Source organism: Curtobacterium sp. SP.BCp (genome assembly GCF_051903255.1).
GTDB lineage: Bacteria > Actinomycetota > Actinomycetes > Actinomycetales > Microbacteriaceae > Curtobacterium.
On record NZ_CP194338.1, the window covers coordinates 1172886 to 1288228 of the forward strand.

Consider the following 115343-nt stretch of genomic DNA (forward strand, 5'->3'; position numbering starts at 1 on the left):
TCGTGCCCTACGCCGAGCTGCACGCGCACTCGACGTTCAGCTTCCTCGACGGCGCGAGCTCGCCTGAGGAGCTCTTCGAGGAGGCCGCGCGACTGCGCTTGCACGGCCTCGCACTGACCGACCACGACGGCTTCTACGGCGTCGCCCGGATGGCCGAGGCCGCCGAGTCCTACCCGGGGCTCGCGACCGTCTACGGCACCGAGCTGTCGCTCGGGCTCACCGAGCCGCAGAACGGCGTCCCCGACCCCGAGGGAACGCACCTGCTGCTCCTCGCCGACGGGCAGGACGGCTACCACCGGATGGCCGGGGCGGTGACGAACGCCCACCTGGCCGCCGGCGCCGAGAAGGGTCGGCCGCAGTACGACCTCGACGACCTCGCGGAGCGGGCCGGCGGCCACTGGCGGGTGCTCACCGGCTGCCGCAAGGGTACCGTGCGGCAGGCGCTCGAGCGCGGTGGCGAGTCCGAGGCCGAGGCAGCCCTGCGCCTCCTGCTCGACCGGTTCGGCACCGACCACGTCGTGGTGGAGCTCACCGACCAGGGCGACCCGGTGGACTCCGCCCGGAACGACGTCCTCGCCGCGCTCGCCGCTCGGCACGCCCTGCCCGTCGTGGCGACGGGCAACGTCCACTACGCGACCCCGGCCCGGTTCCCCGTGGCCTCGGCACTCGCGGCGGTACGGGCACGACGGAGCCTCGACGAGATCGACGGCTGGCTGCCGGCGGCCGACACGGCGTACCTGCGCTCGGGGGCCGAGATGGCCAGACGCTTCGCCCGGTGGCCGGGTGCCGTCGAGTACAGCGTGACCCTCGCCGACGAGCTCGGGTTCACGCTGAAGACCGCGCGGCCCGGTCTGCCGAAGCTCGACGTCCCGGAGGGGCACACCACCATGTCCTGGCTCCGCGAGCTCACGTGGGAGGGCGCCCGGCGGTTCTACCCGGGCAGCGACGACGGGGTCGACCCCGCGAAGCGGACCCGTATCGAACGCGAGCTCGCCGTCATCGAGGACAAGGACTTCCCGGGGTACTTCCTCATCGTCCGCGACATGGTGCAGTTCGCCCGGCAGCGGGGGATCCTCTGCCAGGGCCGGGGCTCCGCCGCCAACTCCGCCGTCTGCTACCTGCTCGAGATCACCGCCGTCGACTCGATCCGGTACGGGTTGCCGTTCGAGCGGTTCCTGTCGGCCCTGCGCGACGAGGAGCCCGACATCGACGTCGACTTCGACTCGGATCGTCGTGAAGAGGTCATCCAGTACGTCTACGAGAAGTACGGCCGGTTCAACGCGGCACAGGTCGCGAACGTCATCACCTACCGGCCGAAGGGTGCCGTGCGTGACATGGCGAAGGCGTTCGGGCACAGCCCCGGGCAACAGGACGCCTGGTCGAAGCAGGTCGAACGGTGGGGGTCGGTGACCGAGAGCCAGGACCACGACATCCCCGCGCCCGTCGTGGACATGGCGCAGCAGGTGCTCGGGTTCCCACGGCACCTCGGCATCCACTCGGGCGGCATGGTGCTCACCGACCGACCGGTGGGCGAGGTCGTCCCGATCGAGCACGCCCGGATGGACGGCCGGACCGTGCTGCAGTGGGACAAGGACGACTGCGCCTACATGGGGCTCGTGAAGTTCGACATGCTCGGGCTGGGGATGCTCGCCGCACTCCAGTACGCGTTCGACCTCGCCGCGGAGCACTGCGGGGAGCGGTGGGACATGCACACCATCCCGAAGGAGGAACCGGGCGTCTACGACCAGCTCTGCCGCGCCGACACCATCGGGGTGTTCCAGGTCGAGTCCCGCGCGCAGATGGGGTCGCTGCCGCGGCTGCTGCCCCGCGAGTTCTACGACCTCGTCATCGCGGTCGCGCTCGTGCGTCCCGGGCCGATCCAGGGCGGCGCCGTGCACCCGTACATCCGCCGCCGGACCGGTGCCGAGGAGATCACCTACCCGCACCCGCTGCTCGAACCCGTGCTCGCCCGGACCAAGGGCGTCCCGCTGTTCCAGGAGCAGCTCATGCAGATGGCGGTGGTCGTCGGCGGGTGCACGGGCGACGACGCCGACCTCCTCCGGCGGGCGATGGGGTCGAAGCGCGGACACGAGAAGATCGAACGGCTGCGCGAGAAGCTCTACGAGGGCATGGCGCGCAACGACATCCACGGTGCCGACGCCGACGCGATCTACGCCAAGATCCAGGCGTTCGCGAACTTCGGCTTCGCCGAGAGCCACTCGATCAGCTTCGCGCTCATCGTCTACGCCAGTGCCTGGATGCGGTTGCACTACCCCGGGGTGTTCCTCGCGGCGCTGCTCCGGGCGCAGCCGATGGGGTTCTACTCCCCGCAGACCCTCGTGGCGGATGCCCGACGACACGGCGTGCGGGTGCTCCGGCCGGACATCCTGCGGTCGGAGGTCGACGCCACGATGGAGTCGCTCGACGGTGCCGGTGCCGGTGACGGTGCCGGTGCCGGTGCCGGAGCAGGTGCCGGTACCGGAACGGGTGTCGGTGCCGGTCCCGACGGGCCGGTGACGACCGGCGACGACGGGTGCCTGGCCGAGGAGCAGCCCGAGGTGCCGCCGTTCGACCGCTCGGTGCCGGACGACACCGCCCGGCACCGCCGCGACGGTGCGTTCGCCGTCCGGCTCGGGCTCGCCGAGGTGACCTCCCTCGGCCGCCGCAGTGCGGAGCGGATCGTCGCCGAGCGTCGGGCGAACGGCCCCTTCACCGACATGTCCGACCTCGCCCGCCGTGTCGGGCTGACGACGGCGCAGCTCGAGGCGCTCGCAGCGGCGGACGCGTTCGCCTCCCTCGGCGAGGACCGCCGCAGCGGGATCTGGTCAGCCGGGCAGGCGGCCGGGGAGCGTCCCGACCAGCTGCCCGGCACCCAGGTGGTCGTGCAGCCACCGCTGTTCGGGCAGATGACGAGCGGGGACGTCCTCATCGCGGACATGTGGTCGACGGGGATGACGACCGATGACCACCCCGTCCGGCACGTCCGACCGGTGCTCGAGCGCCGGGGCGTGCTGAGCGTCGCGGACACCATGACGGCGGAGAACGGCCGGCGGATCGAGGTCGGTGGGATCGTCACCCACCGGCAGCGTCCGGCGACGGCATCGGGCATCACGTTCATGAACGTCGAGGACGAGACCGGGCTCGTGAACGTGATCTGCAGCGTCGGGGTCTGGGGGCGCTACCGCCGCACCGCTCGCGAGTCGCCCGCGGTGATCGTGCGGGGGATCCTCGAGCGGTCGGACGAAGGCGTGGTGAACGTGGTGGCGGACCGGATGGAGCACCTGCCGTTGGCGGTGCGGACCCGGTCGAGGGACTTCCAGTGACCGGTGTGCCGGGTCGCTACCGGGCCTCGGGGATCCGGATGGTGACCTCGAGGCCACCGGACCGGACGTTGCGGAGGGATGCCGTGCCTCCCGCGCGTTCGGCGACCGCCCGGACGATCGCGAGCCCGAGTCCGGAGCCACCGGGCATGGTGATCGCGCCCGTGGCGGGGTCCGGGTTCGGCCGTGACTTGCGGGCTTCGTCCGGTCGCGTGAACCGGTCGAAGGCCACCGGGATGAACGACTCCGGGACGCCGGGGCCGTCGTCCGTGATCTGCAGGACGCCCTCGCCGTCGGCGCTCCGCCAGGAGACGAAGATCCCGCCGCCACGGGGGAGCGCCGCGACCGCGTTGCCCGCGACGTTCGTGACGAGCTGCGCCATCCCGCCGGTGTCGAGCCGGTACCGCGGCTCCACCGTGCCGCCACCGATGCCCGGGCCGGAGCCACCCACGGCGACGGGGGGCTCGAGGTCGAAGTCGACCGTGATGTCCTTCGCCGAGGCGATGAGGCGCACGCGGTCGACGGCGGCCATCACTTCGTCGCCGAGGTCCGACCAGCCCGTCGTGGGCTGCTCGGCGCCGTCCTGCTCCCGGCGCTCCGACTCCTCGATGCGGGAGAGCGCGAGCAGGTCGTTCGCGAGTCGCGACAGGCGGGCGACGCTGTGCTTGGCGCGCTCGATGTGGGCCGCCAGGGCGGTCGCGTCGTCGCCGTCCAGCGATGCCAGGTCGAGTTGGGTCGTCAGGATCGCGAGCGGCGTGCGGAGCTCGTGGCTCGCGTCACTGACCATCTGGCGTTCGCGCTCCGTGGCCTGCCGGGTGCGGGCGAGGAAGGCGTTGAGGGTGGTGGCGAGCGACGCGAGTTCGTCCTGCGCCGGGCCGACCGGCAGTTCGGCGCGCTCCGGGGCGACCGAGAGTCGCTCGGCCTCGCGCCGCATCCGGTTCACCGGACGGAGCGCCGTCGTCGCGAGCACCCACGACGCGACACCGAACGCGATGAGGATCGCCAGGCCGGTGAGGGACAGGGTCGTGGTGAGGTCGTCGACGACGAGGGCCTCGGCCTGCGAGTTGCGTGCGGCGACGACGGTCCAGCGGCCGGCGCGGTTGACGGGGTGTTCGACGACGACCCGGTACTGCGAACTCGCGACGTCGATGACGCGCGTGCCGGCCTGCTCCTCGGCGAGGCTGCCGAGTGCTCGCTCCAGACGGCCCGGCATGGTCGAGAGCACGATGTCGCCCGAGGGGGAGACCACCGCGACGAGTTGGGCGTTCCCGGGCTGTGAGAGGTCCGGGTCGCTGTCGACCTCGAGCGTCGCGACGTACGGATCGGCATCGGCGTCGAGCAGCGTCCGGGTGGCGCTCGCGACCACGCTGACGACCTGGAAGCGCATGACGAGCACGAGCAGGACGATCACCACCGCCGCGATCGCCGTCGACCCGATCGTGATCCGGGCCCGCAACGAGAGCAGTCGGAGCGGGCGCACGAAGCCCCGGCGTCCGGTCGGCGCGTCCGACCGTCCGTCCGGGGTCGTGGTGCTCACGCTCCGACGAGGTCGAGACGGTAGCCGCGTCCGCGGACCGTCGAGATCGCCACGGTGGCCTCGTGCGCGGTCAACTTCTTGCGGAGGTACGAGATGTACTGCTCCACGACGTTGGGGTCGACGTGCTGCGAGCCGTCCCAGACCTCCTCGAGGATCTTCGGACGGTCGACGACGCTGCCCACCGACCGCGCGAGCAGGCGCAGGAGCGCGAACTCGGTCGGGCTCATCGCCACGCGCTGGCCCTTGATCGCGACGCGACGCGCCTCGGAGTCGATCGCCACGTCACCGACCTCGATCGTGCGGGGCGCGCCGGCGGTCTCGCGGCGGCCGAGCGCGCGGAGCCGGGCGGTGAGCTCGGCGAAGGCGAAGGGCTTCGTGAGGTAGTCGTCCGCGCCGGCGTCGAGACCGAACACGCGGTCGTCGACGGCGTCACGCGCGGTGACCAGCAGGATGCGCACGGGGTCCTCCCGCTCGCGGATCCGTCGGGCGAGCTCGAAGCCGGACATGCCCGGCATCATGACGTCGACGACCGCCAGGTCGAACGACTGCTCCCCGAGTGCGATGAGCGCCTCGACACCGTTCTCGACCGCGACCACGCGGTACCCCTCGGCAGCGAGTCCGCGTTCCATGAGGGCGCGCATCTCGTCGTCGTCCTCGACCACCAACAACCGCATAGTGGACCTCCTCGACCCCATCGTGGCATCGAACCTGTACGCGCGGGAGATCCCTGGGCCGATCCGGCTGAATCTCGTCACAGAACGGTCCGGCAGTAGAACGTTCTGTCCCGCGTTCGAGGGACATGAGGACTGCTCTCTTCATTGCTAGGCTGCGATCGGACCGAGCGCGCCCGACGCTGGGTCCGCACGGGGGCACCACCATGACCATGACCGAGACGCCGGACCACCCGGCGATCATCCGGCTCCGGATCGAACTCGACGCAGCGTGGAAGAGCGTCTGCGCGCTCGAGGGCCTCGCGGACGACCGCCGGGGGAGGGTCGTCGCGGAACTCCGGACGGCCGTGCCCGACGTGGCGAGCCGCGCGGCGCTCGAGGCCGGGACGGACGCGGCGGTCGCGGAGATCAGCCGCTTCGCAGAGGCAGAGGTCGTCCGGGTCGACGTGTTCGACGCGGGTGCCGTCGTGCCGTCGAGCGTCCTCTGGGACGACATCGTGCACACCGCCGCCGAGGCCGCCGTCGCCCGACGCTGACCCGGTGCCCGGTGCCCGGTGCCCGGTGCCCGGCGCCTGGCGCGCGGCGCGCGGGTCTTGGGCCCGCGCCCGGTGCCCGGTGCCGCGAGACTCGCGCTGCGCGACAGTCCTCGCGGCCCGGAGCGCGAGAACCGTCGCCGCACGCGAGACTCGGCCCCGCGAAGCGGCGCACTCCCCACCTCACGCGAGACTCGGCCCCGCGAAGCGGCGCACGCCCCGCCTCACGCGAGACTCGGCCCCGCGAAGCGGTGCCGACCCCGCGAAGCGCCCCGCGCCGCGCGTCAGTCGTCCTCTCCGAGGAGCTCCTCGCGCACGCGCCGGATGTCCTCGAGCAACGCCCCGATCAGGATCCAGTGCTGCGAGTTCGGCCGCAGCACCTCGAGCGGCGCCGTCAACGCCGGCTCCTCCACGACGGGCAGCTCGCTCGCCTCGACCCGCTGGCTGAGCGCCCGGACGTCCGACCCGATCCGCGCGACCTCGGTGGCGATCCGCCCGACGACCGGATCGGCCACGAGGTCCGGCCCGGTGTTGTCCTGGATCGCCCGCGTCATGCCGGTGACCCGGGTGACGAGTACCCGCAGGTGCTCCGCGACCGCGGCGTCCCGGTCGAGGACGTCCCGGTGCCGACTCCGCCGCGGGTTCATCGTGAGGGACTCGCGCGCGGCCCCGATCGACGCCTCGGCGCGGAGGTGCTGGGACCGCAGGGCGCGGGCCTGCAGCAGCGCTTCGTGCCACCGGTCGTGGTCCCACCCCTCGGTGAGCCCGACCGCGATCCGTTCGAACGCCGCCGCGGTGTCGCGCGCGAGCCGGGCGACCGCGAGGTGCGCGGGTTCGAGCAGCACCGGCGGTACGAGCGCGGCGTTCACCACGAGGGCGACGACCGCGCCGACGACGGTCTCGAGGATGCGGTCGGCCGAGTAGTTCGGCGTGACGACACCCGCGGTCAGCACGAGCATGCCGCTGATGCCGACCTGGGTAGCGGACGTCGGGGTCAGACGCAGCGCCCAGGCGATGAGGATCGCGAGCACGACGACGAGCAGCACCACCCAGACGCTGTCCCCGAGCAGCAGGTGCACCCCGGTCGCGAGGACGACGCCGAGCACGACGCCGGCGCTCCGCTCGAGTCCCTTCACGAAGGACTGGTTGATGCTCGGCTGGACGACGAGCAGTGCGGCGATGGCGGCGAAGGTCGGGAACGGCCCCTGGATGAGCAGTCGGCACAGGAGCACCGCCGCGACCACTGCGACCGCGGTCTTCACGACCTGCAGGAAGGGGGTGCGGCTGGAGCTGCGGAGCCTCGCGACCGGGTTCACGTCACACACGGTAGCCACGAGCCGCACGACGGGCCGTGCACGAACGCGACGAAACCGCGCGGACACGGTTGACTGATCCCGTGTGGCCCAACCACGAGCGCGTCATCCCGCAGGCCTTCGCCGGCTCCGGGACCTCCGTCGTGGCCGCGCGCGCCCACTCGGTCGAGCCCTCGGGCAACGGCTACCTCTACGGCTACGAGGTCGACACGGTCGACCGCGGAGGGCAGCGGGCGACGGTGCTGACGTACGTCGACACCGGCGGCACCCACGACCAGAACAGCGCGATCGTCACCGACCCCGCCACGGGGGAGCCGGTCTCGGTGTGGGCCTACCCGAACGACCCCGGCCTGCCGGTCCTGCCGCAGGTGACGTACCGCGACGCCGTCGCCGAACTCCTCACCACGCTCGGCATGCCGGTCACCGACCCGACGCTGACGGTCGCCGCGTACCGACCCGGCAAGCGCGCCGTGGTCCGCGTCGACGCCCCCGAGGGCACGGTGTTCCTCAAGGTCGTCCGTCCGCACCGCGTCGCGCCGATCGTGCGGTCGCACGAGCAGTTCGTCGCCGCCGGCCTCCCGGTGCCGCGCGTGCTGTCCAGCCGCGGCGACGGGCTGCTCGTGCTCGAACGCATCCGCGGGGTCCCGGCGGGCAGCCGCATCCTCGACATCGCCGACGACCCGCGCTTCGTGGCGTCGCTCGCCGCGCTCTCCGGGCGGATCGCCACGGTGCCGATGACCCAGCAGGCCCGAGCGGACGCCATGGACCACGCGGACTGGCACCGCCGGACGCTGGTCGCTGCGCTGCCGCAGGACGCCGAGGAGATCGACCGCCTGTACGACGCGATCGGTCGGCGCTCGATCGGGTGGACGAGCGGGACGAAGCAGGTCGTGCACGGCGACCTCCACCTCGAGCAGGTCTTCGTCGACGAGGACGAGCCGTGGCGCATCTCCGGCCTCCTCGACATCGACACCGCGGGTTGGGGCTACCCGGTCCGCGACGTGGGCGCCGTGGTCGCACACCTCGTGGTGACCGGGCTCTGGCACCGGTCCCGCGGCGATGCCGATCGTGGTGCCGCGGCGGAACGGCTCGCGGACGCGATCGCCCGTGACTGGGTCACCCGGAACCCCGCGGAGGCCGACCGCATCGGTCCCGCGATCGGCGCGCAGCTGCTCGCGCACGCGGGCGGTCAGGCGACGACCGGCTCCGCGACCGGCATCGCCACGGCGGAGCAGCTGCTCGCGGCGACGCGCGCCGCGCTCGCCGAGGCGACCCCCGTCGCCCCGTCCGACGGCGTCGTCCGTCCGCGCTCCGCACCGCGGGTCTGACGGCGGTCCGCCGGTCCCGCACCGTGCCTCCCGGCCGGCTCCGCCGCGCAGATCCCGAGGCGGTCCGGCGGGCGTGAACCGCGCCTCCCGGCCGGGTGACGATCACACGGCCTGGAGGCACGACGCGCGCGGGCAACGCCGACTCGCCTCCGTCGGTGGTCGGGGAGTAAACTGAACGTGCACGCACCGCGTGCCCGCGCGTCCCGTCGCATCCAGACAGGACCGGTCTGCCGCTTGGCGGACGCGGGCGCCGGATCCGTGGCCGCTCCGAGGGGGCGTCACGTGCGTGTGACGGCGCCGGATCCCGGCGCGGGCCGTCACGAGGTCACCCGAGGGGTGGCCGCAGGCACCCGCGTGGAACCGACCGCGGACGCTCCTGGAGCGTGGCGGCGGGGGACCGGCGGACGACGGGCCACGGTGGCCCGGATGTGCCGGGACCACCTGGGCCCGGACGGAGACTTCCGCCGATCGGCGGCTCGCCCGTGACGAACGGGCGGAACAGGAGGAGCGTTGGCTCGATCAGGCACCCGGCGTGCTGCCGGCGGGACGCGGACCGCGTCGCGCCGCACCAGGCCGCTCGACAACGACGGCGTCATCCCCGTCCTCGCCCGCGCCGTCCGCGAGGTCGAGGCGGCGGCCCAGCGCGGACCGCTCAAGGCGTCGAACCGCTCGAAGTTCCAGGCGGTCGCCCTGCTCATGCGCGAGGAACGTGCACGGGTCAAGGCGGACACGGACCTCACCGACGCCCAGCGGGCCGAGCAGCTCAAGCGGCTGGACGGCGTGGCGACGATCCTCGCGAAGACGGCGGCGCGCGATACGAGCGTGATCCAGCTCCTGACCGAGGAGGCCTCCGTCAGCGAGGCCACCCGGACGGTCAAGCGCGACATGATGATCGCCGGTGGCATGGAGCTTCAGCCCGAGGACCTCGTCATCGCGGCGGAGCCGTCGCCGACCGTCGAGACGCCCGTGCGCTCGGTCGTGCCGCAGGCCGTCGTGCAGCGACAGCTCGCGAACCCGTTCCTCGCGCCCGACTTCGCGCTCGCCGACCAGCCCGTCGCGCACCCGCGTCGGCTCGCGAACTGGGAGCTGTTCGGCCCGCTGTTCAAGTCGTTCGAGTACGGCGCGGGCGGAGGAGCGGCGTCGATGCCGCTGCCGGAGCCCACGACCCTGCACTCGAAGTCCGGCACGACGCTCATGAAGCACCAGGCCGAGCTCGTCGCTGCCGCGTCGCACGGGCACCGCACGTTCCTGCTCGCCGACGAGCCCGGTCTCGGCAAGACCGCCCAGTCGCTCCTCGCCGCCGAGGCCGCGAACGCGTTCCCGCTGCTCGTGGTCGTCCCGAACGTCGTCAAGACGAACTGGGCACGTGAGGCCGCTCGCTGGGTCCCGAACCGGACCGCGACCGTCATCCACGGCGACGGCGACGACCTCGACGGGTTCGCCGACATCGTCATCGTGAACTACGAGATCCTCGACCGGCACGTCGGCTGGCTCGGGTCCTTCGGGTTCAAGGGCATGGTCGTCGACGAGGCACACTTCATCAAGAACAAGGACTCGCAGCGGTCCCGGTTCGTGCTGCAGCTCGCCGAGAAGATCCGCTCCCGGGTGGCCGCGCCGCTGCTCATGGCACTGACCGGTACGCCGCTCATCAACTCCGTCGAGGACTTCCGCACCATCTGGGAGTTCCTCGGCTGGATCGACGACAAGAAGCCGCGCGCGAAGCTCATGAACGAGCTCGAGGAGATCGGTCTCACGCCGGCTGACCAGGGCTTCTTCACCGAGGCTCGGAAGGCCGTCATCGACCTCGGCATCGTCCGGCGTCGCAAGGTCGACGTCGCCGCGGACATCCCCGCCCGTCGCATCGCCGACATCCCGGTGGAGCTCGACGGCGACGAGGGCCGCTCGATCCGCGACGCCGAGCGCGAGCTCACCGCGAAGCTCGTCCGCCGCTACCACCAGGCGCTCGACGCCCGCACCGGGCAGGACCCGGTCGTCGGCATCGACCACAAGCTCGTCCGCCAGGTCGCGCGGTGGGAGCTCGAGGACCAGGACGCCTCGTCGACCGGCGAGAACGTGTTCTCGATGGTGCGGCGGATCGGCCGCGCCAAGGCACAGCTCGCCGCCGACTACGCTGCGCAGCTCGCGTCGAACGTCGGCAAGGTCGTGTTCTTCGCGAAGCACCTCGACGTGATGGACCAGGCGGAGGAGGTCTTCGCCCGCCGCGGTCTGCGCACCGCCACGATCCGCGGCGACCAGACCCCGACGCAGCGGACCGCCGAGATCGACTCGTTCGTGAACGACCCCGACGTCGCCGTCATCGTGTGCTCGCTCACCGCGGCGGGCGTCGGCCTGAACCTGCAGGTCGCGTCCAACGTGGTGCTGGCCGAGCTGTCGTGGACGAGCGCCGAGCAGACGCAGGCGATCGACCGCGTGCACCGCATCGGGCAGGAGGAGCCGGTCACCGCGTGGCGGATCATCGCCGCACAGACGATCGACACGAAGATCGCGGACCTCATCGACTCGAAGGCGTCGCTGGCCGCACGGGCGCTCGACGGCTCGGACGAGGAGATCGTCGACTCGGGCGACATCCAGCTCGACGCGATGGCGGCGCTGCTCACCGAGGCGCTGGAGCGCGGGGCGCGGTAGCGCTCGGCGCGGCAGAACCACGAAACGGACACAGCACCACGGTTCCCCGTGGTGCTGTGTCCGTTTCGTGGTGTTGCGCGTCAGACGCGCGACTGGACCTCGGCGAGGGAGGGGTTCGTCGCGGTGCTGCCGTCCGGGAACACGAGTGTCGGCACGGTCTGGTTGCCGCCGTTCACCTCGGCGACGAGCTCAGCGGTGCCCGGGGTCTGTTCGATGTCGACCTCGCGGAAGGGCACGCCCGCCTTCGTCATCTGGTTCTTCAGCCGGGCGCAGTAGCCGCACCAGCTCGTCGTGAACATCGTGACGCCGCCGGCATCGGGCACGAACTGGTCACGGGTGATCGTCTCGCTCATGCGCTCAGGGTAACCCGGCTGTCTGGGCGCGGCGTCCCGCTTGTCCTACATAGCTTGACGTACTTGTTCTACATAGGTAGGTTCAGTGCATGGAACCGATCAAGCGCGTGACCGCCCCCACGCTCGACGTCCTCGACGCGTTGCTCGCCGCTGCCGAGCCGACGTGGGGGCTGCTCGTGATCAAGGCGACCGGGCGACAGGCGGGCACGGTGTACCCGATCCTCGAGCGACTCGAACAACTCGGGTGGATCCGCTCGAGCTGGGACGACGACGCCGAGCGGTCGGGGCCCCGACGACGGCTCTACGAGTTCACCGGGGACGGCGCGGTCGCGGCGCGCCAGCTCGTCGATGCCCGTGCCGACGCCGCCCGCGCCGCAGCACGCTCGACGGGTGCCACCCGTCCGACCAACCGGCCGGTGGCGTCGTGAACGCGCTCGACGAGCTGCTCGTCGCCGCCGCGGTCGCGATGACGCCGGCCGCACACCGCGAGACCCGCCGAGAGCAGTGGGCCGCCGACGTGCAGGGCGCTGCCGAACTCGACCTCTCGCCGACCGCGCTCGCGTTCGGCGCCTTCACCACGGCGCTGTTCCACCGCCGTGCCGACCGTCGCACCGCCCGGGGGACCGCCATGACCGCAGCACCGCTCGACGTCCGACCCGAACCGCACCGCATCCGAACGGTGCCCGTCCTCGTGGCGGTGGCCGTGGTGTCGCTGCTCGCGTCGGGCGTGTGGTTGCTCCTGCAGACGAACGCCGGATCGCGGACCGAGCGCGTCGTCGGGACGCTCGTGGGGGAGGCGCTCGTGCACGTCGTGCCCGGTGTCGCCGTCGCTCTGGCGATCCTCGTGCTGCAGGCGAGTGCCGCTCGACGGTGGATCGGGGCGACCCTGGTCGTCGCGACGACCGTGACGGCAGCCCTCATGCCGTTCCTCCCGCCGAGCGTCCAGGTCCCGTTCGAGTTCTCCCTGCTCCTGTCGCTCCTGCCCCTCGTCGGGTGGTTCATCGCCGCACGCACGCCGTGGCTGGCCTGGATGTTCGCCGTCCTCCCGATGGTCCTCCTGTACGCGGAACACACCGGGGCGCTGTGGACGCTGCTGCCGGCGCAGTGGAACCCGATCCTGTTCGGCGTCCCGTACCTCTCGCTCGTCGTCGCCGGGTTCGTCGCCAGCAGGTTCTCCACCGATCGTCCCCGACGGATCGTGGCACGCGAGGGAGCCCTGGTAGACAAGAGCGTGTGAGTGACACGCACCTCGAGATCGAGCGCACCTACGACCTGCCCGAAGGCGGGGACCTGCCCGACCTGATCGGTGTGGGCGGCATCCTCCAGTCCGACCGGCAGGAGCCCGTCGAGCTCGACGCCACCTACTGGGACACCGAGCGCTACGACCTCGTGGCCGCCCGGGTGACCGTCCGCCGCCGCACCGGGGGCGCCGACGCCGGCTGGCACATCAAGCGCGCGACCTCGGACACCGTCCGGCACGAGCAGCACTTCCCGCTCACCGACGATGCGGACACCGTGCCGGACGAGGTCCTCGCGGCACTCTTCACCGAACGCCGGGGCCGTGGACTGCGTCCCGTCGTGCGGATCACCACCACCCGCACCGTCACGCGGCTCCTCGACGAGGACGGCGACCAGATCGCCGAGCTCGCCGACGACACCGTCCGGGCCCAGCGCCTGGACGACGACGCCCCCGAGACGCCGCGCACGTGGCGCGAGGTCGAGGTCGAGACCGTCGGCGGCGTCGACGAGCAGCTCGCCCACGAGCTCTTCGCTGCCCTCGACGGACGCTTCGCAGCCGTGGGGGCCGGCCCCGCCGCAGTCTCGTCCAAGCTGGCACGCGGGCTCGCCGGCGCACCGGCACCGCGCCTCCAGACCGGCGACAAGCCCGAGAAGGGCACCGCCGCCCGCGCGCTCACGAAGCGTCTGCGGAAGCTGCGCGCATCGCTGCTCGAGCAGCAGGCCGACCTGCGCGACCAGTCGACCGCGCCGACCGTGGACCTCCGCGAGACCGCCTCCACCGCGCTCGGGATCGCCGCCGTCCTCGGCTCGTACCGACCGGCGTTCGCGCCGACCGAGGAGTTCGACCGCGCTGCCGAGGCGGCGGACGGCCTGGCCGTCGTGACTGCCCGAGCCGCGCTCGCCGAGTACCTCGTCGAGCGACTGCCCCGGGCATCCACGCCGGCGCAGGACGCCCTCGTCGACGCGATGACCCGCGAGCGGATCCTCGCCGCCACACGCGAACGGCGCGCGCACGCGATCCGCGACGTCGTGTCGTTCCTGCACACCGAGCCGTTCCTCGAGCTGCTCGACGCGCTCGACGACGCCGTGGAACGGCCCGAACCGACCGCCTGGGCCCTGCGGTCCCCGAAGCACGTCGCACAGGACGTCTCGGCGATCGAGAAGCCGCGCGTGCGGGACCTCGTGCGGGACGCCGTCGCCGACGAGGACGCCGAGGTCGCCGTGATCGAGCGCGAGGCCGCTGCCCTCGCCGCGACCGAACTCGCGTGGACGGCGACGCTCCGCGCACGGATGGCGATGGACGTCCTCGGCGACGACGCGTTCCCGCACGCGCTGTGGAAGCGCATCGGCAACGCGGCCGAGGTCCTCACCGAGCGGGTCCGTTCCCTGCACGCGCTCGAGCAGCTGCGGGTGAACTCGGGGATCGCCGAGCGTGGTGGCGAGGGGACGTTCGGCTACGGCGTACTCGCGGGAGACCGGGTGCGGCTCGCCGAGCAGTCCTACGACGAGGCGGTGCACACGCTCAACCGGGTGTGAGTGCCGCGCCGGCGACCCAGCCGCGCGGCTGGGTCGCCGGCACCGCGCTCAGCCGGCGCCGCGCTCGGTCGGCACCGCGCTCGGTCGGCACCGCGCTCAGCCGGCGGCGATGGGGTCCGCGTCCGCCGCGGCCGGCGAGACCTCGGCCAGCCCGAGCGTGTCGAGCAACCACGCGAGCTCGAACGCCCGCTCCTTCCACGACGCGTACCGGCCGCTCACACCGCCGTGCCCCGCAGCCATCTCGGTCTTCAGCAGCACCGGCGCGCCGACCTCACGCAGCCGTGCCGTCCACTTCGCGGGCTCGACGTAGAGCACCCGGGTGTCGTTGATCGACGTCACCGCGAGGATCTTCGGGTACTGCACGTCGTCGCGGACGTTCTCGTACGGCGAGTACTCGCTCATGTACCGGTACACCTCGGGGTCGTGCAGCGGGTCGCCCCACTCGTCCCACTCGATCACCGTGAGCGGCAGGTCCGGGTCGAGGATGCTCGTCAGCGCGTCGACGAACGGGACGGCCGCGAGGATGCCGGCGAACCGCTCGGGTGCGAGGTTCGCGACGGCGCCCATGAGGAGCCCGCCGGCGCTGCCGCCCTCGGCGACGAGACGGTCAGCGGTGGTCCGCCCGCTGTCGATCAGGTGCGACGCGACCGCGACGAAGTCGGTGAAGGTGTTCTTCTTCATGAGGGTCTTGCCGTCCTCGTACCAGTGCCGACCCATCTCGCCGCCGCCCCGGACGTGCGCCACGGCGAACACGACGCCGCGGTCGAGCATGCTCAGTCGCATGACGCTGAAGCCCGGGTCGATGGAGTGCTCGTACGAGCCGTAGCCGTAGAGGTGCAGCGGTGCGGGCTGCCCGGGGTCGACGGCGTCCCGGCGCCACACGAGCGAGATCGGCACGCGGGTGCCGTCTGCCGCGGTGGCCCAGTCGCGCTCCTGCACGTAGTCCGCAGGGTCGTACCCGCCGAGCACCGGCTGGCGCTTGAGGACGGTGACCTCGCCGGTCGCGAGGTCGAGGTCGCTCACCTCGGACGGGGTCACGAAGGAGGTGAAGCCGATCCGGAGCGTGGGCTGCTCCCACTCGGGGTTGCCGCCGAGTCCGGCGGAGAACAGCGCCTCGTCGAAGGGGACCTCGTGCGCGTCGCCGTAGCCGTCGTCCTCGATCGGGATGATCGCGACGCGGGGGAGCGCCTCGGACCGGTACTCGAGCGCGAGGTGCCCGGCGAAGGCGTCGACCGACTCGATCCGGCGCTCCGGGTGGTGGGCGACGACGACGCGGCGGTCCTGCTCGGAGGTCGGGTCGTCGGCGGGGACGTCGACCAGCTCGAAGTTCTCGGCGCCGTCGTTGTGCAGCACGAGGAACCGGTCGCTGCCGCCGACGATGGCGTGCTCGATCTCGTACTCGACGCCCTCGCGCCGCGGCCAGACGACCTGGAACTCGCCGGTCGGGTCCGCCGCGTCGAGGACGAGCGCCTCGGAGGTGATCTTCGACCCGAGCTCGATGACGATGTACTGCGACGACCGCGTGACGCCGACACCGACCCAGTACCGGTCGTCGGACTCCTCGAACACGACGACGTCCTCGGCGGCGGGCGCGCCGACGCTGTGCCGCCAGATGCGGTCCGGACGCCAGGAGTCGTCGACCGTCGGGTAGAAGACGAACCGGCCGGAGGGGTCGAACGTGGCACCGGCACCGGTGTTCGGGATCTCGTCGCCGAGGTCCTCGCCCGTCGTCAGGTCGCGCACGTGCAGCGTGTAGCGCTCGTCGCCGGCGACGTCGACGCCGTACAGCAGCCGGGTGCCGTCGTCGGAGATGTCGTAGGAGCCGAGCGAGAAGAAGTCGTGTCCCTCGGCGAGGACGTTGCCGTCGAGCACGACCTCCTCGCCAGGGAGCGTGCCGGGACCGCCATCGGCAGGGGTCTCGATCGACGGCGGCGTCCAGTCGTCCGGACCGGCGATCGGCGCTCGGCACTGCACGCCGTACTGCGATCCCTCGGCCGTGCGGGTGAAGTACCACCAGCCGCCCATCCGCACGGGGACGGAGAGGTCGGTCTCCTGCACGCGGGCCTTGACCTCGCCGAAGATGCGGTCGCGCAGTGGTGCGAGGTGCGCCGTCGCCGCGTCGGTGTACGTGTTCTCGGCCTCGAGGTACGCGAGCGTGTCGGGGGACTCCTTGTCACGCAGCCACTCGTAGTCGTCGACGAAGTCGATGCCGTGGTGCGTCCGGGTGACCGGGCGCTTCGCGGCGGTGGGCGGGGTGGCCTGTTCGTGCTCGCTGCTCACCGCTCCACCCTATGCGCAGGCGCCCTCACACAGTCCGGCCCGAGAGCGCTTGCGCCGTCACGCAGCCCGGCCCGGCCGCGCCATCGCCGTCGCCCGGCCCGGCCCGGCCCGGCCCGGCCGCGCCGGTACCGTCACGCAGCCCGGCCCGCCCGTGCGAGCACCGCGTCGGTGACCCGCGCGGTGAAGGCCTCGAACTCGGCAGCGACACCCTCGACCCGCCACACCCGTCGCCGGCGCCGTTCGGTCAGGGACCGGAGCACGCCGGCACCGCACAGGCGCCGGACCACCGCGTCCACCCGGTCGTCGAGCAGACCGTCGAGCGTGTCCTCCGACACGGAGGACTCGCGCGCGAGCACGCCGACCAACGCCGGGGGCAGCCCGAGGGTGTCGAGCCACGCCCGGTGTTCCCGGAGCACCAACGCCGAGAGCGTCGCCTCGTCGAAGACGGTGCCGATCGCGATCGCGAGGTCGCGGACGACTTCGTCCACGTCGCCGTCCCGGTACGCGGCGAGCCGGCCGAAGTACCGCGCACGCTCGGCCGCGAGCACCACGGCGACCGGAGCCGTCACCCGAATGCCCAGGCCCCGTCGGCGGAGGACCGCTGCGACCAGTGCACGACCGATCCGACCGTTGCCGTCGGTGAACGGGTGGATCGACTCGAACTGGGCGTGGGCGAGGGCGGCCTGCGCGATCGGGTGGAGGTCGTCACGGTGCACGAAGGCCAGCAGGTCGTGCATCAGCCCCGGGACCGCGGCGGCGGGCGGTGGGACGTACGTCGCCAGTCGAGGCGTCGGTCCACCGCCGATCCAGTTCTGGACGTCGCGGTACCGCCCGGCGTACCGGGCGTCCACCGGGTCGTCGGCCATGAGCGCCCGGTGGGCGGCGAGGAGTGCCGCTTCGGTGACCGCACCGTCCGCAGCGCTCGCCGCGAGGCGCTCGAGTGCCGCGCCGGCTCGTGCCACGGTGGTCGCGCTCGGGTTCGCCCGTCCGCCGACGGAGGCGCGCGCCAGGTCGTCGAGGGTCGCGTGCTCGTGCTCGATCCGCGACGAGGCCACGGCTTCCGTCCGGACCATGATCGACGACAGCCCGGAGAGGACGTGACCGTGCTCGGCGTCGACGGTCCGCAGCGCGTGTGCTGCGTGTGCGAGGAGCTGTTCGGCGCCGGCATCGGGTGACCACTCCGCCGCGGCGATCCGCGGCGGCAGGGAGGCAGTGACCTCGCTCAGCATCCGGTCGGCCCTCGGCCCGCGCGCACTGCTCCGCCACGGCACGACGACCTGCGCGTGCGCGGGCCACCGCTGCAGGGGTGCGGACTCCGGCCGCGAGGGCGCGGACGATCCCGACCGGGGGGAGAGGGGCAGCGGATGGAGCACGGTCCGCACGGTACGACGGCGTGCGAGCCGACCGCCAGGAATCCGGATGTCGCATGCACGGGGCCCGCTAGCGTGGCAGGCATGACCAACTCCTTCGCCATCACCGGTGCCCACGTCGTCCCCGTCAGCTCCCCGGAGTTCGACGGCGGGGCGGTCGTCGTCGAGGACGGGAAGATCACGGCGATCGGTCCCGACGTCTCCCCGCCGGACGGCATGCCCGTGGTCGACGCCGCCGGTGCGTGGCTCGTCCCCGGCTTCGTCGAGGCACACGGCCACGTCGGCATCCACGAGGAGGCCAACGGCGAGGCGGGCAACGACACGAACGAGATGACTGGCCCGAACATGGCCGGCGTCCGCGCGATCGACGCCGTGGACATCCAGGACGAGGGCTTCCGCGACGCCCTCGCCGGCGGTGTCACGAGCATCGTCGTCAAGCCCGGCTCCGGCAACCCGATCGGCGGCCAGACCGTCGCGATCAAGACGTGGGGCGGCCGGACGATCGACGAGCAGCTCATCTCCGACTCGGTGAGCGTGAAGAGCGCGCTCGGCGAGAACCCGAAGCGCGTGTACGGCGGGAAGGGACAGACCCCGTCCACGCGGCTCGGCGTCGCGAAGATCATCCGTGACGCGTTCGTCGAGGCCCAGAACTACCGTGCCGCCCGCGACGCCGCCGAGGCGAAGGGCGACCCGTTCGCCCGCGACCTCACGAAGGAGACGCTCGTCCGCGTGCTCGACGGCGAGCTCGCCTGGGACCAGCACACCCACCGGCACGACGACATCGCGACCGCGATCCGCCTCGCCGAGGAGTTCGGCTACCGCCTCGTCGTGAACCACGGCACCGAGGCGCACAAGATCGCCGACGTCCTCGCGGAGAAGGCGATCCCGGTCATCTACGGACCGCTCTTCACGAGCCGGTCGAAGGTCGAGCTCCGCGACCGCGGCATCCCGAACCTCGCCACGATCGCCGCTGCCGGGGTCCGGGTCGCCATCACGACGGACGCGCCGGTCGTGCCGATCAACATGCTCGTCGACCAGGCCACGGCCGCCGTGAAGGAAGGCCTGCCGTGGCAGACCGCGCTCGAGGCGCTCACGGTCAACCCGGCCGACATCCTCGGCTTCGGCGACCGCGTGGGCCGGCTCGAGGTCGGCCACGACGCCGACCTCGTCCTGTGGGACGGTGACCCGCTCGCCGCGACCAGCCGCGCGACGCGCGTCTGGATCGAGGGCGCCCAGGTCTTCGCGTGGGCCGACGGACAGGGGGTCACCAGCGAGCGCTGGTGACCAGGTGACGGCCGGGCGCGCCCGGCTCAGCGGCATCGCGGAGCGATGCGCCGGGCGCGCCGACCGAGCCTGCGAGGGAGGACGTGGCGGCGCCGCCACGAGCCTCCCGTCCGTTGTCGGGTCGGGTTGCGCGACCCGCGCGCTCAGGCCTCGCGCGACAGGAGGAACTCGTTGATGCGCTCGGTGAGCGGCAGGTCCATCGCCCGCGTGACCCCGTTCACCGACCGGATCGGCGCCGCCTGCCGGACGCTCGACACGAGCCAGAGGGCGTCGGCGGCCTCGAGGTCGGCGAGCGTCACGAGCTCGTAGGCGGTGTCGATGCCGGCCTCCTCGGCGAACCGGAACACGTCGGCCTGCGTGGTCCCGGCGAGGATGCCGATGTCGGTGCGGGGCGTCACGAGCCGACCGCCGACGGACAGGATCAGGTTCGCCCGGGTGCCCTCGAGCACGTAGCCGTCCGTCGACACGAACAGCGCGTCGTCGGCCCCACGGCGGTCGGCCTCCCGCAGCGCCGCCATGTTCACCGCGTAGGACAGCGTCTTCGCGCCCTGCAGGAGCCACGGCGACGTGCGCTCGACGTCGTGCCGGTAGCCGCGGTCGAGCGTCACGACCGAGATGCCCTCGGTGCGGGCCGGCGTCTGGTCACCCGACGGCGCCGCGTACGCCCAGCCGGTCGGACGGACGGAGCCCTCGACGCCCCGGGTGAGCACGGTCTTCACGAAGCCCTCGCGGACGGGGTCGAGCTCGGCGCACACGGCCTCGATCGTGCGGCGCCAGGCGTCGGCGTCCGGGACGGGCAGGTCGAGCATGCGGGCGGAGCGTTCGAAGCGCGCCAGGTGCGGTTCGAGCGCCTGCGGCCGGCCGTCCACCACGGTGATGGTCTCGAACACGCCGTCGCCGCGGATGATCCCGAGGTCCTGCACCTGCACGTGCTCCTCGAGGGGGGCGGCGAACCAGAACGTGTCGGCGTCCGGGTCGTGCGGCGCGGCGTCGCGGGAGGGCTGGTTGAGGATCGCGAGGACGGTTTCGGTCATGTCCCCATCCAACCGCAGCGCGGCTGGCCCCCGCACCGGGCCGCGCCCGGCGCCGCGAGCGCCGGTCAGCTCGCGTCGGGGAGCGCCCCCATGAGCTTCCAGACCGCCTCGGTCAGCTCCGGGTGCTGCAGGGCGATGCGGCGCAGGCGGTGGTACTCCTCGCCCATGGCGGTGCCCTGCCCGGACGCCGGGTGCATCGACCACTGCGCGCTCCGCTTGCCGATCGCGGCGTCGAGCTCGAGGGAGTCGGCGCGGAGGATGAGCACGACCTGCTCGTCGACGGTCGGCAGCGTCGGCATGAAGTCCCACGGGTCCTCGCCCTGACGGCTCCGGTGCTCGACGAGCATCGAGATCTCCTCGGCGGCCTCGGCACGCAAGACTTCGAGGCTGCGCCCCGACCTGCGGGACTCAGCCATGATGCCCCCGCAGCACGCCTGCCATGCAACGAGCGTACGCCACACTGGGGGCGTGACCGAACGCGCCGACCGCACGATCCAGCACCCGGCCGTGGTCGTCGTGTACCTGCTCCGTGACGGCGCCGACGGCCCCGAGGTGCTCCTCGGCGAGAAGCGGCGCGGGCTCGGCACCGGTCGCCTGGTCGGCCCCGGCGGGAAGCGGGAGCCCGGCGAGGCGGCGGTCGACACGGCCGTCCGCGAGGTGGCCGAGGAGGTCGGCCTGCGGCTCGACCCCGACGACCTGGAGGCACGGGGCACGTTGGACTACCGGTTCCCGTTCCGGCCGTCCTGGTCCCAGGTCTCGGACGTGTTCGTCTGCCGCCGCTGGCAGGGGGACCCGACGGGCAGCGACGAGCTCGAGCCCCGGTGGATCCCGGTCGACGCCGTTCCCTACGCGGCGATGTGGGACGACGCGCAGTACTGGCTGCCCGGGGTGCTCGCGGGCGGCCGGGTCCGGGCGCGCTTCACGTTCGCGGAGGACAACGCGACCGTGGCCGGGTTCACCGGAGCGTGATCAGCGGACCTGCTGTGTGCGGGTGCTGCCCGTGCGGGCCTCTTCCGCGGCCGCCATGACGTCGGCGTCGCCGCTTCGGCCACCGAGCGGGCGCACGAAGAAGTCCACGATGCCGAACCCGATCGCGCCGATCATCGCGAACATCGCCCACCCGACGAACAGCCCGGCGGTGTTCCGGCCGTCGGCGGGGGCCAGGAACACGCTCAGCGCGTAGAACACGACCGCGAGGGCGAGGAACACGACGACGACGGTGACGAGGACGCGGTGCCAGGCGATGCGCGGGTTCATGCGCCCAGGATACGCCCGGCGGCGCGGGCCTCAGCGCTCCGCGTGCCGGCCGTGGGGGCGGTCGTCGGAGCCGCCGCCGCTTCGCGCGGACGAGCGAGCCGGCACGTCGGAGCGGGCCGGTGCCCTGGAGCCGTCCGCCCGTGGGACGGGACGCGTGCGCGGACCGCTGGTCGGGCCTCCCGGCCGTCCCGCGGGAGCCGGTCGCTCACCCGAGCGCACCACCGGGACGCGACCGGTCGGCGTGCTCTCGGTCTCGAGGCCGTCGCGACCGCCCATGAAGACGTCGCCGCCGGCCCGTTCGTCCTCCCACTCGTCGTCGCGCAGCACGCTGAGCGTGCCGGTCTCCGTCGAGGTGAGCCCGTGCCGCTCCAGCTCGTGGTCGCGCTGCTTGCCGAGGAACTCACGGTTCGCGGTCTGGGCGTCCTGGAACATCGTCGTCCGGCCGGTGACGATCGCGCGGATGCGTCGGTGCTCCCACCACATCTTGCCGAAGTACATCAGCACCAGGCCCGCCCCGGCGTAGCACGCCATGGTGATGAGCCCCCGCGTCAGGCCGGGGCCGACGCCGTAGATCTGGTGCTTGATCATGTCGACCATGCTCGAACCGACGACGACGTTGTTGAGCCACGCGAACGGCTCCGGCATGAACCACTTCGGGTAGGCGCCGCCCGACGACGGCATCGAGAGGAAGACGAAGCAGATCATGGCCGGCGCGGCGATGAACCGACCGGCGAAGTAGCTCAGGCCGTTGACCGCGAGGCCGATCGCCACGATCCAGCCCCACGCGATGAGGACGAGCGGGACGAAGTGGCCATGGATAGCGCCGACGACGGGGCCCGCGAGGGTGTTCGTGATGAGCGAGATGACGAGACCGCCGACGACGATCACGGCCATGCGCGTGCGGTGCCGGAGCGGGCCGCCCATGATCCCGATGAACATCGCCACCATGTAGCCGCCGATGCACCACGCGAGCATCACGTACATCGACACCGTGCCGTACTCGTCGTACGCGGGGAGCGGGGCGAGCTCGGTGATCTTCGGAGCTGCGGCACCGCCGGCCTCGATCACCGCGGACAGCGTGGTGGGCACCAGCGAGGCGACCTGGAACTGGTGTGCGCTCGCCTTGAAGAACTCGTTCGCCGACGGGTCGTACGCCACGGCCATGCTGCCCGCGAGGACGTCGCGCTTCGCGGCGGCGAGGGAGTCGTAGACGTGGAAGACGTACTCGCCCGGCAGCGCCTTGCCCACCGCGGCGACGAGCGTCGGGTCGCTGCCGACGAGGGCGACGGGCACGTCGTGCGGGTGCGGGGCGTGGAACGCGAACACGTAGCAGAGGCAGAACCCGACGATGAAGAACAGCGGCATCCAGAGCTGGAGACCGATGAGCTGGAGCGACGGGTGCAGCGTGCCGTACCACCGCCGGTAGCGGCTGATGCGCTGCGGCTCGGGGACGGGCGCCTGCCGGACGCGACGGTGACCAGCGACGGAGGACCCCCGGCGGGGACGGGTGCCGCGGGTCGACGGGCGGGTGGTCCGCTTCGGTGGGAGGTCGTTCCGCGGGGTGCTCACTCGGCCACGTGCTCCTGTTCTCGATCGGAGCGCCAGGATACGCCGCGACGTCCGACAGCGACCGGTGCGCAGTGCGCGCGGCCCCGCGACCGCGCGGCGTGCGCGGTCGCGCGGCGCGGTCAGCTCCGGCTGCGGGACGCCTGGGCCGAGTCCATCGCGAGTTCCTCGGCGTCGAGCGTCACGAGCACCCGGCGCATGACCTCCTCGTCGAGGTTGCCCTTCTCGCGCTCCTCGAGCACGATCTCGCGGCGCCGGTCGAGCAGGTCGCGCCGGATGTCCTGCATCTGCGAGCCCCGGAGCCGCGAGGGCAGCTGCTGGTCCTCGGTCTCCTCCTCGACCGCGTCCTGCCGGAACGTCTCGGCCGCCCGCTCGAGCCGGGCCTTGAGCCGAGCGACGAACACGTCCGTGGCCTCGACCCCGAAGCGCTCGCCCCACTCCGGCCGTCGCTGCTCGATGAGGTCGATCGCCGCCCGGGTCGTGCGCTCGTTGAGCCGCATCTCGCTCCGGACGTCCTGGATCCCCTCTTCCGGGTCCTGCACCTTCAGGGCGCGGATCACGAACGGCAGCGTCAGGCCCTGCAGCAACAGGGTGCCGACGGTCACGATGAACGCGATCACGAAGATGGTGTCCTGCGCCGGGATCTCCGTCGGGCTCGCGACGACCGAGACCGCGGCGGCGAGGGTGACCACGCCGCGCATCCCGGTCCACGAGATGACGGTGAGCTCGCGCCAGTTGAGCTTCGGTTCGGCGGAGCCGCGCATCCACCGCAGCGACGGGTGTCCGCGGGAGAGCTTGACGCGCAGCGGGCGGAGCCACCGCCCGTTGAAGCGGTTGCGGACGTACGACTCGAAGACGAAGAGGGGCCGCACGAGGATCACCACGAGCAGCACCACGACCGCGGCGGTCAACGTCTGACCCAGGCTCCGCTCGCTCTCGATCAGCTTCTGCACGACGTCGTTGAGTTGCAGGCCGATGAGCGCGAACACGAAGCCCTCGAGGATGACGTCGATGCTCGTCCACAGCGGGCGCTCCTGGAGCCTGGTCGCGTAGCCCTCCTTCGGCGAGTTGTAGCCGATGTAGAGGCCCGCCGTGACGACCGCGATCACGCCGGAGCCGGACAGGTGCTCGGCCCCGATGTAGGCGACGAAGGGGAGCAGGATGCTCATGATCGTCTCGACCACGGGGTCGTTGATGCGCATCCGGATCCAGTGCACCAGGACGCCGAGCACGCCGCCGACCACGAGCCCGACGCCGATCGCGAGCCCGAAGATGCCGAGGTCCTGCCAGATCGTCAGCGACGTCCCCGCGATGATGAGCGTGAACACCCGGACCAGGGTCAGCGAGGCCGCGTCGTTGATGAGGCTCTCACCGGACAGCACCGTCATGACGCGGCGCGGGAGCCCGAGCTTCCGACCGATCGCGGCCGCGGACACGGCGTCCGGCGGAGCGACGATCGCGCCGAGGAGGATCGCGGCCGGCAGCGTCATGTCCGGGATGAGGAAGTACGCGACGACGCCGACCACGAGCGCGGTGACGATCACGAGGAAGATGCCGAGACGTCGGATCTGCTTGATCGACGTCTGGAAGCTCTGCCACGACACGTCGAGTGCCGCCGAGTAGAGCAGCGGGGGGAGCACGACGGTGAGGATGACCTCGCTGTCGATCTCGATGTGCGGGAGCCCGGGGATGAGCGACGCGGCGAGGGCGACCGCGGTGACGAGCAGGGGAGCGGGCAGGCCCTTCGCCCGGGCGAACCCCGTCACCGCCAGTGAGCCGATCAGCAGGATGAGCAGTTCGACGGGGTCCATGAGGAACATTCTCTCATCGGAATGGTTCCGGTCCTGAACGGATCGACAGCCCGGGTGGACACGAGGTGAACGGCAGGGTTTGTGCTCGGGCCGGTCGCCTGGGACACTTTCCCGCGGTGGACATCACACTCATAGTCGTCCTGGTCATCGCGTTGGCCCTCTTCTTCGACTTCACAAACGGTTTTCACGACACCGCCAACGCGATGGCGACCCCGATCGCGACCGGCGCCATGAAGCCCAAGGTCGCGGTCACCGTCGCAGCGGTGCTCAACCTCGTCGGTGCGTTCCTCAGCACCGCGGTGGCGACGTCGATCTCGCACGGGCTCATCAACGAGGGACCCGGCGGTGTGGCGATCACGCCCGAGATGATCTTCGCGGGGCTCATCGGCGCGGTCGTGTGGAACATGATCACCTGGCTGCGCGGGCTGCCGTCCTCGTCGTCGCACGCGCTGTTCGGCGGGCTCATCGGTGCCGCGATCGTCGGCGCCGGCTTCGGCTCCGTGAACTACGCCGCGCTGTTGACCGTCGTGATCATCCCGGCGTTCCTGTCGCCCGTCATCGCGGCGCTCGTGTCGTTCCTCTCGACGCGCATCGCCTACCGGATCACCCGCCGACCGGTGTTCCCGAACGAGCGCGGCGGGTTCCGCTTCGGGCAGATCTTCACGAGCTCGATGGTGTCGCTCGCGCACGGCACGAACGACGCGCAGAAGACGATGGGCGTCATCACGCTGACGCTCATCGCCTCGGGCGCGCAGTCGGCGAACCAGGGCGTCCAGTTCTGGGTCGTCGTGGCCTGTGCCCTCGCGATCGCCCTCGGCACGTACACCGGCGGGTGGCGGATCATCCGCACGCTCGGCTCCGGCATCACCGAGATCCGGGCGACGCAGGGCTTCGCCGCCGAGGCCTCGACCGCCGCCACGATCCTCGCGTCGAGCCACCTCGGCTTCGCGCTGTCCACCACGCAGGTGTCGTCCGGGTCGATCATCGGCGCGGGCCTCGGTCGTCGCGGGTCGAAGATCCAGTGGTCGACCGCGGGCAAGATCGTCATCGCCTGGTTCATCACGCTGCCCGCCGCGGCTGCGGTCGGCGCGGTCGCGTCGGGCATCGCCCGCATCGGCGTCCTCGGCCTCGTGATCGACGCCGTGGTCGGTTCCGCGGTGATCCTCGGCCTGTACCTCTGGTCGCTCCGGAAGCCGCACGACCAGGCCGCCGCGATCGAGGTCGACGTGGCTGCGAACGCGGTCCTCACCCGCAAGGAGCGCCGGGACATGCAGCGCAAGAAGCGTGCCGAGGTCGTCTCGGCCCGCCGTGCCGAGCTGAGCCGTGAGCGCACCCTGCGCCGCATGGCCGCGCGCAAGGGAGGTCGTCGCTGATGGGGATCGACTGGCTCGCATTCGTCACCGTCGCCGTCGTCGCGGTCGTCTCCGCGTGCTTCGTCGTGACGGTGTACTCGGTCGGGCTCCGGTTCTGGAGCGCCGCAGACACCCGCGCCGGCAAGTACACGGTGAAGGACGACGGCACGGTCGGGCCGGCCACCGCCGGGTTCCCGCTCCCGGGGCACACCCCGCCCGGGGTGCGGCTGTACCGCTCGCTCGCGATCGCCTGCTTCGCGGTCAGCGCCGCCGCCGTGCTCTACGGCATCTACCTCATCGTCCCGCAGTTCCACTGACGCGCGCCGCGTGACGCGACGCGTCCGCTGGCGTGCCGCGGGTCGCTGACGCGACGAGGTGACGGCCTGGAGGCTCGTGGCGGCGCCGCCACGAGCCTCCAGGCCGTCTTCCGGTCGCGTCGGGCGCGAGCCGACACGCGCCCGCCTCGGCACCCGGACCGGCCGGACGGTTCGGACTAGCCTGGGCCGGGTGAGCAACGACGCACCACGACCCACCCGCACCGAGTCCGACTCCCTGGGCAGCCGAGAGGTCCCGGCCGACGCCTACTGGGGGATCAACACCCTCCGGGCGCTCGAGAACTTCCCGATCACCTCCGTCCCGATCGCGGTGTACCCGGACCTCATCGAGGCCCTCGCGACCGTCAAGCAGGCAGCGGCCCGCGCGAACAAGGCGATCGGGGTGCTCGACGGCGAGCGCGCCGACGCCATCGACGCGGCCGCGCAGGAGGTCCGCGACGGACGGCTCCGCGACCAGTTCGTGGTCGACATCGTCCAGGGCGGCGCCGGCACGTCGACGAACATGAACACGAACGAGGTGCTCGCGAACCGGGCACTCGAACTCCTCGGGCGGGAGAAGGGCGACTACGCCTACCTGCACCCGATCGACCACGTGAACCGCAGCCAGTCGACGAACGACACGTACCCGACGAGCATCAAGCTGGCGATGATCCTCGGTGTGCGCCGGCTCAACACGCAGCTCGAGGCACTGTCCGACGCCTTCGCCGAGCGCGGACGGGCCTTCGCGGACGTCCTGAAGATCGGACGGACGCAGCTCCAGGACGCCGTGCCGATGACGCTCGGACAGGAGTTCACCGGGTTCTCGCACACCATCCAGGAGGACGTGCTCCTGCTGTCGAAGGTCATGCCGCTGCTGGCGGAGACGAACCTCGGCGCGACGGCGATCGGCACGGGCATCACCGCCGATCCGCTGTACCGCGACGAGGTCCGGCGGCAGTTGCAGATCGCGACCGGCCTCGACGTCGTGACCGCGCCGGACCTCATCGAGGCCACGAGCGACGCCGGGGCGTTCATGACGCTCTCCGGCACGGTGAAGCGCAGCGCCGCGAAGCTCTCGAAGATCTGCAACGACCTCCGACTCCTCGCGTCCGGGCCGCAGGCCGGCCTGGGCGAGATCACGCTGCCGGCACGCCAGGCGGGGTCGTCGATCATGCCCGGCAAGGTCAACCCGGTGATCCCCGAGGTCGTGAACCAGATCGCGTTCGCCGTCGTCGGGGCGGACACCACCGTGACGATGGCGGCCGAGGGCGGACAGCTGCAGCTCAACGCGTTCGAGCCGATCATCGCGCACTCGATCATGCAGTCGCTGCAGTGGATGGCGAACGGCTGCGAGACCCTCCGCGTGCACTGCGTCACGGGCATCGAGGCGAACGAGGCGAAGCTCGCGGCGCAGGTGGACACGAACGTCGGCGTCGTGACCGCGCTGACGCCGTACATCGGGTACGCGGCGGCGGCGTCGATCGCGCACACGGCACTGACCACCTCGACGCCGATCGCGACGCTCGTCACCGCTGCCGGTCTCATGGAGGAGGACCAGGTGCAGCGCGTCCTGTCGCCCGCGCGCCTGTCGGGGATCGAGCTGGCGACGGGGGCGATCCCGGTGGTCACCGAGGAGATGCTGGACCAGGCCGCGCGGGAGCGCTGACGCGGCGCTCAGGACCGATCGAACCGCGATTCCGACGTCGAACCAGGGGCTGTGGCCGGTTCGACGTCGGGATCGTGGTTCGATCCGCGCCCGACCGGACCCGCCGCGTCCGCGTCCGCTACGGCATCGGGGGTTCGCTCACCTGCACCTTGCCGGCGAGGTCGCGGAGGTGTTCGGCCTGCGCGGCGTCCTCGTCGTCGCGGGGGAGCTTCGCCGCCTCGACCCGGACGTGGTGTGCGGTCGCGATGTCGGCGTCCCGCCACCGGGCCAGCGTGAAGTTCCGCGTGACGTCGCGGAGGGGGAGCCGGATCGACTCGTCGGCCTCGATGCCGGCGAACAGCTGGCGCATCCGGATGACCTCGGAGTCGAGCTCACCGCCGACGACGAGCACGAAGTTCGAGATGTACAGGTACACGAGCAGCAGGATCGCGCCGCCGAGCCAGCCGTACGCGCGGTTGCCGGCACCGATCGTCTCGACGTAGACCGCGAACCCGAACGTCGCGATCGCCCAGGTCACGATCGCGAAGGCGGCACCGGCCGACACCCACCGGAGCTGCGGCGTCCGGACGTTCGGCGTCGCGTAGTAGAGCACCGCGACCATGACGACGAGGACTGCGGCGAGCACGGGCCACTTCGCCACGTTCCACAGGTCGTCCACCCAGACCGGCCAGCCCATCTGGTCGACGATGGCCGCGGCGATCGTCGGGGTACCGAGCAGGATGAGGATCGCGATCGCGCCGCCGACCATGACGAGCAGGGTGACGAGGAGCATCATGCTGCGGAACTTCCAGATCCGGCGGCCCTCCTCGACCTCGTAGGCGGTGTTCATCGCGCGGCCGAACGCGGTCGCGTACCCGGACAGCGACCACAGCGTCAGGACCACCCCGGTCGCGAACCCGAGCCACGGGTTGTCGAGCGAGAGCAGCTGCCGGAGCGGCTCCTCGAGGTGCTGCGCGGTCTCCGGGCGCACGATGAACCCGAGGATCTGGACGATGTCCGCGAGGCCGTCTCCCGACCGGTCGACGATCGCGAGCGCCGACACGACCGCGAGTGCGGTCGGGAACACCGTGAGGGTCGCGAAGAACGTCAGCGACGCCGCCGCGTCGACGACGCGGTGCCGGATGACCGAGTGGTAGGTGCGCCGGACGACGGCGCGGACCCCGGTCCGCTGGATGGCGCGCGCATCACGGTCCGGCATGCGTACGAAACTACCTGGATCCGGACGGGAGGCGCGGTGCGGGCCCGCCACGGGCCTCCCGGCCGGTGTGTGGTCGCGTCCACGTCGACACAGCGACAGATCGGCGGTTCCCGCCCCGCCGCCGGTCGCGAACGCGACAGTTCGGCACTGTCGCGTGTCAGCAGACTGTCGCTTTCGCGAAGGCGACCGGCCTCGCGGTCGCTAGTTCGCGTGCGGGTGCAGCGCGTCGTACCGACGGAACGACGGGACGAACCGGAGCAGCAGCGCGACCAGGCCGATGATCACCACGCCACCGATGATCGGCGGGTACGCGATGCCCGCCGCGACGACGAGCCCGGCGTACAGGTCACCGAGCCGCGGGCCACCCGTGACCACCACGATGAAGATGCCCTGCAGTCGCCCGCGCATCCCGTCCGGCGACGCCGCCTGCAGGATCGTGTTCCGGAACACCGAGCTGACGTTGTCCGCACCGCCGGCGGCCGCGAGGCACAGCGCCGCGAGCCCGAGGGCCGGCAGGATCCCGACGCTGAAGGCATCGCCCGAGCGACCGCCGAGCAGGTGCGCCACCGCGACGACGACGCCGAACGCGGCGATCGCCCCGCCGTACGCGGTGATCGCCCACCCGACCGCCTCGCCCTGCCGGCGGACGTGCCCCAGCGGACCGGAGAACACACTCGACAGCAGCGCGCCGATCGCGTACGCGGCGGTGAGTGTCCCGACCGTGATCGACCCGCCGCCGATGACGAGCGCCCCGATCGCGGGGAAGAGCACCCGCGGCTGGCCGAACGTCATCGCGATGATGTCGAGCACGAAGGTCATGGTGATGTTGCGGGAGCGCTTCAGGAACCGCGCCCCCTCGATCAGCGAGCTCAGCCCGGGCCGGAGGGCGTCGTGTTCGGCCGCCATCCTCGGCAGCGTGAACACCCCGAGGAACGCGAACGTGAAGAGGACGACGTCGATCGTGTACGTCGGGGCGAAGCCGATGCTCGCGATGAGGACACCCGCGATCGCCGGACCCACCGTGACCTGGAACCCGGACGCGATGCCGCCGAGGGCGCTCGCCGCGGGCAGGAGGTCGGTGCCGACGAGCCGCGGCACGATCGCGGAGCGCGAGGCGTTGCTCACCGTCGCCGCGACGGCGTTCACCGTGGCGAGGACGTAGAGCAGCGCCACGCTGTGCAGGCCGAGCCAGGCGTGGGTGGCGATGAGGGCCACAGCGGCCCAGGCGACGATCGCCGACACGAGGGCCACGAGCCGCCGGTCGAAGGCGTCGGCGAGCATGCCGCCGTAGAGCCCCGCGACGATCATCGGGACGAGTGCGATCACGCCGACGAGTGCCACGGCGAACGTCGAGCGGGTGATGTCGTACACCTCGAGGCCGACCGCGACGGTCGTCATCTGCGTGCCGATGCCGGCGATCGCCGTGCCGGCCCACAGCCGCGCGAACGCGGGGGAGCGGCGGAGCGGGGTGAGGTCGGCGAGCAGGCGGCGGCGCGGAGCGGTGTCGGATCGTGTCACGGTGGAACCATTCTGCTGCCTCCATCGGCCTGCACGGCCAGGACCGCGCTCTCTGGTTGACTGGCCGGCATGACTGACCTCAACAGCAAGCCCGAGTTCGACGCCCCCGAGGGCCCCACCCCCACCGAGCTCGTGGTCACCGACATCGTCGAGGGATCCGGCGACGAGGCCACCGCTGGCTCGACCGTCAAGGTCCACTACGCCGGCGTCGAGTACGAGTCGGGCGAGGAGTTCGACAGCTCGTGGAACCGCGGCGAGCCGATCGACTTCCCGCTCGCGGCGCTCGTCCGCGGCTGGCAGGAGGGCATCCCCGGCATGAAGGTCGGCGGCCGCCGCAAGCTCGTGGTCCCGCCGGAGCTCGCCTACGGCCCGGCCGGCGGCGGACACTTCCTCTCCGGCAAGACCCTCATCTTCGTCATCGACCTGCTCGGGGTCCGCTGATGCAGGTCGGCGCCCCGACGATCGAGCTGAACGACGGCCACCGGTTCCCCGAGCTCGGCCTCGGCACCTACGGCCTGAACGGCGACGAGGGCACCGCGCAGGTGCAGGCGGCGATCGCGAGCGGCTACCGGCTGCTCGACACCGCGCTGAACTACGGCAACGAGGACGCCGTGGGCCGTGCGGTCCGCGAGTCCGGTGTCGACCGTGAGGACCTCGTCGTCACCACGAAGCTGCCGGGGCGCCACCACGGGTACGACGAGGCCCACCGGTCGATCGACGAGTCCCTCGCGAACCTCGGCCTCGACCACGTGGACCTGTACCTCATCCACTGGCCGAACCCGTCCGTCGACAAGTTCGTCGACACCTGGAAGGCCTTCGTGGACCTCCGTGACGCCGGCAAGGTCCGCTCGATCGGTGTCTCGAACTTCACGCCGGAGCACCTCGAGCGCATCGTGGACGCCACCGGGGTCGCCCCGGCCGTGAACCAGGTCGAGCTGCACCCGTACTTCCCCCAGGCGGCGCTGCGGAAGGTCCACCAGGAGCTCGGCATCGTGACCGAGAGCTGGAGCCCCCTCGCGAAGCAGTCCGAGCTCATGAGCGAGCAGCCGGTCGTCGCGGCGGCCGAGGCCCACGGGGTCACGCCGGGGCAGGTCGTGCTCCGCTGGCACGTGCAGCTCGGTGCCGTGCCGGTGCCGAAGTCGGGCGACGCCTCGCGGCAGCGCGAGAACCTCGACGTCTTCGGCTTCGAGCTGACCGACGACGAGGTGCAGGCGATCTCCGCGCTCGAGCGCGGGCGCCTCTGGGACGGCGACCCGGACACGCACGAGGAGATGTAGCGTCCGCGTCCGTCCCGCGGGACTGCGGTCTGCCGCCGGAACCAGGTTCCGGACACAGCACCGTGGAGAAGCGCGGTGCTGTGTCCGGACCGCGGTGCGGGACGGGCGGAACCAGGTTCCGGACTGGAGGCGCGTGGCGGGTCCGCCACGCGCCTCCAGTCTGTCCCGGGGTCGCGCCGTTCTCGGTGTCGGTCCTGCGGGACTACACTGGACACCCCTGTTTCCCGAAGGGTGGCGTGTGTCCGAACCGACCGAGATCGACCGCGAGCGTGGCTACGTCGACGGGCTGTTCGCCCGCCTCGACGAACTGACCGCCGAGGCCGAGCAGCGTCTCGCCGAGACCCGCCGTCAGGCGGTCGGCGGGAACCACCAGAGCCGCAGCGAGCGCGACGCGTACGCCCGGCTCTACGAGGACACCATCGCGACGCTCGAACGCGTCGGCGACCGCCTCGTGTTCGGTCGGCTCGAGGTCTCCGAGCCGGACAGCGACGAGGACGCGTTCCGGTACATCGGCCGGGTCGGCCTCCGCGACGACGACCACCGGCCGCTCCTGCTCGACTGGCGGGTCCCCGGTGCGAGCGCGTTCTACCAGGCGACCGCCGCGCACCCGATGGGCATGCGGGCGCGCCGGCACCTCACGCTCGACGGCCGGACCGTCGTCGGGGTCGAGGACGAGGTGTTCGACGCCTCCCTCTACGACGACGAGCGCACGCACCTGCAGGGCGAGGGGGCGCTCCTCGCCGCCGTGACCGCCGAGCGCACCGGGCGGATGACGGACATCGTCGCCACGATCCAGGCCGAGCAGGACCGCATCATCCGGTCCCCGCTCGAGGGCGTGCTCATCGTGCAGGGCGGCCCCGGCACGGGCAAGACCGCCGTGGCGCTGCACCGGGCCGCGTACCTGCTGTACTCCTACCGTGAGCGCCTCCGCGGGTCGGGTGTGCTGATGGTCGGGCCGTCGTCCGCGTTCCTGACGTACATCGAGCAGGTGCTGCCGTCCCTCGGCGAGACCGGTGTCGTGATGGCGTCGCTCGGGTCGCTGTACCCGGGGGTGCACGCCTCCACGCACGACCACCGGGACGTCGCCGCCGTGAAGGGCTCGGCGGAGATGGCGTCCCTGCTCCGCCGTGCCGTCCGGTCGCGGCAGGTCGTGCCGGCCGAGCCCGTGACCCTCGACGTCGAGGGCGAGCGGCTCGTCGTCCCGCCACAGCTCGTGGCCGACGCCATGAAGCGCGCGCAGGACCGCGGCAAGCCGCACAACGTCGCCCGGGTGACGTTCAACAAGATCGCCCTCGACGCGATGACCCGACTCCTCGCCGATCAGCTCCGCGAGCGCGGCACCACGGTGGACGAGGCCGACGAGAAGGTCCTCCGCGAGGACATCCGGTCCTCCTACGACGCCCGAGTCCTCCTCAACACCGCCTGGCTGCCGCTCCCTGCCGAGAAGTTCGTGGAGGACCTCTACGCGCGGCCGAACTGGCTCGCGTCCCTCACCCCGAACTGGACCCCGGAACGTCGGGCACTGTTGCTCCGCCCGCGGGGTTCGGTGATGACGGTCGAGGACGTCCCCCTGCTCGACGAAGCCGCCGAACTCCTCGGCCCGTTCGACCCCACCGGCGGCGCGGCGAAGCGTGCGGCGAAGGCGAGCCGCAACCGCGACATCGAGAACGCGCGGCAGGCCATCGAGAACATGGGCGTCGAGGGCATCGTCACCGCCGAGCAGGTCGCCGGGTCCTTCGCCGAGGGCGGCGACCCGCGCACCACGGCCGAGCGCGCCGCCGAGGACCGCGAGTGGACCTACGGGCACATCGTGGTCGACGAGGCGCAGGAGCTCTCGCCCATGCAGTGGCGGGTGCTCGCCCGCCGGAACCCGCTGCGGTCCTTCACGATCGTCGGGGACATGGCGCAGGGCTCCTCGCCGGGAGCCGCTCGCACCTGGGACGACGTCGTCGGCGCCCTCGCCCGCCGTCGCCGTGGCCGGGCGCCGCAGGTGCCGATCGAGCACCGCGTCGAGGAGCTCACGGTCAACTACCGCACGCCACGGTCGATCGTGCGTGCAGCCGGGGAGTACGCGGCGTCCGCGGGGCTCGTGGTCACCCGGACCGAGGCCGTGCGCGACGGCGACCCCGTGCAGCGGGTGTCGGTACCGCGGGCCGACGTGCTCGACACGGTCGCCTCGCTGGTGGACGACGAGCGCGCGGCGATCGGCAACGGGACCATCGGCGTGATCGTGCCCGAGGCCGACGCCGACGCTGTCCGGCACCGCCTCGCCCGGACCGAGGCGGACGTCCGGTCGCTCGGGTCGCCGCGGCCGGGGTCGGTCACGGTGCTCACCGGGGCGGACGCGAAGGGCCTCGAGTTCGACGGGGTGCTCCTCGTCGATCCGGAGCGCGTCGGCGCGGATGCGGCTCGGGCGGCGGCGGCGGTGTACGTCGCGATGACGCGGCCGACGCGGCGTCTGACGGTCGTCGACGTGGCCTGACGGGCCGCGCTGCGGGCGTTCCGCACCCGCCCGCGTGCGCGTGGCGCGCGTGTGCGTGGCGCGCGTGTGCGCCGCACCGCCGGAGTCGTTTCGCACCGTGGTTGCGCGCGGTTCGGGTTGTCTCCGGTTGTGCACTGGTGCGCGCGGCCCGGGAGGCGCGTGGCGGGCTGGTGCCGTGCCTCCCGTTCGGCGCAGCACGACCCGCGCGCGCCGCGCGTGTGCACCGCACAACCAACGTCGTTGCGCACCGTGGATGCACGCGGTTCGGGTTGTCTCCGGTTGTGCGCTGGTGCGCGCGGCCGCGCACCGCGCCGGTCAGGCGGTGTCGCCCTCGTCGCGGACGCGTGCCACGAGGGACGCCCACGGCTCCTCGAGTCGGCTCCCCGGGATCGTGACGGTGCGCTGCTCGATCGTGATCGTCCACGTGAAGTCGTCGCGGATGCCCGGAGCCGGGGCGGGCACCTCGCGGGGGAGCGTGTCGACGAGGTCCGTCCACGCCGCAGGGTCGTCGCAGGCCTCGGTGTCGACGCGCCAGCCCCGGGTGGTGCCGGCGAAGCCCCCGGTCCGGCGGACGGCGATGTGCATGCCCCGACCGTACGCCGGGCACGGAGTACCGGTCAGCTCAGGACGCCGACGTCGCGCCACGCCTGCTGCACGGCGCCGTGCTCGCGCGACCCCGACCCGAACCGGGCTGCCGCCGCGTCGACCGTGACCGCCGCGAAGCCCGCGAAGTCGATCGACTCCGTCGTGGCGTCCGACGTGAGGGCGTCCCACCAGACGGCCCCGGCGCCCTCCCACGCGTTGCCCCCGATGGCCGTCGCCGCGAGGTAGAAGGCGTGGTTCGGTATGCCGGAGTTCGTGTGGACGCCACCGTTGTCGTCGGTCGTCTCGAGGTAGTCCGCCATCGTCGCCGGTTGGGGGTCCTTGCCCAGCATCGGGTCGTCGTAGGCCGTGCCCGGCGCCCGCATCGAGCGGAGTGCGACGCCGTGCACGCGCGGGGTGAAGAGACCCTCGCCGATGAGCCAGGAGGCCTGTTCCGCGGTCTGGCCGCGGGAGTACTGCAGCACGAGGGAGCCGAACACGTCGCTGATCGACTCGTTCAGCGCACCGGACTGCCCTTCGTACGTGAGGTCGGCCGTGTACTGCGTGACGCCGTGCGCGAGCTCGTGGCCGATCACGTCGACGGCGATGGTGAAGCGCTCGAAGACCTCGCCGTCCCCGTCACCGAACACCATGCGACTGCCGTCCCAGTAGGCGTTGTCGTAGTCCTGCCCGTAGTGCACCGTGGCGTCCAGCGGCAGCCCGGCGCCGTCGATCGAGACCCGGTCGAACACCTCGAGCCAGAAGGCGTGCGTGTCGCCGAGGCCGGTGTACGCCTCTTCCACGGCGGGGTCTCCCGAGTCGGGGTCGCCCTCGTTCCGCACGACCGTGCCGGGCAGGGTCGTCGTGCCGTGCGCGTCCGAGATCGACCGTTGCGGCGACCGGTCGACCGTGTCGCTCACGCCCCGGGGCGCGTCGCGGTGCTCGTGCTTCGGCTGCTGCACGACCTCGAGCGAGGCCAGTGCGGACCGCGCGGCGGAGGAGGCTCGTGGGAAGTCCGGTGCGTCGGCGACGGCCCGGAGCAGGTAGGGCGGGACGACGGAGCGGAGGCGCGCGGTCGGGGTCATGTCCCGATGGAACCACCGCGCACCGACACCCCGCCGTGAGGATCCTCGCTCAGTGGCGCTTCCGGTTCGCCACGAGGTCGAGCGCGTACGACTCCCACCACTGCCCGGCCGCGGGTCCGCCGTTGCACGTCCCGTCGCTGAGCCCCGGTGTCTTCACCCAGAGCAGCGCGTCGAGCCGGGTGCTGCCCCGCGTGACGTGCGGTGTCTGTCCGAGACCGGCCCCGGACGGGTTGCACCAGGTGCCGCGCCAGCCCTGCCCGTTGCGGGAGACGTCGATGACGAAGTGCGGGTCGCCGCCGATGCGGTCCGCGAGTTCGTCCGCGTAGGCGCGTTCGGTGTCGACGCGGTAGAAGTTCGAGACGTTCGTGAAGAAGCCCTGCGTCCGGTCGACGCCGGCCTGCCGGAGCCAGGACGCCTGCTGGGCGACCGGGACTCGCTGCTCGTTGCCGCCGTCGAGGTACACGGTGAGCCCGTGCCCGCCCAGCGCCTCGACGGCCTGCCGGAGCAGCGGCAGGCGGGAGTCCTCGAGAAGCTTGCACACCGCGATCTGGGCGATCGAGTCCGGCTCGACGAGCACGACCGCGTGCGACCCCGCCATCGCCCGTGCGGCTGCGCGGACCCAGGGCACGTACCCGGACGCCGTGCTGCCGCCCTTCGAGTAGTGGCCGCAGTCGCGGTCGGGGACGTTGTACAGGACGAACACCGGGGTGCGGTCCTGCTGGCGCGCGCTCCGGACGACGTCGCGGATCGTGGCACGCGTGTCGGCGACCGAGTCGTCCGTCAGCCAGGTGGCGATCGGCTGGTCGGCGATGACCGCGATCCGCTCCGCGGTGGTCTCCTGACCGGCCGCCCGCGCCGCTGCCTCGCGTCGGCCGGGTTGGTTCTCGGCGGACGGCTGGACTGCGAGGCCCCCGGGGAACGCCTGTGCGGCGGTGCGTCGCTCGACGACCTGGCGCCCGTCGGGGGACCCGTCGCGGGGGAGCGTCACCACGACGGCGACCACGACGGCGACGACCACGGCCGCGGTGACACCGATCCACGTCCACTGGCGCCCCGCCGACGACCGACGCGGCGCACCCCGGCGGTTCCCCTGGTCCGTCATGGACCCATGCTCCCAGGAGAACGGGCGCAGCGGGGAACGGCTCCGGGCGTTCTGCCAGCGGCGGGCCAGGGGTTTCCCGACCACGGTGCGTCAGACTCTGCGGATGCTCCGGAAACTCCTCCTCCTCGCCGTCACCGCGGCGTACGCCTGGGTGATCTGGCGGATGACCCTGACGCCGGAGGTCTTCACCGCGGCGCAGGGGTCCCTCGTGGAGCACGCGATCCGGTGGGCCCAGCGGATCACCGGCAGCGGCTGGCTCACGTACGACCGGACGGAGTTCCTCGCCAACATCGCGATGTTCGTCCCGGTCGGCATGCTCGCCGCGCTCTGGCTGCCGCGCCGCTGGTGGCTGCTCGGCGCGGTCGTCGCCGTCGGGCTCTCGGTCGGCATCGAGCAGTACCAGGGCGCGTTCCTGCCGAACCGCGTGTCCGACCCCCGCGACGTCCTGTCGAACGGGCTCGGTGGGCTCCTCGGAGCGACGCTCGTCGGGCTGTTCCGCAGCCTGCTGCCCGCTCCTCGGCGTCGTCGCCTGCGTCCCCGCACTGCCTGAACACCTGGTAGGCTTCTCCGGTTGCCGTCGAACGGCCGCGGACAAAGAGCGCTCGTGCACAAGGCACGGGCACCGCGCAACGGACAGGAAGGGGATCATCCATGGCACTTGACGCGAAGGTCAAGCAGGAGATCATCGAAGAGTACGCGACCCACCCGGGCGACACCGGATCCCCCGAGGTCCAGGTCGCCGTTCTGACGCGTCGCATCAACGACCTGAACGAGCACCTCAAGGAGCACAAGCACGACCACCACTCGCGTCGTGGTCTGCTGCTCATGGTCGGTCAGCGTCGCCGCCTCCTCGGTTACCTCGCTGACGTGGACATCAACCGCTACCGTGCGCTCATCGAGCGCCTCGGCCTGCGCCGCTGAGTCCCACGCAGACACTGCTCGGCTGAACGCCCGGTCTTCCTCGGAAGGCCGGGCGTTCTCCGTACCCGGCCGGGAGGCCCGTGGAGACCGGGCGGGAATGGTTGCGTCCGTCGATCGGTTCGGTACGATGTTCATGCAAACGCATCGAAAGTCGGGAACCACCATGACCACCATCGCCGTCGTCTCCGCCGGACTGTCCGACCCCAGCTCGACCCGCCTGCTCGCCGATCGCCTCGGTCGGGCCGCGGCCGAGGCCCTCCTCGCGGACGGCACCGCCGCCGCGGTCGAGCACGTCGAGCTCCGCCCGATCGCGCACGAGATCGTCGATGCGATGTTGACCGGTTTCGCCGCACCGGCCCTCGCGGGGGCGATCGCCACGGTCGTCGAGGCGGACGCGGTCGTGTTCGTCACGCCGGTCTTCACCGCCGGTGTCAGCGGACTCGCCAAGTCGTTCCTCGACGTGATCGACAAGGACGCGCTCGCCGACATGCCCGTGCTCCTCGGCGCGACCGGCGGCACCGCGCGGCACTCGCTCGCGATCGACCACGCGCTCCGTCCGGTGTTCGCCTACCTCCGTGCCGCCGTCGTCCCGACCGGGGTGTTCGCCGCGACCGACGACTGGGGCACCGCAGGAGACGCCGCTGCGCTCGAGGGGCGCATCAGCCGCGCCGGAGCCGATCTCGCGTGGGCCGTCCGGTCCTCGCGCCGGGTCCCGCAGCAGGCGGACGCCCTGCCCGCGACGCCGGACTTCGCCGCGATGCTCGGCGGCCTCGGGCACTGACGCGGCGGGGAAGGGGCGTCCGGCTCTTACCCGACCCTCACCGGTTGCGCGGGACGGGTCCAGCCCGTTCCCGGGTCGTCCACCGACCGGCACGCGAGCCTCGTCCCGAGACGAGGAGGAACGATGGGCAGCAACGGCAGGAAGTGGACGACGAGCTCGCTCGTGAGCATCGGCGGACTCGTGGTCGCGATGGTCACCGGCGCCGGGCTCTGGGTCGGACACGAGCAGGGCACCGCGAGCAACGACTCGGGCACCAGCGACACCAGCAGCACGAGCGGCAACAGCACGAGCGGCAGCAGCAGCACGAGCAGCAGCACGAGCGACAGCAGCAGCACGAGCAGCAGCACGAGCGACAGCAGCAGCACGAGCGGCAGCAGCGACAGCGACAGCAGCAGCACGAGCACGGGCGGCTCGGGCGTCACGCAGGGCAGCCAGAACTCGTCCTCCGACGCGACGACGACGGGCTCCTGATGCGCGCCGCCGCCGAGTGGGAGCTCTGGACCACCACCGCCCGGGTCGTCCTCGACCGCTGCGACCGCCGTCAGCTCGCCGCCGCCGAGGCCTGCGTCCGCGAGGTCACCGACGCCGTCGACCGCGCCTGCAGCCGCTTCCGCGACGACTCCGAACTCGTCGCCCGCACCGCGGACCTCGAGCACGGCGCCGAGGTGTCGCCGCTCCTGGCGTCCCTCGTGCACCAGGCGCTCGACGCCGCACGACTGACGAACGGTGACGTCGACCCGACGCTCGGCAACCGCATGGTCGCCCTCGGCTACGACGCGGCGTTCCACCAGGACGGCAGTCGGTCCGTCGACGACCGGCCAGTCGACGGGCCTGTCGACGACCGGCCCCTCGACGACCGGCCCCTCGACCAGGACCCCGCGATCCTCGCGTCAGCGCTCGACACGCGACCCGCCTGGCAACGGGTCCTCCTGAGCGGCAGGTTCCTCCGCGTCCCCGCGGGCGTCCGCCTCGACCTCGGTGCGACCGCGAAGGCCGCCGCGGCCGACACGGCAGCGGCAAGCATCACTGCGCGCCTCGGCATCGGAGCGCTCGTCTCCCTCGGCGGCGACGTCGCCACGGCCGGCCCGGAGCCGGCGGGCGGCTGGCAGGTGCGCGTGCAGGACCTCGACGCCGACCCCGTCGACCACGTGCGGATCGCGTCGGGCTGGTCCGTCGCGACCTCGAGCACGCAGAAACGTCGGTGGGAGCAGGACGGGCGCGCGCGACACCACGTCCTCGATCCCCGGTGGGGGCTCCCCGCCGAGCCGGTCTGGCGGTCGGTGACGGTGGTCGCACCCTCGTGCGTCACCGCGAACACCCTGTCGACCGCGGCGATCGTCCGCGGACGCGGTGCGCCGGCGATGCTCCACGCGAGCGGACGCGCAGCCCGGCTCGTCGCAGCCGACGGCGAGGTGATCCGCCTCGGCAACTGGCCCGCCGAGGACGCGCGGACCGCCGCGTAGCGGCTGCTCCCGCGATCGGGGTGTGTGCGTCGGGCGCCGCCCGCAACGCACCCACCCACCGGACGGGAGGCCCGTGGCGGCACCGCCCGCGCCTCCCGGCCGGTCCGCGGCGCGTCAGTACCAGTGCGGGTTGACGCTCATCTCGTGGTTCCACGCGCCGCAGGGCGACCCGTAGGCGTCGTGGATGTACGCGAGGCCCCAGTTGATCTGCGTGGCGGCGTTCGTCCGCCAGTCGGCACCGGCGACCGCCATCTTGTCGGCGGGGAGCGCCTGCGGGATGCCGTACGCACCACTCGACACGTTCAGGGCGTTGGCCCGCCAGCCGGACTCCTGCGTCCACAGCGAGACGAGACAGCCCATCTGGTCGGACCCCCAGCCGTAGGCGCCGATCGCGCTCCGGGCGTACGCCTGTGCCCCGGCCGGGTCGACGACCACGCCGCCGGTGCTCGGGTAGTTCGTGCCCGAGCCGCCGCTCGTGCTCCCGCTGCTGCTGCTGCTGCTGCTGCCGCTCGTACCGGGACCGGTGTTCGCCGCCGCGGCCTGCTGTTCGCGCTGCCGCTCGGCCGCCTCCTCCCGACGACGCTGCTGCTCGGCCTTCTGCGCCGCGACCTGGAGGCCCAGCTGGTACCCGCGCTCCTCCGAGGCGGTGGTGTCCTGCAGTGACGCGAGCTGCGCGTAGAGCTCGTCGCTGTGCTGCTGGGTGTCGTCCACCGCTTCGTCAGCGGCCTCCTGCGCCGACTTCGCGTCGGCGGCCTTCGCCTCGGCGGCGGCCGCGAGGTCGGCCCGCTCGTCCTCGGCACGCTTCGCCTGCTCGTGCAGCGACGACGCGGTCCCGGCGGCGACCGACGCGTCGTCCATCACGCCCGCCCACGTCGACGAGAGCTGGTCGAGGGCACCGAGCTGGTAGAGCAGCTGCCCCGGGTCCTTCGTGGTCACGATCCGCGTGGACATCTGGTCGGTCGCGCCGTCGCGGTAGAGGTTCGCCGCGAGCTGCCCGGCGCGCTGCTGCGCCCGCTCGGCGGTCGCCGAGGCGCTGTCCGCCTGGGCCTGGAGGCTCGTGGCGGTCTGGGTGGCCGTCGCCAGGTCCGCATCGGCCCGGTCGGCCGCCTCGGAGGCGGTGATCGCGGCGGCGGACTTCGCGGCGGCGTCGGCCTGCACCTGCTCCAGCGCGGTCTGCACGCGGTCGACCTCGGCCTTCTTGGCCTGCTCGTTGCCCTTCGCGCGCTGGACGTCCTGCCACGTCGGGTAGGTGGTCGCACTCGCCGGGGCCGCGGTCACGAGGGGGGCGACGAGCACGCCCGCGACCACGGCGGCCACGACGAACCCTCGCCCGGAGAGGGGGAGGCGCATGCTCCGTACGCTAGCGGCCGCGTGCGGGTTCGTCGTGCGCCTCGCCCGCGGATCGCCTGAGGACTGGTAAAGTCCTGTTCGTCCGGGGACCGTTCCCCGAGCATGCGACCGAGGACTGTTCCCCGGTCGTCACACAAACACTGCGCAGACCGGGCACGGAGCTGGTCATCGGTGGTGGCTCGCGGGCCGAGAAGGTGTCCCGAGTGCTTCTACTGCTGGCCAGACATGCGTCCCGACACCTCGGCGCGCACGCACCGTCGTGTGCCGTCGCCGGGTCTGCCGAGAACACGTCAAGGAGGCACCCTTTTGGAGGGTCCCGAGATCAAGTTCGCCGAAGCCGTCATCGACAACGGCAAGTTCGGCAAGCGCGTCGTCCGGTTCGAGACCGGCCGCCTCGCACAGCAGGCGCAGGGCGCGGTCGCCGCGTACCTCGACGAGGAGACCATGCTCCTCTCGGCCACCAGCGCCGGCAAGCACCCGCGGGAGGGCTTCGACTTCTTCCCGCTGACCGTCGACGTCGAGGAGCGCTCGTACGCCGCGGGCAAGATCCCCGGCTCGTTCTTCCGTCGTGAGGGTCGCCCCTCGACCGAGGCGATCCTCGTCTGCCGCCTCATCGACCGGCCGCTGCGCCCGTCGTTCGTCGACGGCCTCCGCAACGAGGTCCAGATCGTCATCACCGTCCTGAGCATCGCGCCGGACGAGTTCTACGACGCGCTCGCGATCAACGCGGCGTCCGCGTCGACGCAGATCTCCGGTCTGCCGTTCTCCGGCCCGATCGCCGGTGTGCGCCTCGCGCTCATCGGTGACCAGTGGGTCGCGTTCCCGAAGGCGTCGCAGCTCGCCGAGGCCGTCTTCGACCTCACCGTCGCGGGCCGTGTCGTCACGGACGAGGCCGGCAACGAGGACGTCGCGATCATGATGGTCGAGGCCGAGGCCACCGAGCACAGCTGGGACCTCATCCAGGGCGGCGCGACCAAGCCCGACGAGGCGATCGTCGCGCAGGGCCTCGAGGCGGCGAAGCCGTTCCTCAAGGTCCTCGTCGAGGCGCAGGCGAAGATGGCCGCGCAGTCGGCCAAGGAGATCCAGGACTACCCGGTCTTCCCGCCCTACGCCCCCGAGGTCTACGACGCGGTCGAGGCGCTCGCCCTCGACGAGCTCAAGGACGTCTACCAGATCGCCGGCAAGCTCGAGCGTCAGGACAAGGACGACGCCCTCAAGGCCCGCGTCAAGGAGGCCATCGCGGCCAAGGTCGAGGCCGGGGAGCTCCCCGAGAGCGCCAACGGCCAGGTCAGCGGCGCCTACAAGTCGGTCACGAAGAAGGTCGTCCGCGGCCGCATCCTGACCGAGCAGGTCCGCATGGACGGTCGCGGCCTCGCCGACATCCGTCCGCTCGACGCCGAGGTCGCCGTGATCCCGCGCGTCCACGGCTCGGCGATCTTCCAGCGTGGCGAGACGCAGATCCTCGGCGTCACCACGCTGAACATGCTCAAGATGGAGCAGCAGATCGACTCGCTGTCGCCCGTCACGAAGAAGCGCTACCTGCACCACTACAACTTCCCGCCCTACTCGACCGGTGAGACCGGCCGTGTGGGTTCGCCGAAGCGTCGCGAGATCGGGCACGGCTTCCTCGCCGAGCGCGCGCTCGTGCCGGTGCTGCCGTCGCGCGAGGAGTTCCCCTACGCCATCCGTCAGGTGTCCGAGGCCCTCGGCTCGAACGGTTCGACGTCGATGGGTTCCGTCTGCGCCTCGACCCTGTCGCTCCTCAACGCCGGTGTGCCGCTCAAGGCCCCGGTCGCGGGCATCGCGATGGGCCTCGTCTCCGACACCGTCGACGGCCAGACCCGCTACGCGGCGCTGACCGACATCCTCGGTGCCGAGGACGCCCTCGGTGACATGGACTTCAAGGTCGCCGGCACGTCGGACTTCGTCACGGCGATCCAGCTCGACACGAAGCTCGACGGCATCCCCTCGTCGGTCCTCGACGCCGCGCTCAAGCAGGCCAAGGAAGCGCGCTCCGCGATCCTCGGTGTGCTGAACGAGGCCATCGACGCCCCCGACGAGATGGCCGACACCGCGCCGCGCGTCATCTCGGTGCAGATCCCCGTCGACAAGATCGGCGAGCTGATCGGCCCGAAGGGCAAGACGATCAACGGGATCCAAGACGAGACCGGCGCCGACATCTCGATCGAGGACGACGGCACCGTGTACATCGGCGCCGTCGACGGTCCGTCGGCCGAGGCCGCCCGCGCCCAGGTCAACGCGATCGCGAACCCGACGAACCCGGAGATCGGGGACCAGTTCCTCGGCACGGTCGTCAAGATCGCGACGTTCGGTGCCTTCGTGTCGCTGCTCCCGGGCCGCGACGGTCTGCTCCACGTCTCCGAGGTCCGCAAGCTCGCCGGTGGCAAGCGTGTGGAGAACGTCGAGGACGTGCTCGGCGTCGGCCAGAAGATCCTGGTCGAGGTCACCAAGGTGGACGACCGCGGCAAGCTGTCGCTCGCGCCGGTCATCGCCGACGACGTGGACACCGAGGGCGGCAAGGGTCACGAGACCCACGCCGAGGCTCCGGCCGAGGGCTGATCCCTCCGCGTCCTGACGCACGAACGGCCGTCGCTCCTGATCGGAGCGGCGGCCGTTCGCCGTTGGTGGTGCGGTGCGTCGGTGCGACGCGCGGGGTCAGGCGGCAGGGGTCTCTTGCGTGCCGACGAGCTGGGCGCGACCGAGCAGGTGCTCGCGGAGCAGGAACCCGACGACGGCGGGCGTGGCGTCGGCGGGAGCCTCGAGGACGGGCACGTCGAGCGCGCTCAGCGTGAAGAAGTAGCGGTGGGCGCCGTGTCCGGCGGGCGGGGCCGCCCCGAGGAACGTGTCGGTGCCGTACTCGTTGCGGCGGCGGAGAGCCTCGGCGGGCAGCAGGGCATCGTCGGTGCCTGCACCGCGCTCGAGCGAGTTCGTGCCCGCGGGGATGTCGGTCACCGCCCAGTGCCAGAAGCCCGATCCCGTCGGGGCATCAGGGTCGTACACGGTCAGGACGTAGCTCCGGGTGCCCTCGGGCTCGCCGGACCACGCCAGCGCGGGGGAGCGGTCCTCGCCACCGGCGTCCGAGCCACGGGCCCAGTCGGGCAGCGCGCCGCCCTCGGTGAAGTCGGGGCTCGTGAGCGAGAAGGAGGGGACCTCGGGCAGCTTCCAGTTCGGGTCGTTCGTCATGCGGCCAGCCAACACCCGAGTCCTGACGGCGGCCGGGAGGAACGGCGCGAGCCCGCACCGCGCCTCCCGTCCGCTGACCGGTCGCGTTCAGAGCACCCCGCGCGTCAGGCGGGTCCGGTTGCGCTGCCGGGGTTGCCGCTCGCGACGATCGGACCGTTCACGCCCTCCGGGAAGAACCCGCCCTTGTCGATCTGCACCGGTGTCAGGAAGACGACGTTCAGCACGCGCTCCGCCGTTCGTCCGTAGGCGATCGAGTTTGCGTCCGTCGGCACGAGGTTGACGGCTCCGGACGAGCTCACGATGCCCTGGTCGTCGTCGGTCGGGCCGTCGAGGGAGTCGCGCGCGTCGGAGATCTTGCCCGCCGGCACCTGCAGCCCCTTCTCGTACAGCTTCGAGCGGATGATCCCGGCGTGGTACGCCTCGACGGCGAGGATGCCCGCGGCAGCGCTCAGGTAGGTCTTGTTCGTGATGAGCGGCGCGGCGCCCTTGTACGCGGTGACGCCCACGTCCTCGAACACGTAGGCACCGAGCAGGAAGGCCTCCTCGCTCGCGAACGGGTCGAACGTGCCGGTCGGCCCGACCATTCCTGCGGCACGGGCAGCAGCGGTGAAGGCGTTCGTGAAGTCGATCTTCGGACGGGAGACCTTGGCGTCGCCGAGGGCTGCCCGGAGGAACGCGACGTGCGCTCGTTCGTCGTTCGCGATCTCGGTGGCGATGCCGCGGATCGCTGCACTCTTGAACGGGACCTTGCTGCCTCCGACGACGGGACCCTGGGGGTCGATCCCGGTGATCATGTTGTCGGTGAGCCCGTCGCCGAACACGGCGCGCAGGTAGAACTCCGCCTCGAGGTACTCGAGGTTGAGCGCGAAGTTGAGGATCGCGGCGTCCGAGACGGCACCGTCCTCCTGGGGGGACGCGGACGCACGGTCCGTGGTGAGTACCGACGAGCTGAGCGCGGCGATGCCGGCGGAGGCGCCGACGACCCCGGCGGCGGTGAAGAACCGTCGTCGGTCGAGCGCGTTCTCAGCGCTCCGGTCGACGGCGTTGCGGATGAAGGCATTGTCGAACATCGATGTCCTCGAGACGTGCTGGCAGCACGGGGCCCGGTCGACGCTGCAGGGAAACGGGTCGGCCCGGTCACGACCGGCGGGATGGTCGATCGTGGCGTCACGATACCCCCGGACGGGGGGTGCGACCAGGGGGGTGCGGAAAGCGGTCGGCGCGGCGGACCGGCACCGTGCCTCCAGGCCGGATGTGCGACAGCGACAGATGGCCGCCTTGTGCCGCGAAGTGTGCTGCGGAAGCGACATCGTGCTGCGGAGCAGCGCCGCCGAACTGTCGCTCTCGTGGAAGCGACAGCGACGGAAGCGGAGCCGGCGACAGCGCCCGCGCGCCCGCTCCGTCAGCGCGTCAGGCCGCGAGCACCCGCTCGACCACGCGACCCAGCGCCGCGGTGGCGGCGATGGCGTCGCCCGCGTACGCACCGGCCATCGCGCCGTCACGTGCGAGCATCAGCTCGTCCGCACCGTCGCCGGCGAGCGGGTGCCCGGCAGACTGCAGGAGCGAGGCGAGCCGGTCCGTGTACCAGTCACGGTGCACGGCGACGACCTCGCGCACGGGGTCGCGGGGGTCGTGGTACTCGGCGGCGGCGTTGAGGAACGCGCAGCCGCGGAAGTCGACGCCGTCCACCTGTGCGGACACGGCGGCGACCCAGGCGCGGATCGCGTCGGCGGGCGAGGCGGCTCCGTCGACGATGGCCTCGAACTTCGCCACCACGGCGTCGTGCTGCGCGCGGATGTAGGCGAGGATCAGGTTGTCCTTGGACCCGTAGTGCTTGTAGAACGTCGCCTTCGTGACGCTGGCCTCGGAGATGAGGCGGTCGACGCCGACGTTCCGGATGCCCTCCTCGTAGAAGAGCCGCGTGGCGGTCTCGAGGATGCGGACCTTCGCGCCGCCGGTGCGGGGAGCCGGGGGGACGCTCGACCCACCCGGCGACGCGAGGTCATCGCTCGGACCCAGGAGACGCTGGACGGCCGGTTGGGGGGAATCGACCGTCACAGCGTGGCTCCTTGGGCTCATCGGCTCCGTGACCGATCGGGGGGAGACGGTCACGCAGGACAGATGTCCCGAGCCAACGGGTCGGAATCTAGGGGGGGCTTCCGACCCGGTGGAGAAACAGTACCACAAGGAGGACAGACAGACGAGTCGGTCTGTCCTCAGTTTGTGTACCCCAGTTCGAGGCACGTCGAGAACCGCAGTGAAACTGGGGGGAAGCGCCTCGACGATCAGTAGGCTCGTCTCCGATGAGTCACCCTGTGCCGTTGCCACTGGAGGCCCCGGACACGTCGTTCCTGACGTCCGGAGGCGCCTTCGTCCGCCGTTCCGTCCTGCCCTCCGGCGTGCGCGTCCTCACCGAGGCCGTACCGGGTGCCGCCTCGACGAGCATCGGCTTCTGGGTCGGCGTCGGCTCACGTGACGAGCGCGAGGGGCAGTTCGGCTCCACGCACTTCCTCGAGCACCTCCTCTTCAAGGGCACCGAGGGCCGCAGCGCGCTCGACATCGCGATCGCGTTCGACTCGGTCGGCGGCGAGCACAACGCCGCGACGGCCAAGGAGTACACGTGCTACTACGCACGGGTCCGGGACGCCGACGTCCCGATGGCCGTGCAGGTCATCGGCGACATGGTCACCGGGTCCGTCCTCGACCCCGAGGCCTTCGACATCGAGCGCGGTGTCATCCTCGAGGAACTCGCCATGGCCGCCGACGACCCCGCCGACGTCGCCGGCGAGGCCTTCTTCGCCGCGGCCTTCGACGGGCACCCCCTCGGACGGCCGATCGGTGGAACCCCGGACAGCATCCGGGCCGTGCAGCGCGACGAGGTCCTCGCCCACTACCGCGAGCACTACGCGCCGAACGGCATCGTCGTCACCGCCGCCGGGGCCGTCGACCACGACCGCTTCCGCGACCTCGTGGCCTCGGTGTTCCAGCACGCCGAACGCTCGGCACCGCTCGCGCGACGCACCCCGCAGCCCGTCGCCGACCCCGCCGTGCCGAAGCTCTCCGTCGTGCACCGTCCGACCGAGCAGGTCAGCATGCTCCGCGGCTCGCAGGGCCTCGACCTCCGCGACGAACGGCGCCCCACCCTCAGTGTGCTCAACGCGGTGCTCGGTGGGGGCATGAGCTCCCGGCTCTTCCAGGAGGTCCGTGAGCGCCGCGGCCTCGCCTACGCGGTGTCCTCCTTCGCGCCGGCCTACCTCGACAACGGAGCGTTCGGTGTCTACGCGGGCTGCGCGCCGGACAACGTGCCCGGTGTCGTCGAGATCGTCGACCAGGAGTTCGCCCGGATGGTGTCGGACGGCATCTCGGACGACGAGCTCCGCCGTGCGAAGGGGCAGATCGAGGGGGCGCTGACCCTGTCGCTCGAGGACTCCGACGCACGCATGACCCGACTCGGCCGTTCCGAGCTCGGCACGGGGGAGTACACCGACCTCGCCACGGCGCTCGAGCGCGTCGACCGCGTGACCCGTGCCGACGTCCAGGAACTCGCAGCGGACCTGCTGACCCGACCGATGATCACCTCGGTCGTCGGTGCCGTGCGCCAGGAGGACCTCGAAACGGCGATCAGCACCGGGGGTTGAGCATCGACATGTCGCACTACCTGTACCTGGTCCGGCACGGCGAACACCAGGACGCCGAGCACGGACTCCGCGACGGCAAGCTGTCCGAGCGGGGCAAGCGCCAGGCGACCCTCGTCGCCGACCGCCTCGGGGGCGTCCCGTTCGACGGCGTGTACCACTCGCCCCTGGAGGCCCCGAGCGAGACCGCGGCCTTCATCGCGCAGCGACTGCCCTCGATCCAGCCCGAGCCCTCGACCCTCCTCTTCGACTGCATCCCCTCCGGCCCCACCCCGGACATGCCGCACGCCTACCAGGGCTGGTACGGCGGCATCACCGAGGAGGAGATCGTCGCCGGCCAGGCGCAGATGGGCGACGCCGTCGCCGAGTGGTTCACCCCGGCGCGCGAGGACCGGCACGACCTCCTCATCACGCACAACGCCGTGATCGGCTGGTTCGTCCGGGAGGCCTTCCAGGCGCCGGAGTGGCGGTGGATGGGCACCAACGTGGCGCACACCGCCCTCACGATCATCCGCATCCGCTCGGCGAAGCCGGCCGAGGTCGTCACGCTGAACGACCTGGCGCACCTGCCGGTCGAGTTCCGGACGGGCCTGCCGGTCGACCAGCCCGTCTGAGCAGGCCGGTCTGTGCGGGCCCGTCGGGTCGCGTCCGTCGGGTGCGGCACCAGCCTGGAGGCGCGGGTCGGCTCAGACGACCGGCTTGCGGTACCAGGCGGTCGCGTTCGGGTTCTCGTTGAACGGCTCGGTGCGCTCGTACCCGCGGCTCCGGTACATCGCGCCCGCCGCGGCGAGCGAGTCGTTCGTGTCGAGCACGACGCTCGTGGCGCCGAGGCGCGCGGCCTGCTGCTCGAGGGCGTCCATGACCGCCGTCGCGACCCCGTGGCCACGCCCGGCGGGGCTCACGAACACGTGCTTCACCTCGAAGCGGACGTCGACGCCCGTGCCGCCACCGGAGGCCGTGCCGTCGGCGATCCGCCGCAGCCCGCCGCACCCGACCGGCACGCCGTCGTCGTACGCGACCACGAACACGCCGTTCGGCGGCACGAACTCGGCGGCCGGCGTCCGCTTCCGCGAGTACGTCCCCTGCGCCGTCGGGAACGTGCGCTCGCGCTCGTCGAGGTACGCGTCGAGCAACGCGTCCACCTCGGGCAGGTCGGCTGGCACGGTCCTGACGTCGAGCGGCATGCCCCGATCCTAGGATGGAGGGCATGGTCACTCCCGTCGCCGTCGTCGGCGCCACCGGTCGGCTCGGGGCCCTCGTGGCCTCGGTGGTCGAGGAACTGCCGGACTTCGAGCTCGTCGCACGGCTCTCGTCGAAGGACGGCGCGCACGAGGCCCCGCCGTCGGTGTTCGCGGGAGCGGGACTCGTGGTCGACGTCACCGTCCCGGCGCTCAGCCCGGCGATCGTCGAGAACGCGCTGACCTCCGGCGCGAACGTGCTCGTCGGGACATCGGGCTGGTCGCAGGACCGGCTCGCGAAGCTCCGCGCCGGACTCGAGGCCCGACCGGAACAGGGCGTCCTCGTCGTCCCGAACTTCTCGATCGGCTCCGTGCTCGGCACCCACCTCGCGACGATCGCCGCGCCCTGGTTCCCCGCCGTCGAGATCGTCGAGACCCACCACGCCGGCAAGGTGGACTCGCCGTCCGGCACTGCCGTCCGCACCGCGGAGCTCATCGCCGACGCCCGCCGCGAGGTCGGCCCGGTCGACGCACCGCACGTCGACCAGCGTGCCCGCGGACAGCAGGTCGCGAGCATCCCGATCCACTCCCTGCGGCTGCCGGGCACCAAGGCCGTGCAGGACGTCCTGCTGAGCGGCCCCGGTGAGACCCTGACGATCCGGCACGACACGAACGACGACGTCGCGTACGTCGCGGGCATCCGGGCGGCGCTGTCCGCGGTCGCGGCGGTACGGGGGCTCACCGTGGGACTCGGCAGTGTCCTCGGCATCGGCTGAGGGACGACCGTGCTGAAGTCCGCCCGTTCGCCGTTCTGGGGCGCCGCGCTCATGGCGGTGCTCCTCGTGGTCTACATCGTGCTCGTCGGACAGCGTGCCGTCGCGTTCATCGCCACCGGCGTCCCCGTCGGCATCGGCATCGGGGTCGCACTGTTCGTCGTCGCGGCGATCGGTGCCCTCCTGCTCGTCCTCGAACTCCGGTTCGGCTTCCGCATCACCCGACTCGGCGCACGGCTCGAGGCCGAGGGCGGTGCCCCGGACGACGTCGTCGACGTCCGGCCCTCCGGTCGGCCGACCCGCGAGGCCGCGGACGAGCTCTTCCCGCGCTACAAGGCGGCGGTCGAGCAGGACCCGTCGGACTGGCGCGGCTGGTACCGGCTGGGCGTCGTCTACGACGCCGCCGGTGACCGCAAGCGGGCGCGGGCCGCGATGCGCGAAGCGCTCACCAGGGCACGTTGACGACGGCCGGGAGGCCGGTGGCGGGGCCGCCACGGGCCTCCCGGCCGTCCGCTGGTCGCGATCAGAACGCGGCGTCGACCGCGTCCTCGGCGCGCGTGTACCGGAAGGCGTAGCCGGACTCGAGGAGTTTCGTGGGGACCATCTGCTGGCTCGACAGCAGCATCTCGTCGGCGGCCTCGCGGAGGACGAGGCGCAGCGCGAACTCGGGCATCCGGAACAGGTACGGGCGGTGCAGGTCCTCGGCGACGCGGTGCGTGATGCGGTCGGCGACGGCCGGCTCCGGACCCGCGAGGTTCACCGGGCCGGACACCCCGGCGGCCTCGGGGGCCGTGGCGAGGTGCACGATCGCACCGACCTCGTCGTCGAGCGCGATCCACGGCCAGAACTGGCCACCCGTGCCGAGCCGACCGCCGAGGCCCGCCTTCGTGAGCGGCACGAGCGGGGCCAGCGCGCCACCGCCCTGCCCGACGACGATGCCGGTCCGCAGCGTCACGACGCGCACGCCGTCCGGAGCGGCGTCCGCTGCGGCCTCCCACGCCGTGCAGACCTCGGCGAGGAAGCCGGAGCCGGGGGCCGCGTCGTCCTCGAGCACGTCGGAGGGTCGGTCGCCGTACACGCCGGACGCCGAGCCGGACAGGAACAGCGCCGGTGGGTTCGTGGCGTGCCGCATCGCCTCGACGAGCGTCTCGGTGGCGGACACCCGCGACCCGAGGATCTCCTGCTTGTAGGCGGCCGTCCACGGCAGTTTGCCGATGTTCGCCCCGGCGAGGTTGACGACGACGTCAGCCCCGTCGAGGACGGCGGGGTCGAGCGGCCGGGAGCCCGGCGCCCAGCGGAACTCGGCGGGGGAGTGCGGCTCGCGCCGGACGAGCGTGGTGACGTGGTGCCCGGCCTCGCGCAGCGCGCGGACGAGCGGCGTGCCGATGAAGCCGGACGCGCCGGCGACGAGGATCGAGAGCGGCTGGGGGGTGGTGTCGGGCATGCCCACAACGCTACTCAGCAACCCGGGCATGTCCCCGGCTCGTCGTAGGCTCGTGGTCGTGACCGACGCGACCGTGCTGCCCGACCCGACCGTCCCCACTCCGTACGAGGACCTGCTGCGTCGCGTGCTCGAGGAAGGCTCGCCGAAGGGCGACCGCACCGGCACCGGCACGCGGAGCCTCTTCGGCGCGCAGCTCCGCTACGACCTGTCGAAGGGCTTCCCGCTCGTCTCCACCAAGCGGGTCCACTTCAAGTCGGTCGCGTACGAGCTGCTCTGGTTCCTCCGCGGCGACGGCAACGCGCGCTGGCTGCAGGAGCACGGCGTCCGGATCTGGAACGAGTGGGCGGGCGAGGACGGTGACCTCGGTCCGGTCTACGGCGTGCAGTGGCGGTCCTGGCCGACCCCGTCGGGCGAGCACGTCGACCAGATCGCCCAGGTCATCGAGCAGATCCGGACGAACCCGGACTCCCGGCGGCTCATCGTGTCGGCCTGGAACGTCGCCGACGTGCCGGACATGGCCCTCGCGCCGTGCCACGCGTTCTTCCAGTTCTACGTCGTGGACGGCAAGCTCTCGTGCCAGCTCTACCAGCGGAGCGCGGACATGTTCCTCGGCGTGCCCTTCAACATCGCCTCGTACGCGCTCCTCACGCACATGATCGCGGCGCAGACCGGGCTCGAGGTCGGGGACTTCGTGTGGACCGGCGGCGACTGCCACGTCTACGACAACCACGTCGAGCAGGTCCGCGAGCAGCTCACCCGGACGCCGTACTCCATGCCGACGCTGCGCCTCGCGCCGCGGGACTCGATCGACGACTACGTGTACGAGGACCTCGAGGTCGTCGGCTACCACCACCACCCCGCCATCACGGCGGCGGTCGCGGTCTGATGCCGACCGCTGCTGCGTCCGACGGCTGGACCGAGCCGGTGCGCGGCGTCGGCATGGTCTGGGCACGCTCGACGAACGGCGTCATCGGTGCCGACGGCGGGATGCCCTGGCACGTCCCGGAGGACCTCGCGCACTTCCGGCAGGTCACGGGCGACGCCACCGTGGTGATGGGGCGACGGACGTGGGAGTCGCTGCCGCCGCGGTTCCGGCCGCTGCCCGGGCGGCGGAACGTGGTGCTCACGCGTGACGACTCCTGGGCAGGGACCGACGGGGCAGCCGGGGCCGAGGTCGTGCACGACCTCGCGACCGCGCTCGACACCGACGAGCCCGTGTGGGTGATCGGCGGTGGGCAGGTGTACGCGGCGGGGCTCGCCTTCGCCGACCGGGTGTCCGAGACGGTCATCGACGTCGAGGTGCCGGGGGACACGGTCGCGCCGGAACTCGGCGAGGGGTGGACGCTCGTCGACGAGGGCCCGTGGCAGGAGTCCCGCGTCGACGGCACGCGCTTCCGCTTCCTCGAGTGGCGTCGCGCGGAGCGCACGCGCTCGTAGCGCGCCGCCGCGTCGAACCACGAAAGCGACGTCGAACCGGGCACCCCATCTGGTTCGATGTCGCAACCGTGGTTCCAACGACGCTCACGTGCCGGGGCCGCACCGCGCCTCCAGGCCGGTCCACCGTCCGGGCGGACTGCGGGCCCGACGCCCGACCCCGGTACGCTGGTCCCCGTGTCCACGCGTGAGAATCCCTTCGGTCAGGTCCTCGTCGCCCTCGTGACCCCGTTCACCGCCGACGGCGAGGTCGACTGGCCCGGCGTCGAGCAGCACATCGACGACTGCATCACCGCCGGCGCCGACGGCATCGTCGTCACGGGCACCACCGGCGAGACGTCGACGCTCACCGACCCCGAGAAGCTCCGGCTCGTCGAGGTCGGCAAGTCCGTCGCCGCCGGCCGCGCCAAGATCATCACGGGCGGTGGCTCGAACGAGACCGCGCACGCCATCCACCTCTACAAGCAGAGCGAGAAGGCCGGCGCCGACGGCGTCATGATCGTCACGCCGTACTACAACAAGCCGACCCAGGCGGGCGTGCTCACCCACTTCCGGATGATCGCGGACGCGACCGACCTGCCGGTGATCCTCTACGACATCCCCGGCCGCACGGGCATCCCGATCACGTACGAGACCATCGTGCGGGCGTCGCACCACCCGAACATCCTCGCCGTGAAGGACGCCAAGGGCGACTTCGCCGAGGTCTCCCGGGTGCTCAACAACACCGACCTCATGTACTTCTCCGGCGATGACACGAACGTGCTCCCGCACCTGTCGATCGGCGCCACGGGGCTCATCGGCGTGACCGCGAACATCACGAGCACGCCGTACCGCACCATCGTCGACGCCGTGAACCGCGGCGACCTCGCGACCGCGACCGCCGAGCACAAGCGCGTCGAACCCCTCGTCCGTGCGATCATGACCCACGTCCCCGGCACCGTCGCGGCGAAGTACGTGCTGCACGGGCTCGGCCGGATCGGCAGCCCGCGCGTCCGGCTCCCGCTCGTCGGCCCCGAGGACACCGAGGCCTACGCCATCGAGACCTCCCTCGAAGCGGTCCGGGACATCCCGGGTGCCGACTTCTCGAACTTCCGCCCCGACCGCAACGCAGCGGCCGGCGGCGCACTGCCGAAGGTGCCAGGCACCACACGTTAGGAAAGACCGCGGCGCAGCGGTAGCGCGTCGCACGACAGTCAGGACCGAATGCCCACCCAGATCTCCGAACCGCAGCCGCTCGAAGCCGGCACCCTCCGCGTCGTCCCCATCGGTGGGCTCGGCGAGATCGGTCGCAACATGACCGTGTACGAGTACGAGGGCAAGCTCCTCGTGGTCGACGCGGGCGTGCTGTTCCCGGAGGAGCACCAGCCCGGTGTCGACCTCATCCTGCCCGACTTCGCGCCCATCCGGGACCGTCTCGACGACGTGCTCGGCGTCGTGCTCACGCACGGGCACGAGGACCACATCGGCGCCGTCCCGTACCTGCTGAAGCTCCGCGGCGACATCCCGCTGATCGGCTCCACGCTGACCCTCGCGCTCGTCGAGGCGAAGCTCAAGGAACACCGGATCAAGCCCTACACGCTCGTCGTGCAGGAGGACCAGACCGAGCAGCTCGGCCCGTTCCACCTCGAGTTCGTGGCCGTGAACCACTCCATCCCGGACGCCCTCGCCGTCGCGATCACGACCCCCGCCGGTCGTGTGCTGCACACGGGCGACTTCAAGATGGACCAGCTCCCGCTCGACGACCGCATCACGGACCTCCGCGCCTTCGCCCGCCTCGGCGAGCAGGGCGTCGACCTGTTCCTGCCGGACTCCACGAACGCCGACGTCCCCGGGTTCACCGCCCCCGAGCGCGACATCGGCCCGATCCTCGAGAACATCATCACGCGGGCCCGCAAGAAGGTCGTCGTCGCGAGCTTCTCGTCGCACGTGCACCGCGTACAGCAGGTCCTCGACGCCGCGGCGGCCGCGAACCGCAAGGTCGCGTTCATGGGTCGCTCGATGATCCGCAACATGACCATCGCGGCCGAGCTCGGCTACCTCCGGGTCCCGGACGACGTCCTCATCGACACGAAGAAGGCGAAGAACGTCCCGGACGACCAGATCGTCTACATGTCGACCGGGTCGCAGGGCGAGCCGATGGCCGTGCTCGCGCGCATGGCGAACCTCGAGCACCAGATCGAGATCGGCGAGGGCGACACCGTCATCCTGGCGTCGAGCCTCATCCCGGGCAACGAGAACGCCGTCTACCGCGTGATCGACGGGCTCACCAAGCTCGGCGCGAAGGTCGTGCACAAGGGCAACGCGAAGGTGCACGTCTCCGGACACGCCAGCGCCGGCGAGCTGCTCTACTGCTACAACATCCTCCGGCCGAAGAACGTGCTCCCCGTCCACGGCGAGCACCGCCACCTGTACGCCAGCGCCGACCTCGCGATCCAGACCGGTGTCCCGCCGCGGAACGTCATCCTCGGGCAGGACGGCATCGTCGTCGACCTCAAGGACGGCGAGGTCACGGTGGCCGGGCAGCTCGACATCGGCTACGTCTACGTCGACGGCTCGACCGTCGGCGAGATCACCGACGCCGACCTCAAGGACCGTCGGGTCCTCGCGGAAGAGGGCTTCATCTCCATCTTCTGCGCGGTCGACTTCACCACGGGGCAGTGCGTCGTCGGTCCGGAGATCCAGTCGCGCGGGTTCGCCGAGGACGACTCCGTCTTCGACGACGTCCGTCCGCAGATCGCGAAGGCACTGTCCGAGGCTGCGGCCAACGGCACACGTGACGCGCACGCGTTCAGCCAGGTGGTGCGCCGCACGGTGGGTCGCTGGGTCAACTCCAAGCACCGCCGTCGTCCGATGATCGTCCCGGTGGTCATCGAGGCGTAGATCGCTGTCGCGCTGTCGCGCGTTCGGCCGGGAGGCCCGTCACACGTCCGTCACGGACGCTGCGGCGGGCCTCCGCTCGTTTGTCCTGGGCGGGGATTAGGGTTCGACCCATGGCCGGAGGCATCAAGTCGACCACGCGCTCACGCGCGTCCTCGTCGTCGCGCACGAGCGCGACGCGTGGGACGTCGCGCACCCAGGCCACGACGAAGAAGCTCCCGCCCGCCACACAGCCGCCGGTGTTCCGCGAGCAGAACCCGCTCGTGACCGCCTGGCTCGCGATGGCGCACGGCGTCGGCGCGCTCTTCCGCGTGCTCGGCAAGGAGTCCCTCGAGAAGGACCAGCGACGCGACGGCTTCCCGTTCCTGCTCGTCCTGCTCGCGATCGCCGGCGCGGTCGTCGAGTGGCTCAACCCGACGAGCGCGGTGTCGGTGAACCTCGACGCCTACACGTTCGGCGGGTTGTTCGGCCGGCTCGCGTTCGCGCTGCCGGTCATCATGGTCGTGTTCGCCGGGTGGCTGTTCCGGCACCCCGCCTCGGTCCACGACAACACCCGCATCGGGATCGGCCTCGGCATCCTGCTCGTGTCGATCTCGTCGCTGTGCCACGTCTTCGGCGGGACGCCGAGTGCGTCCGACGGCATGCCCGCCCTCGCGGCCGCCGGTGGTGTGCTCGGCTGGGTCGTCATCGGGTGGCTCGTCACGATCGCCACCGCGTGGGTCGCCGTGCCCGTGGCCGTGGTGCTCCTGGTGTTGTCGCTGTTCATCATCACGAAGACGCCGCCGAACAAGACCGGGCGACGGCTGCACGAGCTCTACGCGTACCTCTTCGGCGCCCCGGCACCGGTCGACGAGGCCGTCGAGGTCGCCCCCGAGCCGACCCCGCGGAAGCCGCGCGGCAAGGGGAAGAAGGACTCGCAGGACTTCCAGCTGTTCGACGACCTCGGTTTCGGCGAGGACGGCGCCCCCGCGGACGAGGCCGCCGAGACCGTCCCGTGGTGGCGGCGCAACAAGTCCGGGCGCGAGGAAGACCCGGCCTTCGACAGCCCCGTGCTGCCCGCTGCGGCGACCCAGGCGGCCCCGACCGCGCCGTCGGTCTCGCCGAACGCCGGGGCGGCCGCAGGGCTCATCGACCACACGCCGTCCGAGCCCGGGTCCGTGAACCTCAACGACTCGGTCGAGCAGGACCTCGAACAGGCCGAGCAGGCGCTCCGCGACTTCGGTGCCGAGGTGCCCGCCGCACCCGCCCCCGTGGCCGAGCCGACGGTGGGCGAGGCGACCCGTCCGGATGCCGGGGTGTCCCCGGTGGTCTCCCCGAGCCTCCCGGCCGAGGACCCGGCCGACGACCAGGCCGACGCTGCCGACGGCCTGTCGGCGACCGCCGACGACGAGGACCCGGACAAGCCGTACCGACTCCCCGCGGCCACCACGTTGAGCGCGGGGACCCCGTCGGTCGCGCGCAGCCAGGCGAACGACGACATCGTCGCGGCGATCACTGGCGTCCTCACGGAGTTCAAGGTCGACGCGAAGGTCACCGGGTTCTCCCGTGGGCCGACGGTGACGCGATACGAGATCGAGCTCGGCCCCGGTGTGAAGGTCGAGCGCGTCACGGCGCTGTCGAAGAACCTGTCGTACGCGGTCGCGTCGAACGAGGTCCGGATCCTCTCGCCGATCCCGGGCAAGAGCGCGATCGGCGTCGAGATCCCGAACACCGACCGCGAGACCGTGTCGCTCGGCGACGTCCTCCGGTCGAACGCTGCGCGCAAGTCGAAGCACCCGATGACGATCGGCGTCGGCAAGGACGTCGAGGGCGGCTTCGTCGTCGCGAACCTCGCGAAGATGCCGCACCTGCTCGTCGCGGGCTCGACCGGCTCCGGCAAGTCGGTGTTCATCAACTCGATGATCACCTCGCTCCTGATGCGCGCGAAGCCGTCCGAGGTCCGCATGGTCCTCGTCGACCCGAAGCGCGTCGAGCTCTCGATCTACGCCGGTGTCCCGCACCTCATCACGCCCATCATCACGAACCCGAAGAAGGCGGCCGAGGCGCTGCAGTGGGTCGTGAAGGAGATGGACATGCGGTACGACGACCTCGCGTCGTTCGGGTTCCGCCACGTCGACGACTTCAACAAGGCGATCGAGGACAACGAGATCATCCTGCCGGCGGGCAGCGAGCGGAAGCTCAAGAAGTACCCGTACCTGCTCGTGGTCGTGGACGAGCTCGCCGACCTCATGCTCGTCGCCCCCCGGGACGTCGAGGAGTCGATCGTCCGCATCACCCAGCTCGCCCGCGCGGCCGGCATCCACCTGGTCCTCGCGACGCAGCGCCCGTCGGTCGACGTCATCACCGGTCTGATCAAGGCGAACGTGCCGTCCCGCGTGGCGTTCGCCGTGACGAGCGTCACCGACTCCCGGGTCATCCTCGACCAGCCCGGAGCCGACAAGCTCATCGGTCAGGGCGACGCGCTCTTCCTGCCGATGGGATCGTCGAAGGCCCTCCGCGTGCAGGGCGCCTGGGTGCAGGAGAGCGAGGTCGCCGAGGTCGTGCAGCACGTCACCCGGCAGGCCCGGCCCGAGTACCGCCAGGACGTCCAGGCCGTCGTGGAGCGCAAGGAGATCGACGCGGACATCGGCGACGACCTCGAACTGCTGCTCGCGGCCGTCGAGCAGGTCGTCTCGACCCAGTTCGGCTCGACCTCGATGCTCCAGCGCAAGCTCCGCGTCGGCTTCGCGAAGGCCGGGCGCCTCATGGACCTCATGGAGTCCCGCGACATCGTCGGCCCGTCCGAGGGGTCGAAGGCCCGCGACGTGCTCGTCACGCCGGACCAGCTCCCCGGCGTGCTCGCGAAGCTCCGCGGCGAGGAGCCGCCGACGGCCGCCGCTCCCGCGGCGCCCGCGGGTCCGGCGTCGCCCGGTGGCGCGTCCGCGGGAGCCGCTGCCGCGGCTGGCGTCGCCGTCGGCTCGGCGGCCGACCCCGACGACGACCGCTACGGCGGCGACCCGGTGGCGGACATGACGCGTGGGTACCCTGAAGAGGACGACGGACCGGACGAGGACGCGTGGGGACTGACCGGCAGGGAGTGAGTGCGATGACGAGCACCGATCGGACGCACAGCGCGGCGCAGTTCCCGTGGCGCGGACGGCTCCTCCGGAAGGGCGACGGCCCCGCGTCGACGGCGAACGTGGCGAACATCATCACGGTCGTGCGCATCCTCATGGCGCCGCTGTTCTTCGTCCTGCTGCTCGCGGACGGCGGGCAGGACACCTCCGTCCGGATCTGGGCCGCGGTGCTCTTCGTCGTCGCGATCGTCACCGACAGCGCGGACGGCATCATCGCCCGACGGCAGAACCTCGTCACCGACTTCGGGAAGCTCGTCGACCCGATCGCCGACAAGGTGCTCATCGGCGGGGCGCTCGTCGCGCTCTCGATCCTCGGCGAGCTGCCCTGGTACGTGACGGTCCTCATCATGGTGCGCGAGATCGGCATCACGGTGTTCCGGTTCGCCGTGCTGTCCGACCGGGTGATCCCGGCGAGCCGCGGCGGGAAGATCAAGACGGTGCTGCAGGCCGTCGCGATCACGCTCGCCCTGTTCCCGTGGTGGCAGCTCGTCGGCGACTGGGCGCACTGGGTGAACGGCATCCTGATGACCGCGGCGTTCCTGGCGACGGTGCTCAGCGGGATCGACTACCTCTGGCAGGCGTGGAAGCACAACCGGACCACGGCGTGACGTCCGCGCCCGCGGGCACGCCTGACGCCGCCGTCTCCGCGCACGATGTGGTCGCCACGCTCACGGCCCACGGCGAGACCGTCGCGGTCGCGGAGTCGCTGACCGGCGGGCTCGTCGTCGCGACCCTCGTCGGGGTGCCCGGTGCCAGTGCGGTCGTCCGGGGCGGCGTCGTGGCGTACGCGACGCCGGTGAAGGCGTCGGTCCTCGGCGTCGACGCCGAGCTGCTCGCCGAACACGGCGCCGTCGACCCCGAGGTCGCGCGGCAGATGGCGACCGGTGTCCGCGAGGCGCTGTCGGTCGACGGCGAACCCGCGACGTGGGGGATCAGCACGACGGGGGTCGCCGGCCCGGACCCGCAGGACGGCAAGCCCGTGGGGACGGTGTACGTCGGGATCGCGTCGGCCGCCGGCGCGACCGCCTGGGAACTCCACCTCGAAGGCGATCGCGATGCAATCCGGCACGCGACGGTCTCCGAACTCCTGGCACGGATGTCGTCCACGGCACGCGGGTCCCGCCCCACCGCAGGGGAATAGGCCCCGTTTCCACTGGGTTACATCTGACGCAATCTCCAGCAGGACCGCAGCCCCAGTGGCTAGCATGCTGCAACCGGCAACGCTACTGTTGCCGGACCCGATCTTGATCACCCCGATCGAGCGGGCCGGAGACGACAGGAAGGAGGAGTTCTCATGGTTCTCGTTCGTCAGGAAATCGGCGACGTCCTTCGGGACTTCCGCTTGCAGAAGGGCCGGACCCTCCGTCAGGTCGCGTCCAAGGCCAGCGTCGCTCTCGGGTACCTCAGCGAGGTGGAGCGCGGACAGAAGGAAGCCAGCTCCGAGATCCTCGCTTCGGTCGCCGACGCGCTCGACACGCCCATCTCCACGATCATGCGTGAAGTGGGCGACCGTCTCGCCGTCGTCGAGGGGCTCACGCCCGTCCCCGACACGCTGCCCGACGAGCTCGTCGCCGAGTTCGACAACGACCTCGCGGTGCGCTGACCCGCACTGCTCCTCGAACACCCCCGCCGGTCCGCCGGTGGGGGTGTTCTCGTTAGGGTGGTCCAGTGCGTGTGAGTGAGTTCTGGCGAGCCGTCGACCAGGTGTTCGGCGAGGCCTACGGCGCGGTCGTCACCCGGGACGTCGTCCTCGAGGCGATCGGTGGTCGTTCGGCCGCCGAGGCGCTCCGCGCGGGAGTGGACGCCCGCACGGTGTGGGACGCGCTCTGCGACTCCCAGGACGTGCCGCTCGACCGGCGGCACGGCAAGGGGCTCGCCGAGCCGAAGGACTGACGTCCGACCCGAAACTCTGTTCGGCGTGTTGCTCGAACACGTGTTCTATCGGTGGTAGCTTCCTGCACAGCGGACTCGTCCAGGTGTCCTCTCCACGGAGAGCGTGATCGTCGGCAGTGATGTCGGTGGCCCGCCGTAGGTTGATCGACATCGGGACAGGCCCGACGCCTTGTCGCAGAAGCACCGGCCTTGCAGCACCGGCCGGTGTGGCGCGACAGCCTACAGGCAGCCCACATCGAGCACGAAGGAAGCGCATCATGCCCTCACCCCAGGACCGCGAGAAGGCCCTCGAGACCGCTCTCGCCCAGATCGACCGTCAGTTCGGCAAGGGCACGGTCATGCGCCTCGGCTCGGACGAGCGCGCCCCCGTCGCCGTCATCCCCACCGGTTCGGTCGCGCTGGACGTCGCGCTCGGGATCGGCGGACTCCCGCGCGGCCGCATCATCGAGATCTACGGTCCGGAGTCGTCCGGTAAGACGACCCTCACCCTGCACGCGATCGCGAACGCGCAGCGCAACGGTGGCATCGCGGCGTTCATCGACGCCGAGCACGCGCTCGACCCCGAGTACGCGAAGAAGCTCGGTGTCGACATCGACGCCCTCCTCGTCTCCCAGCCAGACACGGGTGAGCAGGCACTCGAGATCGCGGACATGCTCGTCCGCTCGGGGTCCATCGACCTCGTCGTCGTCGACTCCGTGGCTGCGCTCGTGCCCCGCGCCGAGATCGAGGGCGAGATGGGCGACTCCCACGTGGGTCTCCAGGCCCGACTCATGTCGCAGGCGCTCCGCAAGCTCACGGGTGGTCTGAACCAGACGCAGACGACGATGATCTTCATCAACCAGCTGCGCGAGAAGATCGGCGTGTTCTTCGGCAGCCCCGAGACGACCGCCGGCGGCAAGGCGCTCAAGTTCTACGCCTCGGTGCGCCTCGACATCCGGCGCATCGAGACGCTCAAGAGCGGCACGGACGCGGTGGGCAACCGCACCCGCGTGAAGGTCGTCAAGAACAAGATGGCGCCGCCCTTCAAGCAGGCCGAGTTCGACATCCTCTACGGTGTGGGCATCTCGCGCGAGGGCTCGCTGCTCGACTTCGGTGTCGACCACGGCATCGTGAAGAAGTCCGGCGCCTGGTACACGTACGACGGTGACCAGCTCGGACAGGGCAAGGAGAACTCGCGCTCGTTCCTCATCCAGAACCCGGAGATCGCGGCGGAGATCGAGGGCAAGATCCTCGCGAAGCTCGGTGTCGGTGGGGCGACCGCTGCGGTCGAGGCTCCGGTCGACTCGATCGCGCCGAAGCTCGCCGAGCGCAAGGGCGCGTGACCTCCCCGGACGGCCGCTCGCCCCGGGGTGACGACGACCTCGCACCGGTCACCGACCTCTTCGGTGCGAGGTCGCGTCGGGGCGCGGCGGGCAGCCAGACGCCCGACCCGGCTCCAGAAGGGGGTGCGGACGCCGTCGCCCCGCGGATGGAGGACGACGCCGATGCGCCGGTACCGTTGCCGACGTCGCTGCGTGGTGCGTACGCGCAAGCAGAGTGGGTGCCCCCGGTCATCGGAGACGCCATCGGCCGGAGCGCCCGCGCAGAGCATGCCGGGTACGACCACGATGCCGAGGCGGACGCCCCGACCGCGTCGGTGTTCGCCATCCTCGGGGGCGAGGAGCTCGCGCCCGAGGACGCACCCCGGCCCCTGGACGAACAGCGCGCCGATGCCGAGCGCTTCAGCATGCGGGCCCTCGGGCGTCGCGCGGTCAGCACGTCGGAGATGCGGAAGACGCTGACCCAGCACGACCTCGACCCGGACGTCGTCGAGGGCGAGATCGAGCGACTCACGCGCGTGGGGCTGCTCGACGACGTGGCGCTCGCGACCGAACTCGTCGACCGGCTGCACGAGCGCAAGGGCCTCGGTCGGCAGGGCGTCGTGGCGGAGCTCCGCCGCCGGGGCATCGACCAGGTCGCGATCGACGCGGCCCTCGACGCAGCGGCCGACGACCAGGACGACGAGTTCGTGCGGGCGCTCGACCTCGCCGCGAAGCGCGCGGGGCAGCTCCGCGGACTCGACCGTGCGACCGCCGAGCGTCGGCTCTCCGGGTTCCTGATGCGCAAGGGCTACGGCTCGGGTGTCGTGCGAATCGCGGTCGAGCGTGCGCTCGACGGCTCCGCCGGGCGACAGTGGCCGGGTGGCGGCACGGTCCGGTTCGAGTAGCACCGCAGCCGTGACACCTGCCGGTGGCGGCGGCGGGACGAACCACCGCCGGACCGCCGCCGCACCGCGACCGCACCGCCGCTGACCCCGGCGGAGACCCCGGCGGAGACTGCCGCCGGACGGGCCGCTTCGACGTCCTCGAGGCGGCCCCGTGGCGACCTACACTGGGACGATCATGGCCACCGTCGAAGCGCGCCCCCGCACCTACGAAGTCCGCACCTACGGGTGCCAGATGAACGTGCACGACTCGGAGCGGCTGAGCGGTTCGCTCCGTGCCGCCGGGTACGTGGCCGCGGACGGCGAGCAGGCCGACGTGGTCGTCATCAACACCTGCGCCGTGCGCGAGAACGCCGACAACCGCCTCTACGGGAACCTCGGACACCTCGCGGGCGTGAAGCGCGAGCATCCGGGCATGCAGATCGCGGTCGGCGGCTGCCTGGCGCAGAAGGACAAGAACGTGATCCTCGAGAAGGCGCCGTGGGTGGACGTCGTCTTCGGGACGCACAACATGGGGTCGCTGCCGACGCTGCTCGAGCGGGCACGGCACAACGACGAAGCGCAGATCGAGATCCTCGAGTCGCTGGATGTCTTCCCGTCGACGCTGCCGACGAAGCGCGACTCGACGTACAGCGGCTGGGTGTCGATCTCCGTGGGGTGCAACAACACCTGCACGTTCTGCATCGTCCCGTCGCTCCGCGGCAAGGAGAAGGACCGCCGCCCGGGTGACGTCGTCGCCGAGATCCAGGCGCTGGTCGACGACGGCGCGATCGAGGTCACCCTCCTCGGACAGAACGTCAACTCGTACGGCGTGGAGTTCGGCGACCGCCAGGCGTTCGGCAAGCTCCTCCGAGCCGCCGGTGCCATCGAGGGCCTCGAACGCATCCGCTTCACGAGCCCGCACCCGGCAGCCTTCACCGACGACGTGATCGACGCGATGGCCGAGACGCCGAACGTCATGCCGCAGCTGCACATGCCGCTGCAGTCCGGGTCCGACCGCGTCCTCAAGGCGATGCGCCGCAGCTACCGGAGCGAGCGGTTCCTCGGCATCCTCGACCGCGTCCGGGCGAAGATCCCGCACGCGGCGATCTCGACGGACATCATCGTCGGCTTCCCGGGCGAGACCGACGAGGACTTCGAGGACACCCTCCGCGTCGTCGAGGCCTCGCGCTTCGCTTCCGCGTTCACGTTCCAGTACTCGATCCGCCCCGGGACGCCGGCCGCGACGATGCCCGGCCAGCTCCCGAAGGAGGTCGTGCAGGAACGCTACGAGCGCCTCATCGCCCTGCAGGAGCGCATCACCGCCGAGGAGAACGCCGCCCAGGTCGGCCGGAGCGTCGAGGTCCTCGTCGCCACCGGCGAGGGCAAGAAAGACGATGAGACACACCGGCTGTCCGGGCGCGCGGAGGACTCCCGCCTCGTGCACTTCTCCGTGCCGAGCGGTTCGGACGTGCCACGGCCCGGTGACGTCGTCACGGTCGAGGTGACGCGCGCTGCGCCGCACTTCCTCATCGCCGACAACGACGGACCGCTCCGCATCCGGCGGACCCGGGCCGGCGACGCGTGGGACCGCGCGCAGGCCGAGAGCTGCGGGGTGCCGACGCCGTCCACGCCCGGTGACGGGCCGCGTCCGGTGTCGCTCGGCCTCCCGTCGCTCCGTGTCGGCCGCTGACGCCGGCGACGGCACGGCACAGGCCAACGGCGCGGAGCACGGCGCGGCACGGGCCGGGGGCGCGGAGCACGGCGCGGCACGGGCCGACGATGCCGAGCACGGCGCGGCACAAGCCGCTGATGCCGAGCACGGCACGGGACCGGCCTCCGGTGCCGAGCACGGCGCCGCGCGGGGCGCGAAGGGCGGTGTCACGGACGACCTGATCGCGGTCGTCGGCGCGACGGGCACGGGGAAGTCCGACCTCGCCGTCGCGATCGCCGACCTGGTCCGAGCCAGCGGCCGCCCGGCCGAGGTCGTGAACGCCGATGCGATGCAGCTCTACCGCGGCATGGACATCGGGACGGCGAAGCTGACGCCCGAGGAACGGCACGGCATCCCGCACCGGCAGCTCGACGTCCTCGACGTGACGGACGAGGCGAGTGTCGCCGCGTACCAGCGGGACGCCCGGCGTGACGTCGAACGGATCCAGGGCGAGGGCGGCGTCGCGGTCCTCGCCGGCGGGAGCGGACTGTACGTGTCCGCCGTGTTGTTCGACCTCGACTTCCCGGGCACCGACCCGGAACTCCGCGCACGGCTCGAACGGGAGCACGACGAGCTCGGACCGGGCATCCTGCTCGAGCGGCTGCGCAGCCTCGACCCGCACGCAGCGGCGACCATCGACGCCCGCAACCCGCGGCGCCTGATCCGGGCACTCGAGATAGCGAGCCGGTCCGAGGTCGTCACCCCGAGCCTCCCGGCCGCGCCCCGCGCCTGGCGACCCGCTCGCATCCTGCACCTGCGACGTGACCGCGCCCACCTCGTCGACGCGCTGCAGGCGCGGGCGCAGCGGATGTTCGACGCCGGACTCCTCGACGAGGTCGAGCGCCTGCGCGGAGCGGGTCTGGAGCGGGGGCGGACCGCCTCGCGGGCGATCGGGTACTCGCAGGCGCTCGACGTGCTCCGCGGGGACGCGACCGTCGCCGAGGCGGTGGCGGCGACGAGCCTCGCGACCCGGAAGTACGCCCGGCGGCAGGTCGCATGGTTCAAGCGGTACGCCGCCGCCGAGGACCTCGACGTCACCGGAGCAGATCGGACGGACCTGTCGGCGCTGGCCCGTAGGATCGTGGCGTGACCGAGCTGCACTTCACGAAGGGCCAGGGGACCGGCAACGACTTCGTCCTGTTCGCCGATCCCGATGCCGTCGTCGACCTCACCCCCGAGCGCATCCGCGCCCTCGCGGACCGCCGTTTCGGTGTCGGCGGGGACGGCGTGATCCGTGCCGTGCGCTCCGAGGCCCTGCCCGAGGGACGCGCGCTCGTCGCGGTCGAACCGGACGCCGTGTGGTTCATGGACTACCACAACGCCGACGGCACCGTCGCCGAGATGTGCGGCAACGGCATCCGCGTCTTCGCGCGGTACCTGACCGAGTCCGGGCTGGTGGACCTCGCCCCGGGGGAGACGCTCACCGTCGGCAGCCGCAAGGGGCTGGTCGACATCCAGCGGACGACGAACGGGTTCCAGGCCGACCTCGGCCGCTGGGGGCTCGGGATCGAGGGCGGCGGCGCCGGTGACGTGCTCGTCCGGGCGAAGAACCTCGACGGCGCCCGGCCGGGCCTCGGCATCGACGTGGGGAACCCGCACGTCGTGGTCGCCGTCGCGACGGACGACGAGCTCGCCGACCTCGACCTCACCTACGTGCCGGTCCTCGACCCCGCGCCGGAGTCCGGTGCGAACGTCGAGTTCGTCCTGCCGGGGGAGCCCCTCATCAACGACGGCGTCGGCGAGATCACGATGCGGGTGCACGAGCGTGGCAGCGGCGAGACGCTCTCGTGCGGGACCGGGGCGGTCGCGGCTGCCCTGGCGACGCGGCACTGGGTCGGCTCGGGGGCGCCGGACACCTGGCGGGTCCGGGTTCCTGGCGGTGTCGTCACGGTGCGCATGTTCGCGGCGGAGGACGGCGAGCACGTCGCGTTGTCCGGACCCGCCGAGCTGGTGTTCTCGGGCGACCTCACGGTCTGAGGCAGGGCGGCCTGTTGGTGTGACGCTGTGCGGCGACCGTGGGCGCCGCCGAACCGTGGGTCCCGACGAACCGCGGGCGCCGACGAGCCGTTGGCGCCGACGAGGCGCTGTCGAACCAGGATTCCGACGTCGAACCAGGCGCCGGGATCGGTTCGATGTCGGTTCTGTGGTTCGTCATGCTGCTGGCACGGCGTCGTGCCACGCGCGACGCGACGCGACGCGACGCGTCGTGCGGATCGTGACGTGCGCGCGCACGGGACCGACGGTGCGGCCCCGCCGCAGCCGGGAGGCCCGTGGGACGTGCGCGACTTCGATCCGGTGGGTCGCGCCTCCAGTCCGGATCGCGCGCTACGCGCCCCGGTGCACGCGGATGACCCGGAACCCCTTGTCCGTCGATGCCCGCGACACGGTGAAGTCGGACCCGAGCGCATCGCGCAACCACCGTTGGAGCGAGTCGCCGCCGAGGTCCTTCGAGACGACCAGCCAGGCCTCTCCACCGACCTCGAGCCGGGGGAGCCACGTCAGCAGGATGTCGTGCAGTTCGTCCTTGCCGACACGGATCGGCGGGTTCGACCAGATCGTCCGGAAGCGGAGGTCGGCGGGGACCTCGTCCGGGAGCGCCACGGTGACGTTCGTCGCCCCGGCGGTCGCCGCGTTCGCCCGCGCGAGCCCGAGGACGCGCTCGTTGACGTCCACGCCCCAGACCTGTGCGTCGGGCGACTCCAGCGCCATCGTGATCGCGATCGGACCCCAGCCGCACCCGACGTCGAGGAGTGCGCCGTCGGTGGCCGGCGGCGGCACTGAGCCGAGCAGGACCTTCGTGCCGCGGTCGACCCCGTCCGGGCTGAACACGCCGGCAGCGGTCGAGAGGGTGAGGGCGCGACCGGCGAGCGTGACGTGCACCTGGCGCTCGCGGACCTCCGACGAGGGGTTGGCGGAGAAGTAGTGGTCGTTCGCCATGGATGAACCGTAGCGTCTCACCCGTGTGTCCCGGGCGTGGCGGCGGTACCCTGTGGACAGGATGACGGATACCCCTCAGCAGAACCACCAGTCCCACGACGACAGCGCCGACGGTGTCGTCGAGCGCGTGCTGCGCAACGCCGACCAGCGCGCCACCTCATCGATCTTCGCCCCGGCCCAGGCGATCCAGACCCGCTCCGTGGACGACCACGGCTGGACGGGCGACGGCGACCAGTACGACCGCGAGGACCGTGCAGCCCTGCGCCGTGTCACGGGCCTCTCCACCGAACTCGAGGACGTCACCGAGGTCGAGTACCGGCAGCTCCGGCTCGAGCAGGTCGTCCTCATCGGTGTGTACCCGCAGGGTGACGCCCAGGACGCGGAGAACTCCCTCCGCGAGCTCGCCGCCCTCGCCGAGACCGCCGGCGCCGTCGTGCTCGACGGGCTCCTGCAGCGCCGGCCGACGCCGGACCCCGCGACCTACCTCGGCAAGGGCAAGGCCGAGGAGCTGGCGATGGTGGTCAAGGCCACCGGAGCCGACACCGTGATCGCGGACACCGAGCTCGCGCCCTCCCAGCGTCGTGCGCTCGAGGACGTCGTGAAGGTGAAGGTGATCGACCGCACGGCCGTGATCCTCGACATCTTCAGCCAGCACGCCAAGACCCGCGAGGGCAAGGCCCAGGTCGAACTCGCGCAGCTGCAGTACCTCCTCCCGCGTCTCCGCGGTTGGGGTGAGTCGATGTCCCGGCAGGCCGGTGGTCAGGTCTCCGGCGGTGCGGGCATGGGTTCCCGTGGCCCTGGTGAGACGAAGATCGAGCTCGACCGTCGCCGCATCCACACGCGGATGTCGAAGCTCCGTCGACAGATCGCCGGGTTCCGCCCCGCGCGGGAGGCCAAGCGCGCCGACCGACACCGCAACGACGTCCCGAGCGTCGCGATCGCCGGATACACCAACGCCGGCAAGTCGTCGCTCCTCAACCGTCTGACGAGCGCGGGCGTGCTGGTGCAGAACCAGCTGTTCGCCACCCTCGACGCGACCGTCCGACGCACGAACTCCGCCAAGGGCCGTGAGTTCACCTTCGTCGACACGGTCGGGTTCGTGCGGAACCTCCCGCACCAGCTGGTCGAGGCGTTCCGGTCCACCCTCGAGGAAGTGGGCGAGGCCGACGTCATCGTGCACGTGGTCGACGGGTCGCACCCCGACCCCGCCGCACAGCTCGCGACGGTCCGCGAGGTCATCGGCGACGTGGGCGCCCGGGAGATCCCCGAGATCGTCGCGTTCAACAAGGCGGACCTGGTCGACGAGTCGCAGCGGCTCGTGCTCCGCGGTCTCGTACCGGATGCCGTGTTCGTGTCCGCCCGCACCGGTGAGGGCATCCCGGAGCTCCTCGCCGCGATCGAGGACCGACTGCCCGAGCCCGACGTGTCGCTCACCGTGGTGATCCCGTACGACCGAGGGGACCTGGTGTCGTCGCTGCACGACGCGGGTGCGGTGGAGTCGGTCGACTACGTGGAGGACGGCACCCGACTGCAGGTGCGGGTGTTCCAGCGGCAGGTCGCGGAGCTCGACCCGTTCGTCGTCACGCCCGTCGCGTCCTGACGCGCAGGCGCGCCCCGGCCTGGAGGCACGGCGCGCGTCCGGCGGGTCCGCTCACCACTGCTTCGAACCACGAAACCGACATCGAACCAGCCTCGAGGACTGGTTCGATGTCGGTTTCGTGGTTTCGGAACCGCCGCGGCTCACGGGCAGCGCGCGGCGGCGTCGACGCAGCGCGTCAGATCGAGCGGAGGACCGCGACGACCTTGCCGAGCACGGTGGCGGCGTCGCCGAGGATCGGCTCGAACGCGGAGTTGCGGGGGAGCAGCCACGTGTGACCGTCGCGCTGCCGGAACACCTTGACGGTGGCTTCCTCGTCGAGCATGGCCGCGACGACGTCACCGTTCTCGGCGGTCTGCTGTGAGCGGACGACCACCCAGTCCCCGTCGCAGATGGCGGCGTCGATCATCGACTCACCGACCACCTTGAGCATGAAGAGGTCTCCCGTGCCGACGAGCTGGCGGGGCAGCGGGATGATCTCGTCGACGTGCTGTTCGGCCGTGATCGGGACACCCGCGGCGATGCGGCCGACGAGCGGCACGAGCGTGGTCGCGTCGACGTCGGGCCCGTCGGCTTCGGCGCTGGGCTCGTCGACCAGGACCTCGAGCGCGCGGGGGCGGTTCGGGTCGCGACGGATCCAGCCCCCGAGCTCGAGCTGTCCGAGCTGGTGGGAGACGCTCGAGAGCGAGGAGAGCCCGGCCGCGTCGCCGATCTCCCGCATGCTCGGCGGGTAGCCCCGGCTGGCGATCGACGCGCGGATGGCGTCGAGGATCGCCTGCTGCTTCGGCGTCAGCGGCTTCTGTCCGCGCAGTTCGTCCGCCACGTCGTCTCACCCTTCGTCGGTGCGGGACACGGCCCGGCGGGAATGTCGGTGGTCCCCGCTTGACTTGTCCCAGTCGGTCGAAACAGTATCCGACCGCCGATGCCCGGACAAACATTCGTTCGAGCGTGTCGCGAGAAATCCCTGCAGAAATCCTCCCTGGGGACTTGTGCAGCCACCGGTTCGAAACTATGTTCGGTGCACGACTTCGGATCACCGAACGGGAAGGCAAGAACGACATGAGCACCCTCGCCATCGCTGAGCCCCAGCGTCACGCAGCTCCCGCCGTGCGTACGCGCCTGCGCCTGACGCGCCGCGGGCGGATCGTCTTCACGACCCTCGCCGCGCTCCCGATCCTGCTGATCGTCGCGCTCGCAGTCCTCAACGGCGGACGCGCCTCCGCCGGCGACGCCTCGGGGTCCGGGTCCGCGCACTTCGAGACCGTCACGATCCAGCCCGGTGAGACGCTGTGGCAGCTGGCGGAGGAGACCGCTCCCAACGCCGACCCGCGCGACTTCGTGCAGGACGTGGTGACGCTCAACGCGCTCGACGGCGCGGGACTCCAGGCGGGCGAGAAGATCGCGATCCCTGCGAAGTACGTCGCCGCGAAGTAGACAGACGGAAAGTAGGCCGACGCGAAGTAGGCCCAGCGCACGGTCGCGCGACGGAGGTCCCTGCGCACGAACGCGGAGAGGAGATCCCGCGCGCCGCACGGCAACCGTCCGGACGGCCGGTCTCCGAGCAGTCCGAGCGGCCTACGATGGATCGGTGGCATTCACGCTCGAAGACCTCCCGATCCGAGACGACCTGCGCGGTCAGAGCCCCTACGGCGCTCCGCAGAAGCACGTGCGCGTCCAGCTGAACGTCAACGAGAACACGCATCCCGTCCCGGCCGAGGTCGCCGACGACATCGTCGCGTCGATCCGGCAGGCGCTCGCCACCGTGAACCGCTACCCGGACCGCGAGTTCACCGAGCTCCGTCGGTCGCTGACCGGTTACCTCAACGGGGGACTCGAAGGGGCCGCGCGACTGACGCCCGAGCAGCTCTGGGCAGCGAACGGGTCGAACGAGGTGCTGCAGCAGCTCCTCCAGGCCTTCGGTGGCCCGGGTCGGAGGGTGCTGGGCTTCCCGCCCACGTACTCGATGCACTCGATCCTGGCGTCCGGCACCGGCACGCGGTGGATCCCCGCCGAGCGCGACGCCGAGTTCGGCATCTCGCCCGAGACGGTGACCGCCGCGATCGCCGAGCACCAGCCCGACATCGTGTTCCTCTGCGGACCGAACAACCCGACGGGCACGCCCCTGCCGATCGAGACGATCGCGGCAGCGTACGACGCGACCGACGGGATCGTCATGGTCGACGAGGCGTACGCCGAGTTCATGCCCGACGACGCCCCGAGCGCCCTCACGCTCCTGCCGGCTCGCGAGCGGCTCGTCGTCTCGCGCACCATGAGCAAGGCGTTCGCGTTCGCGGGCGCACGGGTGGGGTACCTCGCCGCGCACCCGGCGGTGATCGACGCGCTCCGGCTCGTCCGCCTCCCGTACCACCTGTCCGCCCTGACCCAGGCGGCCGCGGTGGCAGCCCTCCGGCACGCCCCGGCGATGCTCGCGATGGTGGACGACATCAAGCAGCAGCGCGACCGGATGATCACCGAGCTCCAGGGGATGGGGTACCGCACCTACGAGTCGTGGTCGAACTTCGTGCTGTTCGGCGGTGTCGCGGACCCGCACGCCGCGTTCGAGGCGCTGCTCGACGAGGACGTCATCGTGCGCGACCTCGGGATCCCCAACCACCTCCGCGTCAGCGCGGGGACGGAAGAGGAGACGACTGCGTTCCTCGACGCCATGCGCCGCGTGGCCGCGGTCCAGCCCCCGGTTAGGGTTGACGCATGACCGCCCGCACCGCCTCGATCAGCCGGAGCACGAGCGAGTCGAGCATCGAGCTGGAGCTCGACCTCGACGGCACCGGCTCCTCCGACATCTCGACGAGCGTGCCGTTCTTCGACCACATGCTCACGGCGTTCAGCAAGCACTCGCTGATCGACCTCCGCGTGCGCTCGACCGGTGACACCGACATCGACGCGCACCACACCGTCGAGGACACCGGCATCGTGCTCGGGCAGGCGCTCCGTCAGGCCCTCGGCGACCGGTCCGGCATCGGCCGCTACGGCGACGCACTGGTCCCGCTCGACGAAGCCCTCGCGCAGGCAGTCGTCGACGTGTCGGGTCGCCCGTTCCTCGTGCACACCGGCGAGCCCGAGGGCTTCGCGTTCCACCGGATCGGCGGGCACTTCACCGGCTCGCTGGTCCGCCACGTCTTCGAGGCGATCACGCTCAACGCCGGCATCACGGTGCACGTGCGGGTCCTCGGCGGGCGAGACCCGCACCACATCGCCGAGGCCGAGTTCAAGGCGTTCGCCCGTGCCGTGCGGAAGGCCGTCGAGCTCGACCCCCGCGTCGACGGCATCCCGAGCACGAAGGGCACCCTGTGACCGCGAAGCCGAACGTCGTCGTCCTCGACTACGGCTCGGGCAACGTCCACTCGGCGGCCAAGGCCCTCGAACGCGCGGGCGCCGAGGTCACGCTCAGCGCGGACAAGCGCACCGCGCTCGAGGCCGACGGCCTGCTCGTGCCGGGCGTCGGCGCGTTCGGCGCGGTCGTCGACCAGCTCGAGTCCGTCCGCGGCGGCGAGATCGTCGACCACCGCCTGGCCGGTGGCCGTCCCGTGCTCGGCATCTGCGTCGGTATGCAGGTGCTGTTCTCGCGCGGTGTCGAGCGTGGCGTCGACGTCGAGGGTCTCGCGCAGTGGCCCGGCACCGTCGAGGAGATCCAGGCCGAGGTCCTGCCGCACATGGGGTGGAACACGGTCGAGGCGCCGGAGGACTCGGTGCTGTTCGACGGACTGCGGGACGAGCGGTTCTACTTCGTGCACTCCTACGGCGTGACCGACTTCCCGCTCGAGGCGTACGGCCCCTTCCGGCAGCCGAAGCTCACCTGGGCGGAGCACGGGCAGCGGTTCGTCGCCGCGGTGGAGAACGGCCCCCTCACCGCGACCCAGTTCCACCCGGAGAAGTCCGGCGAGGCCGGCATCCAGCTGCTCCGCAACTGGGTCCAGGCCCTCTGACGCGCCCGAGACCCGACGACCCCGCGACCCCGACAGGACCATGACCGACCGCACCGCATCCCAGCCCCTCGTCCTCCTGCCCGCCGTGGACGTCGTCGACGGCCAGGCCGTGCGCCTGACCCAGGGCGAGGCAGGGAGCGAGACCTCCTACGGCGACCCGGTCACCGCTGCCCGGACGTGGCGCGACCAGGGTGCCGAGTGGATCCACCTCGTCGACCTCGACGCCGCGTTCGGTCGCGGTGACAACCGCGAGGTCATCGCCCGCGCGGTCCGCGAGGTCGAGGGCGTCGCGGTCGAGCTCTCCGGCGGCATCCGCGACGACGCCTCGCTCGAGGCGGCGCTCGCGACCGGTGCCGCCCGGGTGAACCTCGGGACGGCAGCGCTCGAGGACCCGGAGTGGGCGGACCGCGTCATCGGCCAGTACGGCGAGCAGATCGCGGTCGGCCTCGACGTCCGCGGCACGACCCTCGCGAGCCGCGGCTGGACCGAGGACGCGGGCGACCTGTGGGAGGTCCTCGACCGCCTCGAGGCCGCGGGCTGCGCGCGGTACGTCGTGACCGACGTCACGAAGGACGGCACCCTGCAGGGCCCGAACGTCGACCTGCTCCGCCAGGTGTGCGAGCGCACCGACAAGCCCGTGGTGGCGTCCGGCGGCATCTCGACCCTCGACGACCTGGTCGCCCTGCGGGCCCTCGTGCCGCACGGCCTCGAGGGCGCGATCATCGGCAAGGCGCTCTACTCCGGGGCGTTTACGCTCCCCGCAGCGCTCGAGATCGCCTCGGCGTAGCCACCGTGTCGGGCATCTCGAACGGCCGCGGTACCGGTCCGGACCCCGAGGACGGCCGCGGCACCGGCCCCGACGACGCCCACACCCCCGGCGGCGCCGCTGACTCGGCCGGCAACCCCTGGTCCGGCCGGACGTTCGACCACCACGACACGGCGTTCGAGGACGACGACGGCCTCGCCGACCCGAGGCTCGTCGCGGCGATCCGTGCGGTCGCCGACGGGGCCTCGCAGTCGGGGGTCGTCGACGCACTACGGACCGCGCGGCTCCTCATCCCGCTCGTCGCCGAGGCGGGGGACGTCGGCCACACCGACACCGGCAAGCTCGTCGACAAGACGCAGGAGCTCTCCATCGTCACGGTCGCCGGGCCTGACGGCCGTGCGGTGATGCCCGCGTTCACCTCCGTCGACGCCATGCGCTCCTGGGACCCGGAGGCCCGTCCGGTGCCGGTCGAGTCCCGCCGCGTGGCGATGGCGGCCGCGAGCGAGGACACGCAGCTCGTCGTGCTCGACCCCACCGCTCCCACCGAGTTCGTGCTGCGCCGTCCCGCAGTGTGGTCGCTCGGGCAGGACCTCCCGTGGACGCCCTGCTTCGAGGACCCCGCGGTCGCGCAGGCCTTCGCCGATTCGGTGGCGGGGGAGCGCGCCGTCGCGCGGGTCGAGCTCGCCCCCGGGGATCCGCTCGGCCGTTTCCAGGGCGCCGAGCTCACGGTCGGCCTCGCACTGCACCCCGGTCTCGACCAGGCCGCGGTGCAGGAGCTCGTCGGTCGGCTGCAGGCGCGCTGGTCGACCGACCCGCTGATCGCGGACCGCGTGGACAGCATGCGGGTGGCGATCCGCCCAGCGTGATCCGGGCCTCCAAGTCGGGTCGCCACGTGCGCGTGGTGGGGTCCACGGCCGGCCGGGAGGCACGGCGCGTGCCCGCAGGGCGGGTCGCGTCGGTGGCGCGGCGGGTCCGGTGCGCCACCGGCGGTGCACCCGGGGGAGCGTCGGGTCGCCGGTAGCATGGGGCGCGTGAGCACGAACCCGTTGACGAACCCCGGAACCGGCGAGACCACCTTCGGTCCGACGGGGCGACCCGTCCGGCAGTTCGCGATCCCGGAGGAGCTCGACCAGCACGGGCCGGCACGCATCATCGCGCTGTGCAACCAGAAGGGCGGCGTCGGCAAGACCACGACGTCGATCAACCTCGGGGCGGCGCTCGCAGAGTACGGGCGGAAGGTCCTCGCCGTCGACTTCGACCCGCAGGGCGCGCTGTCCGCCGGGCTCGGGGTCCGCACGCACGACATCCCGACGGTCTACGACCTGCTGATGGGTGCCGTGAAGGACCCGCGCGAGGTCATCCAGCCGACGAACACGCCGTACCTCGACGTCATCCCGGCGAACATCGACCTGTCCGCGGCCGAGGTCCACCTCGTGAACGAGGTCGCGCGGGAGCAGATCCTCGCGAGCGTCCTCCGGAAGGTCGCGAACGACTACGACGTCATCCTCGTGGACTGCCAGCCCTCGCTCGGCCTGCTGACCGTGAACGCGCTGACGGCGGCGCACGGGGTGCTCATCCCGCTCGAGTGCGAGTTCTTCGCGCTGCGCGGTGTCGCGCTCCTCATCGAGACGATCGACAAGGTGCGAGACCGGCTGAACCCGGCGCTGCGGCTCGACGGCATCCTCGCGACGATGTACGACTCGCGGACCCTGCACTCGCGCGAGGTCATGGAGCGCGTCGTCGAGACGTTCGACGACCGGGTGCTCGACACGGTCATCGGGCGCACGGTGAAGTTCCCGGACGCCACGGTCTCGGCGCGGCCGATCACGCAGACCGCGCCCGACCACGCCGCCGCGCACGCGTACCGGCAGCTCGCACGGGAGCTCGTCGAGCGTGGCGCCGTCGCCTGAGCCGGAGGACCCTGACCGCACCGCCGTCGCGCCGGCGGGCACGCAGACGGCCCCGGGCTTCCGCGTCCGCCTGTCGAACTTCGACGGCCCGTTCGACCTGCTCCTGTCGCTCATCACGAAGCACGAGCTCGACATCACCGAGGTGTCGCTCGGCGCCGTGACGGGGGAGTTCATCGCCTACGTCCGCCAGGCCGAGTCCGCCGACGAACTCGACGAGGCGAGCGAGTTCCTCGTCGTCGCGGCCACCCTGCTCGACCTGAAGATCGCGGGGCTCCTGCCCCAGGGGGAGCTCGTCGACGCCGAGGACGTGGCGCTCCTGGAGGCCCGCGACCTCCTGTTCGCCCGACTGCTCCAGTACCGGGCGTTCAAGCAGGCGGCGGACTGGTTCGGGTCGCGCTGGACCGAGGAGTCGCGTCGGCACGTCCGGAGCGTCCGACTCGAGGAGCGGTTCCGCGCCCGCACCCCCGAGCTCGTCTGGACGCTCTCGCTGCAGGACTTCGCCACGCTCGCGACCCTGGCGTTCGCCCCGCGGGAGATCCCGACCGTCGGACTCGACCACCTGCACGCGCCGCTCGTCAGCATCCGGGAACAGGCCGCGATCGTGGTGTCGATCCTCCGCACCCGGGCCGACGAGGACGTCTCGTTCCGGGAGCTGGTCGCCGGCGTGCACGAGACGGGTATCGTGGTGGCTCGTTTCCTCGCGATCCTCGAGCTGTACCGCAACGCGTCCATCACGTTCGAGCAGGTCGAGCCGCTCGGGGAACTGCTGCTCCGCTGGACCGCCGAGGACTGGTCCGACGAGAGCCTCGCCAACCTGGGAGCCGACTATGACGGATGACGCGCACGGCCACGCGCACGGTCACGCCCGCGACTCGTCGAGCGCCGAACCCGGCGGCGCGGACGAGCTGGCAGACGCCCGCGCCATCGAGCAGGAGATCCACGAGGCGCACGACCGTGCCGCCCGGCCGGAGCTCCCCGTCGACCGGCAGCTCGAGGCGATCCTCATGATCGCGGACGAGCCGCAGTCGCTCGTCGCGCTCGGTGCCGCCGTCGGCGCGCCCGTGCCCGCGGTCCGCCAGGCGATCGAGCGGCTCGTCGCCGACTTCGACGGTGTGGACGGGACGGTCCGGCGGGGCTTCGAGCTCCGCGAGGTCGGCGGCGGCTGGCGCTTCTACGTCCGCCAGGAGCTGGACGACGTCGTCGAGCAGTTCGTCGAGCAGGAGCGCCCCTCGCGGCTGTCGCAGGCGGCGCTCGAGACCCTCGCGGTGGTCGCCTACAAGCAGCCGATCACGCGCTCGCAGATCGCCTCGATCCGGGCGGTGAACGTCGACGGGGTCGTCCGGACGCTCGTCGCGCGCGGCCTCATCGAGGAGTCGTTCACCGACGCCGAGACCGGTGCCATCAACTACGTCACGTCCGACCTGCTCCTGCAGCAGCTCGGCATCAACTCGCTCGACGAGCTGCCGCTCATCTCGCCCCTCCTGGACGACGGTGCGGACGGCTTCGGGCAGAACGAAGGGATCCCCGATGGCCGCGCATGAGGAAGAACGTCGAGGCCCGCGAGGCGGGTCCGGTCGACCTGGAGGCCCGTCACGCGACCGCAACGCCGGCTCCGGCCGGGCGGGTGGCCGGTTCGGCGGCGGGGGCCGCGACGAGCGTGGCGACCGCGGTGGGTACCGTGGGCGTGACGAGCGCGGTGACCGCGGAGACCGCGGTGACCGCGGTGACCGCGGTGGGTACGAGCGCCGGGACGACCGTGGCGCGGCTGATGGGTACCGCGGGCGTGATGAGCGTCCGTCGTCCGGTGGTGGGTACCGCGGGCGTGATGAGCGTCCGTCGTCCGGTGGTGGGTACCGCGGCCGTGACGAGCGGTCCGGCGGCGATCGCGGGCGGTTCGTGAGCCGCGACGACGACCGCCGGCAGGGCGAGCGCGGGGGCTTCGTCCGCCGCGACGACGACCGCGGTGGGTACCGCGGCCGTGACGACCGGCAGGGCGGTGAGTACCGCGGCCGCGACGACCGGCAGGGCGGTGGGTACCGCGGCCGCGACGACCGTGGCACGTCGGGCGGTGGGTACCGGGGCCGCGACGACCGTGGCACGTCGGGCGGTGGGTACCGGGGCCGTGACGACCGGCAGGGCGGCGGGTACCGGGGCCGCGACGACCGGCGTGACGCCGACCGCGGGGGCCACCGGGGCCGCGACGACCGTGGCACGTCGGGCGGTGGGTACCGCGGCCGTGACGACCGCAAGAGCGCTCCCCGCCGTGACGACGACCGCCGCCGCGACCCGGCCCGCGAGGACCGTCGGTCCCCGGACGGCAGGCCCAGCACCGTCTGGCACAACGGCCGCCGCTACGTCGGCGGCACCACGACCGCGCGGAACGGCGACCGTCCGCGGGGCGCCGACACGCGACGGACAGTCGGCCCCCGCGGCACCGACCGTCGCACGACCCCGGAGCCCGAGGGTGCCCGCGACCAGCACGGCCAGCCCCTCGAGGGCACGCCCGAGCGCCCGATCATCCCCGACTGGGACGCGGCGGACGGAACGGCGACCGCCGGGGCCGCGCCGAGCCTCCAGGCCGACGGTGAGCGCCTGCAGAAGGTGATCGCCGCTGCGGGCGTGGCATCTCGCCGCGTCGCGGAGAACCTCATCGTGGAGGGACGGGTGACGGTGAACGGCGAGGTCGTGGAGGCCCTCGGTCGTCGGGTCGACCCGGAGTCCGACGCGATCGCGGTGGACGGGGTGCCGGTGCAGATCGACACCTCCCGGCGGTACGTGGTCCTGAACAAGCCGGTCGGCATCGTGTCGAGCCTGCAGGACGAGCGGGGACGCCGCGACCTGTCCGAGTTCGTCGACCGGTACGAGGAGCGCCTGTTCAACGTCGGCCGGCTCGACGCCGAGACCTCGGGGCTCATCGTCCTGACGAACGACGGCGACCTCGCGCACGTGCTCGCACACCCGTCGTTCGGGGTGACGAAGACCTACATCGCGAAGGTGCACGGGAACGTCAACCCGGCGACCGTGCAGCGACTGCTCGACGGCGTCGAGCTCGAGGACGGGCCGATCGCCGCCGACAAGGTGCGGCTGCTCGAGTCCTCCCGTGGGGAGTCGCTCGTCGAGGTCACGCTGCACTCCGGCCGCAACCGCATCGTCCGTCGGATGTTCGACGAGGTCGGGCACCCGGTGCTCGAACTCGTCCGACGCTCGTTCGGGCCGCTGCACCTCGGGAGCCTGCCGATCGGCAAGACGCGGGAACTCAGCACCGTGGAGCTCGGCAAGCTCCTCGCCATCGCGCGCGACGCATCGGGCTCTCCACAGGGCGACGCGGACGAGGAGTCCACGGACTGAGGCGTCGGTAGGATTGCCGGGTGACCGACGCCCCCGCCCCGCTCGCCGAACCGGACATCGACCGGCGGCTCCGCGGACCCGTGCGCGTGGTCGGTGCCGGTCTCCTCGGCGCGTCGATCGGCCTGGCGCTGCGCGAGAAGGGTGTGGACGTCGTCCTCGACGACGTGTCGCCCGCCGCGCTGGCGCTCGCCGTGGACTACGGCGCCGGGCGCCGACCCGCGGACGGCGACACTCCCGAGCTCGTCGTGGTCGCGGTCCCGCCGGACGTCGTCGCGACCGTCGTCGAGCGCGAGCTCACGGCCCACCCGGGCGCGGTCGTCACCGACGTCGCCAGCGTGAAGTCCGGGCCGCTCGCGGCACTCCGGGCGGCGGGCGCCGACGTCTCCCGGTACATCGGGTCGCACCCGATGGCCGGGCGGGAGCGCAGCGGTCCCACGGCGGCCCGCGCCGACCTCTTCGTGGGGCAGCCCTGGGTGATCGCCGGGCACGACGACATCACGTACCAGCAGGCCGCGGTGGTCGAGGACCTCGCGCTCGACCTCGGGGCGACCGTGGTGCCGATGGACCCGGAGTCGCACGACCTCGCCGTCGCGTACGTCTCGCACACGCCGCAGCTCGTGTCGACACTGATGGCCGCCCGGCTCCGCGACGCCCCGGACGGCTCGCTCGGCCTCGCCGGTGGCGGGGTGCGGGACGTCACCCGGATCGCGGCGAGCGACCCCGGGCTGTGGGTGCAGATCATCGGCGCGAACGCCGAGCGCATCCGGCCGGTGCTCGCCGACCTCCGCGACGACCTCGACCGCGTGCTCGCCGCGCTCGACGACCCGCACGGATCGGGGTCGCCCCGCGCCCTCGCAGAGGCGATCGCGGCCGGCAACCGCGGGGTCGAGCGACTCCCGGGCAAGCACGGCACCACCAAGCGCTTCGCCCAGGTGGTCGTCCTCGTCGACGACACCCCTGGGCAGATCGCCGCGCTCCTCACGTTCATCGGGGAGATCGGCATCAACCTCGAGGACATGCGCCTCGAGCACTCACCGGGCGCGCAGATCGGCATCGTCGAGGTGTCGGTCGTGCCCGAGCAGGAACAGCGACTCGTCGAGGAACTCGAGGGGCGCGGATGGAGGATCGCAGCAGCATGGGCCTGAACGACGACACGAACCGAGCGGTGCAGGACTCCGGCGTGACCGGCGGTCCGGACGGACCCGACTCGGGGCTCCCCACGCCCGGCGACCAGCCCGGTCCGCTGGGCGGCGGCGACATCGCGGGCGGCCTCGACGGCCAGGGCGGGGGCGAGCCGGGTTCCACGAGCGCGCCGGTCCCCTCCGGCCTGCCCGACGGTGCCTTCGTCGCCAAGTTCGTGGTGGCGGTCGACGGCCCCGCGGGCAGCGGCAAGTCGAGCGTGTCCCGTGCCGCCGCCCGTGCGCTCGGCTTCGGCTACCAGGACACCGGCGCGGCCTACCGCGCGCTGGCCTGGCACGCTCTGCAGCAGCAGGTCGACCTCGACGACGCCGCGGCCGTGCTCGCCAGCTGGGACACCTTCGACTACGAGATCGGCACCGACCCCGACGACTACTTCGTCCGGGTGAACGGGACCGACGTCACCGACGCGATCCGCACCCCCGAGGTCACCGGCGCGGTCGCGCACATCGCGAAGCTCCCCGAGGTCCGGCAGCGGCTCGTGCAGCTCTTCCGGCAGGTCATGCGCCGCACGGACGCGCAGGGCATCATCACCGAGGGGCGGGACATCACGACGGTCGTCGCACCCGACGCCGAGGTCCGCATCCTGCTCACGGCGGACGAGTCGGTTAGGATGGCCAGGCGCTCGGCCGAGGTCACGACCCAGTCGGCCGCCGAGACCTCCGCAGCACTCGCCCGTCGGGACGCCGCGGACGCGAAGGTCGTCGACTTCATGAACGCCGCGGACGGCGTCACGACGCTCGACTCCACCGACCTCGACTTCGACCAGACCGTGCAGGCGGTCGTCGAGCTGGCCCGAAGCACGGCCACGAACTGATCACCCGCGGCCACCGGGCCGCACGCGAGGAACCCACACCATGGCCCAGCTGGACAACGACAACCCGGCGAACGACGAGTTCCCCGAGTACGACGCCGCCCTCGGCGAGCGGCTCGCCCATCTCGACGAGACCGAGGCGGAGCAGCGGACGACCGCGCTCCGCGCCGGGCTCGAGGACTACGAGCTCGACGACGAGGACGTTGCGCTCCTCGACGCCGCCGAGATCGGCGAGGACGGCACCTACCTCCTGCCGGCGCTGCCGGTGCTCGCGATCGTCGGGCGGCCGAACGTCGGCAAGTCGGCGCTCGTCAACCGCATCCTCGGTCGCCGCGAGGCCGTCGTGCAGGACGTCCCGGGCGTCACCCGCGACCGCGTGAGCTACAAGGCCGAGTGGAACGACAAGCGGTTCACCCTCGTCGACACCGGCGGGTGGGAGCCCGACGCGAAGGGCATCAACGCCTCCGTCGCCGCGCAGGCCGAGGTCGCGATCGACCTCGCCGACGCCGTGCTCTTCGTCGTCGACGTCACCGTCGGCATCACCGCCACCGACGAGCACGTCGTGAAGATGCTCCGCGGCACCGACCGTCCGGTCATCGTCGTCGCGAACAAGTCCGACGACGACCGCCGCGACCTCGACGCCTACGAGCTCTGGAACCTCGGACTCGGCGAGCCGCACCCGGTCTCCGCGCTGCACGGCCGTGGCGTCGCGGACCTCCTCGACCTCATCGTGAAGACCCTCCCGGACACCTCGGCGGTCGCCAAGCAGGAGGTCGGCGGACCCCGTCGCGTCGCGATCCTCGGCCGCCCGAACGTCGGCAAGAGCTCGCTGCTCAACAAGGCCGCGGGCGAGGAGCGCGTCGTCGTCAACGAGCTCTCCGGCACCACCCGCGACCCGGTGGACGAGCAGGTCGAGCTCGGCGGACGGGTCTGGCGCTTCGTCGACACCGCCGGCATCCGGAAGCGCGTGCACCTGCAGCAGGGCGCCGACTTCTACGCCTCGCTCCGCACCACCGCGGCACTCGAGAAGGCCGAGGTCGCCGTCGTCGTCCTCGACGTCACCGAGCCGATCTCCGTGCAGGACCTCCGCATCATCGACCTCGTGCTCGAGTCCGGCCGTGCGCTGGTCCTCGCGTACAACAAGTGGGACCTGCTCGACGACGACCGCCGCCGCTACCTCGAGCGCGAGATCGAACAGGACCTCGCGCACGTCGCGTGGGCACCGCGTGTGAACATCTCGGCGCGCACCGGTCGACACCTCGAGAAGCTCGTGCCCGCGCTCGAGACCGCCCTCGACTCGTGGGACACCCGCATCCCGACGGGCAAGGTCAACGCCTTCATCGCCGAGCTCGTGCAGGAGCACCCGCACCCGGTCCGCGGCGGCAAGCAGCCCCGCATCCTGTTCGGCACCCAGGCCTCGAGCCAGCCGCCGACGTTCGTCCTGTTCACGACCGGCTTCCTCGACCCGCAGTACCGCCGCTTCATCACCCGGCGCCTCCGCGAGGTCTGGGGCTTCGAGGGCACGCCGATCAACGTCAACATGCGAGTGCGCGAGCGCCGCAAGCGCTGACACACCGATGGCGAGCAGGCGGCGGGTGTCCCTCATCGGGGGAGCCGTCGTGCTGCTCGCCGTCTCAGCGGTCATCGCGATCGCGGTCGTGCAACGCGGCGCTCCCGACGAGCCGTCGATCGGCGCCGCCACGACGACCCTGACGGAGGCCTCGCCGCCGGGGACGACGACCGAGCCGGGCGGGTCCGGAGGGGCGCTGTCGCCGTCGAACGCGCTCGGCGCGCCGGCGGCACCTGCACAGGACCCGTCCGAGGACGTCTCGCCGAGCGACGCCGCCGTCGAACCCTGGTGGCGTCGCGTCCCACCGGTCGCGGGCACGCTCACCGCTCCCGACGGGAGTCCGGTCGGCAAGGTGACGGTCCTCGTCACCGACGGCGACACCCTGACGGTCACGATCGTCGGGGCCAGGAGTCTGCCCGAGGCCGCGACGAGCGCCGTCCTCACCTCGACGCGCGGTGGCGAAGAGGTCCTCGGCGCCGTCAGTCCGGACATGCGGGGCGTGGGGTTCGTGCTCGGCGCGGCGGACGCCGACCGGCTGCCCGACCCCGTCCGTGCCCTCGAGCTGCGTGGGAAGGGCGGCGCGGTCGTCGCGTCCGCGGTGCTCCTGCCCGTCTGAACGGCGAAGCCGTGCCGGCCACGGCGGGCCGAGCACGGGACGGGAGCGAAGGCGATGCGCGACGCGCGGGAGCCGCGCCGTGCCTCCGGGCCGTCGACGCCACGCACCGGACGGGAGGCTAGGTGCACGACTGCCCCGTCGGATGCGGCACCATGGTCTGGTGACCCTCCCCAGCAACGGCCTCGGCGCCGCCGCCGACCGGCTGTGGTGCCGCCTGCGGCTCGACCGGCTCGCCGGCGGTCGGCAGGCCGGGTACGTCATCCGCGAGGACATGCTCGAGCACCCCGACACCGTCCGCTCGTTCCGCTGGATCCGCTGGCTGCTCGTCGCCGAGACGGTCGTCGGCCTCACCGCGATCGTCGTCGCCGTCCTGCTGACGCGCGCGGGGGAGACCGTGCCGTGGGCGGTGTGGTTCCGTGCCACCGTCGTGCTGCTCATCACGCTGACGCTCTACGTGTTCGCGTGGCGGGCGCAGCTCGGGTACTACTGGGCCTACCAGCGGCTGCGGTTGTTCAGCCGGATCTTCCCGATCGTCACGCTCGTCGTCGCGGCGATCCCCGGGCTCTACCCGTTCTGGATGGTCATCGAACAGATCGTGTTCTCGCTGCTGATGATCGGGATCGGGGACGTGCTCACCTCGGACCACATGCGGTCGACGTTCCCGAAGCCCGCGCGGCGGTAGGGAGCGTGCGGCCGGTCACTCGCGGCGCCGCCGGCCGCGCCGCCGTCGAACGACGGGACCGTTGTCGTACGACATCGGTGGTGTCGTTCGTTGCGTGCGCTGGCGGTCGGCGTGGAGACGGAACGACGCGGTCGTCGTCGTACGACATAGGTGCTGTCGTTCCGCAACGGCCGCGCGGCGAGCAGGTCAGTCCGCGGCGCCGCCGGCCGTCCGCTCCTCGAGCCGGGACGCCACCCGTGCCGCCGCGAGCGACGCCAGCACCGCCAACCCCTGCGCCGAGGCCGACCCGGGCTCCGCGTGGTGCACCACGAGGAGCTGCCCGTCCGTGCCACCGATGCCGAGCTTCTCCCGACGCAGCTCCAGTGCGCCGACCTCCGGGTGCCACATGCGCACCGCGGCACCGCTCAGCGGCCGGACGTCGTGGCGTGCCCACAGGCGCCGGAAGTCCTCACTGCCGAGGGACAGCTCGCCGACGAGCGCGGTGACGGCTGGCTCCTGCACGTCGGTGCCGATGGATGCCCGGAAGGCCGCGACCATGCCCGCCATCTGGTCCTGCCAGTCCGGGTACCGCGCGGTCTCCGCGTCGTCGAGGAACATCGTGCGGAGCCGGTTCTCGCCCGCCCGCAGCCCGGGGGCGAGCTCGGTGGCGAGGGCGTTCGCCGCGAGGACGTCGAAAGCGCGGTCCTCGACGAAGGCAGGCAGGCCGATGACGTCGAGCAACTGCAGCGTCCCGGTCGGCACCCGTTCCGCGCGGGTCGCCCGACGGCGTGGTGCCGGCGAGGCCCCCGCCAAGCCGTGCAGGTAGTCGCGGGCGACCCCGTCGAGGCCGAACACCCGCGCGAGTGCGTCGAGGACCTGCACGGACGGGTTCCGGTCCCGTCCCTGCTCCAGCCGCAGGTAGTAGTCGGCACTGATGCCGGCGAGCGTCGCCACCTCCTCACGCCGGAGCCCCGGCGTCCGCCGGACCCCGGTCACCCGGATGCCGGCGTCCTCGGGGCGCACCAGCGCACGCCGGGCGCGGAGGTACTCGCCGAGGGTGTTGTCATCCACGGTCCCGATGCTACGACCGCGCCGCGCGGGCGATCCTGGTCCCCGTGGTCCCAGGGACGCGAGGGGACTGCCGGCCGGAGCAGCACGCGCGCATCGTGGTGTCCATGACGAACACGACCCTCCCCGGCGGCACGTACCGCCTCGCCGACGACCTCGAACTCACCCGAGTCGGGTACGGCGCCATGCAGCTCGCCGGACCCGGCGTCTTCGGTCCGCCCGCCGACCGCGACGAAGCCGTCCGGGTGCTCCGCACCGTCGTCGAGCTCGGCATCACCCACATCGACACGTCCGACTTCTACGGTCCGCACGTGACGAACGAGGTGATCCGCGAGGCCCTGCACCCCTACCCCGAGGACCTGCACCTCGTGACGAAGGTCGGCGCCCGCCGCGACGCCGACGGTGGCTGGCCGCACGCCCGCGAGCCGCACGAACTCGTCGAGCAGGTGCACGACAACCTCCGGAACCTCGGGCTCGAACGACTCGACGTGGTGAACCTCCGGATGGGCGGCTTCGACGCTCCCGAGCCGGGCAGCATCGCGCCGCAGTTCGAGGCGCTCGCCGAACTGCAGCAGCAGGGGCTGATCGGGCACCTCGGACTCTCCACGGTGAACGCCGAGCAGCTCGCCGAGGCGCAGACGATCGCCCCGGTGGTCTGCGTGCAGAACATGTACAACGTGGCCCGCCGCGAGGACGACGCCCTCGTGGACGCCACCGCCGCGCAGGGCATCGCCTACGTGCCGTACTTCCCGCTCGGCGGCTTCTCGCCGATCCAGTCGGGTGCGCTCGACGCGGTCGCCGACCGGCTCGGGGTCTCCCGGCTCACCGTGGCCCTGTCGTGGCTGCTGCAGCGCTCGCCGAACATCCTCCTGATCCCGGGCACCTCGTCGGTCGCGCACCTGCGCGACAACGTCGCGTCGGCCGGGTTCGACCTGCCGGCGGACGCGGTGGCCGAGCTGGACGCGATCGGCGCGGCCTGACGGGCCACGCCGTCTGTCGGCCGGGAGGCACGGTGCGGGCCCGCACCGTGCCTCCCGGCCGATGGGGGATGCGTCCGCCACCCGACGCCGGTCCCGCGACGGCGCTCGGTGACCGGGGGACGACCTGCCACGGCTGGCGCGGGGGATCGCAGCGCATGCTTCGGGGCATGACCGACGACGCCAGCACTCCGCTCCCCGGTGGCACCTACCGCCTCGCCGACGACCTCGAGCTGACCCGGTTCGGGTACGGCGCCATGCAGCTCGCCGGCCCGAACGTCTTCGGCCCGCCGAAGGACCACGACGAAGCGGTCCGGGTCCTCCGCGCGGTGGTGGACGCCGGCATCACCCACATCGACACGGCCGACTTCTACGGCCCGCACGTCACGAACGAACTCATCCGCGAGGCCCTGCACCCGTACCCCGAGGAACTGCACATCGTGACGAAGGTCGGCACCCGGCGGGACGACAAGGGGCGGTGGCCCCAGGCGCGGGAACCCGAGCAGCTGGTCGAGCAGGTGCACGACGACCTCCGGACACTCGGGCTCGAGCAGCTCGAGGTCGTGAACCTCCGGGTCGGTGGCTTCGACGCGCCGGAGCCCGGCAGCCTGGCGCCGCAGTTCGAGGCGCTCGCGGAGCTCCGGCAGCAGGGCCTCATCCGCCACCTCGGCGTCTCGACGGTGACGGCGGAGCAGCTCGCGGAAGCGCAGGGCATCGCCCCGGTGGTGTGCGTGCAGAACATGTTCAACGTGGCGCGACGGGAGGACGAGGCACTGGTCGAGGCGACGGCGGAGCAGGGCATCGCCTACGTGCCGTACTTCCCACTCGGCGGGTTCTCGCCGATCGACTACGCGACGCTCGACCGGGTCGCGGACCGGCTGCACGTGTCCCGGCTGACGGTGGCGCTCTCGTGGCTGCTGAAGCGCTCGCCGAACATCCTGCTCATCCCGGGGACGTCGTCGGTGGAGCACCTGCACGAGAACATCGCCTCGGCCGGGTTCTACCTGCCACCGGACGCCGTGGCCGAACTGGAAGCGCTCGGCGCCGCCTGACCGGGAGCGGCGCCCGCAGCCGGCGCAGCGTCCCTCCGCGGCGGCAGCCGGCGCGATCCGGCACGCGGCGGGATCGCCGGAGCGTCAGGCCACCGTCGCCAGCGCGAACGGCAGCACGGCCGACGCCCCGGCCCGTCGGAGCTCCCGCCCTGCGACCGTCATCGTCCACCGGCTGTCCACGAGGTCGTCCACGAGCAACACCGGCCCCTGGTGCGACTGCAGGGCGGCCGTCAGTTCCGGACCGACGACGAACGTGTCCCACACGCCGGAGAGCCGGTAGGCGCTGTTCGTCGCGCCGTCGCCCCGTGGCGTTCCCCCGGACCGGTCGAGCGTCCCGAGGAACTGCAGCCGACCGATGGTGGCGATGGCCTCGGCCACGGACGCGACGAGCGACGGTCGTGACCGGGACGACATCGCGACCACCCCCGTGGGTCGCTCGACCCACGGCCAGTCCTTGAGCGCGCGGACACACCCGTCGACGAGCTCCTTCGACACCGGGCCGTCGGGCGTCGTCGCCGCGAAGAGCGCACGCAGGGGACCGCCCCAGCCGAGGTCGGTCAGACGGGCGACCGCACGCCCGGGCTCGACGAGCTCGTCGGCACCGATCTTGCCGCGGACCGGGACGCCGAGCGCGCTCATGCCCGACGGCCACTGGGCGCGCGGTGCGATCTCGACCCCGACCTTGTCGAGCGCGGCGGCCGCACCCGAGGCGTCGGAGGACGAGACGTCGACCGGGTACCAGACACCCGCGCAGTTGTCACAGCGACCGCAGGGCTCCGCGGAGGGGTCGTCGAGGTCCTGCTGCAGGAGCTGCATCCGGCACGCCGACGTGGACTCGTACGTGAGCATCGACGCGGCCTCGGCAGCACGGGCCGCGGCGACCCGCTCGTACCGCGGGGCGTCGTACTCCCACCGCTGACCCGTCGCGACCCATCCGCCGGTGACGCGCTGCACGGCACCGTCGACGTCGAGGACCTTGAGCAGGAGCTCGAGCGTGGACCGCTTGATGTCGACCAGTCCCTCGAGCGCGACGGTGGAGAGAGCCGATCCAGACGTGGACAGGGCGTCGAGCACCGCTGCGGCCCGAGCTTCGGTCGGCATCGACGCGCTCGCGAAGTACTGCCAGATCTCGGTGTCCTCGCGGCCGGGCAGGAGCAGTACGTCGGCGTTGTCGGTCGCACGCCCCGCACGACCGATCTGCTGGTAGTAGGCGACGGGGGAGGACGGCGCCCCGACGTGCACGACGAACCCGAGGTCCGGCTTGTCGAAGCCCATGCCGAGCGCGCTCGTGGCGACGAGGGCCTTCAGCTCGTTGCCCTTGAGCTGCTGCTCGAGCTGCTCGCGTTCCTCGGTGTCGGTACGCCCCGTGTAGGCGCGGACGGCGTACCCGTTCTCGCGCAGGAGCCGCGCGATGTCCTCGGCAGCGGAGACCGTCAGCGTGTAGATGATGCCGCTGCCGGGGAGGTCACCGAGGTGCGCCAACAACCACCCGAGCCGCTGCCGTGCGTCCGGCAGTGTGAGCACCCCGAGCCGGAGCGACGCCCGCGCGAGCGACCCGCGGATCGTGAACACGGGGTCGTCCGGGCCGGCGGTCAGCTGCTCGGCGACGTCCTCGACCACGCGCTCGTTCGCGGTGGCGGTCGTGGCGAGCACCGGCACGCCGTGCGGCAGCGAACGGATGAGCTCGGCGAGCCGCCGGTAGTCCGGGCGGAAGTCGTGGCCCCAGTCGGAGATGCAGTGCGCCTCGTCCACGACGAGCATGCCCATGCGGGCGATGAGCGTCGGCAGCTGCTCGTCGCGGAAGCGCGGGTTGTTGAGCCGCTCGGGGGAGACGAGCAGCACGTCGACCTCGTCACGGGCGAGCGCCGCCTGCGTCTCACCCCACTCGTGTGCGTTCGCGGAGTTGATCGACACCGCTCGCACCCCGGCCCGGGCGGCCGCAGCCACCTGGTCGCGCATCAGCGCGAGGAGCGGCGACACGAGCACGGTCGGCCCACCCCCGCGCCGCCGGAGCAACAGCGTCGCGAGGAAGTACACCGCGGACTTGCCCCACCCGGTGCGCTGCACGACGAGCGCACGCTGCCGGTGCTCCACGAGCGCCGAGATCGCCTCGAGCTGCCCGGGGTGGAACACCGCGTCGGGCCGACCCGTGAGCGCAGCGAGCGCCTGCTGCGCCTCGGCCGCGATGTCCGCCGACGGCGGAGCGATGCCGGCGGGCAGCGCACCACCCGCGACGGGTGGGTCAACGGTCGGAGCCGTGTCGGGGGAGTCCATGACCCCATGGTGTCAGGAGCGACCGACGGAAGCCGACCCGCGCCTCCCGGCTGTGGATGACGTGCCCCCGTCCACAGGGCCCCTCACTGGTAGGTGATGAGCGCCGGACTCGGCCGCACGTCCCGCATCGTCTGCTCCGGCGACAGCATCGGCTGGTCCTCGTCGATGAAGTTCTTCCAGCCCCAGTGCACGCCGACGGGTGCGCCCTCGTGCAGCGCCTTCCACGTCGCCTGCTTCTCCGGCTGCGACCCCTGCCCGTCCACGTGGATGAGCACGTCGAGCTCGGGATGCTGCTCCAGTGACGAGCGGTCCTGGATCATCGCCGACCGGAACTGGTGCAGGACGAACGCCTTCGGCGGCAGCCCCTTCGACCGCACGAGGTCGGCGAGCCAGTCCGCGGTGCGGTTCACCTCGTCGGCGCTCACGGTGCCGATCTGGCGGAGCGGCACCTGGTCCTTCGTCAGCCGCCACTCCGGGTCGAGCGCGAGCCACACGCCGGGCTTCGACAGCAGCGACTCGTAGCGCTTCGCCTGGGCGAGGAAGTCCGATCGGCCGGGCTGGAGGTCGAGGATCACCGGCATCCCCGCGTCGTGCGCGGCGTCCACGTACGGCTCGAGCGTCGACACCGGCAGCTCGCTCGAGTAGTCGCCGTCCGCGCCGGCAGCGCCAGCCGCCACGGTCGCGATGACCTCCATCGCTGGCGTGACCGGCTCGTCCGACGCGTCGTCGTAGCGGTGGGCGAGCCGTTCCGCCCGCGCGACCGTCGCCTCCGGGTCCTGCTCACCGAGGACACCGAGCACCGGCGCGCCGGGTGCGCCGTACAGGGCGACGTAGCGGTGGCCGTCGAACGGGCGCTGACCGCCGTGCGGAAGCTGCCACCCGCTCTTCGCGGCACGGACCGTCCAGTCCGGGTCAGACAGGTCGCCGAACGTCTTCCCCACGAGCACGGTCGGGTGGTCCTCCTGCTCGTGCAGCGCCGTCACGACGTCCGGCGCAGCCGCCGGGTCGGTCACGCCGTCCGGCATCGTCACGACCTCCGCCCCGGCAGCGCGCGCGGTCGCGACGACCGCGGCGTCCGCGCTGCGGGCCGCCACCACCACCGTCGCCGGCCGGGAGGCACGGGTCGAGCCCGGCGCGTGCGTGCCCTCGGGCGCCTGCCGCTGTTCGACGTCCGTGTCCAGCGACACTTCGCCCTCGGCCTGGTACCAGCGGGCGCCGAGGCGGTCGAGTTCGCGGGAGACGGCGCGCGCCGTGTGGCTGTCGTCGGCGTCGGTCACGAGTGCGGGCACGTGCGCGCGCTCCGCCGCCTTCGCTGCCGCCGCGACTGCGCTCGCATCGTCGGCCGGGGCGACGACCGCACCCGGTGCGGACGCGAAGAGCGCGCGACTCGCCCGGACCGACCGATCGGACGCGTCCGCCTGGGCGACCACGGTCACCGTGTCGGACGCGGCGGCGGCGAGCGTGGCCCGCGGCGCGGTCTGCGCTCCGCCGGTGCAGCCTGCGGCTCCGAGCAGCAGTCCGGCGGTCGTCAGGGCGATGGCGAGGCGGGTGGTGCGGGAGGGCATCAGGACACCCTACGAGGGTCGTCTCCACGCGCTGTGCACGGGGAGGCTCCGGTGTCCGCTATGCTGGTCGGGCTGCTCCGGACGGGGCAGTGGGGTCCGCTCGTCGGGCCTCGCGGGCTGTGGCGCAGCTTGGTAGCGCACTTGACTGGGGGTCAAGGGGTCGCAGGTTCAAATCCTGTCAGCCCGACCGCAGGGGCGTCTTAAGAACTGTCTTAAGAACTCAACAACGAGGAGAGGCCCGCAGCTTTGTGGCTGCGGGCCTCTCCTCGTTCTCCTGGGCTTCCGGGTTCAGGCGATCATCGGCTCAGTTCACCATGCACCGCCTCGAGGCGTCAGGCGCCCAATAGCCGATGGGTCACCGGAGGACCCCTCAGTTTCGGACGCTGCACAGCCGAATCGGGGTCTGTCCTGCGTGTCCCAGGGGAACCGCGCCCTGCATCTCAACCACCGTTGAGGGTGTGAAGTGAACTTATGCAGATCTTTGTCGTGTTCCACCCACCCATCGTTTCGGTATCAGCTATACCAAGCTCCTACGAACTGTCCGGGCTGAATGTCGGAGGTGTCGTGATGATTGCTTCCGCGACCGACATCATCGGCGGAAGTCACCGTCGGCGCGAAATCTCCTTTTCCTGTTCCAGCAGCAGTCGCCGAACCCTCAGCAGTCCCGCGCGTCCAAGAGACCACAACGTCCGTGATCGAGCGCGCGGTCGGACAACGCCGCCGATGAGCTTCCTTGGCGGCCTCGGCCGAGCCCGGCTCAGTTGATGTATACGCCGGCCGGACTGTGGTCAATCATCAGTCGGAACTCGTCGTTTTGGAGGCGTTCGAGCGTTGCATAGAAGCCGACGTAGTTCGTGGACTGGAGGTACGCACCGAGCGTGTTCCAGTGCAGCCACGTCGGTACGTTGCCCTGCGATGAAGCGCGGTGAGGTGCGTGGCTGATCCGAAGCTCATGGACCCCCAGGTCATGCCCGTCGATCCAAACGTGGAAGGCTACCTCGACCTCCACCTGGTCCGAGGTGTTGGGGACCGGCGACCAAGGCAGCCCTGCGAAGAACGAGTCGTAGAAGTAGGTTAGATGGTCGACCTCGCTGCCAGCCTTGGTGAGCGTCATTGAACCCTTGACCTGAGTCGTCGGAGTTCGCTTCTGTTGAGCCTGCGTGTAGCCAAGCTCGCGATACCAGCGCCGCACTACGGTCTGGCCGCCGAAGGGGATGGCGTCGCCTCCTGTCATCGGTGCCCCAGCTGTACTGAGCGTACGGACGTCGACGACCTTGGTCCGTGATGTCACCGCGGATTTCGAACTCAGTGCTGGCAGCTTCCTCAGCGGCGCGGTGACGGCGCCGAACAGACCGGCCGCTGCGCCAATCTCCCTGCTGTCGGTATCCTCCGGCGCGTCATCGCTTTTGCGCGTGACCCGTTTGGCCCTGAGCTCGGAGTTGATCAAAATGTCGGGGCTGGCGACCATCCTGTCAATGAGGTCACTCGTGAGGGGGAGGCACGCGCCCGCCTCCGCACGGAGCCGATCGAACCAAGTCTGCACCTCGACAACGGTCTCGTTAGGAACAGCATCTTGCCAGTCGAGCCAGATCGAGGCCTCGTAGTTCCAGCCGAGTCCGCCCGCCGTCAGGTTGCTTGAGCCCACGAACAGCGACTGACGATCGTCGCCGGTCGCGACATAGACCTTCGGATGGAACGTGCGCCGCGGGTCATGAAAGACGTGCACTTCGGTCGCTAACTCGAGTGCAAGCTCCAGACCCTCACGGGTTGCGCCTCCCTCACTGACGCCCACGATCATCGAGAGTCTGCCTCCAGCGCTGCGGAATGCCTCGAGATACTCGCGAGCGCGACCGAGACCCGAGCGCTTCGCCCACGCGACCGCAATCTGGACCTCGGAAAAGGCTCCATCGCTTACATGCGCCATGAAGTCAGCGAGGTTCTTCTCGTTTTCGAAGGGCTGCGCTACGAACCTAACGTCCATCTATGAAGGATCTCACGACCCTCAACCTCGGGAGGGCTTCCATCAGAACGCCGGTTTGCTTCAGTTTCTGAAGCAGCGGTATCATGTGAGACGTGCGTACCCGTGAAGCTGTCAGTCCAGAGAAGCTGCGAGGCGGGTTCTACTCACCGGAGATCCTCGTAAAGCTTTGTCTCGATCGGGTCCAGACGCTCCTGGCGAGTCGCGATGGGCTCCGGGTCTTGGAGCCTACCGCTGGGGATGGCGCGTTCCTTCGTGGGCTACAGGCGCACGCGCTCGGCTCGAGGGTGGGCCACGTCGAGGCGATCGAATTGCTCGATTCTGAGGCGACCAAGATCGATCGCTTCCTGGATCGGTCTGAGCTGCCCGGGCGGGTGCTGAACGCGAACGTTCTTGAGTGGTACACCGCGGGCAATACGCGCGACTACGACGTTGTGCTCGCGAATCCGCCCTATGTGCGGTTCCAGTTCATCAACGACGAAGACAAGCAACGCGCGAAGGATCTCAGTTCCGAGCTTGGGGTTGTCGGCTCATCAGTGTCTAATCTCTGGATTCCAGTGTTCCTCCTCGCGCTCAACTCCCTTGCTGACGGTGGCGTGTTCTCGGTCATTCTCCCAACGGAGTTTTTGACAGGAGTGTCAGCGAGTCGTGTTCGTGGTTGGCTGCTCGACAACACGACCGACCTGTCGATTGATCTATTCAAGCCGGGCTCCTTCCCTGCTGTACTCCAAGAAGTGTTGGTGTTGTCTGGCCGTCGCACGTCCTCAAACCAAACGTCCACTGTCGAATTCGCCGACCATAACGGTGGAAGTCACACTTGGACGCATGTCGTAGATCGCGATGCCAAGACATGGACGGCATACCTTCTGTCGCCGGCGGAGGTAGAGGCTTACCGCTTCGCACAGGCACTCAAGTCTGTGGACACGCTCGGCCGAGTCGCACGTTTCAGTGTGTCGACCGTGACCGGCGCCAACGCGTACTTCTGCTTATCAACGAGCGAGGTCCGAGCGCACGAGCTGGAGCCGTGGGCGCTGCCACTGCTCGGCAGATCGCGTCAGGCGCGGGGCCTTTTCTTCACCGGCGAAGATCACGGACTGCTCGCTGATGAGGATCAGCCTTCCTGGATCCTGAGCTTCGCGGCGAACCGCCCCGACCCGACCAAGGTCCGCAAGGCGCTTGAATACATCCACAGGGGTGAATTGCTCGACATTCACACCAGGTACAAGACAAGGATTCGCACCCCGTGGTACCGCGTGCCGATCGTGTCGGCGGGGGACTTGCTGTTGTCCAAGAGGTCGAACGAGTTTCCCCGCGTGATCGCGAACCACGCAAAGGCAATCACGACCGACACCATCTACAAAGGGCAGGTGCTCGCTAGTAGCGGCGTCACCGCGAACGACGTAACGGCTTCGTTCCATAACTCGCTAACCCTGTTGTCCGCCGAGATCGAGGGCAGGAGCTTCGGCGGCGGCGTGCTCGAGCTCGTCCCCAGCGAGGTCTCTGCGCTGCTAATCCCAACGTCCCCAGAGATGCACGAGCACCTGCCTCGGCTCGATGCCACCTACCGAGAATCCCGCGACGGCGCAGCGCTGATCGAAGCGACGGATGGTGCGATTGAGGATCTGGTCCCGGAACTCACGCAAGACGTCATGGACTCACTGCGAGGGGCGCGAGACTCGCTCCTCACGCGTCGGATCGTTCGATCGACATCCGAGTTCTACGAGGACTAGCGTTCAGATTCCGCTGTGTCGTAGTGCACCGAACGCTCGTCTTCAGACACTTGGGACTACTGCAGCTCGGTTGACGTCCTTGACGAGCCCTATGGCGTGGTTGCCCGTTTCAGGCGGGTATGGGTGTTCGTAGTGAAGGGTAGTTCGTGTTCGATGAGTGTGGCGTTTCCGACTTTCCGCTGCACTTTGAGCGCGTCCGCTCGTCGGGACGGCCTGTTGTGCCGCAGGTCGCGAAGGATTTCGAGGAAGCAGTGACGAACTAGGTCGGACGGACGAATGTCGACGACGGGCGGCCCCGTGTTCAGAGCACTGAATCACGGTTGTTTGATTCGTCCACTTCCACTCGGGGCGGAAATGCTGTATACCGTCTTAGGGGTCCCGCCAGGACGGGAACCTTTGCCTAACATGGGGGAGGGTGGGCTGCATGGCAGACATCGAGACGGTTCAGACAAAACGAACGACGTTGTATCGAATGATCGACGGAACAACCGTTGACACAGTCTTCATCCCGGAGAAGATCGAGGACCCCGATCGCTTCAGAATCGACGATGTCGATCTTGGCGGACGTGCGGCGCGCCTTGTGTTGGGGTCGTCGTCCTCCTCCGCAAAGTGGACGAGCGACGTCGCGCTCCTGATTGGTCAGCCTGTAGACGCGGCGTCGAGTTCGCCTGGAGCGGCGCTCGCCATCCCCGACAACCATGGGTCGGTTTGGGTGTTGACGTGGGGAACGGGGTTCCACTACGTCGATGCTGAGCGCGTCGATTACGCATTCGGACCCGGAATCGTTGCCCGTTCAGCGATCGCGGACTCCGTGAAGTCGGTCACGAAGACCGTGCTAGATCATCGCGCTCGCGTTGACCGGAGCTCGTTGCCGAACGGGAGTACGGTTCGCGACTTGGGTGTCGATGGGTACGGTGAAGTCGTGAGCCGGATCGAGGCGAAGGCCCAGATTCCAGGGCTCAGCGTCGGTGGAGGAATCATCTCGATCCGAGCAGCTGAGTCCCTCAACCTCCCGTTGGCGAAGAAGGCAGACAGACTTCTCGCGGATCTAGACGTCCTGGTCGGCCTCACGGCCAAGGATGTTCGCCCCGGACTCGAGAGCGTTGAACAGCTCATCGCGCTGAAGCCGCGCGACCAACGAGCCGCCGGCTTGGAAGACAAGCTGCTGGACGAGATTCTCTCCGACGACCCGAAGAGACTCGGCTTGTCCTGGCCGCACGAGCGGCTCGATCTCTACGGACCGGTCGCCGGTTGCAAGGTGCTCGGATTCGGCGATCGAACTGCTCGGGTTTCTGGTGATGTGCCCGAGCTCGATGAGGTCTTGCAGTGGTTGCGAGAGATTCCTCGCAGTGAACTGAGGAACCGTCTCGACACGATCCGCGTCGTGTTGTACAGCAGTCCGGACCTCGAGCCGGAGACGCGTGTCTCGAACGACGTGCCGCTATGGAGGTGGCTGGTGTTTGAGGTCCGAGAGGACGAGAAGCGTTTCTGCCTTCACGACGGCAAGTGGTTCCGGATGGATGACCGGTATCTTGCGCGCATCGACGAGAGGGTCGAGGAAATACTCGCCCGCGACGCACCCGTGAAATTCCCGGCCTGGCCGGCTGACGAGGACGAGCGCGAATACAACCTGCGGGCGGCCGCGGAGGTAGGCGGCTTGAGCCTTGATCGGAAGCTGATCCAGACGCCGCTTCATAGGGGAGGGATCGAACCGTGTGACATCTTTGTGCCGGAGGGCACCCTCGTCCACGTCAAACGACGACGAAGCTCGGCTGACTTGAGCCACTTGCTCGCACAGGGACTTGTGTCCACCGACGCACTCGCAGGCGATGAGTCTGCGCGAGCGGCTTGGATGAAGCGCATCGTCGAGGAGTCTGACGGCGGCATCACTCAGGCAACGGTCTCGCGCGTCGTCCTAGCGATCGGCTCGTCGAAGCCGGTAACGGTCGACAACCTCTTCACCTTCACGAAGGTGAACCTCGTCAAACAGTACGACGCACTCCGAGCGCTCGACGTTGAAGTCAGCGTCGCGCGGATCGCCGAGCAGTGATGCAAGCTTCTGACGTAGCGCCTGTGCTTCCCGCCAGCTGGACGATCGAAGGCTTGGTCGACGCGGGGTTCGAGGGTTTCCGTCGGTTCGACGAGCTCCGGCTTCATCGGCCCCCTTCTGCGCCTGGTGTCTACATGGTCATTCGCGACCACACTCGAAGCCCAGGCTTCGCCAGTACCAACTCAGCTGGGAGGCATCGCGACTTCACTGAACCCGTTGAACGGCTCGCTGAGGCGTGGGTCGACGACTGCCAGGTGCTCTACGTCGGGCTCGCTCGGTCCGGGAAGCGAGGCGATGGCCTCCACCGGAGGCTTAAGCAGTTCCGCCGCACCGGCGCCGGAAGAGCTGACAACCACTCCGGCGGTGTGTCGGTGTTCCAACTCGCCGACGCCGACGAGCTACGCGTGTGTTGGCGAGTGTCCGCCGATCCGTCCGATGAGGGCGTGGTGGCCGAGGAGCACGCTCTCATCGAAGGCTTTGTCCGAGGTATCGGCGGTGGAAAGCGCCCCTTCGCGAACCGGCGCGACTGAATCGGAAGTCGGAAAATCGCTGGTCAGCGCCCGTTTCGGCAGCGCACCGTCCCTCGCCAGAGGATAGCCCCGGCGTCGCCAGAGGATAGGGCGACCAGGCCGCCCGTCGTCCTCCGCACCACTCCAGGCATCGACGGGTTCTTAAGACAGCCCACCGCACGACATCGAAGAGCCTCGACGGTATCCCCGTCGGGGCTCTTCTCGTCCCGGGCGCGGTCGTCTCAGATCTTCCGTTGCCGCCGCTCGCGGACAGGCCGTCCCGGAAGTCAGCGCGGGCGCTCGGCCGTCGACGCCCGCACCGCGAGGACGCTCGGCAGCACGCGCTCCTGCACGACCGACGTGCCGCGGATCCGGTCGAGGACGAGCCGGAGTGCCGCCTCGCCGAGCGCCTCGAAGTCGAGCCGCGCCGACGTCAGTGCCGGCGTGAAGTACTTCGCCTCGGGCATGTCGTCGATGCCCACGATCGAGTAGTCGTCGGGAGCGCGGAGTCCGCGTTCGTGCATGACGCTCATGAACCCGAGCGCGATCTCGTCGTTGCCCGATGCCACGGCGGTGAACGTCGTCGGGTCGACCCGTCGCGCTGCGGCCGCACCGGAGTCGGCGTCCCACTCGGCGCACGCTTCGACGGGCAGGGGAGCCAGGCGGTGGGCGGCCAGCTCGTCGAGGTACCCGCGCACACGTTCGCTGGCCTCGTTGCGGTCGTCCGGTCCGGCGAGGTGCACGATCCGCCGGTGTCCCAGCTCGACGAGGTGCCTCACCCCGAGGCGAGCAGCGCCGTACGAGTCCGCGTGCACGGTGTCGACCCCGTCCGGTGCCCGTTCGGACAACGACACGACCGGGACGGAGCCGGCTTCGTCGAGGAGTGCCTCGACCCCGATGTAGGGCGTACCGACGACGATGCCGTCCACCCGCATCGAGGTCAGGCTCTGCAGTGTCCGGCGGATGTCCGCGGTGCTGCTCGGGGCCGACGGGTCGAGGTCGAGCTGTGCGGTGAGGAGTTGCTGTCCCTCGTCGCGGGCGGCGCGGTTGACCCCGGCGAGGATCCCGGTGTTGCCGAAGTTCAACGGCCCCATCGTGATGAACCCGAGGGTGTCAGTGTGCTGCGAGCGGAGGATCCCGGGGAGTCGGCTGTGCTGGTAGCCGAGGTCGCGCACCGCTCGTTCGATCCTCTTCCGCGCGTCCGGGGAGACGTACCCGCCGGTGTGGTACCGAGAGACGGTCTGTGCGGAGACGTGGGCTGCCCGACCGACGTCGGCCATGCTCGGGCGGCGCCCGGACGCCTCTGTTCCTGAGACCACGGCGTCTCCTCCTATCAACCGGTGAACCAATTTCGTCGAATCGCTTGCGTCGTGCTCGGCGCGTGTCTATGTTATGCGTAACGCCGGGGTGTTACGGATAACACACCGCGCTCACGTCACCGCCGTCGGAGCCGACGCGCGGACATCAAGGGAGATGACATGGCACGACGACGGATCGGTGTCGCGGCGGTCGCCGCGGGTGCCGCGATCGCACTGGCCCTGACGGGCTGTTCCGCCGGTGGGAACGCCAGCAGCGGGAAGACCACGCTGAACTACTGGATCACCACCCAGCAGGGGCCCGCCGCCACGGCGCTCAAGTCGATGGTCGCCGACTTCGAGAAGGCGAACCCCGACATCACGGTGAACGTCACGCAGAAGAGCACCGACAACCTCAAGACGTCGCTGCGGCAGGCGGCCGGCACGCCGGCCATGCCCGACGTGTACTTCCAGTGGTCCGGTCTCGGACTCGGCGGGACCTACGTGAAGCAGGGCGTCGACCTCGACCTCACGAAGTACTACGAGCAGTACGGCTGGGACAAGCGCTTCACGAAGTCCGCGCTCTCGTCGGTCACCCAGTACGGCGGCTACCACGGCGTGCCGTACACGGCGAACGTCGAGGCGGTCGTCTACAACAAGGAACTGTTCAAGAAGGCCGGCATCACGGACACCCCGACGACGTACGACGAGCTCGTCGACGACGCACAGAAGCTCAGCGACGCCGGGATCACACCGATCGAGTTCGGCGGCAACGTCAACTGGTACGTGATGCGGCTGCTCGACAACCTGCTCGAGACGAACTGCGGCGCCGACCTCAACGACCAGCTCACCGGCCTCAAGGCCGACTGGAGCAAGGAGGCCTGCGTCACGAAGTCGTTCAGCGACCTGAAGACCTGGGCGACGAAGTACTTCAACAAGGGCTGGGTGAGCATGAGCGACGCCCAGGGCCAGCAGGTGTTCTACCAGAAGAAGGCGGCGATGGCGCTCGAGGGCGACTGGTTCGCCGGGTTCCTCGACGAGGCGAAGTTCAGCCCGACGAGCGATCTCGGTGTGTTCGCGTTCCCGACCGGCACCGGCCGCATCTACGGGCTGCAGCAGGCGAACTACATCTCGAAGACGTCGAAGAACCCGGACGCCGCAGCGAAGTTCCTCGACTTCTGGATGAGCAAGGACACCCAGACGAAGTACGCCGGTTCCTGGTCGCAGGTGCCGGTGGTCGAGGGCGTCCCCGTGAAGGACAACGGCGTCGGCCTGAGCAAGCCGTTCAACGAGCTGGCGTCCCAGGCGAAGGGCCAGTTCCAGAACAACGACCAGACGCTCCCGCTCGACGTCACGACCGAGTACTGGCGGATCATGAACGGTGTCGCCACCGGTTCCATCGCGCCGAGCGACGCCGGCAAGCAGATGCAGACGTTCATCGACAACCGTTCGGGGAACTGACCTCCATGTCGTCCGCGCGCGTCACCTCCCCGCGCCGACCGGCAACCGGTCGGCGCGGGGGGCGCTCCGCCTCGGGATGGCGGGGCGCCCTGCCCTTCGTGCTCCCCACGCTCGTGCTGTTCGTCGGGTTCCTCGTCTACCCGATGGCGTCCACCGTGGTGATGAGCTTCTTCTCCTGGGACGGCTTCATCACGTCGCCGAAGACGTTCGTCGGGGTCGACAACTACGTCCGGATCTTCACCCAGGACCCCGTGTTCTGGCCCGCCTTCCGCAACACGGTGGTCTGGGTCGTCCTGTCCCTGCTCGTGCCGACGGCGCTCGGGCTCGGGATCGCGCTCGGCCTCAACCGCAAGCTGTTCGGTCGGAACCTGCTCCGGTCGGCGTTCTACATCCCCGCAGTCCTGGCCTCGATCGCCGTCGCGACGATGTGGGTGTGGCTGTACAACCCGCAGTCCGGACTCGTCAACGGCGTCCTCGACGCGGTCGGTCTCCACGCGCTCGCCCAGGACTGGCTCGGCGACGCGCACATCGCGCTGTACGCGGTCTTCGTCGCCTTCGTCTGGCAGACCGCGGGCTTCAACATGGTCCTCTACCTGGCCGGGCTGCAGAACGTCCCGGAGGAACTCGTCGAGGCGGCCAAGCTGGACGGCGCCGGCAGGGTCCAGATCTTCCGCGCCGTGACCTGGCCGGCACTCCGACCGACCACGATCATCGTCGTCGTCCTCACCATGATCAGCTCGCTCAAGGTGTTCGACCTCATCGTCGGCACCACGGGAGGCGGACCGGCCCAGTCGACGCAGGTCCTCGCGCTGTGGTCCTACCAGCAGTCGTTCTCGAACCACGTGTTCGGGCTCGGCAACGCGATCGCGACCGTCCTCTTCGTCGTGAGCATGATCCTCGTCGTCCCCTACATGATCTGGACCTTCCGAGGGAGCAAGGAAGCATGAGCACCGCCATCGAACCCGCACCCGTGGTCTCCGACGCCGGGCAGCGACGCTCCAGCGCCGACCGTGGCACGGCGGCCCGACGCGAGCGTCGTCGCGACTGGCCGCTGATCGGCCTCTGGATCGCGCTCGTCGTCGCGGCGATCATCTGGATCGTGCCGTTCCTGTTCATGTTCATCACGTCGGTGAAGAGCCAGGCGGACGTCGCGAACCTGGCTCCGTGGGCGCTCCCGACGCACTGGGAGTGGGGCAACTACACCGACGCCGCACAGATCGGCAACATCTGGGTCTCCGGCGCGAACAGCCTCGTCATCGCCGTGATCAAGGTGCCACTCGGCCTCCTGCTCGCCGCGATGGCCGCGTTCGCGCTGTCCCGGCTGAAGTTCCGGTGGCAGCAGCTCCTGCTCGGCGTCATCGCCCTCGGGACGCTGATCCCGGTGCAGGTCGCCCTCGGCCCGCTGTTCTCGACCATGCTCAGCCTGAACCTGCTGAACACGAAGGTCGGCCTGATGCTGCCGTACCTGGCGTTCGGTGTCTCCTACCAGGTGTTCATCCTCTACGGCTTCTTCAAGGCGATCCCCGAAGAGCTCGACGAGGCGACGCGCATCGACGGCGCCGGGAACTGGCGGCTGTTCTGGCAGGTCATCCTGCCGCTGGCGAAGCCGGCTCTCGCGGCGCTCTTCATCCTCGACTTCGTGTCCACGTGGAACGAGTACCCGATGGCGCTGACGCTCCTCCAGACCACCGACCAGTTCACGATCCCGCTCGGCATCACGAACTTCCAGACCCAGTACGGGTCGAACTACCCCCAGCTGAACGCGTACATCATCATGTCGATCCTGCCCGTGCTGATCGTCTACCTGCTGTTCCAGCGCTACTTCGTCCAGGGCGCCCTCGCGGGCGCGGTGAAGGGATGACCATGACGACCACCGAACCGACCTTCGGCGCACGGACTGCGCTCTGGGACGTCCTCCGCGACCCCTCGGCCGCCGACGTGCTGCGCCGGCACGCCCCGTCCATCGTCGGGTCGACCCTGCTGCACACGTTCCACTCGCAGCCGCTCGGCCTGGTGCTCGACACCGAGGAGGAGTTGTCCACGGCGGACCGCGAGGCCGTCCTCGCCGAACTCGCACAGATCGCCCCGGGGTCGACCGACCGAACCGCGAACCAGACCCCTGCCCCGAGCGCACCGTCGGCGCAGTACGAGCCGGCCGGAACCGCGGTCGGGTCGGCGGAGACCACGCACGCGCCGTCGGTGGGGCGCTGGGAACGGTTCGAGGTGGTGATCGCCGGGCCGGCGCACGGCAACCCCTTCACCGACGTCGAGCTGACCGCGCGGTTCCTCGGCCCGGACGGTGCCGCGGCCGAGGTCCTGGGGTTCTACGACGGCGACGGTCGCTACCGGATCCGTTTCCTCCCTCCGGTCGAGGGGACCTGGCGGTTCGAGACCGCGAGCAACGCCGCCAGCCTCGACCGGCTCGCCGGACAGTTCGAGGTCACCGCCAGCACGTCGAGGGGACCGGTCCGCGTCGACGGCATGCACTTCCGGTACGCGGACGGCACCCGGTACCTGCCGATCGGGACGACCGCGTACGCGTGGACCCACCAGGGTGACGACCTCGAGGAACGGACCCTCCGCACCCTCGGCAGCGCACCGTTCACGAAGATCCGGATGTGCGTGTTCCCGAAGTCGTACACGTTCAACAGCAACGAACCCGAGCGCTTCCCGTTCACCCGGGACAGCGACGGCGGCTTCCTCCTCGACCGGTTCGACCCCGCGTACTGGGCGCACCTCGAGCAGCGCATCGACGAGCTCGACTCCCTCGGCATCGAAGCGGACCTCATCCTCTTCCACGCCTACGACCGGTGGGGGTTCTCCCGCATGGACCCGGCGTCGGACGACCGCTACGTGCGGTACGCCACTGCCCGGCTCTCGGCGTTCCGGAACGTCTGGTGGTCGATGGCGAACGAGTTCGACCTGCTCTTCGACAAGACCGAGGCGGACTGGGAGCGGTGGGCGGGGATCGTGCAGCGGTGGGACGCGACCGACCACCTGCGCTCGATCCACAACTGCCGCGTGGTCTACGACCAGGGTCGGCCGTGGATCACCCACGTCAGCATGCAGCGGACAGACGCGTACAAGACCGCTGAGATGACGACCGAGTGGCGGCGCTGGCAGAAGCCCGTCGTGGTGGACGAGTGTGCGTACGAGGGCAACATCGACCAGGGCTGGGGCAACATCTCCGGGGAGGAGATGGTGCGCCGGTGCTGGGAGGGCGCCGTCCGCGGCGGCTACGTCGGGCACGGCGAGACCTACGTCGACCCGGACGAGGTGCTCTGGTGGGCGAAGGGCGGCGACCTCCACGGGACGAGCCCCGAGCGGATGGCGTTCCTCGCGCGGATCACCGAGGAGGCGCCCGGCGGGGTCCTCGAACCGGTCGCAGGGGACTGGGACGCGCCGGCCGCCGGGGTGGTGGGTGAGCACGTCCTCTACTACTTCGGCTTCAGCCAGCCGACCTTCCGACGATTCTTCCACGACCCGTCCACCACTTGGGACGTCGACGTCATCGACACCTGGAACACGACGGTCGAGACCGTGGCCAGGGGCGTCTCCGGCCGGTTCGTGGTCGATCTCCCCGGCCGTCCGTACATCGCCGTCCGCCTGCGCCGAGCGGCCTGACCAGGCGAACCCGAGCAGCCCGACCAGGCGAACCCGAGCAGTACGCTCCCAGCACCACCGACAGACAGGAACACCATGACCGACCGCCTCACCGGAAAGACCGCACTCGTCACCGGCGCCGCGAACGGGATCGGCCGCGCGATCGCCGACGCCTTCGTCGCCGAGGGCGCGGTGGTGGTCTACGCCGACCGGGACGCCGACGCCGCCCGTCGAGCTGCCACGGCACCGAACGCGATCGCCCAGGAGATGGACGTCGCCGACGAGTCGAGCGTCGTCGCCGCCTACGACGCGGTCGCGCGGGCCGGCCACACCGTCGACGTCGTGGTCGCGAACGCCGGTGTCCAGCTCTTCGGCCTCGACGCCGCGGTCGCCGACGTGGACCTCGAGACGTGGAACCGCACTGTCGCGGTCAACCTGACGGGGACGTTCCTCACCGTGAAGCACGCGGTGCGGTCCATGCTCGCGAACGGAGGTGGGTCGATCATCGCGACGGGGAGCCCGACTGGCCTCAACGGCGAGGGCTCGACGTTCGCGGCGTACAGCTCGACGAAGGGCGGCATCCACGCACTCGTCCGGGCGACGGCGATGGCGTACGCCCGCGACGGCATCCGCGTGAACACGGTCGTGCCCGGCTACACCGAGACGGGCCTGGTGACGACGATCGCGGACGACCCCGAGGCCCGCGCCGCGATCGTGTCGCGCACCCCGCTCGGTCGGCCTGGACGTCCGGAGGACGTCACCGGGATCATGGTCTACCTCGCGAGCGACGAGTCCTCCTACGCCACCGGGTCGGTCTTCCGGGTCGACGGCGGCATGACGAGCCTCTGACGGAGCCGACCGTGCACGACGGACCAGCCGGGCGAGCAGCAGCAGCCGGAGCAGCAGCACACGGAGTCGCCGACGGACGACCCTGGGACGCACCCCTGCCGCCCTGGCCGAGCGCCGAGCCGGAGGAGACGGTCACCGCGGGACCGTGGCGACTGACCCTCCGTGGGGCGGAAGTGGCGGACCTCGCCCACGACGGGGTCGTCGTGCTCCGCGGCGTCCGGTTCGTCACCCGCGACCACGACTGGCGCACCGCGGACGACACCGTGACGCACCGCAGCACCACCCCGACCGCGACCGGCGTCCGGATCCGCACCGAGGTCGCAGCCACCCTCGACGCCCACGAGGTGCTCCGCTCCACGCTCGACCTCGTCGTCGACGGCGACACCCTGCGCGTCGAGGCCACCGCGACGACGACCACCGCGTTCCGCCGCAACCGCATCGGCCTCGTCGTGCTCCACCCGCCGACGGTCGCCGGGCTGCCCGTCACGGTCCGCCATCCCGTCGGTCCGCCGACCGAGCAGTCCTTCCCGACGTGGATCGCACCGCACCAGCCGGCGACGGACGTCGTGGGTCTCACGTGGCGGGTGGGGGACCACGAGCTCGCGCTCGACCTCGACGGGGCGGTGTTCGAGTCGGAGGACCAGCGCAACTGGACCGACGCCTCGTTCAAGACGTACTCGACACCCCTCGCCGAGCCGTTCCCCGTCGCACTCCCGGCCCGCACCCGGATCCGACAGGCGCTCACGCTGCGCGTGACGCGACGGCCTGGAGGCGCTCCCGCCCCCGCCGCGGACCTCGCGGCCCTCGACGGCGCGGCTCCGACCTCCGCACGGACCCCGTCGCCGACCCTCCAGTACACGGCGTCGTCGGCCCCGGCCGCGACGCGACCCGACGCCGCGGACCTCCCGGCACCGGCACCGGTCCTGGTCGAGCCGGTCCTCGACCAGCCCGATGCCAGGAGCCTGCTCGCACTGGCCCGGCGCGACGCGCGTGGAGCACCCCTGGACGTCCGCTTCGTCACGGACGACCCGGACGCCCTCCGTGCCGCGGTCGACGCCGTCCTCGAGGCGGGACCGGTGGCCCGGGTGGGCGCGTACGACCCCGTCACGCACGTGACCACGCCACCGTTGCAGCGGGCCCTGCTGGATGCGGCGCGCACGGTCGGCGACCTCGAGGTCGTGGCGGGGACGCGTGCGCACTTCACCGAGCTGAACCGGGCCATCGACCTCCACAGCGCGTGGGACGGCCCGCTGTCGTTCAGCGTGACGCCGCAGATGCACGACCGGACGCGTGCCCAGGTGACCGAGGCACTGCGGATGCTGCGCTGGGTGGCGATGAGCGCCTCCAGGCTGGCTGCCGGCAGGCCGCTGCACGTCGGACCGGTGACGCTGCGTCCGCGCTTCAACGCGGTGGCGACGTCGCCGCGGCCGCGTGTCACCGATGCGACGGCGGCAGGCGGGTACGGACCGCACCTCGTCCCGGACGCGACGGACCCGGACCAGCACAGCGCGGCCGCACGGGCCTGGACGGCCGCGGCGGTGCGGGCCCTGAGCGTGCCCGGTGTCGCGACGGTCACGCTCGGTGAGCTGTGGGGGCCGCGGGGCATCGTCCCGGCACGCACCCCGTGAGCGGCGGGCCGGTGTCGCGCGTGTTCTGGCGCGCGCAGACGTCCGCGCTGCACGCGGCCCTGTTCCCGGACTGACCCGCGCTCCGGTGGTGAGCGATCGCGGAGCGCCAGCGCGAGGTGCGGAACGACGGACGGGAGGCCCGTGGCGGCGTCCCCACGGGCCTCCCGTCCGTCTCGCTGTCGCGTCGGGACCGACCATGCCCCGTCAGCGGTCGACGAGCTCCCGCGGAACGGCCCCCTGGGCCGCCCGTCGTGCCGCTCGTCGGGCGACGAGGCGGCTGCGGACGGTGAGGGCGATCACGACGGCGAGCACGGCGTAGAGCACGATCGGGATCGGTCCGGCGACGAGCACCGAGAAGTCCCCGTCGGCGCTCAGCGCGGCGTCGCGCAGGCTCGTCTCGGCGAGCGGGCCGAGCACCATGCCGATGACCAGCGGGGCGAGCGGCACGTCGAGCGCCCGCATGAGGAACCCGACGATGCCGATGCCGAGCAGCATGAGCAGGTCGAACACCGAGCCGCTCGTCGCGTAGATGCCGAGGCCGCAGAACACCGCGATGCCGGCGTACAGGTACGCGCGTGGGATGCGGAGCAGCTTCGCCCAGAGCATCGCGAACGGCAGGTTGATGACCAGCAGCACCACCATCGCGATGAAGAACGACGCGAGCAGCGCCCAGACGAGGTCGGGGGACCGGTCGAACAGCAGCGGTCCGGGCTGCAGGCCGTACTGCCGGAACGCGGCGAGCATGATCGCGGCGGTCGCCGACACCGGGAGGCCGAGCGACAGCAGTGCGCCCATCGCCATGCCGGTCGTCGAGTTGCCGGCAGCCTCGGGCGCCGCGAGACCGCGGATCGCCCCGCGGCCGAACTGCGGGTCCTTCCGTCGGGCATCGAGCCGCTTCTCGAGGCCGAACGCCAGGAAGGTCGGGATCTCGGAGCCGCCTGCGGGGACGACCCCGAACGGCAACCCGATCGCGGTGCCGCGCAACCACGCGGGCGCCGCTTCGCGCAGTTCCCTGCGCGACAACCACGGGCGACCGGTGGCCCGCACCATCTTCCCGTCCTTGAGGTGCCGGGCGAGGCACGCGACGTGGATGACCTCGCCGAGCGCGAGGATCGCGACGGTCACCGTGACGAGCGAGATGCCGTCGAACAGCTCCGGGACGCCCATCGTGAAACGGGGTGCGCCGGAGATGCCGTCGACGCCGATGACGGCGATGCCGAGGCCGAGGCACAGCGACCCGAGTCCCTTGAGGGCGTCGTCGGTCACGACCGACGACGTCGTGACGAACGCGAAGAGTGCGAGAGCGAAGAACTCCGCGGGACCGAAGCTCGACGAGAACGTCGCGAGCGCCGGAGCGAGGAACACGACGAGGATCGACGCGACCATGCCGCCGACGAACGCGCCGATCGCCGCGGTCGCCAACGCCTGCGCCGCCCGACCGTTCAACGCCATCTTGTGGCCCTCGAACGTCGACGCGATCGCCGAGGCCTGTCCCGGCGTGTTCATCAGGATGCCCATCGTCGAGTCGCCGAAGAGGCCGCCGAAGTAGACGCCGGCGAACATGATGAACGCCGCCGTCGGGTCGAGGGAGAACGTCACGGGCAGCAGCAGCGCCACCGCCATCGACGACCCGAGACCGGGGAGCACGCCGACGGCGGTGCCGAGGAGGCAGCCGACGACGACCCAGAGCAGGTTGGCGGGCGTCAGGGCTCCCGCGAACCCGTCACCGAGGAGACCGAGCACGTCCATGTCAGAACCTCCATCCGACGATGCCCGAGGGCAGCGACAGGTCGAGCACCATGTCGAAGGCGATGTAGCTGAGCGCAGCCACCGTCAGTCCGACGACGAGCGGGCGGAGCCAGCCGGGGGCGCCGAGGCCCTTGGCGACGCCGAGGAACAGCAGGCCCGCGCCGACGATCCAGCCGAGCACGTTCAGCAGCAGGGCGAACGCGGCGAACGACACGACGACCCAGGCGAGCGAACGCCAGTCGACGCGGACGGCGCGTTGTGGCGCGGCGGCGGCGGCGTCGGCTGCGACGGCGGTGTCGGCCGTGCTGGGCGGGGCTGCGGCGGTCGCGGCGGTGCCCGCGGCGGCCGGGGCCGCGGTTCCGGCGGTGGTCGGGGCTGCGACTCCGGCGGTGGCCGGGTCGGTGTCTCCGGCGGCCGGCTCGCTGGCCGGAACCTGCCGCAGCTGCCGGACGGACCGGACGACGAGGAGCGCCGCGAGCAGCAGGAGCGCCGCGGCGACGATCCCCGGGAACACCGCAGGCCCCGGGAACGCCGTGCCGGCGGGCACCTCCATCGTGACGATGCCGACGACCAGGTACACCGCGAACGCCGTGAACAGCGCCGGCGTGGTGAGCTCCTTCGCCACCTCGGCGACACGACCGGGGTCGGCGCGGAGCGTGAGGCGTTGCCCGACGACGGCAGACGACGACGTGGGGTTGCTCGGACGGGTCATCGGCCCAGCTCCTCGTACAGCCCCTGGATGCGTTCGCGTTCCTCGTCGATGAACGCGTCGAGCTCGCGGCCCGTGATGATCCGCTCGGTCCAGTGGTACCGGTCCATCGCGTCCCGCCACTCGGGCGTCCGCAGGGTGTCGCGCACGATGCCCGTCAGCTGCGTCCTCTCCGCGGAGTCGAGGCCCCCGGGTGCGGCGATCATGCGCCAGTTGGTCAGCGTCACGTCGTAACCCTGGTCGACGGCGGTGGGGATGTCGATGCCCTCGACCGGCTGCTGCGCCACGAGCGCGAGCGCGCGCAGACGGCCCGTCTCGATCTGGTCGATGTTGTCGGGGTAGCCGCCGGAGGCCGCCGCGGCGGTGCCGTTGAGCAGCGCCTGGATGGCCTCGCCGCCACCGTCCGAGGGGATGTAGTTCGTGTCCGCCGGGTCGAGACCCGCCGAGACCGCGAGGTCGGTGACGACGAGCTGGTCGAACGAACCGCCGCCCGTCCACGGCACGGAGCCGGGCCGCTCGCGCCAGGCGTCGACGAGGTCGTCGAGCGTCTCGTACGGCGAGTCGGCGGGGACGACGATGACGTCGTACTCCTCCACCGTGACCGCGAGGGGCGTGATGTCGTCGTGGGTGACGGCGGAGCCGAACTGGACCTCGGCGGCGAGCAGACCGGTCCCGCCCACGAGCAGCGTGTCCGTCTGACCCTCGAGCCGTGCGACGTTGCCGAGCGCGATCGTGCCGCCGGCACCCGGCATGTTGACGACCTGCACCGAGTTCACGATGCCGTTCGCGCGCTGCGCCTGCTGCATCGACCGCGCGACGCCGTCCCAGCCGCCGCCGGCCGCAGCGGGCGCCACGATCGTGACGGAGGTCGTGGGGTCACCCCCGGCCGCGGCGGAGGTGATGGACCCGAAGGCCGCGACGCCGATGGACACCGCGGCGACGGCTGCGCCGACCGCGCGGGCGACGGCGCGACGGCCCCGTGGCCGTGCGGGCGTCGCCGGTGCTGACTGCTCTGTCATGGATGGCTCCCTCCTGCGCACGTCGTCGTGCCGCAGGTCGAGAAGTACGATGGCAGCCGCCGTCCGGACCGGCATCCGACGGCGGAGTTGTGCTCATTGACGCTCACGACGTGACGACCGGAGGGGGACCACGGTGAGGAGACCGCGTGCCACCCGACTCGGACGCAGCGCCGTGCTGGCGTTGCCGAGCATCATCGTGCTGGCCGCGACCGGCGTGACCACGGGGGTCGCCGCAGCCGTGCAGGAGCAGAGCATCCGGGCCTCCGTGGTCGACCAGGTGTCCGGTGTCGCGTCGAACCTCGCCGACCTGCCCGAGGTCCGGGCCGCCGTCACGTCGGTCGTCGACGCCGGCGCTCCCGGAGCGCTCGCCGACGCCGACGGTCTGGCGTCGGCCACGGCGTCGCTCCAGCCGATCGCCGCCCTCGTCGAGGGCGCCTCGGGGGTCTCCTACGTCGTGGTCACCGACGACGAGGGGGTCCGCATCACCCACCCCGACCCGTCCGAGCGCGGCGAGCTCGTCGAGACGACGATCGCGCCAGTGCTCGCGGGCGAACGGTTCGTCGGCACCGAGACCGGTCCGTCCGGCCCGACCCTGCGTGCGAAGGTGCCGATCGTCGGTGACGACGGCGAGGTGGTCGGGATCGTCGCGGTCGGCGTGCTCGAGTCGGCGATCGCGGCCGACCGTGCACGGGCGTTCGGCGCGCTGCTGCCCTGGAGCACGGGCGCCCTCGTCGTGGCGACGCTCGCGAGCGTGCTGCTCTCGCTCGGGATCGCACGGCGGCTGCGGCGAGCGGACGCCGTCGACGCGGAGAGCCGACAGGTGCGGCGGACCACCGACGCGCTGCGGGAGCAGGCGCACGAGTTCGGGACGCGGCTGCACGTCGTCCGCGGGCTCGTGGCGCAGGGCGACGGTCCGGACGCGCTCGCGTACATCGACGCGGTGGCACCAGGGCTGACCAGCGGAGGCGGCGCGGGGTCCCCGCGGCGCGGCGCCGTGGCGACCGCCACGATCGAGGCGGTGCGCTCCGAGGTCGACGCGCACGGGGCCACGCTCGAGCTGCGGGTCGCCGACGACGTCGTGCTCGACGACGAGGTCCTGCTCGTCGTCGCGAACCTGTGCCGGAACGCCGCCGAGGCGGGTGCGGCACGGGTGCGCTGCACGATCGGCACCCGGGGCGACGTGGTGGCGGTCACCGTCGAGGACGACGGCCCCGGCATCGACCCGGCGGACGCGCACCGGGTGCTCGGGTCCGGCTGGTCGTCGAAGGCCGACGAGACCGGCCTCGGTCGTGGCGTCGGGCTCGCGGTCGTGCGACGCACGGCGACCGACCGCGGCGGCTCGGTGGTCGTCGGGCGGTCGGCGTCGCTCGGCGGGGCGCGGCTGGACGTCGAGATGGCGGTGGCGCCGTGACGCCGCCGGTCCGCGTGCTCGTCGTCGACGACGACGCCGGTGCCCGCGCGCTGCACGTGCGGTGGGTCGCCGCGACCGAGGGGTTCGAGGTGGTCGGCGCCGCAGCGTCCGGCAGCGCCGCGCTCGCCCACGTCGAGCACGGCGTCGACCTGGTGCTCCTCGACATGCGCCTGCCCGACATCAGCGGTGTCGAGGTCCTGCACCGCATGCGCCTCGCGGGTGTCGAGGCCACCGACGTCCTGGTCGTGAGCTCGTCGCGCGACCAGGTCACCGTCCGACAGGCACTCGCCGCGCACCCGGTCGGCTACCTCATGAAGCCGTTCGACCGCGAAGCGCTGCAGGACCGCCTCCGTGCGTACGCCGCCGAGCGTCGCGGACGGGAGACCCCGCATCGCGCCGTGCCGATGGGACAGGGCGACGTCGACCGGCTGCTCGCCACGGGTTCGGTGCGCGTCGCCGTCCCCACGCGTGCCGCCGCGGACACCCCCGGGCGACCGCTGCCCAAGGGCGTGAGCGCGCCGACGCTCGAACGGGTCGTCGCGGCGCTCGACCCCGCGGTCGCCCGGTCGGCCGACGAGGTCGCGGCAGCCACCGGGACGTCGCGGGCGACGGCGCGGCGGTACCTCGACCACCTGGTCGCGACGGGCGCGATCGACCTCGCGCACCGCTACGGTCGGCGGGGACGCCCGCAGGTGCTCTACCGGCTGGCACCGGTGCCCTGACCACCGCCCTGACGGACGGGCCTGGAGGCACGACCCACCTCCGACGTCGACCGCGCGTCGACGACGGAGCAGCTCCGGGTTCGAGCGTCCGGCTCGGCATGTGGTCGCAGACGCCCCGCCGCCGCGGCCGCCCGCTTCAGGGGAGCGGGGCTGCCAGCCGGTCGAGCCAGTCGCCGAGCAGCGCACGCTCGTTCGCGCTCAGCACGGTCGCGCCGGCGAGCTGCTGCCGGAGTTGCATCGCGGCCCCGCCGTGGTCCAGTGCGGGCGTACCCAGTGCGAACACTCCCGCGAACGTCGACTCACGGATGCGATGGGACAGGGTGCGGTCGCGCCGTTCCGCCGACATCGCGAGGAGCGTGAACACGACGCCGACGCCGGCGGCGCGGATCATGCTGACGGCGACCTCGACGGGCACGGCCAGCACGCCGACCGCCGCGGCCTCCTCGATCTGCGTCCGGAGGATGGCGTCGATGGCGTCGGCGGCGGGGGAGGAGGAGCCGACCCGTGGCTCGCCGTACGCGATCGAGTACACCTGTGGGTGCCGGAGGCCCCAGTCGACGTGCATGTCCCAGCCCTGCCGGAGCGAGTCCACCGGATCGGTCCCGGGCGTCCACCCGGTCCAGGTCGCGAGGTGCGCGGAGAAGCCGTACAGCGCGACCTGGTCGAGGAGGCCCTGCTTGTCGCCGAAGATGCGGTAGATCGTCGGGGCCTGGATGTGCAGTGCCGAGGTGATCGCCCGGGTCGTGACGGCGTCGCGTCCGTCGGTGTTCAGCAGCTCGTGTGCCGTGTCCAGGATGCGGATGCGCATCTCCTCGGATCGGGTCAACGCACGGCCTCTCGTGTCGGTGGCACGGCCGGGCGGGTCCCGGCGACGGAGCCGGTGGGACCGGACTCGCGTCCATGATCCCACCGGCTCGAGGTGGTCAGACGCGCTCGAGTGCACGACCGACGCGGAAGAGGGTCGCTTCGTCGAAGTGCTTCCCGATCAGCTGGATGCCGACCGGCAGCCCGTCGACGGTGCCGCATGGGACACTGAGGGCGGGGTGGTGGGTGACGTTGAAGGGCGTGGTGTTCGCGGACATCTCGATCGACGCGCCGATCGCGGCTCCGGCTCCGTGTGCCGGGTCCGGGAGCGGCCGCGCGGTCTGCGGGGTTGTCGGGGTGACGAGCACGTCGAAGCGTGAGAGGGCCTCGTCGTACGCGGCGCGGAGTACACGAGCCCGGTTGATCGCCTTCGTGTAGTGGAGGCGTCCGGCCTGACGGTCGACGTACGCGCCCACCAGCGTGAACAGTCGGACGTTCGCGGGGTGGGCGTCGGCGTCGCCGCGGTGGTCGAGGAGGCGCTGCATCATGTCGACCGGGTAGCGGTCGAGCCGCCCGAACCCGAAGCCCTGGTTCCGGAGCACCGTCTCGGCCATCCCCTCGATCGCGATCGCGGTCCAGAGCGCCGGCGCGAGGGCGTGGAGCGGGACCGAGACCTCCTCGACGACCGCGCCCGCTCCGCGGAGTCCCTCGGCGGCAGCACGGACCGTGCGGTCGACTGCCGCTTCGGCGTGTTCGGTCCCGAAGCCCTCCCGCAGGAGCCCGATCCGCAGCCCCGTCACGCCTTCGTCGAGCTGCGCGAGGTAGTCGCCGACGACGACGTCGCGTTGGCGGGGGTCGAAGCCGTCGGGGCCGGCGATGACGCTCAGCAGCCGTGCGTTGTCGGTCACGGTGCGGGTCATCGGGCCGACGTGGTCGAAGGACGCGTCGAGGGTGGCGATGCCGGTGTACGGCACCAGGCCGTAGGTCGGCTTGAGTCCGACGACCCCGGACCAGGACGCCGGCATCCTGATCGACCCCGCCTGGTCGGCACCGAGGGTCATGTCCGCGTCGCCCGTGACGAGCGCGACGGCGCTGCCGCTCGACGAGCCTCCGGCGGACCAGCCCATCCGGTGCGGGTTGTGCACGACGCCGGACGAAGCGGTGTGGCTGCCGCCGGACATGCAGAAGTACTCGTTGGTCGTCTTGCCGACGATCTCGGCCCCTGCGGCGAGGGCCCTCGTGACGACGGTCGCGTCCTCGTCCGGGACGAAGCCCGAGAGCTCGGCTGAGCCGTTCCGCATCGGGACGCCGGCGACGAGGATGCTGTCCTTCACGCCGAGACGGACCCCGGCGAGCGGACCGACCTCGGCACCGCGGACGGACGTGCGGACCTCCCACGCGTGGTGCGGATCCTCGGCCCCGGACGGGATCCGGTACTCGACCGGCGCGCGGCCCGGGCGAGTGTCGTCCTCGGGGACCGCGTCGAGGGCGTCGTAGACCCTGAGCATGCCGGCGATCATCGCCGTGTACTCCTCGGGCGCAGCCGCGATGTCGGCGTAGCCGATCTCGGCCGCGATGTCGGCGATCAGTGTCGGAGTGGGTGAGGTGACGGACATGAGGGCTCCTGCTCGGGTCGGCGGTGCGAGTTGGGTGCTAACAAAAAAAAGTTAGCACCTTGCAACCCCCGTGTCCGGACGACGGGAACCCCGCAGCGACGCGTCTCCGGGGCGTCGCTCCGTCCCCGAACGCGCGACCTGCCAGGATGCCCCCATGGGAACGTCGGCACCGGGAGAGCACACCCCGTCCTTCCGTCGCTTCCGTGTCGAGACCATCAGCGAGAACCGCAGCCCCGAGATCGACCGCACCTACGGGATCGTGGACGGCGTCGGCGGCGCGCTCGAGGCCTACCGG

104 protein-coding genes, 1 tRNA gene and 1 pseudogene (2 of these 106 cut by a window edge) are annotated in these 115343 nt (G+C 71.4%); 71 read left to right on the forward strand and 35 right to left on the reverse strand.

Annotation, left to right across the window (positions count from 1 at the left end; translation table 11 throughout):
* A protein-coding gene (locus ACRQ4C_RS05845; protein WP_439690455.1) for an error-prone DNA polymerase crosses the window boundary here: on the forward strand, positions 1–3323 show its 3' portion. 169 nt of this gene lie to the left of the window's left edge; only the last 3323 of its 3492 coding nucleotides appear in the window; its start codon lies beyond the left edge, outside the window; its stop codon occupies positions 3321–3323.
* Between the two features lie 16 nt (positions 3324–3339).
* Here the strand turns inward: ACRQ4C_RS05845 and ACRQ4C_RS05850 are convergent, their stop codons facing one another.
* Both ACRQ4C_RS05850 and ACRQ4C_RS05855 read right to left on the reverse strand, forming a co-directional pair.
* Positions 3340–4857 carry a sensor histidine kinase gene (locus tag ACRQ4C_RS05850; protein ID WP_439690456.1) on the reverse strand — a complete coding sequence of 506 codons (1518 nt, stop codon included), beginning with the start codon at positions 4855–4857 and terminating at the stop codon, positions 3340–3342.
* A complete protein-coding gene (locus ACRQ4C_RS05855) occupies positions 4854–5531 on the reverse strand; it encodes a response regulator transcription factor (RefSeq protein ID WP_058724844.1) in 678 nt (225 codons plus the stop codon). Before ACRQ4C_RS05855 ends, ACRQ4C_RS05850 begins: the two co-directional genes overlap by 4 nt.
* A 209-nt stretch (positions 5532–5740) precedes the next feature.
* Between ACRQ4C_RS05855 and ACRQ4C_RS05860 the strand changes: the two genes are divergently transcribed.
* Complete coding sequence (locus ACRQ4C_RS05860) at positions 5741–6064, forward strand: hypothetical protein (protein ID WP_290132340.1); 324 nt, start codon at positions 5741–5743, stop codon at positions 6062–6064.
* A gap of 281 nt (positions 6065–6345) precedes the next feature.
* Here ACRQ4C_RS05860 and ACRQ4C_RS05865 read toward each other — a convergent pair whose 3' ends face one another.
* Complete coding sequence (locus ACRQ4C_RS05865) at positions 6346–7377, reverse strand: FUSC family protein (protein WP_290132339.1); 1032 nt, start codon at positions 7375–7377, stop codon at positions 6346–6348.
* A gap of 80 nt (positions 7378–7457) precedes the next feature.
* On the opposite strand from ACRQ4C_RS05865, the gene ACRQ4C_RS05870 reads away from it, so the two are divergent.
* Both ACRQ4C_RS05870 and ACRQ4C_RS05875 read left to right on the forward strand, forming a co-directional pair.
* Complete coding sequence (locus ACRQ4C_RS05870; RefSeq protein WP_290132338.1) at positions 7458–8702, forward strand: aminoglycoside phosphotransferase family protein; 1245 nt, start codon at positions 7458–7460, stop codon at positions 8700–8702.
* A gap of 510 nt (positions 8703–9212) precedes the next feature.
* A complete protein-coding gene (locus tag ACRQ4C_RS05875) occupies positions 9213–11348 on the forward strand; it encodes a DEAD/DEAH box helicase (RefSeq protein ID WP_290132337.1) in 2136 nt (711 codons plus the stop codon).
* A gap of 80 nt (positions 11349–11428) precedes the next feature.
* Here the strand turns inward: ACRQ4C_RS05875 and ACRQ4C_RS05880 are convergent, their stop codons facing one another.
* On the reverse strand, positions 11429–11701 hold the full coding sequence (locus ACRQ4C_RS05880; protein WP_290132336.1) for a mycoredoxin: 273 nt from the start codon (positions 11699–11701) through the stop codon (positions 11429–11431).
* Positions 11702–11790: 89 nt separating this feature from the next.
* Between ACRQ4C_RS05880 and ACRQ4C_RS05885 the strand changes: the two genes are divergently transcribed.
* The 3 genes from ACRQ4C_RS05885 to ACRQ4C_RS05895 are packed head-to-tail and all read left to right on the forward strand — an operon-like array spanning position 11791 to position 14476.
* Positions 11791–12129 (forward strand): PadR family transcriptional regulator, encoded by a 339-nt coding sequence (locus ACRQ4C_RS05885; RefSeq protein ID WP_439690457.1) that lies wholly within the window; start codon positions 11791–11793, stop codon positions 12127–12129.
* Positions 12126–12938 (forward strand): hypothetical protein, encoded by an 813-nt coding sequence (locus ACRQ4C_RS05890; protein WP_439690458.1) that lies wholly within the window; start codon positions 12126–12128, stop codon positions 12936–12938. The genes ACRQ4C_RS05885 and ACRQ4C_RS05890 overlap by 4 nt, the downstream gene beginning before the upstream one ends.
* The gene (locus ACRQ4C_RS05895) at positions 12935–14476 is read left to right on the forward strand and encodes a CYTH domain-containing protein (protein ID WP_439690459.1); all 1542 of its coding nucleotides are present in this window, start codon (positions 12935–12937) and stop codon (positions 14474–14476) included. The genes ACRQ4C_RS05890 and ACRQ4C_RS05895 overlap by 4 nt, the downstream gene beginning before the upstream one ends.
* Before the next feature lie 96 nt (positions 14477–14572).
* On the opposite strand, the gene ACRQ4C_RS05900 is transcribed toward ACRQ4C_RS05895, so the two are convergent.
* Both ACRQ4C_RS05900 and ACRQ4C_RS05905 read right to left on the reverse strand, forming a co-directional pair.
* Positions 14573–16756, reverse strand: a complete 2184-nt coding sequence (locus ACRQ4C_RS05900) for a S9 family peptidase (protein WP_439690460.1) — start codon at positions 16754–16756, stop codon at positions 14573–14575.
* Positions 16757–16887: 131 nt separating this feature from the next.
* On the reverse strand, positions 16888–18129 hold the full coding sequence (locus tag ACRQ4C_RS05905) for a Fic family protein (RefSeq protein ID WP_439690461.1): 1242 nt from the start codon (positions 18127–18129) through the stop codon (positions 16888–16890).
* A gap of 81 nt (positions 18130–18210) precedes the next feature.
* Between ACRQ4C_RS05905 and ACRQ4C_RS05910 the strand changes: the two genes are divergently transcribed.
* Positions 18211–19410: an amidohydrolase gene (locus ACRQ4C_RS05910; protein WP_290132330.1), complete on the forward strand. Its 1200-nt coding sequence runs from the start codon at positions 18211–18213 to the stop codon at positions 19408–19410.
* 143 nt (positions 19411–19553) lie between these two features.
* Here the strand turns inward: ACRQ4C_RS05910 and ACRQ4C_RS05915 are convergent, their stop codons facing one another.
* Positions 19554–20444 carry an aminodeoxychorismate lyase gene (locus ACRQ4C_RS05915; RefSeq protein WP_439690462.1) on the reverse strand — a complete coding sequence of 297 codons (891 nt, stop codon included), beginning with the start codon at positions 20442–20444 and terminating at the stop codon, positions 19554–19556.
* A gap of 65 nt (positions 20445–20509) precedes the next feature.
* A complete protein-coding gene (locus tag ACRQ4C_RS05920) occupies positions 20510–20860 on the reverse strand; it encodes a tryptophan synthase subunit alpha (protein WP_290132328.1) in 351 nt (116 codons plus the stop codon).
* A gap of 52 nt (positions 20861–20912) precedes the next feature.
* Here ACRQ4C_RS05920 and ACRQ4C_RS05925 point away from each other — a divergent pair, with 52 nt between their 5' ends.
* Positions 20913–21413, forward strand: coding sequence for an 8-oxo-dGTP diphosphatase (locus ACRQ4C_RS05925; protein WP_439690463.1), 501 nt, complete (start codon positions 20913–20915; stop codon positions 21411–21413).
* Here the strand turns inward: ACRQ4C_RS05925 and ACRQ4C_RS05930 are convergent, their stop codons facing one another.
* From ACRQ4C_RS05930 to ACRQ4C_RS05940, 3 genes are all read right to left on the reverse strand, one after another.
* Complete coding sequence (locus tag ACRQ4C_RS05930; RefSeq protein WP_290132326.1) at positions 21414–21701, reverse strand: hypothetical protein; 288 nt, start codon at positions 21699–21701, stop codon at positions 21414–21416.
* Between the two features lie 30 nt (positions 21702–21731).
* Positions 21732–23270, reverse strand: coding sequence for a hypothetical protein (locus tag ACRQ4C_RS05935; RefSeq protein WP_439690464.1), 1539 nt, complete (start codon positions 23268–23270; stop codon positions 21732–21734).
* 119 nt (positions 23271–23389) lie between these two features.
* Complete coding sequence (locus tag ACRQ4C_RS05940) at positions 23390–25078, reverse strand: cation:proton antiporter (RefSeq protein ID WP_439690465.1); 1689 nt, start codon at positions 25076–25078, stop codon at positions 23390–23392.
* Between the two features lie 116 nt (positions 25079–25194).
* Between ACRQ4C_RS05940 and ACRQ4C_RS05945 the strand changes: the two genes are divergently transcribed.
* From ACRQ4C_RS05945 to ACRQ4C_RS05955, 3 genes are all read left to right on the forward strand, one after another.
* The gene (locus tag ACRQ4C_RS05945) at positions 25195–26451 is read left to right on the forward strand and encodes an inorganic phosphate transporter (protein ID WP_290132323.1); all 1257 of its coding nucleotides are present in this window, start codon (positions 25195–25197) and stop codon (positions 26449–26451) included.
* A complete protein-coding gene (locus tag ACRQ4C_RS05950) occupies positions 26451–26747 on the forward strand; it encodes a hypothetical protein (RefSeq protein WP_290132322.1) in 297 nt (98 codons plus the stop codon). Before ACRQ4C_RS05945 ends, ACRQ4C_RS05950 begins: the two co-directional genes overlap by 1 nt.
* 190 nt (positions 26748–26937) lie before the next feature.
* Entirely contained in the window at positions 26938–28410 is a 1473-nt protein-coding gene (locus ACRQ4C_RS05955) for an aspartate ammonia-lyase (protein WP_290132321.1), read from the forward strand.
* Between the two features lie 118 nt (positions 28411–28528).
* On the opposite strand, the gene ACRQ4C_RS05960 is transcribed toward ACRQ4C_RS05955, so the two are convergent.
* Together ACRQ4C_RS05960 and ACRQ4C_RS05965 are read right to left on the reverse strand one after the other, a co-directional pair.
* Positions 28529–29608, reverse strand: coding sequence for a YihY/virulence factor BrkB family protein (locus ACRQ4C_RS05960; RefSeq protein WP_290132320.1), 1080 nt, complete (start codon positions 29606–29608; stop codon positions 28529–28531).
* A gap of 201 nt (positions 29609–29809) precedes the next feature.
* Positions 29810–31126 carry an MFS transporter gene (locus ACRQ4C_RS05965; RefSeq protein WP_439690466.1) on the reverse strand — a complete coding sequence of 439 codons (1317 nt, stop codon included), beginning with the start codon at positions 31124–31126 and terminating at the stop codon, positions 29810–29812.
* Between the two features lie 69 nt (positions 31127–31195).
* Between ACRQ4C_RS05965 and ACRQ4C_RS05970 the strand changes: the two genes are divergently transcribed.
* The 3 genes from ACRQ4C_RS05970 to ACRQ4C_RS05980 all read left to right on the forward strand — a co-directional run bounded on the left by ACRQ4C_RS05970 (position 31196) and on the right by ACRQ4C_RS05980 (position 34885).
* The gene (locus ACRQ4C_RS05970; protein ID WP_439690467.1) at positions 31196–31567 is read left to right on the forward strand and encodes an FKBP-type peptidyl-prolyl cis-trans isomerase; all 372 of its coding nucleotides are present in this window, start codon (positions 31196–31198) and stop codon (positions 31565–31567) included.
* Positions 31567–32403 carry an aldo/keto reductase gene (locus tag ACRQ4C_RS05975; protein WP_439690468.1) on the forward strand — a complete coding sequence of 279 codons (837 nt, stop codon included), beginning with the start codon at positions 31567–31569 and terminating at the stop codon, positions 32401–32403. The genes ACRQ4C_RS05970 and ACRQ4C_RS05975 overlap by 1 nt, the downstream gene beginning before the upstream one ends.
* Before the next feature lie 238 nt (positions 32404–32641).
* Positions 32642–34885, forward strand: coding sequence for a HelD family protein (locus ACRQ4C_RS05980; RefSeq protein ID WP_439690469.1), 2244 nt, complete (start codon positions 32642–32644; stop codon positions 34883–34885).
* A gap of 315 nt (positions 34886–35200) precedes the next feature.
* Here ACRQ4C_RS05980 and ACRQ4C_RS05985 read toward each other — a convergent pair whose 3' ends face one another.
* Genes ACRQ4C_RS05985 through ACRQ4C_RS05995 form a run of 3 tightly spaced genes read right to left on the reverse strand, consistent with a single transcriptional unit; the run spans position 35201 to position 37654 of the window.
* Positions 35201–35470 carry a protealysin inhibitor emfourin gene (locus ACRQ4C_RS05985; RefSeq protein WP_439690470.1) on the reverse strand — a complete coding sequence of 90 codons (270 nt, stop codon included), beginning with the start codon at positions 35468–35470 and terminating at the stop codon, positions 35201–35203.
* A gap of 32 nt (positions 35471–35502) precedes the next feature.
* Positions 35503–36552, reverse strand: coding sequence for a M4 family metallopeptidase (locus ACRQ4C_RS05990; RefSeq protein WP_439690471.1), 1050 nt, complete (start codon positions 36550–36552; stop codon positions 35503–35505).
* Between the two features lie 49 nt (positions 36553–36601).
* Positions 36602–37654, reverse strand: coding sequence for a glycoside hydrolase family 6 protein (locus tag ACRQ4C_RS05995; protein ID WP_439690472.1), 1053 nt, complete (start codon positions 37652–37654; stop codon positions 36602–36604).
* 103 nt (positions 37655–37757) lie between these two features.
* Between ACRQ4C_RS05995 and ACRQ4C_RS06000 the strand changes: the two genes are divergently transcribed.
* The 3 genes from ACRQ4C_RS06000 to ACRQ4C_RS06010 all read left to right on the forward strand — a co-directional run bounded on the left by ACRQ4C_RS06000 (position 37758) and on the right by ACRQ4C_RS06010 (position 39356).
* Positions 37758–38204, forward strand: coding sequence for a VanZ family protein (locus ACRQ4C_RS06000; protein WP_290132312.1), 447 nt, complete (start codon positions 37758–37760; stop codon positions 38202–38204).
* Between the two features lie 101 nt (positions 38205–38305).
* On the forward strand, positions 38306–38575 hold the full coding sequence (rpsO, locus tag ACRQ4C_RS06005; protein WP_058725132.1) for a 30S ribosomal protein S15: 270 nt from the start codon (positions 38306–38308) through the stop codon (positions 38573–38575).
* 163 nt (positions 38576–38738) lie between these two features.
* Complete coding sequence (locus tag ACRQ4C_RS06010; RefSeq protein WP_439690473.1) at positions 38739–39356, forward strand: CE1759 family FMN reductase; 618 nt, start codon at positions 38739–38741, stop codon at positions 39354–39356.
* A gap of 26 nt (positions 39357–39382) precedes the next feature.
* On the opposite strand, the gene ACRQ4C_RS06015 is transcribed toward ACRQ4C_RS06010, so the two are convergent.
* Positions 39383–39778 carry a hypothetical protein gene (locus tag ACRQ4C_RS06015; RefSeq protein ID WP_439690474.1) on the reverse strand — a complete coding sequence of 132 codons (396 nt, stop codon included), beginning with the start codon at positions 39776–39778 and terminating at the stop codon, positions 39383–39385.
* A 48-nt stretch (positions 39779–39826) separates the two neighbouring features.
* Between ACRQ4C_RS06015 and ACRQ4C_RS06020 the strand changes: the two genes are divergently transcribed.
* A complete protein-coding gene (locus ACRQ4C_RS06020) occupies positions 39827–40819 on the forward strand; it encodes an FAD:protein FMN transferase (RefSeq protein WP_439690475.1) in 993 nt (330 codons plus the stop codon).
* A gap of 114 nt (positions 40820–40933) precedes the next feature.
* On the opposite strand, the gene ACRQ4C_RS06025 is transcribed toward ACRQ4C_RS06020, so the two are convergent.
* Positions 40934–42169 carry a coiled-coil domain-containing protein gene (locus ACRQ4C_RS06025; RefSeq protein ID WP_439690476.1) on the reverse strand — a complete coding sequence of 412 codons (1236 nt, stop codon included), beginning with the start codon at positions 42167–42169 and terminating at the stop codon, positions 40934–40936.
* A 306-nt stretch (positions 42170–42475) separates the two neighbouring features.
* On the opposite strand from ACRQ4C_RS06025, the gene ACRQ4C_RS06030 reads away from it, so the two are divergent.
* Positions 42476–44749 (forward strand): polyribonucleotide nucleotidyltransferase, encoded by a 2274-nt coding sequence (locus ACRQ4C_RS06030; RefSeq protein WP_290132307.1) that lies wholly within the window; start codon positions 42476–42478, stop codon positions 44747–44749.
* A gap of 96 nt (positions 44750–44845) precedes the next feature.
* On the opposite strand, the gene ACRQ4C_RS06035 is transcribed toward ACRQ4C_RS06030, so the two are convergent.
* The 3 genes from ACRQ4C_RS06035 to ACRQ4C_RS06045 all read right to left on the reverse strand — a co-directional run bounded on the left by ACRQ4C_RS06035 (position 44846) and on the right by ACRQ4C_RS06045 (position 47431).
* Positions 44846–45373, reverse strand: a complete 528-nt coding sequence (locus ACRQ4C_RS06035; RefSeq protein ID WP_439690477.1) for a YbhB/YbcL family Raf kinase inhibitor-like protein — start codon at positions 45371–45373, stop codon at positions 44846–44848.
* Between the two features lie 104 nt (positions 45374–45477).
* On the reverse strand, positions 45478–46443 hold the full coding sequence (locus ACRQ4C_RS06040) for a ferritin-like domain-containing protein (protein WP_439690478.1): 966 nt from the start codon (positions 46441–46443) through the stop codon (positions 45478–45480).
* Positions 46444–46783: 340 nt separating this feature from the next.
* On the reverse strand, positions 46784–47431 hold the full coding sequence (locus ACRQ4C_RS06045) for a TetR/AcrR family transcriptional regulator (RefSeq protein WP_290132304.1): 648 nt from the start codon (positions 47429–47431) through the stop codon (positions 46784–46786).
* Between the two features lie 245 nt (positions 47432–47676).
* On the opposite strand from ACRQ4C_RS06045, the gene ACRQ4C_RS06050 reads away from it, so the two are divergent.
* Both ACRQ4C_RS06050 and ACRQ4C_RS06055 read left to right on the forward strand, forming a co-directional pair.
* On the forward strand, positions 47677–49011 hold the full coding sequence (locus ACRQ4C_RS06050) for a M16 family metallopeptidase (RefSeq protein ID WP_439690479.1): 1335 nt from the start codon (positions 47677–47679) through the stop codon (positions 49009–49011).
* Between the two features lie 8 nt (positions 49012–49019).
* Positions 49020–49622, forward strand: a complete 603-nt coding sequence (locus ACRQ4C_RS06055) for a histidine phosphatase family protein (protein WP_058725153.1) — start codon at positions 49020–49022, stop codon at positions 49620–49622.
* A gap of 72 nt (positions 49623–49694) precedes the next feature.
* Here ACRQ4C_RS06055 and ACRQ4C_RS06060 read toward each other — a convergent pair whose 3' ends face one another.
* The gene (locus ACRQ4C_RS06060; protein WP_439690480.1) at positions 49695–50192 is read right to left on the reverse strand and encodes a GNAT family N-acetyltransferase; all 498 of its coding nucleotides are present in this window, start codon (positions 50190–50192) and stop codon (positions 49695–49697) included.
* A 23-nt stretch (positions 50193–50215) separates the two neighbouring features.
* Here ACRQ4C_RS06060 and ACRQ4C_RS06065 point away from each other — a divergent pair, with 23 nt between their 5' ends.
* Complete coding sequence (locus ACRQ4C_RS06065) at positions 50216–50962, forward strand: 4-hydroxy-tetrahydrodipicolinate reductase (RefSeq protein ID WP_439690481.1); 747 nt, start codon at positions 50216–50218, stop codon at positions 50960–50962.
* Positions 50963–51013: 51 nt separating this feature from the next.
* The gene (locus ACRQ4C_RS06070; RefSeq protein WP_290134268.1) at positions 51014–51421 is read left to right on the forward strand and encodes a tetratricopeptide repeat protein; all 408 of its coding nucleotides are present in this window, start codon (positions 51014–51016) and stop codon (positions 51419–51421) included.
* 61 nt (positions 51422–51482) lie between these two features.
* Here the strand turns inward: ACRQ4C_RS06070 and ACRQ4C_RS06075 are convergent, their stop codons facing one another.
* The gene (locus tag ACRQ4C_RS06075; protein ID WP_439690482.1) at positions 51483–52403 is read right to left on the reverse strand and encodes a TIGR01777 family oxidoreductase; all 921 of its coding nucleotides are present in this window, start codon (positions 52401–52403) and stop codon (positions 51483–51485) included.
* A gap of 58 nt (positions 52404–52461) precedes the next feature.
* On the opposite strand from ACRQ4C_RS06075, the gene ACRQ4C_RS06080 reads away from it, so the two are divergent.
* The 14 genes from ACRQ4C_RS06080 (at position 52462) to dapF (ending at position 67596) form a co-directional block, all read left to right on the forward strand.
* Entirely contained in the window at positions 52462–53289 is an 828-nt protein-coding gene (locus tag ACRQ4C_RS06080) for a thymidylate synthase (RefSeq protein WP_439690483.1), read from the forward strand.
* A complete protein-coding gene (locus ACRQ4C_RS06085; protein ID WP_439690484.1) occupies positions 53289–53840 on the forward strand; it encodes a dihydrofolate reductase in 552 nt (183 codons plus the stop codon). The genes ACRQ4C_RS06080 and ACRQ4C_RS06085 overlap by 1 nt, the downstream gene beginning before the upstream one ends.
* Positions 53841–54014: 174 nt before the next feature.
* Positions 54015–54992, forward strand: coding sequence for a 4-hydroxy-tetrahydrodipicolinate synthase (dapA, locus tag ACRQ4C_RS06090; RefSeq protein WP_022903605.1), 978 nt, complete (start codon positions 54015–54017; stop codon positions 54990–54992).
* Positions 54993–55040: 48 nt separating this feature from the next.
* Positions 55041–56717, forward strand: coding sequence for a ribonuclease J (locus ACRQ4C_RS06095; RefSeq protein WP_439690485.1), 1677 nt, complete (start codon positions 55041–55043; stop codon positions 56715–56717).
* Positions 56718–56827: 110 nt separating this feature from the next.
* Positions 56828–59794 carry a DNA translocase FtsK gene (locus ACRQ4C_RS06100; RefSeq protein ID WP_439690486.1) on the forward strand — a complete coding sequence of 989 codons (2967 nt, stop codon included), beginning with the start codon at positions 56828–56830 and terminating at the stop codon, positions 59792–59794.
* A 5-nt stretch (positions 59795–59799) separates the two neighbouring features.
* Positions 59800–60438: a CDP-diacylglycerol--glycerol-3-phosphate 3-phosphatidyltransferase gene (gene pgsA / locus ACRQ4C_RS06105; RefSeq protein ID WP_290132295.1), complete on the forward strand. Its 639-nt coding sequence runs from the start codon at positions 59800–59802 to the stop codon at positions 60436–60438.
* Positions 60435–60971 carry a CinA family protein gene (locus tag ACRQ4C_RS06110; protein WP_439690487.1) on the forward strand — a complete coding sequence of 179 codons (537 nt, stop codon included), beginning with the start codon at positions 60435–60437 and terminating at the stop codon, positions 60969–60971. The genes pgsA and ACRQ4C_RS06110 overlap by 4 nt, the downstream gene beginning before the upstream one ends.
* 153 nt (positions 60972–61124) lie before the next feature.
* The gene (locus tag ACRQ4C_RS06115) at positions 61125–61433 is read left to right on the forward strand and encodes a helix-turn-helix domain-containing protein (protein ID WP_058725115.1); all 309 of its coding nucleotides are present in this window, start codon (positions 61125–61127) and stop codon (positions 61431–61433) included.
* Between the two features lie 65 nt (positions 61434–61498).
* On the forward strand, positions 61499–61723 hold the full coding sequence (locus tag ACRQ4C_RS06120; RefSeq protein WP_290132294.1) for a DUF3046 domain-containing protein: 225 nt from the start codon (positions 61499–61501) through the stop codon (positions 61721–61723).
* 257 nt (positions 61724–61980) lie between these two features.
* A complete protein-coding gene (gene recA / locus ACRQ4C_RS06125) occupies positions 61981–63045 on the forward strand; it encodes a recombinase RecA (protein WP_290132293.1) in 1065 nt (354 codons plus the stop codon).
* Positions 63042–63929 (forward strand): regulatory protein RecX, encoded by an 888-nt coding sequence (locus ACRQ4C_RS06130; RefSeq protein WP_439690488.1) that lies wholly within the window; start codon positions 63042–63044, stop codon positions 63927–63929. Before recA ends, ACRQ4C_RS06130 begins: the two co-directional genes overlap by 4 nt.
* A 175-nt stretch (positions 63930–64104) precedes the next feature.
* The gene (gene miaB / locus ACRQ4C_RS06135) at positions 64105–65598 is read left to right on the forward strand and encodes a tRNA (N6-isopentenyl adenosine(37)-C2)-methylthiotransferase MiaB (RefSeq protein WP_439690489.1); all 1494 of its coding nucleotides are present in this window, start codon (positions 64105–64107) and stop codon (positions 65596–65598) included.
* A 199-nt stretch (positions 65599–65797) separates the two neighbouring features.
* Positions 65798–66709, forward strand: coding sequence for a tRNA (adenosine(37)-N6)-dimethylallyltransferase MiaA (gene miaA, locus ACRQ4C_RS06140; protein ID WP_439690877.1), 912 nt, complete (start codon positions 65798–65800; stop codon positions 66707–66709).
* Positions 66706–67596: a diaminopimelate epimerase gene (gene dapF, locus ACRQ4C_RS06145; RefSeq protein ID WP_439690490.1), complete on the forward strand. Its 891-nt coding sequence runs from the start codon at positions 66706–66708 to the stop codon at positions 67594–67596. Before miaA ends, dapF begins: the two co-directional genes overlap by 4 nt.
* 348 nt (positions 67597–67944) lie before the next feature.
* Here the strand turns inward: dapF and ACRQ4C_RS06150 are convergent, their stop codons facing one another.
* The gene (locus ACRQ4C_RS06150; RefSeq protein WP_439690491.1) at positions 67945–68556 is read right to left on the reverse strand and encodes a class I SAM-dependent methyltransferase; all 612 of its coding nucleotides are present in this window, start codon (positions 68554–68556) and stop codon (positions 67945–67947) included.
* A 259-nt stretch (positions 68557–68815) separates the two neighbouring features.
* Here ACRQ4C_RS06150 and hflX point away from each other — a divergent pair.
* A pseudogene (gene hflX, locus ACRQ4C_RS06155) lies at positions 68816–69904 on the forward strand (GTPase HflX); the annotation flags it as partial.
* A gap of 3 nt (positions 69905–69907) precedes the next feature.
* Entirely contained in the window at positions 69908–70156 is a 249-nt protein-coding gene (locus tag ACRQ4C_RS06160) for a hypothetical protein (RefSeq protein ID WP_439690878.1), read from the forward strand.
* 175 nt (positions 70157–70331) lie between these two features.
* Here ACRQ4C_RS06160 and lexA read toward each other — a convergent pair whose 3' ends face one another.
* Positions 70332–70976, reverse strand: a complete 645-nt coding sequence (gene lexA, locus ACRQ4C_RS06165; RefSeq protein WP_439690492.1) for a transcriptional repressor LexA — start codon at positions 70974–70976, stop codon at positions 70332–70334.
* 236 nt (positions 70977–71212) lie between these two features.
* Between lexA and ACRQ4C_RS06170 the strand changes: the two genes are divergently transcribed.
* The 16 genes from ACRQ4C_RS06170 to ACRQ4C_RS06245 all read left to right on the forward strand — a co-directional run bounded on the left by ACRQ4C_RS06170 (position 71213) and on the right by ACRQ4C_RS06245 (position 85000).
* The gene (locus ACRQ4C_RS06170) at positions 71213–71587 is read left to right on the forward strand and encodes a hypothetical protein (protein WP_439690493.1); all 375 of its coding nucleotides are present in this window, start codon (positions 71213–71215) and stop codon (positions 71585–71587) included.
* 154 nt (positions 71588–71741) lie between these two features.
* On the forward strand, positions 71742–72866 hold the full coding sequence (locus tag ACRQ4C_RS06175) for a histidinol-phosphate transaminase (protein WP_439690494.1): 1125 nt from the start codon (positions 71742–71744) through the stop codon (positions 72864–72866).
* A complete protein-coding gene (gene hisB / locus ACRQ4C_RS06180) occupies positions 72863–73465 on the forward strand; it encodes an imidazoleglycerol-phosphate dehydratase HisB (protein ID WP_439690495.1) in 603 nt (200 codons plus the stop codon). Before ACRQ4C_RS06175 ends, hisB begins: the two co-directional genes overlap by 4 nt.
* On the forward strand, positions 73462–74097 hold the full coding sequence (gene hisH / locus ACRQ4C_RS06185; RefSeq protein ID WP_290132284.1) for an imidazole glycerol phosphate synthase subunit HisH: 636 nt from the start codon (positions 73462–73464) through the stop codon (positions 74095–74097). The genes hisB and hisH overlap by 4 nt, the downstream gene beginning before the upstream one ends.
* Before the next feature lie 40 nt (positions 74098–74137).
* Positions 74138–74884, forward strand: coding sequence for a bifunctional 1-(5-phosphoribosyl)-5-((5-phosphoribosylamino)methylideneamino)imidazole-4-carboxamide isomerase/phosphoribosylanthranilate isomerase PriA (gene priA / locus ACRQ4C_RS06190; RefSeq protein ID WP_290132283.1), 747 nt, complete (start codon positions 74138–74140; stop codon positions 74882–74884).
* 5 nt (positions 74885–74889) lie between these two features.
* Positions 74890–75729, forward strand: coding sequence for an SseB family protein (locus ACRQ4C_RS06195; RefSeq protein WP_439690496.1), 840 nt, complete (start codon positions 74890–74892; stop codon positions 75727–75729).
* Between the two features lie 156 nt (positions 75730–75885).
* A complete protein-coding gene (locus ACRQ4C_RS06200; protein WP_400409695.1) occupies positions 75886–76773 on the forward strand; it encodes a ParA family protein in 888 nt (295 codons plus the stop codon).
* Entirely contained in the window at positions 76757–77611 is an 855-nt protein-coding gene (locus tag ACRQ4C_RS06205; protein ID WP_439690497.1) for a segregation and condensation protein A, read from the forward strand. Before ACRQ4C_RS06200 ends, ACRQ4C_RS06205 begins: the two co-directional genes overlap by 17 nt.
* A complete protein-coding gene (scpB, locus tag ACRQ4C_RS06210) occupies positions 77601–78314 on the forward strand; it encodes an SMC-Scp complex subunit ScpB (protein ID WP_290132280.1) in 714 nt (237 codons plus the stop codon). Before ACRQ4C_RS06205 ends, scpB begins: the two co-directional genes overlap by 11 nt.
* Positions 78311–78673, forward strand: a complete 363-nt coding sequence (locus ACRQ4C_RS06215) for a hypothetical protein (RefSeq protein WP_439690498.1) — start codon at positions 78311–78313, stop codon at positions 78671–78673. The genes scpB and ACRQ4C_RS06215 overlap by 4 nt, the downstream gene beginning before the upstream one ends.
* A 692-nt stretch (positions 78674–79365) precedes the next feature.
* A complete protein-coding gene (locus ACRQ4C_RS06220) occupies positions 79366–80121 on the forward strand; it encodes a pseudouridine synthase (protein ID WP_290134264.1) in 756 nt (251 codons plus the stop codon).
* Between the two features lie 20 nt (positions 80122–80141).
* Positions 80142–81266: a prephenate dehydrogenase gene (locus tag ACRQ4C_RS06225; protein ID WP_439690499.1), complete on the forward strand. Its 1125-nt coding sequence runs from the start codon at positions 80142–80144 to the stop codon at positions 81264–81266.
* Between the two features lie 212 nt (positions 81267–81478).
* On the forward strand, positions 81479–82135 hold the full coding sequence (gene cmk, locus ACRQ4C_RS06230) for a (d)CMP kinase (RefSeq protein ID WP_290134263.1): 657 nt from the start codon (positions 81479–81481) through the stop codon (positions 82133–82135).
* Positions 82136–82175: 40 nt separating this feature from the next.
* A complete protein-coding gene (gene der, locus ACRQ4C_RS06235) occupies positions 82176–83702 on the forward strand; it encodes a ribosome biogenesis GTPase Der (protein WP_290132277.1) in 1527 nt (508 codons plus the stop codon).
* Between the two features lie 25 nt (positions 83703–83727).
* Positions 83728–84318: a hypothetical protein gene (locus tag ACRQ4C_RS06240; RefSeq protein WP_439690500.1), complete on the forward strand. Its 591-nt coding sequence runs from the start codon at positions 83728–83730 to the stop codon at positions 84316–84318.
* A gap of 160 nt (positions 84319–84478) precedes the next feature.
* Complete coding sequence (locus ACRQ4C_RS06245) at positions 84479–85000, forward strand: hypothetical protein (RefSeq protein WP_400409678.1); 522 nt, start codon at positions 84479–84481, stop codon at positions 84998–85000.
* Between the two features lie 186 nt (positions 85001–85186).
* On the opposite strand, the gene ACRQ4C_RS06250 is transcribed toward ACRQ4C_RS06245, so the two are convergent.
* A complete protein-coding gene (locus ACRQ4C_RS06250; protein WP_439690501.1) occupies positions 85187–86050 on the reverse strand; it encodes a helix-turn-helix domain-containing protein in 864 nt (287 codons plus the stop codon).
* Between the two features lie 104 nt (positions 86051–86154).
* Between ACRQ4C_RS06250 and ACRQ4C_RS06255 the strand changes: the two genes are divergently transcribed.
* Positions 86155–87027 carry an oxidoreductase gene (locus ACRQ4C_RS06255; protein ID WP_439690502.1) on the forward strand — a complete coding sequence of 291 codons (873 nt, stop codon included), beginning with the start codon at positions 86155–86157 and terminating at the stop codon, positions 87025–87027.
* A gap of 167 nt (positions 87028–87194) precedes the next feature.
* The gene (locus ACRQ4C_RS06260) at positions 87195–88076 is read left to right on the forward strand and encodes an oxidoreductase (RefSeq protein ID WP_439690503.1); all 882 of its coding nucleotides are present in this window, start codon (positions 87195–87197) and stop codon (positions 88074–88076) included.
* Between the two features lie 84 nt (positions 88077–88160).
* Here the strand turns inward: ACRQ4C_RS06260 and ACRQ4C_RS06265 are convergent, their stop codons facing one another.
* Both ACRQ4C_RS06265 and ACRQ4C_RS06270 read right to left on the reverse strand, forming a co-directional pair.
* Positions 88161–90350 carry a RecQ family ATP-dependent DNA helicase gene (locus ACRQ4C_RS06265; protein ID WP_439690504.1) on the reverse strand — a complete coding sequence of 730 codons (2190 nt, stop codon included), beginning with the start codon at positions 90348–90350 and terminating at the stop codon, positions 88161–88163.
* A gap of 83 nt (positions 90351–90433) precedes the next feature.
* A complete protein-coding gene (locus tag ACRQ4C_RS06270) occupies positions 90434–91915 on the reverse strand; it encodes a hypothetical protein (RefSeq protein WP_439690505.1) in 1482 nt (493 codons plus the stop codon).
* Positions 91916–92028: 113 nt separating this feature from the next.
* On the opposite strand from ACRQ4C_RS06270, the gene ACRQ4C_RS06275 reads away from it, so the two are divergent.
* Positions 92029–92102: transfer RNA gene (locus tag ACRQ4C_RS06275), tRNA-Pro, on the forward strand.
* A 570-nt stretch (positions 92103–92672) separates the two neighbouring features.
* On the opposite strand, the gene ACRQ4C_RS06280 is transcribed toward ACRQ4C_RS06275, so the two are convergent.
* On the reverse strand, positions 92673–93896 hold the full coding sequence (locus ACRQ4C_RS06280; RefSeq protein ID WP_439690506.1) for a phospholipase D-like domain-containing protein: 1224 nt from the start codon (positions 93894–93896) through the stop codon (positions 92673–92675).
* A gap of 92 nt (positions 93897–93988) precedes the next feature.
* Between ACRQ4C_RS06280 and ACRQ4C_RS06285 the strand changes: the two genes are divergently transcribed.
* The 3 genes from ACRQ4C_RS06285 (at position 93989) to ACRQ4C_RS06295 (ending at position 98203) form a co-directional block, all read left to right on the forward strand.
* Positions 93989–95623, forward strand: coding sequence for an Eco57I restriction-modification methylase domain-containing protein (locus ACRQ4C_RS06285; protein WP_439690507.1), 1635 nt, complete (start codon positions 93989–93991; stop codon positions 95621–95623).
* Positions 95624–96047: 424 nt separating this feature from the next.
* Complete coding sequence (locus ACRQ4C_RS06290; RefSeq protein ID WP_439690508.1) at positions 96048–97673, forward strand: DUF6119 family protein; 1626 nt, start codon at positions 96048–96050, stop codon at positions 97671–97673.
* Positions 97674–97726: 53 nt separating this feature from the next.
* Positions 97727–98203: a hypothetical protein gene (locus ACRQ4C_RS06295; protein ID WP_439690509.1), complete on the forward strand. Its 477-nt coding sequence runs from the start codon at positions 97727–97729 to the stop codon at positions 98201–98203.
* Between the two features lie 266 nt (positions 98204–98469).
* Here the strand turns inward: ACRQ4C_RS06295 and ACRQ4C_RS06300 are convergent, their stop codons facing one another.
* Positions 98470–99501 carry a LacI family DNA-binding transcriptional regulator gene (locus ACRQ4C_RS06300; protein ID WP_439690510.1) on the reverse strand — a complete coding sequence of 344 codons (1032 nt, stop codon included), beginning with the start codon at positions 99499–99501 and terminating at the stop codon, positions 98470–98472.
* A gap of 159 nt (positions 99502–99660) precedes the next feature.
* Between ACRQ4C_RS06300 and ACRQ4C_RS06305 the strand changes: the two genes are divergently transcribed.
* The 6 genes from ACRQ4C_RS06305 to ACRQ4C_RS06330 all read left to right on the forward strand — a co-directional run bounded on the left by ACRQ4C_RS06305 (position 99661) and on the right by ACRQ4C_RS06330 (position 107018).
* On the forward strand, positions 99661–100938 hold the full coding sequence (locus ACRQ4C_RS06305) for an ABC transporter substrate-binding protein (RefSeq protein WP_439690511.1): 1278 nt from the start codon (positions 99661–99663) through the stop codon (positions 100936–100938).
* A gap of 98 nt (positions 100939–101036) precedes the next feature.
* Entirely contained in the window at positions 101037–101885 is an 849-nt protein-coding gene (locus ACRQ4C_RS06310; protein WP_400415775.1) for a carbohydrate ABC transporter permease, read from the forward strand.
* Entirely contained in the window at positions 101882–102799 is a 918-nt protein-coding gene (locus tag ACRQ4C_RS06315) for a carbohydrate ABC transporter permease (protein WP_439690512.1), read from the forward strand. The genes ACRQ4C_RS06310 and ACRQ4C_RS06315 overlap by 4 nt, the downstream gene beginning before the upstream one ends.
* Before the next feature lie 2 nt (positions 102800–102801).
* Positions 102802–104562, forward strand: coding sequence for a DUF5605 domain-containing protein (locus tag ACRQ4C_RS06320; protein ID WP_439690513.1), 1761 nt, complete (start codon positions 102802–102804; stop codon positions 104560–104562).
* A 75-nt stretch (positions 104563–104637) separates the two neighbouring features.
* A complete protein-coding gene (locus ACRQ4C_RS06325) occupies positions 104638–105390 on the forward strand; it encodes an SDR family NAD(P)-dependent oxidoreductase (protein WP_439690514.1) in 753 nt (250 codons plus the stop codon).
* A gap of 11 nt (positions 105391–105401) precedes the next feature.
* Positions 105402–107018 carry a hypothetical protein gene (locus ACRQ4C_RS06330; RefSeq protein WP_439690515.1) on the forward strand — a complete coding sequence of 539 codons (1617 nt, stop codon included), beginning with the start codon at positions 105402–105404 and terminating at the stop codon, positions 107016–107018.
* A gap of 204 nt (positions 107019–107222) precedes the next feature.
* On the opposite strand, the gene ACRQ4C_RS06335 is transcribed toward ACRQ4C_RS06330, so the two are convergent.
* The 3 genes from ACRQ4C_RS06335 to ACRQ4C_RS06345 are packed head-to-tail and all read right to left on the reverse strand — an operon-like array spanning position 107223 to position 110495.
* Positions 107223–108767, reverse strand: a complete 1545-nt coding sequence (locus ACRQ4C_RS06335; RefSeq protein ID WP_439690516.1) for a tripartite tricarboxylate transporter permease — start codon at positions 108765–108767, stop codon at positions 107223–107225.
* A 1-nt stretch (position 108768) separates the two neighbouring features.
* Entirely contained in the window at positions 108769–109479 is a 711-nt protein-coding gene (locus tag ACRQ4C_RS06340; RefSeq protein WP_439690517.1) for a tripartite tricarboxylate transporter TctB family protein, read from the reverse strand.
* Positions 109476–110495, reverse strand: a complete 1020-nt coding sequence (locus ACRQ4C_RS06345) for a tripartite tricarboxylate transporter substrate binding protein (RefSeq protein ID WP_439690518.1) — start codon at positions 110493–110495, stop codon at positions 109476–109478. The genes ACRQ4C_RS06340 and ACRQ4C_RS06345 overlap by 4 nt, the downstream gene beginning before the upstream one ends.
* Positions 110496–110628: 133 nt before the next feature.
* Between ACRQ4C_RS06345 and ACRQ4C_RS06350 the strand changes: the two genes are divergently transcribed.
* Together ACRQ4C_RS06350 and ACRQ4C_RS06355 are read left to right on the forward strand one after the other, a co-directional pair.
* Positions 110629–111906 (forward strand): ATP-binding protein, encoded by a 1278-nt coding sequence (locus ACRQ4C_RS06350; RefSeq protein WP_439690519.1) that lies wholly within the window; start codon positions 110629–110631, stop codon positions 111904–111906.
* On the forward strand, positions 111903–112628 hold the full coding sequence (locus ACRQ4C_RS06355) for a response regulator (RefSeq protein ID WP_439690520.1): 726 nt from the start codon (positions 111903–111905) through the stop codon (positions 112626–112628). The genes ACRQ4C_RS06350 and ACRQ4C_RS06355 overlap by 4 nt, the downstream gene beginning before the upstream one ends.
* Before the next feature lie 136 nt (positions 112629–112764).
* On the opposite strand, the gene ACRQ4C_RS06360 is transcribed toward ACRQ4C_RS06355, so the two are convergent.
* Positions 112765–113454, reverse strand: coding sequence for a TetR/AcrR family transcriptional regulator (locus ACRQ4C_RS06360; protein WP_439690521.1), 690 nt, complete (start codon positions 113452–113454; stop codon positions 112765–112767).
* Between the two features lie 97 nt (positions 113455–113551).
* Complete coding sequence (locus ACRQ4C_RS06365) at positions 113552–115048, reverse strand: amidase (RefSeq protein ID WP_439690522.1); 1497 nt, start codon at positions 115046–115048, stop codon at positions 113552–113554.
* Between the two features lie 154 nt (positions 115049–115202).
* On the opposite strand from ACRQ4C_RS06365, the gene ACRQ4C_RS06370 reads away from it, so the two are divergent.
* Positions 115203–115343: the 5' end (the start) of a helix-turn-helix transcriptional regulator gene (locus tag ACRQ4C_RS06370; protein ID WP_439690523.1), read on the forward strand. It continues 849 nt past the right edge of the window; the window shows 141 of its 990 coding nt (coding positions 1–141); it begins with the start codon at positions 115203–115205; its stop codon lies beyond the right edge, outside the window.

Coding starts and splice junctions, on each gene's coding strand:
- ACRQ4C_RS06095 (WP_439690485.1), top strand. CDS start 55,041: ATGCCCACCCAGATCTCCGAACCGCAGCCGCTCGAAGCCGGCACCCTC.
- ACRQ4C_RS06315 (WP_439690512.1), top strand. CDS start 101,882: ATGAGCACCGCCATCGAACCCGCACCCGTGGTCTCCGACGCCGGGCAG.
- ACRQ4C_RS06060 (WP_439690480.1), bottom strand. CDS start 50,192: ATGCCGCTCGACGTCAGGACCGTGCCAGCCGACCTGCCCGAGGTGGAC.
- ACRQ4C_RS05990 (WP_439690471.1), bottom strand. CDS start 36,552: ATGACCCCGACCGCGCGCCTCCGCTCCGTCGTCCCGCCCTACCTGCTC.
- ACRQ4C_RS06325 (WP_439690514.1), top strand. CDS start 104,638: ATGACCGACCGCCTCACCGGAAAGACCGCACTCGTCACCGGCGCCGCG.
- ACRQ4C_RS06035 (WP_439690477.1), bottom strand. CDS start 45,373: ATGACGAACGACCCGAACTGGAAGCTGCCCGAGGTCCCCTCCTTCTCG.
- ACRQ4C_RS05970 (WP_439690467.1), top strand. CDS start 31,196: ATGACTGACCTCAACAGCAAGCCCGAGTTCGACGCCCCCGAGGGCCCC.
- ACRQ4C_RS06100 (WP_439690486.1), top strand. CDS start 56,828: ATGGCCGGAGGCATCAAGTCGACCACGCGCTCACGCGCGTCCTCGTCG.
- ACRQ4C_RS05860 (WP_290132340.1), top strand. CDS start 5,741: ATGACCGAGACGCCGGACCACCCGGCGATCATCCGGCTCCGGATCGAA.
- ACRQ4C_RS06040 (WP_439690478.1), bottom strand. CDS start 46,443: ATGTTCGACAATGCCTTCATCCGCAACGCCGTCGACCGGAGCGCTGAG.
- ACRQ4C_RS06340 (WP_439690517.1), bottom strand. CDS start 109,479: ATGACCCGTCCGAGCAACCCCACGTCGTCGTCTGCCGTCGTCGGGCAA.
- ACRQ4C_RS06270 (WP_439690505.1), bottom strand. CDS start 91,915: ATGCCCTCCCGCACCACCCGCCTCGCCATCGCCCTGACGACCGCCGGA.
- ACRQ4C_RS06305 (WP_439690511.1), top strand. CDS start 99,661: ATGGCACGACGACGGATCGGTGTCGCGGCGGTCGCCGCGGGTGCCGCG.
- ACRQ4C_RS06265 (WP_439690504.1), bottom strand. CDS start 90,350: ATGGACTCCCCCGACACGGCTCCGACCGTTGACCCACCCGTCGCGGGT.
- rpsO (WP_058725132.1), top strand. CDS start 38,306: ATGGCACTTGACGCGAAGGTCAAGCAGGAGATCATCGAAGAGTACGCG.
- ACRQ4C_RS06280 (WP_439690506.1), bottom strand. CDS start 93,896: ATGGACGTTAGGTTCGTAGCGCAGCCCTTCGAAAACGAGAAGAACCTC.
- ACRQ4C_RS05930 (WP_290132326.1), bottom strand. CDS start 21,701: ATGAACCCGCGCATCGCCTGGCACCGCGTCCTCGTCACCGTCGTCGTC.
- der (WP_290132277.1), top strand. CDS start 82,176: ATGGCCCAGCTGGACAACGACAACCCGGCGAACGACGAGTTCCCCGAG.
- ACRQ4C_RS06075 (WP_439690482.1), bottom strand. CDS start 52,403: ATGCCCGACACCACCCCCCAGCCGCTCTCGATCCTCGTCGCCGGCGCG.
- ACRQ4C_RS06260 (WP_439690503.1), top strand. CDS start 87,195: ATGACCGACGACGCCAGCACTCCGCTCCCCGGTGGCACCTACCGCCTC.
- ACRQ4C_RS06320 (WP_439690513.1), top strand. CDS start 102,802: ATGACGACCACCGAACCGACCTTCGGCGCACGGACTGCGCTCTGGGAC.
- ACRQ4C_RS05880 (WP_290132336.1), bottom strand. CDS start 11,701: ATGAGCGAGACGATCACCCGTGACCAGTTCGTGCCCGATGCCGGCGGC.
- ACRQ4C_RS05940 (WP_439690465.1), bottom strand. CDS start 25,078: ATGGACCCCGTCGAACTGCTCATCCTGCTGATCGGCTCACTGGCGGTG.
- scpB (WP_290132280.1), top strand. CDS start 77,601: ATGACGGATGACGCGCACGGCCACGCGCACGGTCACGCCCGCGACTCG.
- priA (WP_290132283.1), top strand. CDS start 74,138: ATGACCGACCGCACCGCATCCCAGCCCCTCGTCCTCCTGCCCGCCGTG.
- ACRQ4C_RS05960 (WP_290132320.1), bottom strand. CDS start 29,608: ATGCCGGACCGTGATGCGCGCGCCATCCAGCGGACCGGGGTCCGCGCC.
- ACRQ4C_RS06345 (WP_439690518.1), bottom strand. CDS start 110,495: ATGACAGAGCAGTCAGCACCGGCGACGCCCGCACGGCCACGGGGCCGT.
- ACRQ4C_RS05995 (WP_439690472.1), bottom strand. CDS start 37,654: ATGACGGACCAGGGGAACCGCCGGGGTGCGCCGCGTCGGTCGTCGGCG.
- ACRQ4C_RS05920 (WP_290132328.1), bottom strand. CDS start 20,860: ATGGCTGAGTCCCGCAGGTCGGGGCGCAGCCTCGAAGTCTTGCGTGCC.
- ACRQ4C_RS05950 (WP_290132322.1), top strand. CDS start 26,451: ATGGGGATCGACTGGCTCGCATTCGTCACCGTCGCCGTCGTCGCGGTC.
- ACRQ4C_RS05975 (WP_439690468.1), top strand. CDS start 31,567: ATGCAGGTCGGCGCCCCGACGATCGAGCTGAACGACGGCCACCGGTTC.
- ACRQ4C_RS06065 (WP_439690481.1), top strand. CDS start 50,216: ATGGTCACTCCCGTCGCCGTCGTCGGCGCCACCGGTCGGCTCGGGGCC.
- ACRQ4C_RS06085 (WP_439690484.1), top strand. CDS start 53,289: ATGCCGACCGCTGCTGCGTCCGACGGCTGGACCGAGCCGGTGCGCGGC.
- ACRQ4C_RS06290 (WP_439690508.1), top strand. CDS start 96,048: ATGGCAGACATCGAGACGGTTCAGACAAAACGAACGACGTTGTATCGA.
- ACRQ4C_RS05910 (WP_290132330.1), top strand. CDS start 18,211: ATGACCAACTCCTTCGCCATCACCGGTGCCCACGTCGTCCCCGTCAGC.
- ACRQ4C_RS06215 (WP_439690498.1), top strand. CDS start 78,311: ATGAGGAAGAACGTCGAGGCCCGCGAGGCGGGTCCGGTCGACCTGGAG.
- ACRQ4C_RS06055 (WP_058725153.1), top strand. CDS start 49,020: ATGTCGCACTACCTGTACCTGGTCCGGCACGGCGAACACCAGGACGCC.
- ACRQ4C_RS06255 (WP_439690502.1), top strand. CDS start 86,155: ATGACGAACACGACCCTCCCCGGCGGCACGTACCGCCTCGCCGACGAC.
- ACRQ4C_RS05985 (WP_439690470.1), bottom strand. CDS start 35,470: ATGCACATCGCCGTCCGCCGGACCGGGGGCTTCGCCGGCACCACCCGG.
- ACRQ4C_RS06020 (WP_439690475.1), top strand. CDS start 39,827: ATGCGCGCCGCCGCCGAGTGGGAGCTCTGGACCACCACCGCCCGGGTC.
- ACRQ4C_RS05915 (WP_439690462.1), bottom strand. CDS start 20,444: ATGACCGAAACCGTCCTCGCGATCCTCAACCAGCCCTCCCGCGACGCC.
- ACRQ4C_RS06150 (WP_439690491.1), bottom strand. CDS start 68,556: ATGGCGAACGACCACTACTTCTCCGCCAACCCCTCGTCGGAGGTCCGC.
- recA (WP_290132293.1), top strand. CDS start 61,981: ATGCCCTCACCCCAGGACCGCGAGAAGGCCCTCGAGACCGCTCTCGCC.
- ACRQ4C_RS06170 (WP_439690493.1), top strand. CDS start 71,213: ATGAGCACCCTCGCCATCGCTGAGCCCCAGCGTCACGCAGCTCCCGCC.
- ACRQ4C_RS06025 (WP_439690476.1), bottom strand. CDS start 42,169: ATGCGCCTCCCCCTCTCCGGGCGAGGGTTCGTCGTGGCCGCCGTGGTC.
- ACRQ4C_RS05885 (WP_439690457.1), top strand. CDS start 11,791: ATGGAACCGATCAAGCGCGTGACCGCCCCCACGCTCGACGTCCTCGAC.
- ACRQ4C_RS06335 (WP_439690516.1), bottom strand. CDS start 108,767: ATGGACGTGCTCGGTCTCCTCGGTGACGGGTTCGCGGGAGCCCTGACG.
- ACRQ4C_RS06050 (WP_439690479.1), top strand. CDS start 47,677: ATGAGTCACCCTGTGCCGTTGCCACTGGAGGCCCCGGACACGTCGTTC.
- ACRQ4C_RS06115 (WP_058725115.1), top strand. CDS start 61,125: ATGGTTCTCGTTCGTCAGGAAATCGGCGACGTCCTTCGGGACTTCCGC.
- ACRQ4C_RS06000 (WP_290132312.1), top strand. CDS start 37,758: ATGCTCCGGAAACTCCTCCTCCTCGCCGTCACCGCGGCGTACGCCTGG.
- hisB (WP_439690495.1), top strand. CDS start 72,863: ATGACCGCCCGCACCGCCTCGATCAGCCGGAGCACGAGCGAGTCGAGC.
- ACRQ4C_RS06010 (WP_439690473.1), top strand. CDS start 38,739: ATGACCACCATCGCCGTCGTCTCCGCCGGACTGTCCGACCCCAGCTCG.
- ACRQ4C_RS06365 (WP_439690522.1), bottom strand. CDS start 115,048: ATGTCCGTCACCTCACCCACTCCGACACTGATCGCCGACATCGCGGCC.
- ACRQ4C_RS06200 (WP_400409695.1), top strand. CDS start 75,886: ATGGGGCGCGTGAGCACGAACCCGTTGACGAACCCCGGAACCGGCGAG.
- miaB (WP_439690489.1), top strand. CDS start 64,105: ATGGCCACCGTCGAAGCGCGCCCCCGCACCTACGAAGTCCGCACCTAC.
- pgsA (WP_290132295.1), top strand. CDS start 59,800: ATGACGAGCACCGATCGGACGCACAGCGCGGCGCAGTTCCCGTGGCGC.
- ACRQ4C_RS06070 (WP_290134268.1), top strand. CDS start 51,014: ATGGCGGTGCTCCTCGTGGTCTACATCGTGCTCGTCGGACAGCGTGCC.
- ACRQ4C_RS05855 (WP_058724844.1), bottom strand. CDS start 5,531: ATGCGGTTGTTGGTGGTCGAGGACGACGACGAGATGCGCGCCCTCATG.